The 115,343-nt window shown below is 72.2% G+C and carries 97 protein-coding genes, 1 pseudogene and 1 riboswitch (1 of these 99 running past the window's edge); of the genes and pseudogenes, 70 read left to right on the top strand and 28 right to left on the bottom strand.

All coding sequences use genetic code 11. The features are described from left to right. The 10 genes from lepB (ACFVS9_RS23950) to ACFVS9_RS23905 form a co-directional block, all read left to right on the top strand. Positions 1-500: the final stretch of a signal peptidase I gene (lepB, locus tag ACFVS9_RS23950; RefSeq protein ID WP_389935246.1), read on the top strand. It extends 559 nt beyond the left edge of the window; the window shows 500 of its 1,059 coding nt (coding positions 560-1,059); its start codon lies beyond the left edge, outside the window; the stop codon is at positions 498-500. After that, positions 418-1,299, top strand: a complete 882-nt coding sequence (gene lepB, locus ACFVS9_RS23945; protein ID WP_383115278.1) for a signal peptidase I — start codon at positions 418-420, stop codon at positions 1,297-1,299. The genes lepB (ACFVS9_RS23950) and lepB (ACFVS9_RS23945) overlap by 83 nt, the downstream gene beginning before the upstream one ends. A gap of 50 nt (positions 1,300-1,349) precedes the next feature. After that, positions 1,350-2,120, top strand: a complete 771-nt coding sequence (gene lepB, locus ACFVS9_RS23940; protein ID WP_383115270.1) for a signal peptidase I — start codon at positions 1,350-1,352, stop codon at positions 2,118-2,120. After that, positions 2,110-2,598, top strand: a complete 489-nt coding sequence (locus tag ACFVS9_RS23935) for an NUDIX hydrolase (RefSeq protein ID WP_389935243.1) — start codon at positions 2,110-2,112, stop codon at positions 2,596-2,598. Before lepB (ACFVS9_RS23940) ends, ACFVS9_RS23935 begins: the two co-directional genes overlap by 11 nt. Before the next feature lie 63 nt (positions 2,599-2,661). Then, positions 2,662-2,970, top strand: coding sequence for a DUF2469 domain-containing protein (locus ACFVS9_RS23930; protein WP_003965949.1), 309 nt, complete (start codon positions 2,662-2,664; stop codon positions 2,968-2,970). Between the two features lie 132 nt (positions 2,971-3,102). Next, positions 3,103-3,462: a YraN family protein gene (locus tag ACFVS9_RS23925; RefSeq protein ID WP_383115268.1), complete on the top strand. Its 360-nt coding sequence runs from the start codon at positions 3,103-3,105 to the stop codon at positions 3,460-3,462. Next, positions 3,462-5,081: a YifB family Mg chelatase-like AAA ATPase gene (locus ACFVS9_RS23920; protein ID WP_389935240.1), complete on the top strand. Its 1,620-nt coding sequence runs from the start codon at positions 3,462-3,464 to the stop codon at positions 5,079-5,081. Before ACFVS9_RS23925 ends, ACFVS9_RS23920 begins: the two co-directional genes overlap by 1 nt. Continuing rightward, entirely contained in the window at positions 4,964-6,250 is a 1,287-nt protein-coding gene (gene dprA, locus ACFVS9_RS23915; RefSeq protein WP_389935237.1) for a DNA-processing protein DprA, read from the top strand. The genes ACFVS9_RS23920 and dprA overlap by 118 nt, the downstream gene beginning before the upstream one ends. Positions 6,251-6,511: 261 nt before the next feature. After that, positions 6,512-7,348 carry an RNA polymerase sigma factor WhiG gene (whiG, locus tag ACFVS9_RS23910; RefSeq protein WP_383115265.1) on the top strand — a complete coding sequence of 279 codons (837 nt, stop codon included), beginning with the start codon at positions 6,512-6,514 and terminating at the stop codon, positions 7,346-7,348. A gap of 97 nt (positions 7,349-7,445) precedes the next feature. Next, positions 7,446-8,003, top strand: coding sequence for a TetR/AcrR family transcriptional regulator (locus ACFVS9_RS23905; RefSeq protein ID WP_383115277.1), 558 nt, complete (start codon positions 7,446-7,448; stop codon positions 8,001-8,003). Between the two features lie 155 nt (positions 8,004-8,158). Here the strand turns inward: ACFVS9_RS23905 and ACFVS9_RS23900 are convergent. Continuing rightward, positions 8,159-8,689, bottom strand: a pseudogene (locus tag ACFVS9_RS23900) (murein hydrolase activator EnvC family protein); the annotation flags it as partial. A 279-nt stretch (positions 8,690-8,968) separates the two neighbouring features. On the opposite strand from ACFVS9_RS23900, the gene rpsB reads away from it, so the two are divergent. From rpsB to ACFVS9_RS23845, 11 genes are all read left to right on the top strand, one after another. Further along, entirely contained in the window at positions 8,969-9,910 is a 942-nt protein-coding gene (gene rpsB, locus ACFVS9_RS23895) for a 30S ribosomal protein S2 (protein WP_383115264.1), read from the top strand. 101 nt (positions 9,911-10,011) lie between these two features. Further along, on the top strand, positions 10,012-10,848 hold the full coding sequence (gene tsf, locus ACFVS9_RS23890) for a translation elongation factor Ts (protein WP_383115263.1): 837 nt from the start codon (positions 10,012-10,014) through the stop codon (positions 10,846-10,848). A 157-nt stretch (positions 10,849-11,005) separates the two neighbouring features. Beyond that, positions 11,006-11,782 (top strand): UMP kinase, encoded by a 777-nt coding sequence (gene pyrH, locus ACFVS9_RS23885; protein WP_383115262.1) that lies wholly within the window; start codon positions 11,006-11,008, stop codon positions 11,780-11,782. Between the two features lie 116 nt (positions 11,783-11,898). Beyond that, on the top strand, positions 11,899-12,456 hold the full coding sequence (frr, locus tag ACFVS9_RS23880; RefSeq protein WP_031100531.1) for a ribosome recycling factor: 558 nt from the start codon (positions 11,899-11,901) through the stop codon (positions 12,454-12,456). Beyond that, on the top strand, positions 12,456-13,541 hold the full coding sequence (locus ACFVS9_RS23875) for a phosphatidate cytidylyltransferase (protein WP_389935232.1): 1,086 nt from the start codon (positions 12,456-12,458) through the stop codon (positions 13,539-13,541). Before frr ends, ACFVS9_RS23875 begins: the two co-directional genes overlap by 1 nt. 97 nt (positions 13,542-13,638) lie before the next feature. Then, positions 13,639-13,965, top strand: a complete 327-nt coding sequence (locus ACFVS9_RS23870; protein ID WP_389935229.1) for a DUF6191 domain-containing protein — start codon at positions 13,639-13,641, stop codon at positions 13,963-13,965. 162 nt (positions 13,966-14,127) lie between these two features. Further along, complete coding sequence (gene rlmN / locus ACFVS9_RS23865; protein WP_033304082.1) at positions 14,128-15,234, top strand: 23S rRNA (adenine(2503)-C(2))-methyltransferase RlmN; 1,107 nt, start codon at positions 14,128-14,130, stop codon at positions 15,232-15,234. Between the two features lie 88 nt (positions 15,235-15,322). Continuing rightward, a riboswitch (TPP riboswitch) is annotated at positions 15,323-15,439 on the top strand. Between the two features lie 72 nt (positions 15,440-15,511). Next, complete coding sequence (locus tag ACFVS9_RS23860; protein WP_389935226.1) at positions 15,512-16,606, top strand: thiamine ABC transporter substrate binding subunit; 1,095 nt, start codon at positions 15,512-15,514, stop codon at positions 16,604-16,606. A 44-nt stretch (positions 16,607-16,650) separates the two neighbouring features. Beyond that, the gene (locus ACFVS9_RS23855) at positions 16,651-18,264 is read left to right on the top strand and encodes an ABC transporter permease (RefSeq protein WP_389935223.1); all 1,614 of its coding nucleotides are present in this window, start codon (positions 16,651-16,653) and stop codon (positions 18,262-18,264) included. A gap of 2 nt (positions 18,265-18,266) precedes the next feature. Continuing rightward, a complete protein-coding gene (locus ACFVS9_RS23850) occupies positions 18,267-19,307 on the top strand; it encodes an ABC transporter ATP-binding protein (protein WP_383115257.1) in 1,041 nt (346 codons plus the stop codon). Between the two features lie 119 nt (positions 19,308-19,426). Next, positions 19,427-19,879, top strand: a complete 453-nt coding sequence (locus tag ACFVS9_RS23845) for an SRPBCC domain-containing protein (RefSeq protein WP_389935220.1) — start codon at positions 19,427-19,429, stop codon at positions 19,877-19,879. 300 nt (positions 19,880-20,179) lie between these two features. On the opposite strand, the gene ACFVS9_RS23840 is transcribed toward ACFVS9_RS23845, so the two are convergent. The 4 genes from ACFVS9_RS23840 to ACFVS9_RS23825 all read right to left on the bottom strand — a co-directional run bounded on the left by ACFVS9_RS23840 (position 20,180) and on the right by ACFVS9_RS23825 (position 24,136). After that, a complete protein-coding gene (locus tag ACFVS9_RS23840) occupies positions 20,180-21,343 on the bottom strand; it encodes a hypothetical protein (protein ID WP_389935218.1) in 1,164 nt (387 codons plus the stop codon). After that, the gene (locus tag ACFVS9_RS23835; RefSeq protein ID WP_383115254.1) at positions 21,325-22,062 is read right to left on the bottom strand and encodes an ABC transporter ATP-binding protein; all 738 of its coding nucleotides are present in this window, start codon (positions 22,060-22,062) and stop codon (positions 21,325-21,327) included. Before ACFVS9_RS23835 ends, ACFVS9_RS23840 begins: the two co-directional genes overlap by 19 nt. 218 nt (positions 22,063-22,280) lie before the next feature. Next, on the bottom strand, positions 22,281-23,660 hold the full coding sequence (locus ACFVS9_RS23830) for an aspartate aminotransferase family protein (RefSeq protein ID WP_389935215.1): 1,380 nt from the start codon (positions 23,658-23,660) through the stop codon (positions 22,281-22,283). After that, on the bottom strand, positions 23,645-24,136 hold the full coding sequence (locus tag ACFVS9_RS23825) for an Lrp/AsnC family transcriptional regulator (protein ID WP_383115252.1): 492 nt from the start codon (positions 24,134-24,136) through the stop codon (positions 23,645-23,647). Before ACFVS9_RS23825 ends, ACFVS9_RS23830 begins: the two co-directional genes overlap by 16 nt. Positions 24,137-24,314: 178 nt before the next feature. Here ACFVS9_RS23825 and ACFVS9_RS23820 point away from each other — a divergent pair, with 178 nt between their 5' ends. Next, positions 24,315-25,754 carry a gamma-aminobutyraldehyde dehydrogenase gene (locus ACFVS9_RS23820; protein WP_383115251.1) on the top strand — a complete coding sequence of 480 codons (1,440 nt, stop codon included), beginning with the start codon at positions 24,315-24,317 and terminating at the stop codon, positions 25,752-25,754. A 197-nt stretch (positions 25,755-25,951) separates the two neighbouring features. Here the strand turns inward: ACFVS9_RS23820 and ACFVS9_RS23815 are convergent, their stop codons facing one another. Then, positions 25,952-27,958 carry a BTAD domain-containing putative transcriptional regulator gene (locus tag ACFVS9_RS23815; RefSeq protein WP_389935261.1) on the bottom strand — a complete coding sequence of 669 codons (2,007 nt, stop codon included), beginning with the start codon at positions 27,956-27,958 and terminating at the stop codon, positions 25,952-25,954. A gap of 230 nt (positions 27,959-28,188) precedes the next feature. On the opposite strand from ACFVS9_RS23815, the gene ACFVS9_RS23810 reads away from it, so the two are divergent. Further along, positions 28,189-29,070: an alpha/beta hydrolase gene (locus ACFVS9_RS23810; RefSeq protein WP_383115250.1), complete on the top strand. Its 882-nt coding sequence runs from the start codon at positions 28,189-28,191 to the stop codon at positions 29,068-29,070. Between the two features lie 329 nt (positions 29,071-29,399). Here ACFVS9_RS23810 and ACFVS9_RS23805 read toward each other — a convergent pair whose 3' ends face one another. From ACFVS9_RS23805 to ACFVS9_RS23795, 3 genes are read right to left on the bottom strand one after another with little or no spacing between them, the layout of a single operon-like run. Further along, entirely contained in the window at positions 29,400-30,206 is an 807-nt protein-coding gene (locus tag ACFVS9_RS23805) for an SAM-dependent methyltransferase (protein ID WP_383115249.1), read from the bottom strand. 51 nt (positions 30,207-30,257) lie between these two features. Further along, positions 30,258-30,962 (bottom strand): glycerophosphodiester phosphodiesterase, encoded by a 705-nt coding sequence (locus ACFVS9_RS23800; RefSeq protein WP_389935210.1) that lies wholly within the window; start codon positions 30,960-30,962, stop codon positions 30,258-30,260. Between the two features lie 22 nt (positions 30,963-30,984). Next, on the bottom strand, positions 30,985-32,019 hold the full coding sequence (locus ACFVS9_RS23795) for an adenosine deaminase (protein ID WP_383115247.1): 1,035 nt from the start codon (positions 32,017-32,019) through the stop codon (positions 30,985-30,987). Between the two features lie 118 nt (positions 32,020-32,137). Here ACFVS9_RS23795 and ACFVS9_RS23790 point away from each other — a divergent pair, with 118 nt between their 5' ends. Beyond that, positions 32,138-32,848, top strand: a complete 711-nt coding sequence (locus ACFVS9_RS23790; protein WP_389935207.1) for a DUF4190 domain-containing protein — start codon at positions 32,138-32,140, stop codon at positions 32,846-32,848. 49 nt (positions 32,849-32,897) lie between these two features. Here the strand turns inward: ACFVS9_RS23790 and ACFVS9_RS23785 are convergent, their stop codons facing one another. Next, positions 32,898-33,437 (bottom strand): NADAR family protein, encoded by a 540-nt coding sequence (locus ACFVS9_RS23785; RefSeq protein WP_389935258.1) that lies wholly within the window; start codon positions 33,435-33,437, stop codon positions 32,898-32,900. Between the two features lie 217 nt (positions 33,438-33,654). Here ACFVS9_RS23785 and ACFVS9_RS23780 point away from each other — a divergent pair, with 217 nt between their 5' ends. The 8 genes from ACFVS9_RS23780 to ACFVS9_RS23745 all read left to right on the top strand — a co-directional run bounded on the left by ACFVS9_RS23780 (position 33,655) and on the right by ACFVS9_RS23745 (position 43,361). After that, positions 33,655-35,169, top strand: a complete 1,515-nt coding sequence (locus ACFVS9_RS23780) for a gamma-aminobutyraldehyde dehydrogenase (RefSeq protein ID WP_389935204.1) — start codon at positions 33,655-33,657, stop codon at positions 35,167-35,169. 48 nt (positions 35,170-35,217) lie between these two features. After that, positions 35,218-36,465 carry a spermidine/putrescine ABC transporter substrate-binding protein gene (locus tag ACFVS9_RS23775; RefSeq protein ID WP_383115244.1) on the top strand — a complete coding sequence of 416 codons (1,248 nt, stop codon included), beginning with the start codon at positions 35,218-35,220 and terminating at the stop codon, positions 36,463-36,465. Positions 36,466-36,513: 48 nt separating this feature from the next. Beyond that, complete coding sequence (locus ACFVS9_RS23770) at positions 36,514-37,674, top strand: ABC transporter ATP-binding protein (RefSeq protein WP_389935201.1); 1,161 nt, start codon at positions 36,514-36,516, stop codon at positions 37,672-37,674. Next, positions 37,671-38,594, top strand: a complete 924-nt coding sequence (locus ACFVS9_RS23765; RefSeq protein ID WP_389935198.1) for an ABC transporter permease — start codon at positions 37,671-37,673, stop codon at positions 38,592-38,594. Before ACFVS9_RS23770 ends, ACFVS9_RS23765 begins: the two co-directional genes overlap by 4 nt. Further along, positions 38,594-39,397 (top strand): ABC transporter permease, encoded by an 804-nt coding sequence (locus ACFVS9_RS23760; RefSeq protein WP_389935195.1) that lies wholly within the window; start codon positions 38,594-38,596, stop codon positions 39,395-39,397. Before ACFVS9_RS23765 ends, ACFVS9_RS23760 begins: the two co-directional genes overlap by 1 nt. Before the next feature lie 21 nt (positions 39,398-39,418). After that, complete coding sequence (locus ACFVS9_RS23755) at positions 39,419-40,834, top strand: NAD(P)/FAD-dependent oxidoreductase (protein ID WP_383115240.1); 1,416 nt, start codon at positions 39,419-39,421, stop codon at positions 40,832-40,834. Between the two features lie 149 nt (positions 40,835-40,983). Beyond that, complete coding sequence (locus ACFVS9_RS23750; RefSeq protein WP_383115239.1) at positions 40,984-41,445, top strand: hypothetical protein; 462 nt, start codon at positions 40,984-40,986, stop codon at positions 41,443-41,445. Positions 41,446-41,528: 83 nt separating this feature from the next. Continuing rightward, a complete protein-coding gene (locus ACFVS9_RS23745) occupies positions 41,529-43,361 on the top strand; it encodes a chitinase (RefSeq protein ID WP_383115238.1) in 1,833 nt (610 codons plus the stop codon). On the opposite strand, the gene ACFVS9_RS23740 is transcribed toward ACFVS9_RS23745, so the two are convergent. Then, positions 43,346-43,918, bottom strand: coding sequence for a phosphatase PAP2 family protein (locus ACFVS9_RS23740; protein ID WP_383115237.1), 573 nt, complete (start codon positions 43,916-43,918; stop codon positions 43,346-43,348). The genes ACFVS9_RS23745 and ACFVS9_RS23740 overlap by 16 nt on opposite strands. Positions 43,919-44,292: 374 nt before the next feature. Then, positions 44,293-45,633 carry a 4-aminobutyrate--2-oxoglutarate transaminase gene (gene gabT, locus ACFVS9_RS23735; protein WP_383115236.1) on the bottom strand — a complete coding sequence of 447 codons (1,341 nt, stop codon included), beginning with the start codon at positions 45,631-45,633 and terminating at the stop codon, positions 44,293-44,295. Positions 45,634-45,876: 243 nt separating this feature from the next. On the opposite strand from gabT, the gene ACFVS9_RS23730 reads away from it, so the two are divergent. The 12 genes from ACFVS9_RS23730 to ACFVS9_RS23675 all read left to right on the top strand — a co-directional run bounded on the left by ACFVS9_RS23730 (position 45,877) and on the right by ACFVS9_RS23675 (position 62,980). Further along, on the top strand, positions 45,877-48,246 hold the full coding sequence (locus ACFVS9_RS23730; RefSeq protein WP_389935189.1) for an ATP/GTP-binding protein: 2,370 nt from the start codon (positions 45,877-45,879) through the stop codon (positions 48,244-48,246). A 145-nt stretch (positions 48,247-48,391) separates the two neighbouring features. Beyond that, on the top strand, positions 48,392-49,969 hold the full coding sequence (locus tag ACFVS9_RS23725; protein WP_383115234.1) for a PucR family transcriptional regulator: 1,578 nt from the start codon (positions 48,392-48,394) through the stop codon (positions 49,967-49,969). Between the two features lie 156 nt (positions 49,970-50,125). Continuing rightward, positions 50,126-51,571, top strand: a complete 1,446-nt coding sequence (locus ACFVS9_RS23720) for an aldehyde dehydrogenase family protein (RefSeq protein ID WP_389935186.1) — start codon at positions 50,126-50,128, stop codon at positions 51,569-51,571. A gap of 186 nt (positions 51,572-51,757) precedes the next feature. Continuing rightward, positions 51,758-53,704 (top strand): acyl-CoA dehydrogenase family protein, encoded by a 1,947-nt coding sequence (locus ACFVS9_RS23715; protein WP_383115232.1) that lies wholly within the window; start codon positions 51,758-51,760, stop codon positions 53,702-53,704. A 77-nt stretch (positions 53,705-53,781) separates the two neighbouring features. After that, positions 53,782-55,056, top strand: a complete 1,275-nt coding sequence (gene aroA, locus ACFVS9_RS23710; RefSeq protein ID WP_389935183.1) for a 3-phosphoshikimate 1-carboxyvinyltransferase — start codon at positions 53,782-53,784, stop codon at positions 55,054-55,056. Positions 55,057-55,097: 41 nt separating this feature from the next. Then, positions 55,098-55,592 (top strand): nucleotidyltransferase domain-containing protein, encoded by a 495-nt coding sequence (locus ACFVS9_RS23705; RefSeq protein ID WP_389935180.1) that lies wholly within the window; start codon positions 55,098-55,100, stop codon positions 55,590-55,592. Between the two features lie 81 nt (positions 55,593-55,673). Then, the gene (gene dxr, locus ACFVS9_RS23700; RefSeq protein ID WP_389935177.1) at positions 55,674-56,936 is read left to right on the top strand and encodes a 1-deoxy-D-xylulose-5-phosphate reductoisomerase; all 1,263 of its coding nucleotides are present in this window, start codon (positions 55,674-55,676) and stop codon (positions 56,934-56,936) included. Further along, on the top strand, positions 56,933-58,243 hold the full coding sequence (locus tag ACFVS9_RS23695; RefSeq protein WP_383115228.1) for a M50 family metallopeptidase: 1,311 nt from the start codon (positions 56,933-56,935) through the stop codon (positions 58,241-58,243). Before dxr ends, ACFVS9_RS23695 begins: the two co-directional genes overlap by 4 nt. Positions 58,244-58,416: 173 nt before the next feature. After that, positions 58,417-59,574, top strand: coding sequence for a flavodoxin-dependent (E)-4-hydroxy-3-methylbut-2-enyl-diphosphate synthase (gene ispG, locus ACFVS9_RS23690; RefSeq protein ID WP_383116906.1), 1,158 nt, complete (start codon positions 58,417-58,419; stop codon positions 59,572-59,574). Positions 59,575-59,731: 157 nt separating this feature from the next. Next, entirely contained in the window at positions 59,732-60,577 is an 846-nt protein-coding gene (locus ACFVS9_RS23685) for a GNAT family N-acetyltransferase (RefSeq protein ID WP_383116905.1), read from the top strand. Positions 60,578-60,607: 30 nt separating this feature from the next. Continuing rightward, a complete protein-coding gene (locus ACFVS9_RS23680) occupies positions 60,608-61,183 on the top strand; it encodes a GNAT family N-acetyltransferase (RefSeq protein WP_389935173.1) in 576 nt (191 codons plus the stop codon). 96 nt (positions 61,184-61,279) lie between these two features. Then, positions 61,280-62,980, top strand: coding sequence for a proline--tRNA ligase (locus ACFVS9_RS23675; protein ID WP_389935170.1), 1,701 nt, complete (start codon positions 61,280-61,282; stop codon positions 62,978-62,980). A 54-nt stretch (positions 62,981-63,034) separates the two neighbouring features. Here ACFVS9_RS23675 and ACFVS9_RS23670 read toward each other — a convergent pair whose 3' ends face one another. From ACFVS9_RS23670 to ACFVS9_RS23660, 3 genes are read right to left on the bottom strand one after another with little or no spacing between them, the layout of a single operon-like run. After that, positions 63,035-63,949 (bottom strand): aminoglycoside phosphotransferase family protein, encoded by a 915-nt coding sequence (locus ACFVS9_RS23670; RefSeq protein ID WP_383116902.1) that lies wholly within the window; start codon positions 63,947-63,949, stop codon positions 63,035-63,037. A 35-nt stretch (positions 63,950-63,984) separates the two neighbouring features. After that, positions 63,985-64,482, bottom strand: a complete 498-nt coding sequence (locus tag ACFVS9_RS23665) for a ferritin-like domain-containing protein (protein WP_389935167.1) — start codon at positions 64,480-64,482, stop codon at positions 63,985-63,987. Beyond that, positions 64,479-65,003 carry a hypothetical protein gene (locus ACFVS9_RS23660; RefSeq protein ID WP_383116900.1) on the bottom strand — a complete coding sequence of 175 codons (525 nt, stop codon included), beginning with the start codon at positions 65,001-65,003 and terminating at the stop codon, positions 64,479-64,481. The genes ACFVS9_RS23665 and ACFVS9_RS23660 overlap by 4 nt, the downstream gene beginning before the upstream one ends. A gap of 171 nt (positions 65,004-65,174) precedes the next feature. Here ACFVS9_RS23660 and rimP point away from each other — a divergent pair, with 171 nt between their 5' ends. From rimP to ACFVS9_RS23610, 10 genes are all read left to right on the top strand, one after another. Next, a complete protein-coding gene (gene rimP, locus ACFVS9_RS23655; RefSeq protein WP_383116899.1) occupies positions 65,175-65,672 on the top strand; it encodes a ribosome maturation factor RimP in 498 nt (165 codons plus the stop codon). Between the two features lie 2 nt (positions 65,673-65,674). Beyond that, entirely contained in the window at positions 65,675-66,715 is a 1,041-nt protein-coding gene (nusA, locus tag ACFVS9_RS23650) for a transcription termination factor NusA (RefSeq protein ID WP_389935162.1), read from the top strand. 148 nt (positions 66,716-66,863) lie between these two features. Further along, entirely contained in the window at positions 66,864-67,142 is a 279-nt protein-coding gene (locus ACFVS9_RS23645; protein ID WP_383116897.1) for a YlxR family protein, read from the top strand. A 148-nt stretch (positions 67,143-67,290) separates the two neighbouring features. Then, the gene (gene infB, locus ACFVS9_RS23640) at positions 67,291-70,389 is read left to right on the top strand and encodes a translation initiation factor IF-2 (protein ID WP_383116896.1); all 3,099 of its coding nucleotides are present in this window, start codon (positions 67,291-67,293) and stop codon (positions 70,387-70,389) included. Positions 70,390-70,556: 167 nt separating this feature from the next. Continuing rightward, on the top strand, positions 70,557-70,853 hold the full coding sequence (locus tag ACFVS9_RS23635) for a DUF503 domain-containing protein (RefSeq protein WP_383116895.1): 297 nt from the start codon (positions 70,557-70,559) through the stop codon (positions 70,851-70,853). 28 nt (positions 70,854-70,881) lie between these two features. Next, positions 70,882-71,343 (top strand): 30S ribosome-binding factor RbfA, encoded by a 462-nt coding sequence (gene rbfA, locus ACFVS9_RS23630; RefSeq protein ID WP_014153744.1) that lies wholly within the window; start codon positions 70,882-70,884, stop codon positions 71,341-71,343. Beyond that, positions 71,340-72,245 (top strand): tRNA pseudouridine(55) synthase TruB, encoded by a 906-nt coding sequence (gene truB / locus ACFVS9_RS23625; RefSeq protein WP_383116894.1) that lies wholly within the window; start codon positions 71,340-71,342, stop codon positions 72,243-72,245. The genes rbfA and truB overlap by 4 nt, the downstream gene beginning before the upstream one ends. 207 nt (positions 72,246-72,452) lie before the next feature. Further along, positions 72,453-76,004 (top strand): serine protease, encoded by a 3,552-nt coding sequence (locus tag ACFVS9_RS23620; protein WP_389935156.1) that lies wholly within the window; start codon positions 72,453-72,455, stop codon positions 76,002-76,004. 43 nt (positions 76,005-76,047) lie between these two features. After that, a complete protein-coding gene (locus ACFVS9_RS23615) occupies positions 76,048-77,001 on the top strand; it encodes a bifunctional riboflavin kinase/FAD synthetase (RefSeq protein ID WP_389935153.1) in 954 nt (317 codons plus the stop codon). A gap of 77 nt (positions 77,002-77,078) precedes the next feature. After that, positions 77,079-78,197 carry an XdhC family protein gene (locus tag ACFVS9_RS23610; protein ID WP_389935150.1) on the top strand — a complete coding sequence of 373 codons (1,119 nt, stop codon included), beginning with the start codon at positions 77,079-77,081 and terminating at the stop codon, positions 78,195-78,197. Between the two features lie 63 nt (positions 78,198-78,260). Here the strand turns inward: ACFVS9_RS23610 and ACFVS9_RS23605 are convergent, their stop codons facing one another. The 9 genes from ACFVS9_RS23605 to eccE all read right to left on the bottom strand — a co-directional run bounded on the left by ACFVS9_RS23605 (position 78,261) and on the right by eccE (position 89,928). Next, positions 78,261-79,268 carry an oligopeptide/dipeptide ABC transporter ATP-binding protein gene (locus tag ACFVS9_RS23605; RefSeq protein WP_383116890.1) on the bottom strand — a complete coding sequence of 336 codons (1,008 nt, stop codon included), beginning with the start codon at positions 79,266-79,268 and terminating at the stop codon, positions 78,261-78,263. After that, complete coding sequence (locus ACFVS9_RS23600; protein ID WP_389935147.1) at positions 79,265-80,326, bottom strand: ABC transporter ATP-binding protein; 1,062 nt, start codon at positions 80,324-80,326, stop codon at positions 79,265-79,267. The genes ACFVS9_RS23605 and ACFVS9_RS23600 overlap by 4 nt, the downstream gene beginning before the upstream one ends. Further along, positions 80,323-81,243, bottom strand: a complete 921-nt coding sequence (locus ACFVS9_RS23595; RefSeq protein WP_383116888.1) for an ABC transporter permease — start codon at positions 81,241-81,243, stop codon at positions 80,323-80,325. Before ACFVS9_RS23595 ends, ACFVS9_RS23600 begins: the two co-directional genes overlap by 4 nt. Beyond that, positions 81,240-82,331, bottom strand: coding sequence for an ABC transporter permease (locus tag ACFVS9_RS23590; protein ID WP_383116887.1), 1,092 nt, complete (start codon positions 82,329-82,331; stop codon positions 81,240-81,242). The genes ACFVS9_RS23595 and ACFVS9_RS23590 overlap by 4 nt, the downstream gene beginning before the upstream one ends. Before the next feature lie 3 nt (positions 82,332-82,334). After that, positions 82,335-84,209 (bottom strand): ABC transporter substrate-binding protein, encoded by a 1,875-nt coding sequence (locus ACFVS9_RS23585; RefSeq protein WP_389935143.1) that lies wholly within the window; start codon positions 84,207-84,209, stop codon positions 82,335-82,337. A 196-nt stretch (positions 84,210-84,405) separates the two neighbouring features. Next, positions 84,406-87,228 carry an SCO5717 family growth-regulating ATPase gene (locus ACFVS9_RS23580; RefSeq protein ID WP_389935140.1) on the bottom strand — a complete coding sequence of 941 codons (2,823 nt, stop codon included), beginning with the start codon at positions 87,226-87,228 and terminating at the stop codon, positions 84,406-84,408. A 347-nt stretch (positions 87,229-87,575) separates the two neighbouring features. Next, entirely contained in the window at positions 87,576-87,809 is a 234-nt protein-coding gene (locus ACFVS9_RS23575) for a DUF397 domain-containing protein (protein ID WP_351276327.1), read from the bottom strand. 80 nt (positions 87,810-87,889) lie between these two features. Next, complete coding sequence (locus tag ACFVS9_RS23570) at positions 87,890-88,600, bottom strand: hypothetical protein (protein ID WP_389935137.1); 711 nt, start codon at positions 88,598-88,600, stop codon at positions 87,890-87,892. Beyond that, positions 88,597-89,928 carry a type VII secretion protein EccE gene (gene eccE / locus ACFVS9_RS23565; RefSeq protein ID WP_389935134.1) on the bottom strand — a complete coding sequence of 444 codons (1,332 nt, stop codon included), beginning with the start codon at positions 89,926-89,928 and terminating at the stop codon, positions 88,597-88,599. Before eccE ends, ACFVS9_RS23570 begins: the two co-directional genes overlap by 4 nt. Positions 89,929-90,110: 182 nt before the next feature. Here eccE and eccB point away from each other — a divergent pair, with 182 nt between their 5' ends. The 7 genes from eccB (at position 90,111) to ACFVS9_RS23530 (ending at position 97,288) form a co-directional block, all read left to right on the top strand. Further along, a complete protein-coding gene (gene eccB / locus ACFVS9_RS23560; protein WP_383116882.1) occupies positions 90,111-91,637 on the top strand; it encodes a type VII secretion protein EccB in 1,527 nt (508 codons plus the stop codon). A gap of 11 nt (positions 91,638-91,648) precedes the next feature. Further along, positions 91,649-92,905 carry a type VII secretion-associated serine protease mycosin gene (mycP, locus tag ACFVS9_RS23555; protein ID WP_389935131.1) on the top strand — a complete coding sequence of 419 codons (1,257 nt, stop codon included), beginning with the start codon at positions 91,649-91,651 and terminating at the stop codon, positions 92,903-92,905. Positions 92,906-93,044: 139 nt separating this feature from the next. Next, positions 93,045-93,554: a hypothetical protein gene (locus ACFVS9_RS23550; protein WP_389935128.1), complete on the top strand. Its 510-nt coding sequence runs from the start codon at positions 93,045-93,047 to the stop codon at positions 93,552-93,554. Continuing rightward, on the top strand, positions 93,554-95,206 hold the full coding sequence (locus tag ACFVS9_RS23545) for a hypothetical protein (protein ID WP_389935125.1): 1,653 nt from the start codon (positions 93,554-93,556) through the stop codon (positions 95,204-95,206). Before ACFVS9_RS23550 ends, ACFVS9_RS23545 begins: the two co-directional genes overlap by 1 nt. A 25-nt stretch (positions 95,207-95,231) precedes the next feature. After that, a complete protein-coding gene (locus ACFVS9_RS23540) occupies positions 95,232-96,491 on the top strand; it encodes a S8 family serine peptidase (RefSeq protein WP_389935122.1) in 1,260 nt (419 codons plus the stop codon). A gap of 77 nt (positions 96,492-96,568) precedes the next feature. Further along, a complete protein-coding gene (locus ACFVS9_RS23535; protein WP_383116877.1) occupies positions 96,569-96,922 on the top strand; it encodes a WXG100 family type VII secretion target in 354 nt (117 codons plus the stop codon). A 66-nt stretch (positions 96,923-96,988) separates the two neighbouring features. Then, positions 96,989-97,288, top strand: coding sequence for a WXG100 family type VII secretion target (locus tag ACFVS9_RS23530; protein ID WP_383116876.1), 300 nt, complete (start codon positions 96,989-96,991; stop codon positions 97,286-97,288). A 243-nt stretch (positions 97,289-97,531) separates the two neighbouring features. On the opposite strand, the gene ACFVS9_RS23525 is transcribed toward ACFVS9_RS23530, so the two are convergent. Next, a complete protein-coding gene (locus tag ACFVS9_RS23525; RefSeq protein WP_383118777.1) occupies positions 97,532-98,602 on the bottom strand; it encodes a (+)-(1(10)E,4E,6S,7R)-germacradien-6-ol synthase in 1,071 nt (356 codons plus the stop codon). A 603-nt stretch (positions 98,603-99,205) separates the two neighbouring features. Beyond that, entirely contained in the window at positions 99,206-103,174 is a 3,969-nt protein-coding gene (gene eccCa / locus ACFVS9_RS23520; RefSeq protein WP_389935118.1) for a type VII secretion protein EccCa, read from the bottom strand. 244 nt (positions 103,175-103,418) lie between these two features. Here eccCa and eccD point away from each other — a divergent pair, with 244 nt between their 5' ends. The 6 genes from eccD (at position 103,419) to ACFVS9_RS23490 (ending at position 110,503) form a co-directional block, all read left to right on the top strand. Continuing rightward, positions 103,419-104,921, top strand: coding sequence for a type VII secretion integral membrane protein EccD (eccD, locus tag ACFVS9_RS23515; RefSeq protein ID WP_389935255.1), 1,503 nt, complete (start codon positions 103,419-103,421; stop codon positions 104,919-104,921). Positions 104,922-105,109: 188 nt separating this feature from the next. Then, positions 105,110-105,400: a 30S ribosomal protein S15 gene (gene rpsO, locus ACFVS9_RS23510; protein ID WP_003965855.1), complete on the top strand. Its 291-nt coding sequence runs from the start codon at positions 105,110-105,112 to the stop codon at positions 105,398-105,400. Between the two features lie 271 nt (positions 105,401-105,671). Continuing rightward, positions 105,672-107,885, top strand: a complete 2,214-nt coding sequence (locus ACFVS9_RS23505; RefSeq protein WP_383118780.1) for a polyribonucleotide nucleotidyltransferase — start codon at positions 105,672-105,674, stop codon at positions 107,883-107,885. Next, a complete protein-coding gene (locus tag ACFVS9_RS23500; protein ID WP_389935115.1) occupies positions 107,882-109,261 on the top strand; it encodes a M16 family metallopeptidase in 1,380 nt (459 codons plus the stop codon). Before ACFVS9_RS23505 ends, ACFVS9_RS23500 begins: the two co-directional genes overlap by 4 nt. A gap of 22 nt (positions 109,262-109,283) precedes the next feature. Continuing rightward, on the top strand, positions 109,284-110,036 hold the full coding sequence (dapB, locus tag ACFVS9_RS23495; RefSeq protein WP_383118889.1) for a 4-hydroxy-tetrahydrodipicolinate reductase: 753 nt from the start codon (positions 109,284-109,286) through the stop codon (positions 110,034-110,036). A 14-nt stretch (positions 110,037-110,050) separates the two neighbouring features. Next, the gene (locus tag ACFVS9_RS23490; protein WP_383118890.1) at positions 110,051-110,503 is read left to right on the top strand and encodes a hypothetical protein; all 453 of its coding nucleotides are present in this window, start codon (positions 110,051-110,053) and stop codon (positions 110,501-110,503) included. A gap of 56 nt (positions 110,504-110,559) precedes the next feature. Here ACFVS9_RS23490 and ACFVS9_RS23485 read toward each other — a convergent pair whose 3' ends face one another. After that, entirely contained in the window at positions 110,560-111,111 is a 552-nt protein-coding gene (locus ACFVS9_RS23485) for a hypothetical protein (protein ID WP_389935111.1), read from the bottom strand. A gap of 93 nt (positions 111,112-111,204) precedes the next feature. Continuing rightward, positions 111,205-111,444 carry a hypothetical protein gene (locus ACFVS9_RS23480; RefSeq protein ID WP_383118892.1) on the bottom strand — a complete coding sequence of 80 codons (240 nt, stop codon included), beginning with the start codon at positions 111,442-111,444 and terminating at the stop codon, positions 111,205-111,207. A gap of 175 nt (positions 111,445-111,619) precedes the next feature. On the opposite strand from ACFVS9_RS23480, the gene thyX reads away from it, so the two are divergent. The 3 genes from thyX (at position 111,620) to ACFVS9_RS23465 (ending at position 115,227) form a co-directional block, all read left to right on the top strand. Next, on the top strand, positions 111,620-112,357 hold the full coding sequence (gene thyX / locus ACFVS9_RS23475; protein ID WP_383118893.1) for an FAD-dependent thymidylate synthase: 738 nt from the start codon (positions 111,620-111,622) through the stop codon (positions 112,355-112,357). 152 nt (positions 112,358-112,509) lie between these two features. Then, positions 112,510-113,409 carry a 4-hydroxy-tetrahydrodipicolinate synthase gene (gene dapA / locus ACFVS9_RS23470; protein WP_383118894.1) on the top strand — a complete coding sequence of 300 codons (900 nt, stop codon included), beginning with the start codon at positions 112,510-112,512 and terminating at the stop codon, positions 113,407-113,409. Positions 113,410-113,541: 132 nt separating this feature from the next. After that, positions 113,542-115,227, top strand: a complete 1,686-nt coding sequence (locus ACFVS9_RS23465; RefSeq protein WP_109879661.1) for a ribonuclease J — start codon at positions 113,542-113,544, stop codon at positions 115,225-115,227. The last annotated feature ends 116 nt before the right edge of the window (positions 115,228-115,343 follow it).

Below are 115,343 nucleotides of genomic sequence, written 5' to 3'. Positions count from 1 at the left end.
CGTACCTGAATCCCGGCGATGTGCCATCCACTGTCCAATTCGAGGTAAAGGTTCCCCAGGGGCGCATCTTCGTGATGGGCGACCACCGGTCGAACTCCGCGGACTCGCGGTTCCACCTCGACAAGCCGGGAGAGGGCACGGTGTCCGAGGACGAGGTCGTCGGACGGGCCGTGGTGATCGCCTGGCCGTTCGGGCACTGGCGCCGGCTGGAGGAGCGCGGAACCTTCGACTCCGTGCCCGGCGGGAGCGCCGGGGCGACTGCCGCGGCGGCCCCGTCGAATAGTGTGTCCTCCCAGGATCGCAACGGAATGGTCCTGCTCCCGACCCCTGCGGAACTCCCGCTCGTTATGGGAGTGGTGGGCCTGCACCGAATCGGGCGCGGGCGGTGGCACGGAGTGAGGAGTGGATGTGGGGGATTTGGCGGTCGGCGCACGATCCGGACACGACGAACCCGAGGACCGGCCTTCGGGCAACGGGGCCCCGGCGGAGGCGGAGAGTGACGGCGGGTCCCCGGACGGTGGCAGTTCGGCGGTGAAGAAGCCACGTTCGTTCTGGAAGGAGCTGCCGCTCCTCATCGGCATCGCGCTCATCCTCGCGTTGCTGATCAAGACGTTCCTGGTGCAGGCGTTCTCGATTCCCTCGGACTCCATGCAGAACACGCTGCAGCGGGGCGACCGGGTGCTGGTGGACAAGCTGACACCGTGGTTCGGCTCGGAGCCCGAGCGTGGCGAGGTCGTGGTCTTCCACGACCCGGGCGGCTGGCTCGAGGGCGCGGCGACGCCCGAGCCCAACGTGGCGCAGAAGTTCCTGAGCTTCATCGGGCTGATGCCGTCCGCGGAGGAGAAGGACCTGATCAAGCGGGTCATCGCGGTCGGCGGCGACACCGTCGAGTGCAAGAAGAACGGACCGGTGACGGTCAACGGCAAGGCGCTGGACGACAAGTCGTTCATCTACCCGGGGAACAGTGCCTGTGACGACGAGCCGTTCGGGCCGATCCACGTGCCCGAGGGCCGGATCTGGGTGATGGGCGACCACCGGCAGAACTCGCTGGACTCCCGCTACCACCAGGAGCTTCCCGGTCACGGCACGGTGTCCACCGACGAGGTCGTCGGCCGCGCCGTGGTGGTGGCCTGGCCCGTCAACCGCTGGGCGACCCTTCCGGTGCCGAAGACGTTCGACCAGCCCGGTCTGAACGCGGCAGCCGCCGCCGCGGTGCCCGGAGCACTGGGCGTGGCCGGAGCGCTGCCCCTCGTGTTCTGGCGTCGCCGCAGGCTGACCCGCGGGCATACCGCCGGGTAGGGTGCCGACTCGGATCAGCGATTGTCGATCTCCGATGGGGGAGCGCTGGGATGAGTGGATCAGGACGTACGGACGGCCGCGGCCGGCTCGGCAACACGTTGTCGAACCTGGCCGTGGCCGTCGGCTGTGTGCTCTTCCTCGGCGGGTTCGCCTGGGCCGCCGTGGTGTACAAGCCGTACACCGTGCCGACCGCGTCGATGACACCGACGGTGAACGCCGGTGACCGGGTCCTCGCGGAGCGGGTGGACGGCGGTGACGTGCGCCGCGGTGACGTGGTGGTCTTCAGCGACCCTTCCTGGGGTGACGTGCCCATGGTGAAGCGGGTCGTCGGCGTGGGCGGTGACAAGGTGGCCTGCTGCGACGAGGGCGGTCGCCTCACGGTCAACGGCGAACCGGTCGAAGAACCGTATCTGCGGGCGGACGGCGCCTCGTCGTTCGCCTCGGCGGGCGGCGCCCCGGCTTCCCCCCGGAACTTCACGGCGGACGTCCCCGAGGGGCAGCTCTTCCTCCTCGGGGACGAGCGCAGCACCTCGATGGACTCCCGGGTCCACCTGGAGGACCCCGGGCAGGGCTCGGTACCGCGCGGGGCGGTGCAGGCGCGGGTGGACGCCGTGGCCTGGCCCCTGAAGGGCATGATCGGCAGGCCCGACGCCTTCGCGGCCCTGCCCGGCGGGGTGTCGTCCGAGGGGCCGCTGGCACTCCAGGCCGGCGCCGTCGTGGCGGGTGTGGTGCTCATCCTGGGCGGAGCGGCCTACGGCCCCCTCGCGGCGCGCTCCGCACGGCGGGCCGCACGGCCGAAGGCGTCCGCCGGTGCCCGCTGAGAGGCGCAGGGTCGCTCGCGTGGTGCTCCTGGACCCGGACGACCGGATTCTGCTGCTCCACGGCTTCGAGCCCGCGAACCCTGCCCTGAGCTGGTGGTTCACCCCGGGCGGAGGTCTGGAGGGCGACGAGAGCCGGGAGGAGGCGGCCCTGCGCGAACTGGCCGAGGAGACCGGGATCACCGGCGTCTCCCTGGGGCCGCTGCTGTGGACGAGGGTCTGCTCCTTCCCGTTCGACGGGCGGCGCTGGGACCAGGACGAGTGGTACTTCCTGGCCCGTACGAAGCAGACGGCGACGGACCAGAAGGGCCTCACCGAACTGGAGCTGCGCAGCGTCGCCGGTCTGAGGTGGTGGACTTCCGCCGAACTTCTGGCCACGCGTGAGACGGTGTACCCGACCAGGCTCGCCGGGCTGCTGCACACACTGCTCGACGAGGGTCCCCCGAGTGTTCCGCTGGTTCTCGCCCCCGAAATCGTCTAATCGGCCAGGGGTGCGCGGGGCTGACGCACAATAGGGGGACGCACGGCTGAAGGGGAACATGCCATGAGTGCCGAGGACCTCGAGAAGTACGAGACCGAGATGGAGCTGAAGCTCTACCGGGAGTACCGCGATGTCGTCGGTCTGTTCAAATATGTGATCGAGACCGAACGGCGCTTCTACCTCACCAATGACTACGAGATGCAGGTGCACTCGGTCCAGGGCGAGGTCTTTTTCGAGGTTTCCATGGCGGACGCGTGGGTCTGGGACATGTACAGGCCCGCTCGGTTCGTCAAGCAAGTCAGAGTGTTGACGTTCAAGGACGTGAACATCGAGGAGCTCAACAAGAGCGACCTGGAGCTCCCGGGGGGCTGATCCCGGCCCGCTCCCTCCGTGTCCCGGTTCACTCGTCCGAGTGGCCGGGATATTCACATCGGCCCGGTTGTCCACCAAGATCCAACAGGTCGGCCGGGACGCGCCACAGTCGGTGCCGGAGGTGGTGCCGACATGAACGCACGGGGGGCACTCGGGCGGTACGGCGAGGATCTGGCGGCGCGGCTGCTGGCCGACGCCGGTATGACCGTGCTGGAGCGCAACTGGCGCTGTCGCGCGGGGGAGATCGACATCGTCGCCAGGGACGGCGACGCGCTGGTCGTCTGTGAGGTGAAGGCCCGCAGGGCGGGCACCTTCGAGCATCCGATGCAGGCCGTCACACCGGCCAAGGCCGACCGGCTGCGCAGGCTGGCCGAGATCTGGCTCGACCGGCACGGCGGACCGCCGCCGGGCGGCGCCCGGATCGACCTGATCGGAGTGCTCGTGCCCCGGCGCGGCGCTCCGGTCGTCGAACACGTGCGGGGCGTGGCCTGATGGGGTTCGCGCGGGCGTGCTCGGTGGCCCTGGTGGGCGTCGAGGGTGTGGTGGTGGAGGTCCAGGCCGATCTGGAGCCGGGCGTGGCGGCGTTCACGCTCGTCGGCCTTCCGGACAAGAGCCTGGTGGAGAGCCGGGACCGGGTCAGGGCCGCAGTCGTCAACTCCGGGGCCGAGTGGCCGCAGAAGAAGCTCACGGTGGGGCTCTCACCCGCCTCCGTGCCGAAGAGCGGTTCGGGTTTCGACATCGCCGTGGCGTGCGCGGTGCTCGGCGCGGCGGAGCGGATCGACCCGGCGGCCATCGCCGACGTGGTGATGATCGGGGAGCTCGGCCTCGACGGCAGGGTCCGCCCGGTGCGCGGGGTGCTGCCCGCGGTGCTGGCGGCGGCGGAGGCGGGGTACCGGCAGGTGGTCGTCCCGGAGCAGACGGCGGGGGAGGCGGCCCTCGTCCCGGGCATCTCGGTCCTCGGCGTGCGCAGCCTGCGCCAGCTGATCGCCGTCCTCGGGGACGAACCCGTACCCGAGGAGCCGGCCGGCGGACCGGGCCGCCCCGACACGATGCTCGCCGGGCTGATGGTGCCCGGAGCCGGCCTCGGCACGGGGCTCGCCCCGCCGTCCGACGGCACAGGGCACCCGCCCGACCTCGCCGAGGTCGCGGGCCAGGGCCGGGCACGCAAGGCCATGGAGGTGGCGGCGGCCGGAGGCCACCATCTGCTGCTCACCGGGCCGCCCGGGGCGGGGAAGACCATGCTGGCCGAGCGGCTGACGGCGATCCTGCCGCCGCTCACCCGCCAGGAGTCCCTCGAGGTGACGGCGGTCCACTCGGTCGCGGGCATCCTGCCGCCGGGCGAACCCCTGATCAGCGGTGCGCCGTACTGCGCACCGCACCACTCGGCGACGATGCAGTCGCTCGTCGGCGGAGGCAACGGCCTGCCCAGGCCGGGCGCGGTGTCCCTGGCCCACCGGGGCGTCCTCTTCCTCGACGAGGCACCGGAGTTCTCCGTCCGGGCCCTGGACGCGCTGCGCCAGCCCCTGGAGTCCGGGCACGTGGTGGTCGCGCGGGCGGCCGGAGTCGTCCGGCTGCCCGCCCGCTTCCTGATGGTCCTCGCGGCCAACCCGTGTCCCTGCGGCAGGCACACGCTGGCCGGTGCGGGGTGCGAGTGTCCGCCCTCCGCGGTCCGCCGGTACCAGGCCCGGCTGTCGGGCCCCCTGCTCGACCGTGTGGACCTGCGGGTCGAGGTCGAGCCCGTCGGCAGGGCCGACCTGATGGGGAGCGGCGGCCGGGGGGAGTCCTCGGCGGAGGTGGCGGCCCGGGTGCGGGAGGCCAGGGAGCGTGCGGGGGAGCGGCTCGCGGGCACCCCCTGGACCACCAACAGCGAAGTGCCCGGACACGAGCTGCGGACCAGGCTGGTCGCGGCGCCCGGCGCGCTGATGGCGGCCGAGCGGGACCTGGAGCGGGGCCTGCTCACCGCGCGCGGCCTCGACCGGGTCCTGCGCGTGGCATGGACCGTGGCGGACCTGAGAGCCGCCGACCGCCCCGACGCCTCGGACATCGCGGTGGCGCTGGAACTGCGTACGGGCATCCAGCGCGGGGTCCCGATGGCGGCGGGTGCCCCGTGAACACGCCACCGGCCGGCGACGGGCGCGAGCGGCTGGCGCGGGCCGCCCTGACCCGCGTGTTCGAACCGGGCGACGAGCGCGGGGGCCGCTGGATCCGCGAGATCGGGCCCGTCGAGCTGATACGGCGCCTGGCGGGCCCGGACGGACCGGCCCGGGCGCTCCCGGGGATGACGGAGGCCAGGCTCGCCGGGTACCGGCTGCGGGCGTCCGGCGCCGACCCCGGGAGGGACCTGGCCGAGGTGGCCGCGATCGGCGGGCGGTTCGTGTGCCCCGGGGACCAGGAGTGGCCGAGCCAGCTCGACGACCTGGGCGACGCCCGGCCCATCGGCCTCTGGGCGCGCGGCCGGTCCGACCTGCGTCTGTGGGCGCTGCGCTCGGTCGCCCTGGTCGGCGCCCGGGCCTGTACGCCCTACGGGGCGCACATGGCGGCGACGCTCGCCGCGGGGCTGGCCGAGCGGGGCTGGGTCGTGGTCTCGGGCGCGGCGTTCGGCATCGACGGCGCCGCCCATCGCGGGGCGCTGGCCGCGGGCGGGGCGACCATGGCGGTGCTGGCCTGCGGGGTGGACGTGGCCTACCCCCGGGGTCACGCCGAGCTGATCGGGCGCATCGTGGAGCAGGGCGTGGTCATGGGCGAGCTGCCGCCCGCGGACCACCCGACGCGCAGCAGGTTCATCCTGCGGAACAGGGTGATCGCCGCTCTCACCCGGGGCACCGTCGTGGTGGAGGCCGAGTACCGCAGCGGTTCCCTGGTCACCGCGCGGAACGCCCAGCGGCTCGGCCGCTTCACGATGGGCGTGCCGGGCCCGGCCACCAGCGGGCTCTCGGCGGGGGTCCACGAACTCCTGCGCGGCGAGGGCGTCCTGGTCACCGATGCCGCGGAAATCGTCGAACTGGCCGGGGACATCGGTGAGCTCGCCCCGGTCCGGAACGGCCGCGTCCTGCCCAGGGACCTGCTCGAAGCCGGCTCCGCGCGGGTGCTGGACGCGCTGCCGTGGACGGGCGCCGCCGACGTCCGTGACGTGGCCCGGAGCGCCGGGGCGTCGACGGACGAAGCACTCGGACGGTTGTACGAACTGTCCTCACTGGGGTTCGTCGAACGCGAGGGCGACGGATGGAGGTTGACGCCTGGACGCAGATGCAATGGGGACGCGCGGCGAGGCGTTACTTGATCCGGAGCATTCGGGTGAAAAGGTGTTGCCGACGGCCCCGGCGGCGCCCGGTCGGGCCTCCGGGGGCGGCGCGAGGGGGGCCGGTCCTCGCCGTCGGCCCCGCGTGGAGGCGGGAGAACGACGGCGGTTCCGGCACGCGACCGCATCGCACAGTTCGCCCGTCCTGCGCGCACCGCAACACCTCAGTCACGCTACGCTCACAAGGAATCCGCCCCAGAGACACGTCCCAGCACTTCACATCAGAACGGCTCAAGGCACCACATGCCCCAGCACACCTCCGGGTCTGACCGCGCGGCAGTACCACCGGCTGCGCGTGGCACTGTGCGCCCTCCCGCCCCTTCCTCGCTCGACGAGTTGTGGCGTTCGTACAAGACCACCGGCGACGGGCGGCTGCGGGAGCAGCTGATCCTGCACTACTCGCCCCTGGTGAAGTACGTCGCCGGCCGGGTCAGCGTGGGGCTGCCGTCCAACGTGGAGCAGGCGGACTTCGTCTCGTCCGGCGTCTTCGGGCTGATCGACGCCATCGAGAAGTTCGACATCGAACGGGCCATCAAGTTCGAGACGTACGCGATCACCAGGATCCGCGGCGCGATGATCGACGAACTCCGGGCGCTGGACTGGATCCCCCGGTCCGTGCGGCAGAAGGCGCGCAACGTCGAGCGGGCCTACGCCACGCTCGAGGCGCAGCTGAGGCGTACGCCGTCGGAGGCCGAGGTCGCCGCCGAGATGGGCGTCGCGCTGGAGGAACTCCACGCTGTTTTCAGCCAGTTGTCGCTCGCCAACGTGGTGGCGCTGGAGGAGCTGCTGCACGTCGGCGGTGAGGGCGGCGACCGGCTGAGCCTGATGGACACCCTCGAGGACACCGCGGCCGACAACCCCGTCGAGGTGGCCGAGGACCGCGAGCTCAGACGGCTGCTCGCCCGTGCCATCAACACACTCCCCGAGCGGGAGAAGACCGTGGTCACGCTCTACTACTACGAGGGCCTCACCCTCGCCGAGATCGGCAACGTCCTCGGGGTGACCGAGAGCAGGGTCAGCCAGATCCACACCAAGTCGGTGCTGCAGCTCCGGGCGAAACTGGCCGACGCCGGACGCTGAGCCGGAGCGGCTTCGGCCACCCGGAAGGCGACGTACACCCCCCTTCGAACTGATGCCGCCGTAGAGTGGAGGCGTGCCCAGGATTCGAGCGGCCTCCGTGGCCGAGCACCGGACCATGCAGCGCGGCGCCCTCCTGGACGCCGCACGCTCCTTGCTGTCCGAGGGCGGTACGGAGGCGCTGACCTTCCCCGCCCTCGCCGAGCGCACCGGCCTCGCCAGGTCCTCCGTGTACGAGTACTTCCGCTCCCGGGCCGCCGTGGTCGAGGAGCTCTGCGCCGTCGACTTCCCCGTCTGGGCCGCCGAGGTCGAGAACGCGATGGACCGGGCCGGGACGCCCGAGGCGAAGATCGAGGCCTATGTCCGCCGCCAGCTCGACCTCGTGGGCGACCGGCGGCACCGCGCGGTCGTGGCCATCTCCGCGAGCGAGCTCGACGCGGGCGCACGCGAGAAGATCAGGGCCGCGCACGGCGGCCTGATCGCCATGATCGTCGAAGCCCTCGCCGACCTGGGCCACACCGAGCCGAGGCTCGCGGCGATGCTGCTGCAGGGCTCCGTGGACGCGGCGGTGCGCAGGATCGAGCTGGGCGCGGCGGAGGAGCCGGGCATCGTGGCGGACACGGCCGTGGCCATGGTCCTGCGCGGCGTACGGGGCTGAGCGGCCCCGCGGGCCGCCCCCGGCAGCGGTACACCGAGGACCGGCAGCAGCCGGGAGGGCCCCCGCCTCAGCAGTGACGGCGGAAGCAGCGACAGCGGATCCAGATAGACGTCCCCGCGCCGCAGGCCCCAGTGCAGGCAGCCGGCGGCGCAGTGCGAGGGCTCCGGCCCGGTCACGCCCACCACCTGCCCCGCTTCCACCTCGTCCCCCTCCACGACCCGCGCCCGGACCGGCTCGTAGGTGAAGCGCAGCGGCGGCCGCCCGCTGCCGGCCACGTCGACGGAGACCACCCCGCGCCCCGCCACCGGCCCCGCGAAGGCGACCCTGCCCGGAGCCGCCGCCAGCACCGGGGTACCGGGCGGGGCGGCGAGATCGACGCCGCGGTGGCCCGGCCCGTACGGACCGGCGGGCGGTTCCCAGCCCCGTACGACCAGGGGTCTGCCCTCCAGCGGCCAGGCGCGGCCGTCCCCGGCCGTCACCCCGGCGTGGGCAGCGGCGGTGACCGGGGCCGCGGCCGTGACCGGGGCAGCGGCGGTGACCGGGGCCGAGAGGACCGCGAGCAGTGCGGCCAGCAGCACGGCCGGCGTCAGGAGCGTCCGCCCGGGCGGCGGTGGTCCGGGCGCGGGATGCTGCGGGGCGAGGGTGTCGCGGGGCCGGCCCGCGGATGGTCCAGGTGAGCGGCGCATGAGCGGAACGATCTCCCAGGAGGCCGCCGCCGCGGGGATCACGGCCCGGATCTGTGGACGGCCGGGCGGTTGTGGACATCGCCGTCACCCGGCACCCGGCGGGTCCCGTACACTTCTTCTGGCGATCCGGGTCACCGGGTCGACTTCGCACGCCCCGCCACCTCCCTCTCTGCGGACGGTGGCCGCGCTCCTCGGTCCCTCGTGGCACGGCGCGTCGGGGCGTCAGGCGCGACAGCAATCCTGCGGTCGCGACAACCGAGTACCTCAAGGAGTACGGCCATGGCCGTCGTCACGATGCGGGAGCTGCTGGAGAGCGGCGTCCACTTCGGTCACCAGACCCGTCGCTGGAACCCGAAGATGAAGCGCTTCATCTTCACCGAGCGCAACGGCATCTACATCATCGACCTGCTCCAGTCGCTGTCGTACATCGACCGCGCCTACGAGTTCGTCAAGGAGACCGTCGCCCACGGCGGCTCCATCATGTTCGTGGGTACGAAGAAGCAGGCCCAGGAGGCCATCGCCGAGCAGGCGACGCGCGTCGGCATGCCGTACGTCAACCAGCGTTGGCTCGGCGGCATGCTCACCAACTTCTCCACCGTCTACAAGCGCCTTCAGCGTCTGAAGGAGCTCGAGCTCATCGACTTCGAGGACGTGGCCGCCTCCGGCCTCACCAAGAAGGAGCTCCTGGTCCTCTCCCGCGAGAAGGCCAAGCTGGAGAAGACCCTCGGTGGTATCCGCGAGATGCAGAAGGTGCCGAGCGCCGTCTGGATCGTCGACACCAAGAAGGAGCACATCGCCGTCGGTGAGGCGCGCAAGCTCCACATCCCGGTCGTCGCGATCCTCGACACCAACTGCGACCCCGACGAGGTCGACTACAAGATTCCGGGCAACGACGACGCGATCCGCTCCGTCACCCTGCTCACCCGCGTGATCGCCGACGCCGTCGCCGAGGGCCTCATCGCCCGTTCCGGTGCCGCCACCGGTGACTCGAAGCCGGGCGAGAAGGCCGCCGGCGAGCCCCTCGCCGAGTGGGAGCGCGACCTGCTCACGGGCGACAAGAAGGCCGACGCCGAGGTCCAGTCCTCCGCCGAGACCGAGAAGGCCGCCGACGCCGAGCCGGTCGCCGCCGCCGAGGAGCAGGCTGCCGAGCAGGCCGAGGCCCCCGCCGCCGAGGCTCCGGCCGCTGCCGAGGCTCCGGCCGCGGACGCCGAGCAGGCCTGACACCCGTCAGTCACGGCTGAATGACGGCGGGGGCCGGTGCACCGGCACCGCCCCCGCCGTCCACCCGTAGATCTTTCAGACTTCGAGAGAGAAACAGACTCATGGCGAACTACACCGCCGCTGACGTCAAGAAGCTCCGCGAGCTCACCGGCGCCGGCATGATGGACTGCAAGAAGGCGCTCGACGAGGCCGACGGCAACGTCGACGGCGCCGTCGAGGCGCTGCGCATCAAGGGCCAGAAGGGCGTCGCCAAGCGCGAGGGCCGTTCCGCCGAGAACGGCGCGGTCGTCTCCCTCATCTCCGAGGACAAGACGTCCGGCGTCCTGCTCGAGCTGAAGTGCGAGACGGACTTCGTCGCCAAGGGTGACAAGTTCCAGGCCGTCGCCAACGCGCTGGCCGCGCACGTCGCCGCGACCTCCCCGGCCGACATCGAGGCGCTCCTCGCCTCGGAGATCGAGCCCGGCAAGACCGTCCAGGCGTACGTGGACGAGGCCAACGCCAACCTCGGCGAGAAGATCGTCCTGGACCGCTTCGCGCAGTTCACCGGCGGTTACGTGGCCGCGTACATGCACCGCACGATGCCCGACCTCCCGCCGCAGGTCGGCGTCCTCGTCCAGCTGGACAAGGAGAACGCCGAGGTCGCCAAGGACGTCGCGCAGCACATCGCCGCCTTCGCCCCGAAGTACCTCAACCGCGACGAGGTCCCGGCCGAGACGGTCGAGAACGAGCGCCGCGTCGCCGAGGCCACCTCGCGTGAGGAGGGCAAGCCCGAGGCCGCCCTCCCGAAGATCGTCGAGGGTCGCGTGAACGGCTTCTTCAAGGACGTCGTCGTCCTCGAGCAGGCCTTCGCCAAGGACAACAAGAAGTCCGTCCAGAAGGTCCTGGACGAGGCCGGTGTCAGCCTGACGCGCTTCGCGCGCATCAAGGTCGGCATCTGAGTCCGTCCGCGAACAACGGTGGACCCGATAGGGTCTGGTGCAGTCGTCGGCCGCACTCAGCCGTACGACCGCAGATCTGACGAGGAGGCCATTGCCGCTGAGGGACAACAGACCCACCGGCAATGGCCTTCTTCGTATGTGCACGAGGAGAATCTCCATGAACAAGGGCGCGGACGCCACACAGGGTGACCACAAGCGCGACGACGGCACGATTTCCGGGCGCTTCATGCTGAAGCTCTCCGGCGAGGCCTTCGCCGGTGGCGGAGGCCTCGGCGTCGACCCCGACGTCGTGCACGCCATCGCCCGCGAGATCGCCGCGGTCGTACGCGACGGCGCGGAGATCGCGGTCGTCATCGGCGGCGGCAACTTCTTCCGTGGCGCCGAGCTCCAGCAGCGCGGCATGGACCGGGCGCGGTCCGACTACATGGGCATGCTCGGCACGGTCATGAACTGCCTGGCACTGCAGGACTTCCTGGAGAAGGAAGGCATCGACTCACGCGTCCAGACCGCCATCACCATGGGCCAGGTCGCGGAGCCGTACATCCCGCTCCGTGCCGTGCGGCACCTGGAGAAGGGACGCGTCGTGATCTTCGGTGCCGGCATGGGTATGCCGTACTTCTCCACCGACACGACCGCTGCCCAGCGCGCCCTGGAGATCGACGCCGAGGCGCTGCTGATGGGGAAGAACGGCGTGGACGGGGTCTACGACTCCGACCCGAAGGCCAACCCCGACGCGGTGAAGTTCGACGCCCTGGAGTACGGCGAGGTGATCGCCCGGGACCTCAAGGTCGCGGACGCCACCGCCATCACGCTCTGCCGTGACAACCAGCTCCCGATCCTCGTCTTCGAGCTGACCACCGAGGGCAATATCGCCCGCGCGGTCAAGGGTGAGAAGATCGGCACGCTGGTGAGCGACCGGAGCACCCGGGCCTGACGGCACGGGAAGACGCACAACGGCCTGCCGGTCGGACACCGCGCAGGCGAGGACGCGACGCAGGATCCGCAGGACCCGACGATGCCGGGTCCGCTCAAGACACGCAGGAGCACGTGGTGATCGAAGAAATCCTCCTCGAGGCCGAGGAGAAGATGGAGAAGGCCGTCGTGGTCGCGAAAGAGGACTTCGCCGCGATCCGCACCGGCCGTGCGCACCCGGCGATGTTCAACAAGATCGTCGCCGACTACTACGGCGCGCTGACCCCGATCAACCAGCTGGCCTCGTTCTCGGTCCCCGAGCCGCGGATGGCCGTGGTGACCCCGTTCGACAAGACCGCGCTGCGCAACATCGAGCAGGCGATCCGCGACTCCGACCTCGGCGTGAACCCGAGCAACGACGGCAACATCATCCGCGTGACGTTCCCCGAGCTCACGCAGGACCGCCGCAAGGAGTACATCAAGGTCGCCAAGACCAAGGCCGAGGACTCCAAGATCTCGATCCGCTCCATCCGCCGCAAGGCCAAGGAGTCGCTCGACAAGCTCGTCAAGGACAAGGAGTCCGGCGAGGACGAGGTCCGCCGTGCGGAGAAGGAGCTCGACGACACCACCGCGAAGTACGTCGCGCAGGTGGACGAGCTGCTCAAGCACAAGGAAGCCGAGCTGCTCGAAGTCTGATGAACGACTCTTCCTGGGGCGCCCCGCAGGGAGCCGGTCACTGGAGCGCGCCCGAGATGGGGGCCGCTCCGGCGGGTCCCGCCCACGATGTGCGCGGCGCCCAGCAGACTCGGCCCATGCCCATAGTGCCGGACGTTCCCGACGCAGGTAGAGACGCTGACGACCGCGACGACCGGAACGGGGACGCCGCGCGCGTCAGCGGCCCCCTGTTCCGTGACGAGAAGCCGCAGGAGCCCATGTCCACCCCGATGCCGCCCCCGCCGCCCAAGAAGCGGGCGGGGCGAGACCTCCGCGCCGCCATAGGGGTCGGTGTCGGTCTCGGTGCCCTCGTCGTCGGCTCCCTCTTCATCGTGAAGGCCGTCTTCGTCGGCGTGGTCGTGCTGGCGGTCGTGGTCGGTCTCTGGGAGCTGACCTCCCGCCTCAAGGAGCGCAAGGGCATCGACGCGCCCCTCGTGCCCCTCGCCGTCGGCGGCGCCGCGATGGTGGTCGCCGGCTATGCCCGGGGGGCGGAGGGCGCCTGGGTCGCCATGGCGCTCACCGCGCTCGCGGTGCTCGTGTGGCGGATGACCTCACCGCCCGAGGGCTACCTCAAGGACGTCACGGCGGGCGTCTTCGCCGTGTTCTACGTACCGTTCCTGGCCACGTTCGTCACGATGATGCTCACTGCGGACGACGGTGCGTGGCGGGTGCTGACCTTCCTGCTGCTGACCGTGGTCAGCGACACCGGGGCGTACGCCGTCGGCTGGCGCTTCGGTACGCACAAGCTGGCACCCCGGATCAGCCCGGGGAAGACCCGGGAGGGCCTGTTCGGCGCGGTCGGCTTCGCGACGGTGGCCGGCGCGCTGTGCATGGAGTTCCTGATCGACGACGGGGCCTGGTGGCAGGGCCTGCTCGTGGGCCTCGCCGTCGCCGCCAGCGCCACGCTCGGGGACCTGGGCGAGTCCATGATCAAGCGGGACCTCGGGATCAAGGACATGGGCACGCTGCTGCCCGGCCACGGCGGCATCATGGACCGGCTCGACTCGCTCCTGCCGAGCGCTCCGGTCGTCTGGCTGCTGCTCGTCCTGTTCGTCGGATCCGGCTGACCGGCCGGACCGCCGTGGACATGTGTGGGGGCCGTCGCCCGGAAGCGACGGCCCCCACCGCTGTACCCGCGCCCCACGGTCCGGGACACTCGCCGGTATGGGATTCGCCGTCTTCATGACCCTTCCGGGACTGGTCGTCGTACTCACCGTCCTCGCCTTCGCGGACCAGCTCCTGCTCCGGGCGGGCCGGGCGGGTGTCCTGCCCTGGCGCAACAGCGTGCGGCAGGGCCAGATCTCCTCCACGGGCTTCGAGCAGCTGCACGCGAGCTTCTCGCCGGGCAAGCAGAGCGAACTCAGGGAGCGGCGGTCGGCCTTGCTGGTGCGGGACGACGAGGAGGACGGCGCGCCTCCGCACCGCACGACGGTGGACCTGGCGGACGGGACCGCGGTCGTCCGCCTCCCGGCAGGACGCCCCACCGCCTGACGGAGAGGCCGGGGCCCGGGCCGCCCGGCGTGGAATCGGTCACGGCCGCCGGGCCGGCGGGGCCGTCCCCGGGCCGTCGTCCGCCGGTCGCGGGCCTCCCTGTCGCGCCCGCTCCGGCGGCGGCCCGGGGCACCTCGGCGTGTCTGCGACACTGGATGAACCATGCCTAAGCCCGGAGAACTCACTTTCGTCGCGCCCCGTGGAGCCAAGCGGCCGCCGCGGCACCTCGCCGACCTCACGCCCGACGAGCGCAAGGAAGCAGTCGCCGCGACCGGCGAGAAGCCCTTCCGCGCCAAGCAGCTGTCGCAGCACTACTTCACGCGGTACGCGCACGACCCGGCGGAGTGGACCAACATCCCGGCCGCCTCGCGCGACAAGCTCGCCGAGGCGATGTTCCCCGACCTGATGTCGGTCATGCGCCACATCAGCTGTGACGACGACACCACCCGCAAGACGCTCTGGAAGCTGCACGACGGCACCCTCGTGGAGTCGGTCCTCATGCGCTACCCGGACCGGGTCACCATGTGCATCTCGTCCCAGGCGGGCTGCGGGATGAACTGCCCGTTCTGCGCCACCGGCCAGGCGGGCCTCGACCGCAACCTGTCGACAGCCGAGATCGTGCACCAGATCGTGGACGGCATGCGGGCGCTGCGCGACGGCGAGGTCCCGGGCGGCCCCGCGCGGCTGTCCAACATCGTCTTCATGGGCATGGGCGAACCGCTGGCCAACTACAAGCGCGTGGTCGGGGCGATCCGCCGGCTGACGGACCCGGAGCCGGACGGCCTGGGGCTCTCGCAGCGCGGGATCACCGTGTCCACGGTGGGTCTGGTGCCCGCCATGCTGCGCTTCGCCGACGAGGGCTTCAAGTGCCGCCTCGCGGTCTCCCTGCACGCTCCGGACGACGAGCTGCGTGACACCCTCGTGCCGGTCAACACCCGCTGGAAGGTCCGTGAGGTCCTGGACGCCGCGTGGGAGTACGCGGAGAAGTCGGGTCGCCGGATCTCCATCGAGTACGCGCTGATCCGGGACATCAACGACCAGGCCTGGCGCGGCGACCGGCTGGGCCGGCTGCTCAAGGGCAAGCGGGTGCACGTCAACCTCATCCCGCTGAACCCCACCCCGGGCTCCAAGTGGACCGCGTCGCGGCCCGAGGACGAGAAGGCGTTCGTCGAGGCCATCGCGGCCCACGGCGTGCCGGTCACCGTCCGGGACACCCGGGGCCAGGAGATCGACGGCGCCTGCGGCCAGCTGGCGGCCTCCGAGCGCTGAGGCGCTTCCCGGTGGCGGGCGCCGCCCGGTGTGATCCGGCCGGTCCGGCGTGATCCGGCCGGTGTAGCCTGGCCCGGAAATCAACTTCATATTCCGACAGGGGAGCGCCACAGCGCTGAGAGTGCGGCACCGGGAACCGGTCGTCCGCAGACCCTCTGAACCTCGCCCGGGTCATTCCGGGTAGGAAGTTCGGGCCTTACTCAAGCTGTTGCGCCCTGCCCGCTCACCGAGCGGGCGGGGCCGCGTCTCTTCCTGGTCATCTCCAGGAGGAATCACCATGAAGACCACGACGAAGTACGCGGCGGGCGCGCTCGCCGCGACGCTCGGCGTCACCGTGCTCGCCGGCTGCGGCGGCTCCGACGACAAGGCGTCCGGGGGCACGGGCGGCGGCTCGAAGACCGTCACCCTGGTCAGCCACGACTCCTTCAACGCCTCGGACGCCGTCCTGAAGGCGTTCACGAAGGAGACCGGCTACCAGGTCAAGGTGCTCAAGAGCGGAGACGCCGGAGCGGCCCTCAACCAGGAGATCCTGACGAAGGGCTCCCCCCGCGGCGACGTGTTCTTCGGCGCCGACAACACACTGCTCTCCCGCGCCCTGGACAACGGTCTGTTCACGCCGTACGAGGCGAAGGGCCTGGACCGTGTCGACGCCGACGCCCAGCTCGACGCCGGCAAGCACCGGGTCACGCCCGTCGACACCGGCGACATCTGCGTCAACTACGACAAGAAGTACTTCGCCGACAGGAAGCTCGACCCGCCGAAGACCTTCGACGACCTGCTGAAGCCCGCCTACAGGAACCTCCTCGTCACCGAGAACGCCGCGACCTCCTCGCCCGGCCTCGGCTTCCTCCTCGGTACGGTCGCCACCCAGGGCGAGACCGGCTACCAGGACTACTGGAAGAAGCTGAAGGACAACGGCGTCAAGGTCGTCGACGGCTGGGAGCAGGCGTACAACGAGGAGTTCTCCGGCTCCGCGGGCGGCAGGAAGGCCGGCGCCGACCGTCCGCTCGTCGTCTCGTACGCCTCCAGCCCGCCCGTCGAGGTGCTCTACGCCGATCCGCAGCCCGCCGAGGCCCCGACCGGTGTCGCCACCGGCACCTGCTTCCGGCAGACCGAGTTCGCCGGGCTGCTGGACGGCGCGAAGAACGAGGCGGGCGGCAAGGCGCTGCTGGACTTCCTGATCAGCAAGCGTTTCCAGGAGGACATGCCGCTGAACATGTTCGTGAACCCGGTGGTCGAGGACGCGGAACTGCCGGAGCTGTTCACGAAGTTCGGTGCCACCGTCGGCACGCCGGCGACCGTGGCCCCGGAGAAGATCGCCGAGAACCGTGAGCAGTGGGTCCAGTCGTGGTCGTCGCTCGTCGTGAAGTAGCCGCGCGGCCCCCGCGCGGGGGGAACGCGGTGCGGCTCGGTCTCATGGCGGTGCCCGTCGCGTTCTTCGCGCTGTTCTTCGCCTACCCGGTCGTCGCGATCGTCGGCCGCGGGCTGAAGGCGGACGGCGTCTGGCAGTTCGGCCGGATCGGCACGGTGCTGAGCCGGCCGGACATCCTGGACGTCCTGCGGTTCACCACCTGGCGGGCCGTCGCCTCGACCGTGCTCACCCTGCTGATCGCGCTGCCCGGTGCCTACGTCTTCGCCCGCTTCGACTTCCCCGGCAAGCAGGTGCTGCGGGCCGTGGTGACCGTGCCGTTCGTCCTGCCGACCGTCGTGGTGGGCACCGCGTTCCTGGCGCTGCTGGGACGCGGCGGTCTCCTCGACAACCTCTGGGGCGTACGGCTCGACACCTCGGTGTGGGCGATCCTGATCGCCCACGTGTTCTTCAACTACGCCGTCGTCATCCGGACGGTCGGCGGGCTCTGGTCCCAGCTCGACCCCCGCCAGGAGGAGGCCGCCCGGGTGCTCGGCGCCGGCCGCCTCGCCGCCTGGCGGCGGGTCACGCTGCCCGCCCTGGCCCCCGCCGTCGCCGCGGCGGCGCTGATGGTCTTCCTGTTCACCTTCACCTCCTTCGGCGTCGTCCAGATCCTCGGCGGCCCGGCGTACTCCACGCTGGAGGTGGAGATCTACCGGCAGACCGCGCAGCTCCTCGACCTGCCGACGGCCGCCGTGCTGACCCTGGTCCAGTTCGCGGCGGTGGCCGGGATCCTCGCCGTGCACGCGTGGACCGTACGGCGCCGGGAGACGGCCCTGAAGCTCGTCGACCCGGCGCTGACCGCGCGGCCGCCCCGGGGGGCCGGGCAGTGGGCGCTGCTCGGCGGCGTGCTGCTGACCGTGCTGCTGCTCGTCCTGCTGCCGCTCGGCGTCCTGGTCGAACGCTCCCTGGACACCTCGGCGGGCTACGGCCTCGGCTTCTACCGTGCGCTGCGGTCCGTCGACGCCAACGGCTCCACCTTCCTGGTGCCACCGCTCGACGCCATCGGGAACTCCCTGCGCTACGCACTGGTCGCGACCCTCGTCGCCCTCCTGGTCGGGGGCCTCGCCGCCGCCGCGCTGACCCGGCGGGCCGGCCGGCTGGTGCGGGGCTTCGACGCCCTGCTGATGCTGCCGCTCGGCGTCTCGGCGGTCACCGTCGGCTTCGGCTTCCTCATCACGCTCGACAAGCCGCCGCTCGACCTGCGTACGTCCTGGATCCTCGTACCGCTGGCGCAGGCGCTGGTGGGTGTCCCCTTCGTCGTGCGGACCATGCTGCCCGTCCTGCGGGCGGTCGACGAACGGCTGCGGGAGGCGGCGGCCGTGCTCGGCGCCTCCCCGCTGCGGGCCTGGCGCGAGGTGGACCTCCCGCTGGTGCGGCGGGCGGTGCTGGTGGCCGCGGGGTTCGCCTTCGCCGTCTCGCTCGGTGAGTTCGGGGCGACCGTGTTCATCGCGCGCCCCGACAACCCCACCCTGCCGGTCGCCGTCGCCCGGCTCCTGGGGCGCTCCGGGGAGCTCAACTACGGCCAGGCGATGGCCCTCAGCACGATCCTGATGCTCGTCTGCGCGGTGTCGCTGCTGCTGCTCGAACGTATCCGCACCGACCGATCCGGGGAGTTCTAGAGATGCTGGCAGTGGAGTCGGCCACGGTCCGGTTCGGGAAACGGACCGCGCTGGACGCGGTGGACCTGGAGGTCGCCGACCACGAGACGGTCTGTGTGCTGGGCCCGAGCGGCAGCGGCAAGTCGACGCTGCTGCGCGCGGTCGCCGGGCTACAGCCTCTGGACGGCGGACGGGTGTTCCTCGACGGGGCCGACCAGGCGTCGCTGCCCGTGCACCGGCGCGGGCTCGGCCTGATGTTCCAGGACCACCAGCTGTTCCCGCACCGGGACGTCGGCGCCAACGTCGCCTTCGGGCTGCGGATGCACGGGGTCCCGCGCGCCGAGCGGGACCGCAGGACGGGCGAACTCCTCGACCTGGTCGGCCTGCCCGGGGCGGAGCGGCGGGCCGTCGCCGCCCTGTCCGGGGGCGAGCAGCAGCGGGTGGCACTCGCCCGGGCCCTGGCGCCCCGTCCGAAGCTGCTGATGCTGGACGAACCGCTGGGCCAGCTGGACCGCAGCCTGCGCGAACGGCTCGTCGTCGAGCTGCGTACGCTCTTCGGCCGCCTGGGCACCACGGTCCTCGCCGTCACCCACGACCAGGGCGAGGCCTTCGCGCTCGCCGACCGGGTGGTGGTCATGCGGGACGGGCGGATCGCCCAGGCAGGCACCCCGCTGGAGGTCTGGCAGCGGCCCGCGTCGGCCTTCGTCGCCCGCTTCCTCGGCTTCGACAACCTGGTGGACGCCACGGTCACCGGCACGGTCGCCGACACGGTCTGGGGAAAGGTGGCCGTGCCCGAGGGCTCGCCGCAGGGCGGGTGCGAGGTGCTCGTACGGCCGGGCGGAGTGCGGATCGGCGGCGCGAAGGACGGCCTGCGCTGCACGGTGGGCGCACGCACCTTCCGCGGCCACCACGTCACCGTCACGCTGCGACCCGAGGACGGGCCGCCGCTGGAGGCGGAGTGCGGTCTGCGGGACACGCCGGAGGAGGGAGCCGTGGTGGGCGTGGCGTTCGACCCGGCGGAGACGGTGGTGCTGCCCGCGCCCCGCGCGGGAGCCGCGTCCTGACCGCACCCCGGCACGGCGGGCCCGAGGGGGCGGGGAGGGGAACGTCCGTACGACCGGCTGGCGGCGCTCCCCGGGGCGTGCTCCCCTGGAACCCGGTACGTCCGGAAGGGGCAGGAACCATGACACGCTCTTCACGCGAGGGCATCGACATCACCCGTGTCGTCGAGGCGCCGCGGGAGCGGGTGTTCGAGGCCTGGACGGTCCCCGAGGACTTCGCCGCCTGGTACGGGGGAGATGCCGACGTACCGCTCGACCGGGTCTCGATGGACGTCGCCCCGGGCGGCGAGTGGAGCCTGGTCATCGTGGTGCCCGGCGCGGACATGCCCTTCCACGGCGTCTACCGGGAGGTGTCGGCCCCCGAACGGCTCGTCTTCACGCTGAAGGACGCGACCGCCCCCGAGGACACCGAGGGGGAGACCGTCTCCGTGACGCTGACCGAGATGAGCCGGAAGTCCACCGAGATGGTCTTCCAGCAGCGCGGCGGCAACCTGACGCCCGAGCAGTACGCCGCCGCCGAGGACGGCTGGGACGCGTTCTTCGACGCCCTCGACGCGCGGCTCGCCGCCCGCTGAGCCCACCCGCAGGAGTCGCCCGTCGGCCCGGCGGCCACCGTGTCCACGAACGCCACGCGGGCGAGCGCGGTCGGCCGCCTCTTCCGCGTCCCCGGCCCCCGAGAGGGCCGGCGTGCCGGACGGCGGTGCCCGGGCGGGGAGTCCGCGGGCCTTCGGCGGCATCGTGCCGGAGTGCGCGGTCGACGCGGGCCGAGGCCGTCGAGGGTTCCGGCCGGAAGCGGTGGGCGTCCGGATCCCGGTGCCGGGTGCGTACGCGCTCCCGGCCGGATCCTCCACGCGGCCGCCCCGCGCCGGAGGCTGTCACTCCGTCAGCGGCAGTGCCGCCAGCTCCGCGATCGCCCAGGTCAGCGGGGCGAAGACGGCCAGCAGCACCAGGGCCCGCAGGACGGCGGCGGTGCGGAGCGCGGAGGCCGGGGCACCCAGCCGCAGCAGGGTCCCGGCCGTGCGGGCGCGGGCCTGCTTGGCCTCCAGCGCGGTGGTCAGCAGGGTCGCCGTGGTGCAGCCGAGGACGAGTACGGCGCCGAGCGCGGTGAGCGGGCCGAAGGGGCGGGGCCCGTCGGTCCAGAGCGTGGAGGCCGCGATCACCCCGGACAGCACGGCGCACACGATGCCCAGCGGACGGCCGATCCGGGACGCCTCGTCCATGAGGACCCGGCCCGCGAGCAGCCGTACGGCCCCCGGGCGCACCGCCTGGAGCAGCCGGCCGCACAGGTGGGTGAGACCGGGGCCGGCCATGGCCAGCCCGACCGCGGTGAGGGTCCAGCCCGCGAGTACCGCGGCCGGGGTGGAGTCCAGCCGGCCGGGCAGCGGGAAGGGGCTGCCCGACGAGCCGCGGCTCGCGTACGCCTCGACCGCGAGTCCGGCCGCGGTCAGCGCGACCCCCCACGGCAGCCCCTTCGGCGTCGGGGCGGGCGCGAGGTCCTCCTCGGCCGCCTGGGCCTCGGACGGCGCCACCGGCCGGGAACGCAGCGCGAGCCCGCCGGCCACGGAGGCGGCCAGCGGCACCAGGGCCAGCAGCGTGAGGACGGCGGCGAGGGGCAGCGGGGTGCCCGCGCCCAGGAACTCGGCCGCACCGCCGTCGAAGGGCAGCCCGGTCAGATCGCCGCGCAGGTGGAGGAAGAAGAGCAGCGCCACCACCGACCCCAGGGTGGTGGACACCGCCGTCGAGATCGCCGCCAGCACGGCCAGCCGGGCCGGTCCGAGCCCCGAGGCGAAGAGGCCGGGCCGCGGGCGGGTGCTCGGGTCCGTGCGCGCCACCGCCACCGCGAACTGCACGGTCGCGGCGAGCGGCACGGCGCACCACAGGAGCCGCAGCACGGAGCTCGACGCGTGCGCCGGGTGCCCGGAGGCGTACCCCAGGGTGCACAGGAGGAGGAAGCCCACTCCGGCCGACGCGGTGGCGAGGAGCAGGCGCCGCATCAGGACCAGGGGGTGCGAGCCGCGGGTCAGACGGAGAGCGAGCACGCCGAGCGGCCTTCCGTATCGGACGCGGCGGGCAGGGAGACGGTGGTGACGCGGCGGCCGTCCAGCATGCCGACCACGCGGTCGGCGAGCGCCGCGACCTGTGCGTCGTGGGTGGCGAGGACGACGGTGATCCCGTGGGAGCGGGCCGCCGTGGTGAGGGTGCGGAGAAGCTGTGTGCGCTCGGCGTGGTGCAGCGTCGCGGTCGGCTCGTCCGCGAAGATCACGGAGGGGGAACCGGCCAGCGCGCGGGCGACGGAGATCCGCTGGCGCTGCGACTGGACCAGCGTGTGCGGGCGCCGCCTGGCGAGCGGGCCGATGTCCAGGCGTTCCAGCCACTCGATGGCGGCCTTCTTCGCCGCGCGGTGCGGGACGCCCCGCAGCAGGAGCGGCAGAGCGGCGTTCTCCCAGGTGCTGAGCTCGGGTACGAGCTGCGGCTCGGCCGCGATCCAGCCGAATCTGTCCCGGCGCAGCTGCTCGCGCAGCCGGGGGCCCATGGTGTGCACGGGGACGCTGTTGAACCACACCTCACCCTGCTGGGGCACCAGCTGGCCGGAGAGGCAGTGCAGCAGCGTGGTCTTCCCGCACCCGCGCGGTCCGGTCACGGCGAGGACCTCACCGTCGCGGACGCCGAGGGAGACACCGCCGAGCCCCGGAGATCCGTTGTGGGAGTGATGCAGCGAACGTGCCCAGATCACTTCGTTGTCGGGCGGGGCCACCATGGCGTACACCTCGGTTCGGATCAGATTTCCCATTCCCCCGTACGGGGGAACGATGGCAAGGCCGATCGGTCACTCGGCACGCTAGGCAGCCGGACCGGGGTGTCGGGACAGCACACGGCCCGGATGCGCCCCTTCTCACTCGAACGGGTGCATCCGGGCCGCGTAGACCGTATGAAATGACTTCCGGACCGGTGTTCTCACCGGAGGCCGGGGGCCGGTCAGAGCTTCTTCCACGCCTCCGTCAGGACGGTCCGCAGGATGCCCTCGATCTCGTCGAAGGTCGACTGGTCGGAGATCAGCGGCGGTGCCAGCTGGACGACCGGGTCGCCCCGGTCGTCCGCCCGGCAGTAGAGGCCGTTGTCGTACAGCGCCTTGGAGAGGAAGCCGTACAGGACGCGCTCGGTCTCCTCGTCGGTGAACGTCTCCTTGGTGGCCTTGTCCTTGACGAGTTCGATGCCGTAGAAGAAGCCGTTGCCCCGGACGTCGCCGACGATCGGCAGGTCGTGCAGCTTGCGCAGGGTCGTCAGGAACGCGTTCTCGTTGTCCAGGACGTGCTGGTTGAGGCCCTCGCGCTCGAAGATGTCGAGGTTGGCGAGACCGACCGCGGCGGAGACCGGGTGGCCGCCGAAGGTGTAGCCGTGCAGGAAGGTGTTGTCGCCCCGGTAGAACGGTTCGGCCAGGCGGTCGGAGACGATGCAGGCGCCGATGGGGGAGTAGCCCGAGGTCATGCCCTTGGCGCAGGTGATCATGTCCGGTACGTAGTCGAACTTGTCGCAGGCGAACATCGTGCCCAGGCGTCCGAAGGCGCAGATGACCTCGTCGGAGACGAGCAGCACGTCGTACCGGTCGCAGATCTCCCGCACCCGCTGGAAGTAGCCGGGCGGCGGCGGGAAGCAGCCGCCGGCGTTCTGCACGGGCTCCAGGAAGACCGCGGCGACGGTCTCGGGGCCCTCGAAGAGGATCTGCTGCTCGATCTGGTCCGCGGCCCACCGGCCGAAGGCCTCCGGGTCGTCGCCGAAGAGCGGGGCGCGGTAGATGTTGGTGTTGGGCACCTTGTGCGCACCGGGGACCAGCGGCTCGAAGGGCGCCTTGAGGGCGGGCAGACCGGTGATGGACAGGGCGCCCTGGGGGGTGCCGTGGTAGGCCACGGCGCGCGAGATGACCTTGTACTTCGTCGGCCTGCCGGTGAGCTTGAAGTACTGCTTGGCCAGCTTCCAGGCCGTCTCCACGGCCTCGCCGCCGCCCGTGGTGAAGAAGACCTTGTTGAGGTCGCCCGGGGCGTGGTGGGCGAGCCGCTCGGCCAGCTCGACGGCGTTGGGGTGGGCGTAGGACCACACCGGGAAGAAGGCCAGCTCCTGGGCCTGCTTGTACGCCGTCTCCGCCAGCTCCCGACGGCCGTGTCCCGCGTTGACCACGAACAGGCCGGAGAGGCCGTCGAGGTAGCGCTTGCCCTTGTCGTCGTAGATGTAGGTGCCCTCGCCGCGCACGATGGTCGGAACGGGCGCGTTCTCGTAGTCCGACATGCGGGTGAAGTGCATCCACAGGTGGTCGTACGCGGTGCGGCTGAGGTCCTTGCTCACGGCTATCGGGTTCCCCACATGTAGGTCTGCTTCTTGAGCTTGAGGTAGACGAAGCTCTCGGTGGAGCGCACTCCGGGGATGGACCGGATGCGTTTGTTGATCGTCTCCAGGAGGTGGTCGTCGTCCTCGCAGACGATCTCCACCATGAGGTCGAAGGAGCCCGCGGTCATCACCACGTACTCGCACTCGTCCATGGCCGACAGGGCCTCGGCCACGGGGTCGAGGTCGCCGTCGACGTTGATGCCGACCATCGCCTGGCGCCGCAGGCCCACGGTGAGCGGGTCCGTGACGGCGACGATCTGCATCACGCCCTGGTCGAGCAGCTTCTGCACGCGCTGGCGTACGGCGGCCTCGGAGAGGCCCACGGCCTTGCCGATCGCGGCGTACGGCCGGCGGCCGTCCTCCTGGAGCTGCTCGATGATCGCGAGGGAGACGGCGTCGACCGAGGGTGACGATCCGTTCCCGTTCCTGGAGTCTGCGTTCCGGCTGGCCACGTACCCACTCTGCACTGCTACTCGTCTGTCTGGCAAGCCCGAATCAATGAAATTCGTTGTCTGGGTGCGCCAATCACACTGAATCCGAAGTTCACGGCGGTTGGGTATGTCGAAAGCGTCACCGAACGGTTTAGGGTGGACGTCTCACCCATCGGACAGCCGAACAGGAGGGGTGGTTGTGACCACCGAGGTGCGCCGCCTGCGCAACTACATCGACGGAGAGTTCAGGGACGCCGCGGACGGGCGGACCATCGACGTGGTCAACCCGGTGACGGAAGAGGTCTACGCGACCTCCCCGCTCTCGGGACAGGCCGACGTCGATGCCGCCATGGCCGCCGCCGCGGCGGCGTTCCCCGCCTGGCGCGACGTCACGCCCGCCGAGCGCCAGAAGGCACTGCTGAAGATCGCGGACGCCTTCGAGGAGCGCGCGGAGGACCTCATCGCGGCCGAGTCGGAGAACACCGGCAAGCCGCTGGAGCTCACCCGTACCGAAGAGATCCCGCCGATGGTGGACCAGATCCGCTTCTTCGCGGGTGCCGCCCGGCTGCTCGAAGGCCGCTCGGCCGGCGAGTACATGGAGGGGCTCACGTCGATCGTGCGCCGCGAGCCCGTGGGCGTGTGCGCCCAGGTCGCGCCGTGGAACTACCCCATGATGATGGCCGTGTGGAAGTTCGCCCCGGCCCTCGCCGCGGGCAACACCGTCGTCATCAAGCCGTCCGACACCACCCCGGCGTCGACCGTGCTCATCGCCGGGATCATCGGGGAGATCCTGCCCGCCGGTGTCTTCAACGTCATCTGCGGCGACCGTGACACCGGCCGCGCGATGGTCGAGCACCCGACCCCGGCGATGGCCTCCATCACCGGTTCGGTCCGAGCCGGCACGCAGGTCGCCGCGTCCGCCGCGAAGGACGTCAAGCGGGTCCACCTGGAGCTCGGCGGCAAGGCCCCCGTCGTCGTGTTCGAGGACACCGACATCGCCAAGGCCGTCGAGGGCATCTCCGTCGCGGGGTACTTCAACGCCGGCCAGGACTGTACGGCCGCGACCCGCGTCCTGGTCCACGAGTCCATCCACGACGAGTTCGTCACCGCGCTCGCCAAGGCGGCGGCCGACACGAAGACCGGTCTGCCGGACGACGAGGACGTGCTGTACGGACCGCTCAACAACGCCGGCCAGCTGGCCCAGGTCAGCGGCTTCATCGAGCGCCTGCCCGCGCACGCCAGGATCGACGCGGGCGGCCACCGGGTCGGTGAGAAGGGCTACTTCTACGCCCCGACCGTCGTCTCCGGGCTCCGTCAGGACGACGAGATCGTCCAGCACGAGGTCTTCGGGCCCGTCATCACGGTCCAGTCCTTCACGGACGAGGCCCAGGCCGTGGAGTACGCCAACGGCGTCGAGTACGCCCTGGCCTCCTCGGTGTGGACCAAGGACCACTCCCGCGCGATGCGGATGTCCAAGAAGCTCGACTTCGGCTGTGTGTGGATCAACACCCACATCCCGCTCGTCGCCGAGATGCCGCACGGCGGGTTCAAGAAGTCCGGCTACGGCAAGGACCTCTCCGCGTACGGCTTCGAGGACTACACCCGGATCAAGCACGTCATGACGTCGCTCGAGGACTGACCCCGACGGCTGCACCGCGTCCGGCCCCGGGCCCTGCCCGGGGCCGTTCGCGCGTCCGGGGGCAGGCCCGTCCGGGTGCGGGCCTGTCCTGCCGGTGCCCACGCGGGAGTCCGGCCGGTCGCGGGCCCGTCCTCCGGCGTTCCGCGTGGCTTCCCGGGGCCTGACCGCCCCGCCGGAGCCCTTGTGCCGCGAACCGCCTACGGGCCGCCGAGCGCCCTCCCGGCGGCCCGTACGTGACGCGCGACCGGGCCGAAGGAGACGAGGCCGCCGCCCGCGCCCGCCGACTCGCCCACGGCGGCGGCGAGTTCGTCGCGGGCCCGGCGCAGGACCGGTTCGTGTCCCACCGCCGCCGCTGCCCGGGCGAGCACACACCACAGCGCCTCCTGGAGGAGGTCGTGCGGAGGGCGGGGAGCGGCCGCGAGCGCCTGCCGCGCCCCCTCCGCGTCGCCGGAAGCGGCCAGCAGCAAGGGATCGAGCCACGGCCGGTAGGGGCCGGCGTCGAGGCGGGCGAGGCCGGGGCCGGGCAGGCCGTCGCCCCGCATGACCGGGACCAGCGCGACGAGGGCGGCCGCTCCCCGGGAGAGGCCGGGCATGCCGGAGCCCGCGGCCGTCGCGAGGAGCGCGTCGTACCGGGGGCGGGCCGCCGCCCAGCCGTCGGTCTCGCAGGTGCGCAGGGCCCGGTACCAGGACGTGAACACCCCCGCGAGCGGACGTTCGTCGCGCGTCGCCAGCCGGTCGACCTCCTCGGCCTCGGCGTCGGCCGCCGCGAGGTCGCCGAGCCCGGCGCACGCCTGGAGGCGGATCAGACGCCCCAGGACCTCGTGACCGGGCAGCTGGTGGCCGACGGCCAGCCGGGTCAGTTCGGCGCCGAGCACCTCACGGCGGGCGGCCGATCCGCACGTGGCGAACGACTGCATGAAGGCGCCGTTGAGGGCGAACGCGAGCAGCGCCGGGTCCGCGAGGCGCCGGGCCAGGCGGACGGCCTCGTCGGCGGCACGTTCCGCGCGCAGCCGCCACGGTTCGGCGGCGGGGGAGTCCGCCGCCCGGGGGAGCGGCGCGTCGGCGGCGGCGTCGCCGCGCGACTCGACCGCGACGACCGACAGCAGCCGGGCCCGGAGCGCGGGCGGCCCGCCGGGGCCCAGCCGGGCGGCGGCACGGGCGGCGGCGCGGGACAGTTCACCGGCGCCCGCAGGATCGTCGGCGCGGGTCCACACCGCCGGCACGTCGTAGGAGCCGATGATCCTGGCCGCCAGCTCGGTGTCGCCCGTCGCCTCGGCGGCCGCGACCAGGTCCCGGCGGTGTTCGCGCGCCTCCCCGAGGCCCTCGGCGCCGGTCACCGCGAGATCCCGCAGCAGGCCCGCCGTGGCGTGCAGCCGGGCCCGGGACCGTGCGGGCACCGAGCGTTCCCACGCCGCCGCCGCCCGGTCCCAGACCCCGCCCGCCATTCCGCCGGGTTCGGCCGCCGAACCGCCGGTGCCGCTCAGGATGCGCGCCTCGACCCGGGCGAGTGCGGGCCCCGGGCCGTGGCCGCCCGGCCCCTCGGCGAGAGCGGCGCGCGCCCGGCGCAGGCTCTCCAGCGCCTCGCCGCGCCGGCCCGACCGGTCCAGCGCCGTCGCCAGCAGCACCCAGCCGTCCTCCCGCCCCGGGTGCGCGGAGACATGGGCCCGCAGGTCGGCGACGGCGTCGCGGGAGGCGCCGGTCGCCAGCAGGGAGTCGGCCCGCCGCTCGACCGCGTCGAGGCGCAGGGCCTCCAGCCGTGCCTGTTCGGCACCGGCCCACGCGGCGGTGGGGAAGTCCGCCAGCACGGGCCCCCGCCACCGCGCGAGCGCCTCGTCCCACAGGGCGACGGCCGCGTGCGGTGACGCCCCGGCGGCCCGCGCCGCGATGTCCTCGAACCGCCAGGCGTCCACCGCCTCCCGTCCGGCGCGCAGGACGTAGCCGGGGCCGTCGGTGACCAGCAGACGGGACGGCTGCCTCGGCGGGCGCCCCGGTTCCAGGGCGCGGCGCAGCGCCGACACGAAGGTGCGCACCGCACCGACGGCGCCGGCCGGGGGCTCGTCGCCCCACAGATCCGCCACGAGCCGGCCTACCGGCACCACGCGGTTACGGGCGATCAGCAGACGGCCGAGCACCTCCCGGTGGCGGGGCGCGCCGAGGGGGAGCGGCGTGCCGTCGGGGTCCCAGGCGGCCACCGGCCCCAGCAGTCCGAACTCCACGCCGACGACACGGTCCGCCCGGCCCGAGGGGCTGCGCGCCCCCCACTCCCCGAACTCCACGCCCACGGCACGGTCCCTTCGCGGGCGGCGCCGTCCCCCGGGGTGCCGCGTGCTCACTCATCGATCGCTGATCCGGGGCCCCCAACCTGGGTGACGTCCCCGGACGACGGGCCGCCCGGCCCGGAACGCCCACTCTGCCACGTACCACAGGAGTCCCCGTGACACACCCGGCCATCCCCGGCTTCACCGAGCACCGCGTGCGCGTCGACGACGACGTGACGCTGAACGCCGCCGTCGGCGGCACCGGCAGCCCCGTCGTCCTGCTCCACGGTTTTCCCGAGACCCACCTGATGTGGCGGCACGTCGCCGCGGACCTCGCCGCCGACCACACCGTCATCTGCCCCGACCTGCGCGGCTACGGAGCCAGCGACAAGCCCGCCGCGACCGGACCCGACGTCTACTCCAAGCGGACCATGGCCCGTGACGTCGTCCGCCTCGCCGCCGGACTGGGGCACGACCGCTTCACCCTGGCCGGTCACGACCGGGGTGCCCTGGTCGCCTTCCGCGCCGCCATGGACCACCCCGACGCGGTGTCCCGGGCGCTCTTCCTCGACGTCCTGCCGACCCTCGACATGTGGGACGCGCTCAGCGGGGTCTCCGGCGCGGTCGGCTTCCACCTCTACCTGATGGCGCAGCCGCCCGGCCTGCCGGAGGAGATGATCCAGGCGTCCGCCGACACCTTCTTCGCCCACTTCCTCGACGCGTGGACGAACACCCCGGACGCGATCCCGCCGGACGTCCGCCGCCACTACCTCGACGCCTCGGCGGCTGCCGTGCCCTCCATCGTCGCCGACTACCGGGCCTCCGCCGGGGTGGACGTCGGCCACGACGCGGCCGACCGCGAGGCGGGCCGGCGTCTGGCCATGCCCGTCACCGTCCTCCAGCAGGACTGGGGCGCCGCGCTCGGCTACCACGCGCAGGGGCTGTGGAGCGCCTGGTCCGGGGACCTGCGCCACCGCACAGTCTCCTGCGGCCACTTCATGGCCGAGGAGGACCCGAAGCTGGTCACCGACGAGATCCGGGCCCTCGCCGGACGCTGACGGCCCCGCCGCTCCGTCCCGCCCCCGGACGGGAGGAGGCGCTCACGCCTCCGCGCCCGGTGCGGGCGCGTAACCGAACGGGGGGGGCGCCGGTTCCGCCCCGGCGGCAGCGGGACCGGGTGCTGACGCGTACGCCGCCGGGCGGTGCGCGTCGGGCCGAGCTTGCCGTGCCGTACACGCCGGGCCGTACCTACCGTCCCTCACGCGTCGGGACGCACGCGGAGGAGTGGCGGAGGGGCCGGTGGCCTTCCCGCCGGGATGTGGCGTGCGGCGGCGGGTGCCGAGGCCGGTGGACCGCGCCTCGCGCGGGAGTCACCGCCCCCGCCGCCTCAGCGCTTCCGGCCCACGGCGCCGAACTGGGCGACCTCGGGGGCCGCGCCGGACGCGTCCGCCCGCCAGCGGGAGCAGGAGACGATGCCCGGGTCCAGGATGTCCAGGCCGTCGAGGAACGAGGCGAACGCGAAGCGGTCGCGGGCGGTGATCGGCGGTGTGGCGTTCTCGTTCCAGAAGCGCATCGCGGCCTCGTTGCCCTCGCCGCCCAGCTCCGTCGTGGGGTGGGTGAGCACCAGATGGCTGCCGGAGGGCAGGGCGTCCATCAGCTCGGTCACGATGCCCCGCGCCTCGTCCGTGTCCAGGACGAAGTTGAGGATGCCCAGCATCATCACCGCGACCGGGCGCCGGAGGTCCAGGGTCCCCGAGGCCGCCCGGAGGATCCGCCGCGGATCCCGGGCGTCCGCCTCCACGTACTCGGTGGCGCCCTCCGGCGAGCTGGTGAGCAGGGAGCGCGCGTGGGCCAGGACGATCGGGTCGTTGTCGACGTAGACGACACGTGCGTCGGGCGCGGTGTGCTGGGCGACCTCGTGGGTGTTGTCCGCGGTCGGCAGGCCGGTGCCGATGTCCAGGAACTGCCCGATTCCCACGTCACCCGCCAGATGGCGCACCGCCCGGCCGAGGAACGCCCGGTCGGCGCGGGCCACTTCGCCGATGCTCGGGTACATCCCGGTGACCCGGTCGCCCACCGCCCGGTCGACCGGGTAGTGGTCACCGCCCCCCAGCCAGTAGTTCCACACCCGGGCGTTGTGGGCGATGTCGGCACGGACACGGGAGGGCGCGCTGCTGGGGCCGGGCTCGGTCACGTCTGCTCCAGGGGTCACGGACGGTACGGACCGCCCATGATGCCGGACCGATCAAGAAGCCCCGGACGGAGCGGAGTTGGCCAACTGGGTGCGCAGTGTGTCGATCCGGTTGGTGGTGATCGAGTCGACGCCGTACGCCAGCAGCCGTCGCATCGTGCGCCGGGTGTCCACCGTCCAGGCCGAGACGAGCAGCCCGTCGGCGTGGACGCGGGCGGCCAGTTCACGGCTCAGCAGCCCGAACCGGTAGTTCAGCCAGCGCGGGCGCACCGCGTCGAGCAGGACGGCGCGCGGAGGCGCGAGGGTCGTCCAGGTCAGCGCGATCTCGGCGGACGGATCGGCCGCGCGCACCTTGAGCATGGCGTGCGTGTCCGCGCAGTAGTACACCCGGTCCCGCGCCCCGCACTCCCGCACCACACCGACGATCTCCCGTACGGACGCGTCGGTCGCGCCGGGCAGGTCGACCATGATCCGCCGGTCACCCGCGGCGGCCAGCGCCTCCCGCAGGGTGGGCACCCCGCCCGCGGTCAGCTCCGTCAACTCGGCGTGGGCCACCCGGTCCAGACGGGTGTCGTGGCCCCACAGGCGCTCCAGCGTGGAGTCGTGGAGCAGCACGGGCACCCGGTCCCGGGTGACGCGGACATCGATCTCGACCGCGTCCGCCCCCCGGTCCACGGCGGACCGGACCGAGGGGAGCGTGTTCTCGCGGGCACGGTAGGGATCGCCGCGGTGGGCCACGGCGGTGACGGTGGTGGTCATGGGGCCATTGTGACCGCAGGGGTCACCGGCCGGGAGCCCCCAGCCAGTTCGTCGTGTACGTGTCGATCTCGGCGGCCAGCACCCGCTTGCCGGCCGGGTCCAGGAAGGAGGCCTCCACGGCGTTCTTCGCCAGAGCGGCCACCCCGCGCTCGTCCAGGCCGAGCAGCCGGGCCGCCACCGCGTACTCGGTGTTGAGGTCGGTGTTGAACATGGGCGGGTCGTCGCTGTTGACCGTGATGAGGACGCCCGCCTCGGCCATCTCCCTGATCGGGTGCCGGTCCAGGTCCGCGACCGCCCGGGTGGCGATGTTCGACGTCGGGCAGACCTCCAGCGGGATGCGGTGCTCGGCCAGGTGGGCCAGCAGCTTCGGATCCTGCGTGGAACTGGTGCCGTGGCCGATCCGCTCCGCGCGGAGCGCGGTGAGCGCGTCCCAGATGGTCCCCGGGCCGGTGGTCTCCCCGGCGTGCGGGACGGAGTGCAGGCCCTCGGCGATGGCGCGGTCGAAGTAGGGCTTGAACTGCGGCCGGTCCACGCCGATCTCGGGCCCGCCGAGACCGAAGGAGACCAGGCCCTCGGGCCGCAGGGCGACCGCGAGCCGTGTCGTCTCCTCCGCCGCCTCCAGGCCGGCCTCGCCCGGGATGTCGAAGCACCAGCGCAGCACGACGCCGAGTTCGGCCTCGGCGGCCTTGCGGGCGTCCTCGATGGCCTCCATGAAGCCCTGCTCCGGGATCCCCCGGCGGGTCGAGCTGAAGGGGGTGACGGTCAGCTCCGCGTACCGGATGTTCTGCCGCGCCATGTCCCGGGCGACCTCGAAGGTCAGCAGCCGGACGTCCTCGGGGGTGCGGATCAGGTCCACCACCGAGAGGTAGATGTCGATGAAGTGCCCGAAGTCGGTGAAGGTGAAGAAGTCCGACAGGGCTTCCGGGTCCGTGGGAACCTTGGAGTCGGGGTGGTGGGCCGCCAGTTCGGCCACGATGCGGGGCGAGGCCGACCCGACGTGGTGGACGTGGAGCTCAGCCTTGGGCAGCCCCGCGATGAAGGGGTGCAGATCGTTCATCGGATACTCCCGGATGTCTGTTCTGGGCCGGCCGTACCGGCCGCACCGGTCATCGTAGGCGGCGCCCTGCGGCCGGATGCCGGGCCGTAGCATGGCGGGACCACGATGGGGGAGGCCCATGTCAGACAACACACAGCAGCCCGGGGGCGAGGGAGCACCGCGCGATCCGTGGGCTCCGCCGGACAGCAGGGTCGAGCTGGGCAAGCAGCCCGCGGACGCCGGCCCGCCGGCGGTGCACAACCAGCCCACGGTGACGTCCATGCCGGGCGTCGAGCCCGGCTCCGGGCAGATACCCGGCCAGCCCGGAGCCTTCGGCCCGCAGCAGCCCCCGGTCCCCGAACCGCCGGTCGGGCCGAACGGTCCGGGCCCGCACGACCCGTACGGCTACCCGGCCGCTCCCTCCGCAGCGTCGGCGGCGTACGGATATCCCGCCGCCCCGTCCGCCCCGGCGGCGTACGGCTATCCGGGATACCCGGGCTACGGCGGGCAGCCCGCGTGGGGCCCGGCGCCCGCGAACGGGCTGGGGATCGCCTCGATGGTCCTCGGGATCATCGCGGTCGCCGGCTTCTGCATGTGGGGGATCGGCATCATCCTGGGCATCCTCGCCCTGGTCTTCGGGATCATCGGCCGGGGCCGCGCCAAGCGGGGTGAGGCGAACAACGGCGGCATGGCACTCGCCGGGATCATCCTCGGTTCGGTCTCGATCGTCGTCAGCGCCGTCTTCCTGGTGTTCCTGATCTGGGCCGTCGCCAACGACGAGTCCAGCAGCGAGTACTCCTACGACGACGACCCGTACTCCACGTCCCTGGTCGTCGGCTCCTCCCGCTGACCCGTGACCGGGCCGGCGGCACCCGCCTCCGGCCCGGCCACCCGCCGTGTCACTCCGCGCGCAGCAGCGCACGCGCCTCCATCAGCGCGAAGCCCAGCAGATTCAGCCCGCGCCAGGAGGCCGGGTCCGCGGTGCGCGGATCCTCCCTGGCGAGCCCGATGCCCCAGATCCGGTCCATCGGGCTGGCCTCGACGAGCACGCGCCGGCCGGTGCCCAGCAGATACGCCCGCAGCTCCGGGTCCTGGCCGAACTTGTGGACGCTGCCCGCGACGACCAGGGCGAACCGCTCCCGGGTCCACACCTCCTCGTCGAAGCCCCTGACCAGGCGGCCCACCGTCTTCGCCGCCGCGGGACTCCCCGCCGCCACGGCCCGGGACTCCGCCTCCGCGTCCCCGAAGAGCCGCGCCTTGCCGGCCATCATCCAGTGCTCGGCCGAGGCGTAGGTCACCGCGCCGACCGTGAACGGCGCGGGCCACCACTGGCTGAGGCAGCTCTCCCCGAGAGCCCCGTCCGCCCGGGGCCGGTGCCCCCAGAACGGCAGGTACTTCACGTTCTCCCCGCGTGCCGTGCGCGCCAGGAGGTCGTCCATGTGTGCCTGTCCCATGGCAGCCGAGTCTCGCACCCGCCACGGACAGCCCGTACAGGGATTTCCGTACGCACGAGACACATCGTCGACAGATTCCGTCGCGTAACCAAAAGGAAACAACGGAATCACTTGTTGGTAGAGGTGCGCTCTGTCAGGATCGGCACTCAATTCGAGAAGAAACTACGCCGCCCCTGGTCAGGGGGCAGCGGAGGAGAACGTCATGGGCAACGGTTTCCAGGTGCAGGACCGCTTCGCCGGGGGTGCGCAGTACATCGGGGGGAGGCTGCGCCCCGGTACGTCCGGACGCCGGCAGGACGTGGTCGACCCCGCCACCGGCAGAACGGTCCACCGCTACGAACTGGCGGGCACCGAGGACGTCGACGCCGCCGTGGCGGCCGCCCGCGACGCCTTCCCCGGCTGGTCGGGGCTCACCCCCGCCGAACGGTCCCAGGCGCTGTACCGCTTCGCCGCCGTACTCGACGACCGGGCCGGGGACCTCGCCCACGCCGAGTCCTTGCAGTGCGGCAAGCCCGTCAAGCTCACCCAGGGGTTCGACGTCCCCGGCACGGTCGACAACACCGCGTTCTTCGCCGGCGCGGCCCGCCACCTCGAAGGGAAGTCGGCCGCCGAGTACAGCGGGGACCACACCTCCTACGTACGCCGTGAGGCCCTCGGGGCCGTCGGGTCGATCGCGCCGTGGAACTACCCGCTCCAGATGGCCGCCTGGAAGATCCTCCCGGCCATCGCCGCGGGCAACACCGTCGTGCTGAAGCCCGCCGAGATCACCCCGCTGACGTCGCTGATGTTCGCCCAGGCGGCCACCGACGCCGGCATCCCCGACGGCGTCGTCAACATCGTCTCCGGTGCCGGGCAGGACGCGGGCGAGCACCTCGTGAGCCACCCCGGCATCGTGATGACCTCCTTCACCGGGTCCACCGCCGTCGGCAAGCGGGTCGCCGCGCTCGCCACCTCCACCGTCAAGCGCCTGCACCTGGAACTCGGCGGCAAGGCGCCCTTCCTCGTGTTCGACGACGCCGATCTGGACGCCGCGGTGCACGGGGCGGTCGCCGGGGCCCTCATCAACACCGGCCAGGACTGCACCGCCGCCACCCGCGCCTACGTCCAGCGCCCCCTGTACGACGCGTTCGTGAGCGGGGTCGCCGCCCTGATGGAGAGCGTGCGGCTCGGCGACCCCTTCGACCCGTCGACCGACCTGGGCCCGCTGATCAGCCACCGGCAGCGCGACCGCGTCGCCGGGTTCGTCGAGCGGGCCCGCGCCCACGCCACCGTCGTCACCGGCGGCGAGGCCCCCGGAGGCGACCTCGCCGACGGTGCCTACTACCGGCCGACCCTGATCACGGACGCCGCCCAGGACAGCGAGATCGTCACCTCGGAGATCTTCGGCCCCGTCCTGGTCGTGCTGCCCTTCGACACCGACGACGAGGGAATCCGCCTCGCCAACGACACCCCGTACGGACTCGCCGCCTCCGCCTGGAGCACCGGGCTGTACCGGGCCAACCGCGCCACCCGTGAGATCAGGGCGGGCTGCGTGTGGATCAACGACCACATCCCGATCATCAGCGAGATGCCGCACGGCGGATACCGCGCCAGCGGCTTCGGCAAGGACATGTCGTCGTACTCCTTCGAGGAGTACACGCAGGTCAAGCACGTCATGTACGACAACACCGCGGTGGCCAGGAAGGACTGGCACCGCACCGTCTTCGGGGACCGATAGCAGCGGCTGCCGCCCGGCGGCCCCACCCACCCGGAAGGGCACACGCGTATGGAGCAGTACGAGCCCGAACGCCTCTCCGCGCCCCAGCTGGCCGCCATGAGGCGCAGCCTCACGAACGGCAGGGGCGCCCTCACCCGCCGCTCCCTCCTCAGGGCGTCGGGCATGGGAGCCCTCACGCTCGGCGGCCTCGGGGCACTGAGCGCGTGCGGCATCCCGCCCGCCGGGCGGGAAGGGGGCGCCGCGGCGTCGGACGACCACTCGGCGGCGGAGAAGCAGATCAACTTCTCCAACTGGACCGAGTACATGGACGTCGGCGAGGACGGGAAGAGCCGGCCGACCCTGGAGGCGTTCACGAAGCGCACCGGGATCAAGGTCAGGTACACCGAGGACATCAACGACAACGTCGAGTTCTTCGGGAAGATCAAACCGCAGCTCGCCGCGGGCCAGGACACCGGACGCGACCTCATCATCGTCACGGACTGGCTCGCCGCCCGCGTCATCCGGCTCGGCTGGGCACAGAAGCTCGACCACGCGAACCTGCCGCACGCCTTCGCGAACCTCTCGGCGCAGTTCCGCACGCCCGACTGGGACCCCGGGCGCGCCTACTCCTATCCGTGGACCGGCATCCCCACCGTCATCGCCTACAACGAGAAGGCGACCGGCGGCCGGAAGGTCGACTCCGTCACCCAGCTGCTCGACGACCCCCGGCTCAAGGGCAAGGTCTCCTTCCTCTCCGAGATGCGCGACTCGGTCGGCCTGACGCTCCTGGACATGGGCAAGGACCCCGGGTCCTTCACCGACGCCGACTACGACGCCGCCGTCGGACGGCTCCAGAAGGGCGTCGACACCAAGCAGATACGCCGCTTCACCGGCAACGACTACACCGCGGACCTGAGCAAGGGGGACATCGCGGCCTGCGTGGCCTGGGCGGGCGACATCATCCAGCTCCAGGCCGACAACCCGGCGGTCAAGTTCTCGATCCCGTCCGCCGGCTACATCACGTCCAGCGACAACATGCTGGTCCCGTCCCAGGCACGGCACAAGACCAACGCCGAGAAGCTCATGGACTACTACTACGAGCTCCCCGTCGCGGCGCAGCTCGCCGCGTACATCAACTACGTCTGCCCCGTGGACGGGGTCGCCGGCGAACTCGCGAAGATCGACGCGTCGATGGCGTCCAACACGCTGATCCTCCCCGACCGGGCGATGGCCGCGAAGTCGCGGTCCTTCCGCTCCCTCAGCTCCGAGGAAGAGACGGCGTACGAGGAGAAGTTCGCCAAGCTCATCGGCGCCTGACCGCCCGCCCCCTCCCGATCTCCCCCGACACCACTGGGACCGCGACCCATGACACAGCAGCAGACAGAGGGCGGCGACGTCCGTCTCACCGGGATCAGCAAGACCTACGGCTCCTTCACCGCCGTCCACCCCCTCGACCTCACCGTCCCGCAGGGCTCCTTCTTCGCGCTGCTCGGCGCCTCCGGCTGCGGCAAGACCACCACCCTGCGCATGATCGCGGGCCTGGAGGACGCCACCACCGGCACCGTCTCCCTCGGCGGCCGTGACATCACGGGCCTGCCCCCGCACAAGCGGCCCGTGAACACCGTCTTCCAGAGCTACGCGCTCTTCCCGCACCTGGACGTCAGCGAGAACATCGCCTTCGGGCTGCGCCGCCGCGGGATCAGGTCCGTGCGGAAACCGGTCGGCGAGATGCTCGACCTCGTCCAGCTCGGTGACTTCGCCCGGCGCAAGCCGCACCAGCTCTCCGGCGGCCAGCAGCAGCGCGTCGCCGTGGCGCGCGCGCTCATCAACCACCCCCAGGTGCTCCTCCTCGACGAGCCGCTGGGCGCCCTCGACCTCAAACTGCGCCGCCGGATGCAGCTCGAACTCAAGCGGATCCAGACCGAGGTCGGCATCACCTTCGTCCACGTCACCCACGACCAGGAGGAGGCCATGACCATGGCCGACACCGTCGCGGTGATGAACGGCGGCCGGGTCGAGCAGCTCGGCGCCCCCGCCGACCTGTACGAGAACCCGCGGACCACCTTCGTGGCGAACTTCCTCGGCACCTCCAACCTCATCGAGGGGGAGATCGTGTCCGCCGGCGCCGACATCGTCGTCTCGGCCGGAGGCGGGAGGCTCACACTGCCCGGCGGGCGGTGTCCGGCCCCGGCGGCGAACGGGGGGAAGGTGCTCGTGGGCATCCGCCCCGAGAAGATCTCCCTGACCCACACCGACGACGCGGCGGCGATACCCGACGGCCGCAACCGGGTCACCGGCCGCATCACCGACTCCAGCTTCATCGGGGTCTCCACGCAGTACGCCGTCGAGAGCCCGGCCGGCACGGCGCTCCAGGTCTACGAGCAGAACGTCGAACGCGACGGCCGGCTCGTACCCGGAGCCGACGTGGTCCTGCACTGGAACCCCGAGCACACCTTCGGGCTCGACGCCGCCCAGTCCATCACCGCGGGCGCCGCCGGGGCGGACGTCCTGGAGGGCGCGGCGTGAGCGCCACGGAAGCGCCGCCGGCGCCCGCGGAGCCCGGGGCGGCCCGCAGGCCCTCCGCCCGCAGACGGCTCGTCCCCTACTGGCTGCTGCTCCCCGGCATCCTGTGGCTGCTCGTCTTCTTCGCGCTGCCGATGGTCTACCAGGCGTCGACGTCCGTGCAGACCGGGTCCCTGGAGAAGGGCTTCGAGGTCACCTGGCACTTCCGGACCTACTGGGACGCCTTCGCCGAGTACTACCCGCAGTTCATCAGGTCCCTCCTGTACGCGGGCACCGCCACCGTCCTGTGCCTGCTGCTGGGCTACCCGCTCGCGTATCTGATCGCGTTCAGGGCGGGCCGCTGGCGCAACCTGGTCCTGGTGCTGGTCATCGCCCCGTTCTTCACCAGCTTCCTGATCCGGACGCTGGCCTGGAAGACGATCCTCGCGGACGGCGGAGCGGTCGTCGACGCCCTCAACACCCTGCACGTCCTGGACGTCACCGCCTGGCTCGGCTGGACCGAGAACAACCGGGTCCTGGCCACCCCGATGGCCGTCGTCTGCGGTCTGACGTACAACTTCCTGCCGTTCATGATCCTGCCGCTCTACACCTCGCTGGACCGCATCGACGGCCGGCTGCACGAGGCGGCGGGCGATCTGTACGCCACCCCCGCCACCACCTTCCGCACGGTCACGCTGCCGCTGTCCATGCCGGGCGTCGTCTCCGGCACGCTGCTGACGTTCATCCCGGCGAGCGGCGACTACGTCAACGCGGAACTCCTCGGCTCCACCGACACCAAGATGGTCGGCAGCGTCATCCAGACCCAGTTCCTGAGGGTCCTGGACTATCCGACGGCGGCGGCGCTCTCGTTCATCCTCATGGCGGTCGTCCTGTTCGTGGTGACCGTCTACATCCGCCGCTCCGGGACGGAGGACCTGGTCTGATGCCCGTACTGAGATGGATCCGCCGGAACCTGGTCGTGATCGCGGGGCTGCTGACCCTCGCCTACATGATCCTGCCGAACGCCGTCGTGATGGTCTTCTCCTTCAACCGGCCCCGGGGGCGCTTCAACTACGCCTGGCAGGAGTTCTCCCTCGACGCCTGGAAGGACCCCTGCGGCGTCGCCGACCTCTGCGGCTCGCTCTCGCTCTCGCTGCGGATCGCCTTCTGGGCGACCGCCGGGGCGACCGTGCTCGGCACGATGATCGCCTTCGCGCTGGTGCGCTACCGCTTCCGGGCCCGGGGCGCGGTCAACTCGCTGATCTTCCTGCCGATGGCGATGCCCGAGGTCGTCATGGCGGCCTCGCTGCTCACGCTCTTCCTCAACATGGGCGCCGAACTCGGCTTCTGGACCGTGCTGATCGCGCACATCATGTTCTGCCTCAGCTTCGTGGTGACGGCCGTCAAGGCGCGCGTGATGTCGATGGACGCGAGGCTGGAGGAGGCCGCCCGCGACCTCTACGCCGGGCCCGTGCAGACCTTCGTCCGGGTGACGCTCCCGATCGCCGCCCCGGGGATCGCCGCGGGGGCGCTGCTGGCCTTCGCGCTCTCCTTCGACGACTTCATCATCACCAATTTCAACGCGGGCTCCACGGTGACCTTCCCCATGTTCGTCTGGGGATCGGCGCAGCGGGGAACACCCGTGCAGATCAACGTCATCGGTACGGCCATGTTCGTCATCGCCGTGGCGGTGGTTCTCGCCGGACAGCTCATCGCGAACCGGCGGAAGAGCGATGCGGGCGAGTAGAACCCGAAGGAGTTGGAAACCATGGCCCCGGATGCCATGCGTACGGCCGCACGTTCACTCTCGGACGCGCGTCCCCTGTCCTACTGGCTCGACGACCCCGGGAAGCCCGGGGCCCTTCCCGCGCTGACCGGCGACGAACGGTGCGACCTCCTGGTCGTCGGAGGCGGGTACAGCGGCCTGTGGACCGCGCTGATCGCCAAGGAGAGGGACCCCGGTCGTGATGTCGTCCTCATCGAGGGCGACGAGGTGGGCTGGGCCGCCTCGGGCCGCAACGGCGGGTTCTGCGCCGCCTCGCTGACCCACGGTCTGGCCAACGGGCTGGAGCGCTGGCCGGACGAGATCCGGAAGCTGGAGGAGCTGGGCGCGCGGAACCTCGACGCCATCGAGGAGGCCGTGGCCCGCTACTCCATCGGGTGCGACTTCGAACGCACCGGCGAGATCGACGTGGCGACACAGCCCCACCAGCTCGACGAGCTGCGGGAATGGCATCGCAGGACCCAGGAGCTCGGCCTCGGCGGGCTGGAACTCCTCGACCGGGACCAGGTGCGCGCCGAGGTCGACTCACCCACCTTCCTCGGTGGCCTGCTGGACCGGCGGGGCGTCGCCATGCTCCATCCGGCGAAGCTCGCCTGGGGTCTGAAGGAGGCCTGCCTCGGGGCCGGCGTACGGATCCACGAGCACACCCGCGGTCTCGAGCTCGCCCGCGCGGGCGCCGGGACGGCCGTGCGCACCCCGTACGGCAGGGTCTTCGCCCGTGACGTCGCCCTCGGTACGAACATCTTCCCCTCGCTGGTGCGGCGGGTGCGTCCGTACACGGTCCCGGTGTACGACTACGCGCTGATGACGGAGCCCCTCGACGCGGAGCAGCTCGCCTCGGTCGGCTGGCGCAACCGCCGGGGACTGGGGGACAGCGCCAACCAGTTCCACTACTTCCGGCTCTCCGCGGACAACCGGATCCTGTGGGGCGGGTACGACGCCGTCTATCCGTACGGCGGGCGGCTGGATCCCGGGCTGGACCAGCGGCCGGAGACCTTCCTGAAACTCGCCGGGCAGTTCTTCGAGTGCTTTCCCCAGCTTTCCGGCGTGCGGTTCAGTCACGCCTGGGGCGGTGCGATCGACACCTGCTCCCGTTTCTCCGCCTTCTTCGGGACGGCCCACCGCGGAAGGGTCGCCTACGCCGCCGGATACACCGGGCTGGGCGTCGGGGCCACCCGCTTCGGGGCCGAGGTCATGCTCGACCTGCTGTCGGGCCGGGAGACCGGGCGGACCGCGCTGCGGATGGTCCGCTCCAGGCCGGTGCCTTTCCCGCCCGAGCCGTTCGCCTGGACGGGGATCGCGCTCACCAAGAGGTCCCTCGCGCGGGCCGACCGGCGGGGCGGTCACCGCGATCTGTGGCTGCGGACCATGGACCGGCTGGGGCTCGGCTTCGACAGCTGAGGTCCCGGGCGCGCGGCCCACGAGCGGCGGCCCGGCCGGGTGATCCAGATCACCGTCGAACCCGCGTCATGATCCGGGCGCCGCTCCCTCTCTCCCGTGAACGCACCGGCAGGACCCTGCCGGTGCCCACGGGGAGAAGGAGGAAGTCCATGAGCGGCACGGGTGTGAAGGCCGCGGTCGCATGGCTCGCGTCGGTGGCACCGGATCCGCGCGCCTGCCGGAGGGAGTGGGAGCGCGATCCGCGGGGGATGGCGCTCCTGCCCGCCGGGAAGCGCTGGGACGTGCTGATCGTCCCGGGGGAGCTGGGCTATCCGGCACTCGACGTGCTCACCCGGCTCCTCGACAGGCCGGGCCCCGTCCTCGCGGACTTCGGTGAATCCCGGATGGGCTTCTTCGTGCCCCCGGGCACCGCGGCCCGCTGGATCGGCACGGGCATCCGGGGGGCCGGCGCGGGCACGTGGATCGTCGTCCCCCGGCCGGGGGCCACCGTGGGCGGGGTGCGGTGGCTGATCCCGCCGGACGGTTCCGGCACGCTGACCGACGCGAGCCTGCTGGAGCTCGCCCTGCACGAGGCCGCGGCCTCCCGTGGCACGCGCGGCGACGGGGGGTGAGGGACCGCCAGAGGTCTTGACAACCCGATTGGTCTGGACCATGTTGTGCGCACCACTCAATTCCCCCCTGCACGGAGGCTGTTGTGGAACGCACCGGACCACCTGTCCGATTCACCGGGCTCATGGCCGTCCTCTCGGCCGCCCTGCTCGCCGCCGGTGCCCTGGTCGCCACGGCGCCGGCCGCCGGGGCGGCCGACGCCGACCTGGCGCGCAACGGCGGCTTCGAGGCCGGACTGGACGGCTGGAGCTGTACCGGCGGCAGCGGAACAGCCGTCAGCACACCCGTGCACAGCGGCACCTCGGCCCTGAAGGCGACCCCGGCCGGCAGCGACAACGCCCGCTGCTCCCAGACCGTGGCCGTGAAGCCCGACTCCGCCTACACGCTCGGCGCGTGGGTGCAGGGCAGCTACGTCTACCTCGGGGCGTCCGGAACCGGCACCACCGACGTCTCCACCTGGACCGCGTCCGCCGGTGCGTACACGAAGCTCACCACCGCCTTCAGGACCGGCCCCGCGACCACGTCGGTGACGGTCTACACCCACGGCTGGTACGGCACTCCCGCCTACTACGCCGACGACGTCACCCTCACCGGCCCCGGCGGCGACCCCGTCGCCGTGCCCGCCGCCCCGACCGGGCTGCGGGCGGGCACGCCGACCGCCTCGGCCGTCCCGCTGTCCTGGACCGCGTCCGCCGGAGCCACCGGCTACCGCGTCTACCGCGGCGGTACGAAGGTCCTCGACACCACCGGCACCTCGGCGACCGTGACGGGGCTGGCCGCGTCGTCCGCGTACAGCTTCCAGGTCAGCGCGGTCAACGCGGCGGGCGAGTCCGCGAAGTCGGCGGCCGTGGGCGTCACCACCGCCACGGCCCCGGGCGGCGGCGGGGGGACCGGCGGCGGACTTCCCGCCCACGCCCTCGTCGGCTATCTGCACTCCAGCTTCGCCAACGGCTCCGGCTACACCCGGATGGCCGACGTGCCGGACTCGTGGGACGTCATCAACCTCGCCTTCGGCGAGCCGACGTCCGTCACCTCGGGCGACATCCGCTTCTCGCTCTGCCCGGTCGCCGAGTGCCCGAACGTGGAGAGCGAGGCCGAGTTCAAGGCCGCCGTCAAGGCCAAGCAGGCCGCCGGCAAGAAGGTGCTGATCTCGATCGGCGGCCAGAACGGCCAGGTGCAGCTCGCCACGACCGCGGCCCGCGACGCCTTCGTCACCTCCGTCGGCAAGATCATCGACACCTACGGCCTCGACGGCCTGGACATCGACTTCGAGGGGCACTCGCTCTCCCTCGCGACGGGTGACACCGACTTCCGCAGCCCGACGACCCCCGTCATCGTCAACCTGATCTCCGCGGTGAAGTCCCTCAAGGCCAAGTACGGCGACGGCTTCGTCCTCACCATGGCCCCCGAGACCTTCTTCGTGCAGCTCGGCTACCAGTACTACGGCTCAGGCCCCTGGGGAGGCCAGGACCCGCGTGCCGGCGCCTACCTCCCGGTGATCCACGCCCTGCGCGACGACCTCAGCCTGCTGCACGTCCAGGACTACAACTCCGGCTCGATCATGGGCCTGGACAACCAGTACCACTCCATGGGCGGCGCCGACTTCCACATCGCCATGACCGACATGCTGCTCACCGGCTTCCCCGTCGCGGGCGACCAGACCAAGGTCTTCCCCGCACTCCGTCCCGAGCAGGTCGCCATCGGCCTCCCGGCTTCCACCCAGGCGGGCAACGGCCACACCTCGCCCGCCGAGGTCACCAAGGCGCTCAACTGCCTGACGAAGAAGAGCGACTGCGGCTCGTACCAGACGCACGGCACCTGGCCGGGCCTGCGCGGGCTGATGACCTGGTCCATCAACTGGGACCGCTTCAACAACTGGGAGTTCTCGAAGAACTTCGACGCCTACTTCGGGAGCTGACCCCGCCGCGTGACCGCCCGCAGGGCGAGCAGCAGCACCCCGCCGAGGCACCAGCCGGCCACCACGTCCAGCGGCCAGTGGTAGCCGTGCAGCACCAGACCGACGCTCGTCGCCGCCGTCAGCAGGACGGCGGCGACGGGCGTCACCCATGACCGCCTCGTGTACGGGGCGAGCAGCAGGGCCGCCGCCCCGTACGCCACCAGGGCCGTGGTCGTGTGGCCCGACGGGTAGTAGCCGGTGGCCTCCGTCAGTGGCCCCTGCCGGTCCGTCCACAGCTTGAGCGGGACCACGAGCGCCGGGACGGCGGCCATGGCCAGGACGGCGTACAGGGCCGCACGCCGGGCGCGGCGGAACCAGGCGAACAGGGCCGCGCACGCCAGCACGGGGACGGCGACCTGCGGGTTGCCGAGATCGGCGAACAGGTCCGCGAGGGAGGCGGGGCCGCGCCCCGCCAGCTCCAGGCCGAGCCGCTCGTCGGGAACCAGCAGCGGGCCGTCGGCCAGCACCTGCCAGGTGATCACGAGGAAGAGCGCCGAGAGCGCCGCGGCCGTGGACACGAGAAGGACCGGCCACCGGGGAACAGGGGGGATTGTTCCGAGGTGGCCGGTCTGATCGGGTTGCCGCGCGCCCCGGGGGGTGTGGAGCGAGCGGCCATCCGATCGGTGAGGAGTCCCGGAGCCCGAGGCTCCGGTGGTGTGCGCGATGGCACGGCCGGAACGGAGCGGGGGGAGCCCCGGCCCGGCATCACCCGCAGTCCCCTGCGGGCGGGGTGTTTCTCTCATCTGGGAAGACCGTACGTCAGAGGGAGGAGGCACCGGAAGCCGCTACGGTATCCCGCCATGGCCCCCGCACACCTTCTTCACACGCCCTCACCCGGCCGCCCGTCGCCAACCCCGGGGACGGCGCCGGGCGGCCGGATGGTTCGAACGTGTCAGAGGCGCGCGAACGCCTGCTCGATGATGTCCAGGCCCTCGTTCAGCAGGTCCTCGCCGATGACGAGCGGCGGCAGGAAACGCAGGACGTTGCCGTAGGTGCCGCACGTCAGCACCAGCAGCCCCTCGGCGTGGCAGGCCTTGGCCAGTGCTCCCGCGGCGGCCGCGTCGGGCTCCTTCGAGCCCGACTTCACCAGCTCGATCGCGATCATGGCGCCGCGGCCGCGGATGTCCCCGATGATGTCGCCGTTGGGGAGCTTCGACCGCATCTCGGCGAGGCGCTCCTTCATGACCTCCTCGATGCGCCGGGCCTTCCCGTTCAGGTCCAGCGCGCGCATCGTCTCGATGGCGCCGAGCGCACCCGCGCAGGCCACCGGGTTGCCGCCGTACGTACCGCCCAGGCCGCCCGCGTGCGCGGCGTCCATGATCTCCGCGCGGCCGGTCACCGCGGAGAGCGGGAGGCCGCCCGCGATGCCCTTGGCCGTGGTGATCAGGTCGGGCACGATGCCCTCGTCCTCGCAGGCGAACCACTGGCCCGTGCGGCAGAAGCCGGACTGGATCTCGTCCGCGACGAAGACGATGCCGTTCTCCCGGGCGAACCGCGCGATGGCCGGGAGGAAGCCCTTCGCCGGCTCGATGAAGCCGCCCTCGCCGAGGACCGGCTCGATGATGATCGCGGCGACGTTGTCCGCGCCGATCTGCTTGGTGATCTCGTCGATGGCCTGCGCGGACGCCTCGGCGCCGGCGTTCTCGGGGCCGGTCGGCCAGCGGTAGCCGTACGCCACCGGCACCCGGTACACCTCGGGCGCGAACGGACCGAAGCCCTGCTTGTACGGCATGTTCTTCGCCGTCAGCGCCATCGTGAGGTTCGTCCGCCCGTGGTAGCCGTGGTCGAAGACGACGACGGCGGTGCGCTTGGTCCAGGCACGGGCGATCTTCACGGCGTTCTCGACCGCCTCGGCGCCCGAGTTGAACAGCGCCGACTTCTTGGCGTGGTCGCCCGGCGTCAGCTCGGCGAGCTGCTCGCAGACCTCGACGTACCCCTCGTACGGCGTGACCATGAAACAGGTGTGGGTGAAGTCCGCGAGCTGCGCCGAGGCACGGCGCACGACCGCCTCGGCGGAGGCGCCCACCGAGGTGACGGCGATACCGGAACCGAAGTCGATCAGCCGGTTGCCGTCCACGTCCTCGATGATGCCGCCGCCCGCCCGGGCGGTGAAGACCGGCAGCGTGGAGCCCACGCCCGCGGCGACCGCCGCGACACGGCGGGCCTGCAACCGTGCCGACTCCGGGCCGGGGATGGCGGTGACGAGGCGGCGCTCCTGCGGGATGTCGGACATGCGGGGCTCCTGGGGTTTTTCGGACGCTTCTGTTTCTGCAGGCTAGGGGCGGCCGCGGGCAGCGGTCATGCTCCGATCGGGAGTGGTGGGAGCGCGTCCTTGTCCGCGGAGGACAGATGCCCCCGACGGGCCCCCGGACGACGCACCGCCGGGGCATTCGCCCGCATGGCTGAACTCCCCGGGCCCGGGCACTAGATTGGCCGTGCACAAGGCGGGACCTGGCTGGTCAGGGGGCAGCGGTTCATGGACACCGAAGGCACGTACGACGCACGGGGCACGGGCGCGGACCGGGTGCCCCGCCCTGCCGGGCCACCGCACGGGGCGCCACCGCCTCCCGCGTACGCCCCGCGTCCCGGCCCCCCGACCCCGGGAGCCCCCGGGGTCGAGGAGTGGCTGCGCACCCCGCGCCCCGTGCGGGAACCGGGCGTCTGGCGCTACGGCCACGTCCCGCGCCCCCCGGAGAAGCCCGAAGGGGTGTCCGACCGCTCGCTGGTGGTCGGAGTGCTCATCTCCGTCCTCTGCGGACTGCTCCTGTGGTCCCTGTGGCGCAACGGCTACATCCCCTACCGGCTCGTCCCGCTGAAGCTCTTCACCCCCGGGGACTGGTGGTACGCCGGTACCTTCGGCGGGCCCAGGACCATCGAGGGCGCCGACGCCCTCACCGTCTACGAGGCCGTCCTCTTCGGCCTCCTGGTCTACGGCTGCGGGCGGCTGGGCAACTGGTCCGAGATCTTCCGCCGCCACGTCGCCGGCCGGGGGCAGCCCTTCCTCGCGCTGGCCACGGCCGCCGGAGGAGCCCTGGCCGAACTCCTCGTGTGGAAGGACGCCGTTCCGCTCGTGCGGCCGGTGCTGATCCTCGTCGCCTCGGTCGCGGGCGGCGAGATCTACCAGAGCCAGGCCGTCGTCAACGTGATCTACACCCTGATCGCCCTCGGGGTGCTCTGGCCCTTCGCCCGCCTCGGCCGCTGGGGCGCCCTGCTCGCCGCCCGGCGCGGTAAGGCCTCCGCCGCCGCGCCGGAGACGCCCGCCGGACCGCCGGACACCCCCACCCCCGACCGGTGGCCCGAACTCCGCGAGGCGGGACGGACGGACGCCGCCGAGGCCCTCACCGCCGCGGTGCGCGCCGGCCGGATGAACGACGTGGACGTCGCCCGGCTGCGCCACGCGTGGAGCGTCGGCCGGGGGAACCCGGAACGCCTGGCCGCGCTGGAGGAAGCGGTCCTGCGGGCCGGCGGCGCCGCCGCGCTCCACCCCTCGGGCGCCCGGGACCTGCCCCGCCGCACCGCCCCGCACGACCTGCTCACCGGCCAGGTCCGCATCGGCGGCTGTGCCGACGACCCGCACAACCCCTACGCCCGGCGCGGTTCGGGCGTCGCCCTGGAGCCCGCGCTGCTGGGCACCTCGCTGCTGGCCGTCGGCCCCCCGGGAGCGGGCAAGTCCGCCCGCCTGGTGCGGCCGGTCGTCGAGTCCCTCGCCCTCCAGGCACTCGCCGGACGGGCCGCGGTGCTCGCCGTCGGCGGCGCCGGGGGCGAGCTCGGTCCGGACGACGCGTTCGACGTCGTGGTGCGGATCGGCGACCCGTCCTCCGCGCACGACTTCGACCTCTACGGCGGTACGACCGACCCCGACGAGGCCGCCGGCGTGCTCGCGGAGGGCCTGGTCGGCGACGTGACCCATCTGGACAGCAGGCGCGCCGCCACCGTGCTCGCCCAGCTCCTCGGGCCCTACCGCGCCGTCCACGGGCACTTCCCCGGGGTGCCCGCGCTGCGCGAACTCCTGGACGGCGACCTCGGCGCGACCGACGCCCTGCGCGAGGCGCTCGCGGCGGGCGGACACCGGGCCATGCTGCGCGAGCTGGAGGCCCGCACCCGCCAGCGGGGCGGCACCGGGGACCCCGGGCCGACGCTCGCCGACCGGATCGCGCTGCTCGACCGCCCCGCCTTCGCACCGTTCTTCGCCACCGGCCCGGAGGCCCGGCCGTTCTCGCTGCGCTCCCTCGAACACCTGCCGCTCCGCGTCAGGATCGACCTCCCGGAGCGGGCCCACGCCGAGGCCTCGCGCCTGCTCACCCGGCTCGTCCTCGCCCAGTTCACCGCCGTCTCGGCCGCCCGCACCGACCGGTCGCTCTTCGCCTGCCTGGTCCTGGACGACGCCACGCACACCCTCACCGCCGAGACCGTCCGGGGCGTCCGGCGGCTGCGGTCGGTCAACGCGGGCGTGCTCCTGACCCTGCGGACCGTCGACGACGTCCCCGAGGGGCTGCACACCGCGCTGCTCGGCGCCGTCGGCTGCTGCATGGCCTTCAGCGGGGTCACCACCTGGGACGGGAAGCGCTTCGCCGAGGTGTGGGGCAAGGAGTGGGTGGAGACCCGCGAGGTCGCCCAGCACGCGGTCTTCGCCGACCAGCCGTTCACCCGCGCCCTGCACGGTCTGCGCAAGCTCGTCACCGGCAAGGCCGTCACCCGGGACGCCGTGACCGTGCGGCGCGTCGAGCGGGAACGCTGGTCCGCCTCGGAGCTGGCCTACCAGCTCCCCGCAGGTCACGCGGTCCTGTCCCTGACGACCGTGGACGGCGAACACGCACCGCCGCTCCTGGTCGAGCTGAACGGCTGAGCGCGAGGTTACGGAGACCCTGCCGCCCTGGCAGAATCGATGGCGCCGTCTGTACGGGGCGGCGCGATCGGGCCGCCCGTGCGGACGGCCCCATCGAGCCGTCCGCACGGGCGGCTCCATCGACTCCCAGAGGTCCGGCGGTCCCATGCCACCCACTCTCGCCTCGCTCGTCCAGCACTCGGCGCTCAAGCTCACCGTCCGGGCGGGGGCCGACCGGCTCGGCACGCCCGTGCGGTGGGCGCACGCCAGCGAGCTCGCCGACCCCGTCCCGTACATGGACGGCGGTGAACTGCTCCTGGTCACCGCGACCAACCTCGACGCCCGGGACCCCGGGACGATGCGCCGCTACGTCCAGCGGCTGGCCGGCGCCGGGGTCGCGGGCATCGGCTTCGGCGTGGGTGTCACCTACGAGGAGATCCCGCCGGCCCTCGTGGACGCCGCCGAGGAGGCCGGGCTGCCGCTCCTGGAGGTGCCCCGGCTCACGCCGTTCCTCGCCATCAGCAAGGCGGTGTCCGCCGCGATCGCCGCGGACCAGTACCGCTCCGTCACCGCCGGATTCGAGGCCCAGCGGGAGCTGACCCGGGCCGCCGTCGCCGGGGACGGACCCGCGGAGCTGCTCACCCGCCTCGCCGCGCACGTCGACGGATGGGCCGCGCTCTACGACTCCGCCGGGGCCGTCGTGGCCGCCGCGCCCGACTGGGCCGCCCGCCGCGCCGCACGCCTCACACCCGAGGTGGAGCGGCTGCGGGAGCGCCCCGCCCCGGCCAGCGCGGTCGTCGGCGGCAGCGAGGGCGACGACCGGGTCGAGCTCCAGTCCCTGGGCGCCGGACGCCGCAACCGCGGTGCGCTGGCCGTCGGCACCGGGGCGGCCCTCGGCACGGCCGAGCGCTACGCGGTGCACTCCGCCGTCGCCCTGCTGACCCTGACCACGGCCCGTTCCCGCGCGCTCCAGGGAGCGGAGCAGCGCCTGGGCGCCGCGGTCCTGCGGATGCTGCTGGCGGGCGAGTCCGACCACGCCCGCGCCGTCGCCGGGGACCTGTACGGCGGGCTGCTCGACGCGCCCTTCCGCCTCCTGATCGCCGAGGCACCGGTCCCGTCCGGGACCGAGCTGCTGGCGGAGGCGATGGAGGCCGCGGCGTCCCGGTCGGGCGAGGCCCTGCTGACGGTGCCCGAGGGCGAACGCCTCGTGGTGCTGGCCGCGGACGGCGGAGCCGCGGTCGCGGCCGGCGTGGCCCACGCCCGGGCGGCCGACGACCGGCCGGCGCGCGAGGCGGGCTCCGAGGACGCCGACGCCGTCGTCGGGATGTCCGCCCCCTGCGGCCCGATCGCCGTCTCCGCCGCGTACAAGCAGGCCGAACAGGCCCTCTCGGTCGCCCGCCGCCGGGGCAGGGCCATGGTCGAGCACGAGGAGCTCGCGGCCGGCTCCGTCCTGCCGCTGCTCGCCGACGACGCCGTACGGGCCTTCGCCGACGGGATGCTGCGGCCGCTGCGGGAGCACGACGCGAAGGGCCGCGGCGATCTGGTGGCCTCCCTGCGCGCCTGGCTCTCCCGGCACGGCCAGTGGGACGCCGCCGCCGCCGACCTGGGCGTCCACCGCCACACCCTGCGCTACCGGATGCGCCGGGTGGAGGAGATCCTGGGCCGGTCGCTGGACGACCCCGACGTCCGGATGGAGCTGTGGCTGGCCCTCAAGGCGACGGCCGCCTCCTCGGGGGCCGGGTGACCCGGTCCGGCTTCGACGAACCGGCGCACCCGTAGGCCGCTCCACTCCACCGCGGACAAGCCTCATCCGCGCCCGGCCGCCCTACGGTGGGGCCGAAGGGCGCCCTCGCGGCGCCCGGCGATCGTCGTTCACCACCCCCGAAGGGCCGGAACCGCCATGACTTCCACCCACGCCTTCTGGCTGGCCGGCCGCCAGGCCACCGGCGAGGACAGCTTCGACGTCACCAACTCCTGGGACGGACGTCTCGTCGGCACGGTCTCGGTGCCCACCGACGCCCAGGTCGAGGAGGCCGTCGCCGCCGCGTACGCCGTGCGCGAGGAGTTCGCCGCGACCCCGGCGCACGTACGGGCCGCCGCGCTCGACCACGTCGTACGCCGCCTCACCGAGCGCACCGAGGAGATCGCCCGGCTGATCTCCGCCGAGAACGGCAAGCCCCTCAAGTGGGCCCGCGGCGAGGTCGGCCGGGCCGTCTCCGTCTTCCGGTTCGCCGCCGAGGAGGCCCGCCGCTTCAACGGCGGCGACGCCCAGCGGCTGGACACGGACGCGGGCGGCACCGGCCGTCTCGGACTGACGCGCCGCTTCCCGCGCGGCCCCGTCCTCGGTATCGCGCCCTTCAACTTCCCGCTCAACCTGAGCGCCCACAAGGTCGCCCCGGCCATCGCCGTCGGCGCGCCCATCATCCTGAAGCCGGCCCCGGCCACCCCGCTGTCGGCCCTGGTGCTGGGCGAGCTGCTGGCCGAGACGGACCTGCCGGCCGGATCCTGGTCCGTGCTCACCGTGCCCAACGACCGGATGCCCGCCCTGGTCCAGGACGAGCGGCTGCCGGTGATCTCCTTCACCGGATCCGGTCCGGTCGGCTACTCGATCATGGAGTCGGTGCCGCGCAAGCACTGCACCCTGGAGCTGGGCGGCAACGGCGCCGCCGTCGTGCTCGCCGACTGGTCCTCCGACGAGGACCTGGACCGGGCCGCGAGCCGCATCGCGACCTTCTCGAACTACCAGGGCGGCCAGTCCTGCATCTCGGTGCAGCGCGTCATCGCCGACGACGCCGTCCACGACCGGCTCGTCCCCAGGATCGTGGCGGCCGTCGAGGCCCTGGCGACCGGCGACCCCTCCGACCCCGCCACCGACGTCGGCCCCCTCGTCAGCGAGGACGCCGCCCGCCGGGTCGGGGCCTGGGTCGACGAGGCCGTCGCGGCCGGCGCCACCCTGCTGACCGGCGGCACGCGCGAGGGCGCCACCTACGCCCCGACGGTCCTCACCGACGTCCCGGAGACCGCGACGATCGCGTGCGAGGAGGTCTTCGGCCCGGTCCTGTACATCCGCAGGACGCGGGGCGAGGCCGAGGCCTTCGCCGCCGTCAACGACTCCCGGTACGGGCTCCAGGCAGGCGTCTTCACCCACGACCTCCAGACCGCCTTCCGCGCCCACCGTGCCCTGGAGGTGGGCGGCGTGGTCATCGGCGACGTGCCCTCCTACCGTGCCGACCAGATGCCCTACGGCGGCGCCAAGGAGTCCGGAGTGGGCCGCGAGGGCGTGCGCTACGCCATGGACGACTACACCTACGAGCGGGTGCTGGTCCTCACCGGCCTGGCCCTGTAGGCACCCCGCCGCGGACGGACCGGCCTGAGCCCGCTGTGCGGGGGCTCAGGCCGCTTCCGTGCGCCGCCGGGGGGCCGCCGCAGGGGTGGTGCGGGTGACGCAGATCGGGTAGATACGGACGAGTGGTACCGATCGGCACGCGTACGGCCCGACCCCTACCCCGACTCGCGGCGAGGTGAGCTCCTCATGTCCGCCCCATCCGACATCCCCCAGGCCCCCAAAGTCACCGAGCGCGAAGCGCGGCAGGTCGCCGAGGCCGCCCGCGAGCAGGACTGGCGCAAGCCGAGTTTCGCCAAGGAGCTCTTCCTCGGACGCTTCCGGCTGGACCTGATCCACCCCCACCCCCTGCCGGCCCCGGACGACGTACGGCGCGGCGAGGCCTTCCTTGCCCGGCTGCGCGAGTTCTGCGAGACGCGGGTCGACGGTGCCCTGATCGAGCGCGAGGCCCGCATCCCGGACGAGGTCATCGACGGCCTCAAGGAACTCGGCGCCCTCGGGATGAAGATCGAGACGAAGTACGGCGGTCTCGGGCTGACCCAGGTCTACTACAACAAGGCGCTCGCGCTCGCCGGTTCGGCGAACCCCTCGATCGGCGCCCTGCTCTCCGCGCACCAGTCCATCGGCGTACCGCAGCCGCTCAAGATGTTCGGCACGCAGGAGCAGAAGGACGCCTTCCTGCCCCGTCTGGCCCGGACGGACATCTCCGCCTTCCTCCTCACCGAACCCGATGTCGGCTCCGACCCGGCACGGCTCGCCACCACGGCCGTGCCCGACGGGGACGACTACGTCCTGGACGGCGTGAAGCTCTGGACCACCAACGGGGTCGTCGCCGACCTGCTCGTCGTCATGGCCCGGGTCCCCGGGTCCGACGGCCACAAGGGCGGCATCACCGCCTTCGTCGTCGAGGCGGACTCCCCGGGCATCACCGTGGAGCACCGCAACGCCTTCATGGGACTGCGCGGCATCGAGAACGGCGTGACCCGCTTCCACCAGGTCCGCGTCCCCGCGGCGAACCGGATCGGCCCCGAGGGCGCCGGTCTCAAGATCGCCCTCACCACGCTCAACACCGGCCGCCTCTCGCTGCCCGCGATGTGCGTCGGCGTCGGGAAGTGGTCGCTGAAGATCGCCCGTGAGTGGGCCGCGGTCCGCGAGCAGTGGGGCAGGGCGGTCGCCCGGCACGAGGCGGTCGGCGCGAAGATCTCCTTCATCGCCGCCACCACCTTCGCCCTCGAAGCGGTCGTGGACCTCTCCTCGCAGATGGCCGACGAGAGCCGCAACGACATCCGCATCGAGGCGGCACTCGCCAAGCTGTACGGCTCCGAGATGGGCTGGCTGATCTCCGACGAACTCGTCCAGATCCGCGGCGGACGCGGCTTCGAGACCGCGGCCTCGCTCGCGGCCCGCGGCGAACGGGCCGTCCCCGCCGAGCAGATGCTCCGCGACATGCGGATCAACCGGATCTTCGAGGGCTCCACCGAGATCATGCACCTGCTGATCGCCCGCGAGGCCGTCGACGCCCACCTCAAGGTCGCCGGCGACATCATCGACCCCGACAAGCCGCTCTCCGACAAGGCGAAGGCGGGCGCCAACGCCGCCGGGTTCTACGCGCGCTGGCTCCCCAAGCTGGTCGGCGGGCCCGGTCAGCTGCCCGGCGCCTACCCGGAGTTCCGGGTTCCCGGGCACCCCGACCTCTCCGCGCACCTGCGGTACGTCGAGCGCTCGTCCCGCAAGCTGGCCCGCTCGACCTTCTACGCGATGTCGCGCTGGCAGGGCCGCATGGAGACCAAGCAGGGCTTCCTCGGCAGGATCGTCGACATCGGCGCCGAACTCTTCGCCATGAGCGCCGCCTGCGTCCGGGCGGAGCACCTGCGGGCCGACGACGACCACGGCCGCGAGGCGTACCAGCTCGCCGACGTGTTCTGCCGGCAGGCCCGCATCCGGGTGGAGGAGCTCTTCGGCCGGCTCTGGACCAACACCGACGACATCGACCGCCGCGTCGTCGACGGCGTCCTCTCCGGCACCTACACCTGGCTGGAGGAGGGGGTCATCGACCCCAGCGGTGACGGCCCCTGGATCGCCGACGCCACCCCGGGCCCGGCCACCGGCGACGACGTCCACCGCACCGTCCGCTGAACCCGGCACCCGCGGGGCGCGTCCACTGCCTGGACGCGCCCCGCGGACACGCCCGCCCCCGGGCAGGATGGACGCCCGTGACCGTCATCCACCTCCCCGGCTCCAAGTCCGTCACCGCCCGCGCCCTGTTCCTGGCCGCCGCGGCGGACGGCACCACCACCCTCCTGCGCCCCCTGTGCTCGGACGACACCGAGGGGTTCGCCGAGGGGCTGATCCGGCTGGGCTACGGAGTCCGCCGCGAGCCGGACCGGTGGTACGTCGAGGGCCGCCCCTCGGGGCCCGCCGCCGACGCCGAGGTGCACTGCCGCGACGGGGCCACCACCGCGCGCTTCCTGCCGGCGCTCGCCGCCGCCGCGGCCGGCGGCACGTACCGCTTCGACGCCTCCGAGCAGATGCGCCGCCGCCCCCTCGCCCCTCTCACCGAGGCCCTGCGCTCCCTCGGTGTGGACCTGCGGCACGAAGGCGCGCACGGCCACCACCCGCTCACCGTGCGGGCGTCGGGCGTCAGGGGAGGCGAACTCACCCTGGACGCGGGGGAGTCGTCCCAGTACCTCACCGCCCTGCTCATGCTCGGCCCGCTCACCGCCGAAGGCCTCCGGATCGAGGTCACCGACCTGGTCTCGGCGCCGTACGTCGGGATCACCCTCGCGATGATGCGCAGCTTCGGCGCGGAGGTCCACCGGGAGGGCGACACCTTCACCGTCCCCGCCCCGGGATCCCGGCCGGGTGGGGCCCGGGGAGGCTCCGGCGGCTACCGCGCCACCACCTACGCGATCGAGCCCGACGCCTCCACCGCGAGCTACTTCTTCGCCGCGGCGGCCCTCACCGGACGCGAGGTCACCGTCCCCGGTCTCGGCACCGGCGCGCTCCAGGGCGACCTGCGCTTCACCGAGGTGCTGCGGCGCATGGGCGCCGAGGTCACCATGACCGCGCAGTCCACGACCGTGCGGTCCCGCGGCCCGCTCTCCGGTCTGACGGTCACCATGCGCGACATCTCCGACACGATGCCGACCCTCGCGGCGATCGCCCCCTTCGCCACCTCGCCCGTACGGATCGAGGACGTCGCCAACACCCGGGTCAAGGAGTGCGACCGGCTGGAGGCCTGCGCGGAGAACCTGCGGAACATGGGCATCACCGTGCACACCGGACCCGACTGGATCGAGATCCACCCCGGCACCCCCCGCCCCACCGAGATCGTCACCCACGGCGACCACCGCATCGTGATGGCGTTCGCCGTCGCGGGCCTGCGTACACCGGGCATCAGCTACGACGACCCGGGCTGCGTGCGGAAGACGTTCCCCGGGTTCCACGAGGAGTTCGCGGCGTTCGCCGCGGGAGCCGCCGCGCGGTAAAGGCGGTGCGCTCCGGCCCGGGGAGGACTACGGTCGCCGGCATGATGTCCCGGAACGACGTGCTGTCCGTCCTGGCCCTGCTGCGCGAGGCGGGCACCGACGTGGTGCTCGCCGGAGGGTGGGGGGTGGACGCGCTGCTCGGTGAGGAGACCCGCGAGCACCGCGATCTCGACCTCCTGCACGTCCGGGAGCAGGAGCCGGCCGTCGTGGCCGCCCTGGAGTCCGCCGGGTACACCGAGACCCTGGACCTGCGCCCCGTCCGTTTCGTGTTCAGCCACCCCGCGGGACCCGAGATCGACCTGCACCCGCTCACGTTCGCCGCCGACGGGTCCGCGCTCCAGTCCTCACCCGACCCCGGCGCCCCCTTCCGCTACCCGGCCGCCTGCTTCGTCACCGGCACCGTCGGCACGGCCGCCGTGCGCTGCATCTCCGCGGAGCAGCAAACGCTCTTCCACCAGGGCTACGAACCCGCCGCGCACGACCTGGCGGACATGCGGCGGCTGAGGGAGAGGTTCGGCACCCCGACGCGTCCCTGACCCCTGGGCACCGCACCGCCGTGACCCTCGCCGGGTGCCGGCGGGGACGCACGGTCAACGCACACAGCGGGAGCGGCAACAATGGGGGCCATGAGCGACAGCCCCGCACCCCTCGCCGATCCGCACCTCGTCTTCGACGCGTCGGAAGGCCGCCGGGATCTGGTGATCCTCGGCTCCACCGGGTCCATCGGCACCCAGGCCATCGACCTGGTCCTGCGCAACCCCGGCCGTTTCCGTGTCACCGCGCTCTCCGCCGCGGGCGGCAGGGTCCGCCTCCTCGCCGAACAGGCCCGCCGGCTGCGCGTGAGCACCGTCGCGGTCGCCGACGCGGACAAGGTGCCGGCGCTCCGCGAGGCCCTGCGTGAGGTCTACGGCGCGGGGGAGGCGCTCCCGGAGGTCCTGGCCGGCCCCGACGCCGCCACGGAGCTCGCGGCGAGCGACTGCCACACCGTGCTGAACGGCATCACCGGCTCGATCGGCCTGGCCCCGACGCTCGCCGCGCTGAAGGCGGGCCGCACCCTGGCCCTGGCCAACAAGGAGTCGCTGATCGTCGGCGGCCCGCTGGTCAAGGCGCTGGCGGCACCCGGCCAGATCATCCCGGTCGACTCCGAGCACGCCGCGCTCTTCCAGGCCCTCGCCGCGGGCAAGCGCGCCGACGTCCGCAAGCTCGTGGTGACCGCGTCCGGCGGCCCCTTCCGCGGGCGTACGCGCGCCGAGCTGGCCGGCGTGACCAGGGAGCAGGCCCTGGCCCACCCGACCTGGGCCATGGGCCCGGTCATCACGGTCAACTCCGCGACCCTGGTCAACAAGGGCCTGGAGGTCATCGAGGCGCACCTGCTCTACGACATCCCGTTCGACCGGATCGACGTGGTCGTCCACCCCCAGTCGTTCGTTCACTCGATGGTGGAGTTCACCGACGGTTCCACCCTCGCCCAGGCGACCCCGCCCGACATGGGAGGCCCCATCGCCATCGGCCTCGGCTGGCCCGAGAGGGTCCCGGACGCTGCTCCCGCCTTCGACTGGACGAAGGCCTCCAGCTGGGAGTTCTTCCCCCTCGACACCGAGGCGTTCCCGTCCGTCGGGCTCGCGCGGCACGTGGGGACCCTGGGCGGCACGGCCCCCGCGGTCTTCAACGCGGCCAACGAGGAGTGCGTGGACGCGTTTCTGGCGGGACGGCTGCCGTTCAACGGCATCATGGATACGGTCACAGCGGTGGTGACCGAACACGGCACCCCCACCACGGGAACTTCACTGACGGTCGCGGACGTCCTCGAAGCGGAGAACTGGGCCCGGTCCAGGGCCCGCGAACTCTCGGCGGAAGCGACAGCGGAGGCGCACGCATGAGCATGACGACGATTGTGATGACGATCCTGGGGGTCGCCATCTTCGCCGTGGGTCTGCTGTTCTCGATCGCCTGGCACGAACTGGGCCACCTCTCGACGGCCAAGCTCTTCGGGATCAGGGTGCCGCAGTACATGGTCGGCTTCGGCCCGACGATCTGGTCGCGCACCAAGGGCGACACGGAGTACGGCATCAAGGCCATCCCCGCGGGCGGCTACATCCGCATGATCGGCATGTTCCCCCCGGGCCCGGACGGCCGGCTGGAGGCGCGCTCCACGTCCCCCTGGCGCGGGATGATCGAGGACGCCAGGTCCGCCGCCTTCGAGGAGCTCCAGCCGGGCGACCAGTCGCGCCTCTTCTACACGCGCAAGCCGTGGAAGCGCGTGATCGTGATGTTCGCCGGCCCCTTCATGAACCTGGTGCTGGCCGTCGCGATCTTCATGGGCGTCGCGATGACCTTCGGTTTCCAGACACAGACCACCGAGGTCGCGGGCGTCCAGCAGTGCGTGATCTCGCAGAGCGAGAACCGCGACACCTGCGAGTCCTCCGACCCGGTGTCCCCGGCCAAGGCCGCGGGCCTCAAGGAGGGCGACACCATCGTCGCCTTCGACGGGCGGAAGGTCGACGACTGGGCCACGCTCTCGGACCGGATCCGGCAGACCATCGGCCCCGCCACCATCACCGTGCGGCGGGACGGCCAGGAGCAGACCCTGAACGCCGTCCTGAAGAAGAACGCCGTGGCCAAGAAGGACGCCGACGGCGAGGTCGTCCCCGACCAGTACGTCAGCGCCGGTTACCTGGGCTTCGCCGCCAAGACCGAGATCCTGCCGCTCTCCTTCGGCGACTCGGTCGTCCGCATGGGCGACATGATCGAGAACGGCGTCGACTCGATCATCGCCCTGCCCTCCAAGATCCCCGACCTCTGGAACGCGGCGTTCAGCGACGGCAAGCGGGCCGACGACTCACCGGTCGGCGTGGTCGGCGCGGCCCGGATCGGCGGCGAGGTGATGAACCTCGACGTCCCGGCCCAGAACCAGATCGCGATGATGCTGTTCCTGCTGGCCGGGTTCAACCTCTCGCTCTTCCTGTTCAACATGCTGCCCCTGCTCCCGCTCGACGGCGGGCACATCGCGGGCGCGCTCTGGGAGGCCCTGCGGCGCAATCTCGCCAAGGTCTTCAAGCGGCCCGACCCCGGCCCGTTCGACGTGGCCAAGCTCATGCCCGTCGCCTACGTGGTGGCCGGAGTCTTCATCTGCTTCACGCTGCTGGTGCTCGTGGCCGACATCGTGAACCCTGTCAAGATCACCTGACGCCGCACGGGGCGCGGCCGGGCACCCGTACGGGTCCCCGGCCGCGCACCACGGGACCTGCCGGGCGACGGGGTGCACCCCGCCGCCCTCCGGTGCCGTAACCTCGAATCCTGTAGCCCGCCGTGCTCGGGACCTCGATCCACACTGATCCACACCTTGGGGATGCTCAGCGCATGACTGCGATTTCTCTCGGAATGCCGGACGTTCCGACCAAGCTCGCCGACCGACGGGTCAGCCGTCAGATCCAGGTCGGGTCGGTGGCGGTCGGCGGGGACGCACCGGTGTCGGTGCAGTCGATGACGACGACGCGTACGTCGGACATCGGCGCGACGCTCCAGCAGATCGCGGAGCTGACGGCGTCGGGCTGTCAGATCGTGCGGGTGGCGTGCCCGACGCAGGACGACGCGGACGCGCTGGCGACCATCGCGAAGAAGTCCCAGATCCCGGTGATCGCGGACATCCACTTCCAGCCGAAGTACGTGTTCGCGGCGATCGACGCCGGGTGCGCGGCGGTCCGCGTGAACCCGGGGAACATCAAGCAGTTCGACGACAAGGTCCGGGAGATCGCGAAGGCCGCCGGAGACGCGGGCACGCCCATCCGCATCGGGGTGAACGCGGGCTCGCTGGACGCGCGGCTGCTCAGGAAGTACGGGAAGGCGACCCCGGAGGCCCTGGTGGAGTCGGCGCTGTGGGAGGCGTCGCTGTTCGAGGAGCACGGGTTCCGGGACATCAAGATCTCGGTGAAGCACAACGACCCGGTCGTCATGGTCAACGCCTACCGCCTGCTGGCGGCGCGCAGCGACTACCCGCTGCACCTCGGCGTGACGGAGGCCGGACCGGCCTTCCAGGGCACGATCAAGTCCGCCGTGGCGTTCGGCGCGCTCCTCTCCGAGGGGATCGGCGACACCATCCGGGTCTCGCTGTCCGCCCCTCCGGCGGAGGAGGTCAAGGTCGGCCTGCAGATCCTGGAGGCGCTGAACCTGAAGCAGCGGCGCCTGGAGATCGTGTCGTGCCCGTCCTGCGGGCGCGCGCAGGTGGACGTGTACAAGCTCGCGGACCAGGTCAGCGCGGGTCTGGAGGGCATGGAGGTCCCGCTGCGCGTCGCGGTCATGGGCTGCGTCGTGAACGGCCCCGGCGAGGCCCGCGAGGCCGACCTCGGTGTGGCCTCCGGCAACGGCAAGGGCCAGATCTTCGTGAAGGGCGAGGTCATCAAGACCGTCCCCGAGTCGAAGATCGTCGAGACCCTCATCGAGGAGGCCATGAAGATCGCGGAGCAGATGGAGAAGGACGGCATCGCCTCCGGCGAGCCCCAGGTCTCCATCGCCGGCTGACCTCCCGCCCCTCCCGGCACCCCGTGCCCCGCAGGCCGCGCCTGCGGGGCACAGCCGTGTGAGACCCCCTCCCACCGGCCTTTCCCGGTGCGGGGCGGCAGCCCACAGGCTTGTTGGGTACAGTGCGGACATCAGCAGACCGTTCGGTGAGGCCCCAGTGTTGACGCAGACCACTACCCGGGTCCTCGACCCCGGCGAACTCCCCGCCGCGCTCGCCATCCTCGAGAGCGAACCCGTGGCCAACGCGTTCGTCACCTCCCGCGTCCAGATCGCCGGGCTCGATCCGTGGCGCCTCGGCGGCGAGATGTGGGGCTGGTACGCCGACGGCCGGCTCCGCTCCCTCTGCTACTCCGGGGCCAACCTCGTGCCCATCTGCGCCACCCCCGAGGCCGTCAGGGCCTTCGCCGACCGCGCCCGGCGGGCCGGGCGGCGCTGCTCCTCGATCGTCGGCCCCGCGGGCCCCACCGCCCAGCTGTGGCGCCTGCTCGAACCGAGCTGGGGACCCGCGCGCGAGGTCCGGCCCAACCAGCCGCTGATGGTGACCGAGCAGCCCTCGGCCGAGATCGCGGCCGACCCGCTCGTGCGCCGGGTCCGCAAGGAGGAGATGGACGTCCTCATGCCCGCCTGCGTCGCCATGTTCACCGAGGAGGTCGGCATCTCCCCGCTGGCCGGCGACGGCGGTCTCCTCTACCAGGCGCGCGTCGCCGAACTCATCGCCGCCGGACGCTCCTTCGCCCGCATCGAGGACGGCAGGGTCCTCTTCAAGGCGGAGATCGGCGCGGCCACGCCCGGGGCCTGCCAGGTCCAGGGCGTCTGGGTCGCCCCCGAGGCCCGGGGCCGCGGGCTCTCCGAGACGGGCATGGCGGCCGTCCTGCGCTACGCCCTCAGCGACGTGGCACCCGTCGTCAGCCTCTACGTGAACGACTACAACACCGCCGCGCGCCGCGCCTACAGCCGCGTCGGCTTCCGTGAGACGGGCGCGTTCATGAGCGTGCTGTTCTGACCGGACGGCAGGGCCAGTAGGGTTCCCCGCATGGCAGCAGCAACCCCCCTGTCCCCCTGGGGATCCGGGACCCCCGACATCGTGGTCGGACCGCTCGACCTCGCCGCCCGCGTCGACGAGGCGCTCGCCGTGCAGGCCCTCGCCTTCGGCCTCGGCCAGGACGAGATCGAGGTGCGGCGCCACATCGTGCTGCGCCACCTCGAACACCCGCAGGCCCGCTCCTTCGGAGCCGTCGCCGCCGGTGGACGGCTCGTCGGATTCGTCTACGGACTGCCGAACGACCGGACGCACTGGTGGTCCACCGTCGTCGAGCCGTACCTGCGCGCCACCGGCTCCGACGGCTGGCTCGACGACTCGTTCGTGATCACCGAACTCCACGTCCACCCGGACTTCCAGCAGCGCGGCATCGGCCGCAGCCTCATCACCACCATCACGGACGGCGTGGACCTGCCCCGCTCCATCCTCTCCGCGATCGACACCGACAGCCCCGCCCGCGGCCTCTACCGCGCGCTCGGCTACCAGGACCTGGCCCGGCAGGTGCTCTTCCCGAGCGCCCCCAAGCCGTACGCGGTGATGGGCGCGCCCCTCCCGCTGCGCCGCGGCTGAGGCCGGCCGTCCACGGGGGCGGGAGGAATGGATTTCCGCCCGCGCGGGCCCCCCGGCTAACCTCGGGCTCACCACCCTTCCGAGCAGGAGTTCATCATGGCCCAGGTCCAGCGCATGTCCCGATTGATGATCAAGACACTGCGCGACGACCCGGCGGACGCCGAGACGCTCAACCACAAGCTCCTGGTCCGCGCCGGTTACGTACGCCGCACCGCGGCCGGTATCTGGTCGTGGCTGCCGCTCGGCAAGAAGGTGCTGGAGAACGTCACCCGCGTCGTCCGCGAGGAGATGGACGCCATCGGCGGCCAGGAGGTGCTGCTCCCCGCGCTGCTGCCCAAGGAGGCGTACGAGGCGAGCGGCCGGTACGACGAGTACGGCGACCTGCTGTTCCGGCTCAAGGACCGCAAGGGCGCGGACTACCTCCTCGGCCCCACCCACGAGGAGGTCTTCACCCAGGTCGTCAAGGACATGTGCTCGTCCTACAAGGACCTGCCCGTGATCCTCTACCAGATCCAGACCAAGTACCGCGACGAGGCACGCCCCCGCGCCGGGGTGCTGCGCGGCCGTGAGTTCCAGATGAAGGACTCGTACTCCTTCGACACCACGGACGAGGGCCTGGTCGAGGCCTACCGGCTGCACCGCGCCGCGTACATCCGGATCTTCGAGCGCCTCGGCCTCGACCACCGGATCGTCTCCGCCGTCTCCGGGGCCATGGGCGGCTCCGCCTCCGAGGAGTTCCTCGCCCCCGCGCCCGCCGGCGAGGACACCTTCGTCGACTGCCCGAACTGCGACTACGCCGCCAACACCGAGGCCGTGGTCTTCAGGCCCACCGCGGTGGACGCGTCGGCGACCGGGGCGGTCGAGGAGCTGGACACCCCCGACACCCCGACCATCGAGTCCCTCGCCGCCCACCTCGGCGTCCCGGCCTCGGCCACCCTGAAGAACCTCCTGGTCAAGGTCGACGGCGAGATCGTGGCCGTGGGCGTGCCCGGTGACCGGGAGGTCGACCTCGGCAAGCTCGGCGAGCACCTCGCCCCCGCGGTCGTCGAGCTCGTCACCGCCGAGGACTTCGTGGGCCGCCCCGACCTGGTGCGCGGCTACGTCGGCCCGCAGGGCCTGGAGAAGGTCCGCTACATCGCCGACCCCCGCGTCTCCGCCGGCACCGCCTGGATCACGGGTGCCAACAAGGAGGGCACGCACGCGAGGAACGTCGTCGCGGGCCGCGACTTCGAGGTCGACGAACACCTCGACGTCGTCGTCGTCGAGGCGGGCGACCCCTGCCCCAACTGCGGTGCGGGCCTCCAGGTGGACCGCGCCATCGAGATCGGCCACATCTTCCAGCTCGGCCGCAAGTACGCCGACATCTTCTCCCTCGACGTCCTCGGCCAGCAGGGCAAGCCGGTCCGGGTGACCATGGGCTCGTACGGCATCGGCGTCTCCCGCGCGGTGGCGGCCCTCGCCGAGCAGACCGCCGACGACAAGGGGCTGTGCTGGCCCCGCGAGATCGCCCCGGCCGACGTGCACGTCGTCGCCGCGGGCAAGGCGCTCCAGACCGAGCTGGCCCTGGAGGTCTCCGACAAGCTCGCCGCGGCCGGCCTGCGCGTCCTGGTCGACGACCGCGCGGGCGTCTCGCCGGGCGTGAAGTTCACCGACTCCGAGCTCATCGGCGTCCCGAAGATCCTGGTCGCCGGCCGCCGCTCCGCCGAGGGCGTCCTGGAGCTGAAGGACCGCCGCACGGGCGAGCGCGAGGAGCTCACCGTCGACGAGGCCGTGGCCCGTCTGACCGAGCAGGGCTGACAGCCGGACAGCACGGAGGGCCCCGCGCGGTGCGCGGGGCCCTCCGTCGTACGCCTACAGCCAGCCGGCGAACTCCAGCGACAGCTCGCCGTCCTGGGTGCGCCCCGCCGTCAGGGCCCGCGTCCCGGACTCGACGGCCCGGAACAGCGTCCAGCCGCGCAGCCGCGCCTGGTCGACCTCCAGCGACTCGGCGAGCTTCCGCACCCTGCGGCGGGCCGTCGCGGCGCCGCCGGGCGAGGCGATGAGGTCCTCGACCCGGTCCCGCACCAGCCGCGCCAGGTCGTAGGCCCGCTCGCCGGTCAGCGGCTCCGGGCCGACGGCCAGCCACGGGGCGCGCTCACCCGACAGGACCTTGCTCTGCCGGAAGTTGCCGTGCAGCAGGAGGAGTTCGGGGGAGTCGCGGACCAGCTCCTCGCGGGCCTCCAGCGCCGAGGAGACCAGCGGTTCGAGTTCGGGGTCCCGCACGGCGGCGGCCCGCATGGGCCCCAGCTGCCGGGCGGTGCGCTCCGTGACGGTCTCGAAGGCGTGGCCGGGCGGCGGCTCGACCCACAGCCGCCGCACCGTACCGGCGGCCTCCAGCAGGGCCTTCGCCTCCGGGAGGGAACGCAGGGACACCTCGTGGTGCAGCCGCTCCAGCAGGAGGGCCTCATCCGGTGCCGTGGCGCTGTCGGAGACCGGCAGCCCGACGGCGCCCCAGCCGTTCCAGTGCGCCAGGGCCGCCCGTTCGAGCGCGGGAGCGGCCCCGGGAGGCGCGATCTTCAGCACGGCGGGCGTGCCGTCCGCCCGGCGCACCAGGAGGACGAGGCCCGTGCGCCCGCCGGGGGCGCAGACCCGTTCCAGGGAGACCGCGTACCCGGACAGCGCGTCGTCGGTGAGCGCGGGGAGCCGCCCGAGCCACTCGGCCGCGGCCGCGTCCCCGTACGTCTCGCCGAGCGCTCGCACCAGACGCTGCGGCGGTTCAGAACCCATACCTGCCTTGTTCCCTTTCGGAGCGTGCCAGTTGCTCAGTGCGGGGCACCCGTGGCGCCTGCCTCCGCCGTGTCGTCCGGCGGGGCGGCCTTCTCGGCGAGCCCAGGAAAGGCTACGCCGGTGCCGCGCCAGCGCACGGCACGCACCGCGGCCTCCCGCAGGGCTCCCGCGGCGTCCTGCCGCAGCGGCCCCTGGGCGGCCCGTACGAGGTCGGAGTACACACCGGCGACCCGGTCCTCCAGCACGGTGGCCAGCCGCATCGCGCTCGCCGGATCCCGCACCGCGAAGGGCAGAGCGTACGCCGCGAGGGCCGCCACCGGCGTACCGCCCAGGTCACGCACCGCCCGGGCGAGCGTGTCGCGCCGGGCCCGGTGGGCGTCGCTCGCGCTCCTCGCGTCGCTGCGGCGGCCGCCTTCCAGCCGGCCGCCGAGCACCCCGTAGCCGTACACCGCGGCGTGCTCGGCGGCGAGCGCCGCCTGCGCGGCCCGCAGCGCGCCGTCCGTTCCGTCCTCCTGTGCCGTGCGCGGTGTCATGCCGGGATCTCCTTGGCCAGTTCGGTCAGCAGATACGCGTGGGCCGCGCCGGCCGCGGCGACCGAGGCCAGCAGCCTGGCCAGTTCGGGCGCGGCGGACACCAGGGCCGCGGTGCGGGCGTCCGCCACCCGGCGCTCCTCGCCCGCCAGCTCCCTCAGGGCCGCCGCCGCGTCGGCGGGGGCCGCCGGCGGGGCGGGGGAGGGCGAGCCGCCCGGGGCCTTCGCCGGTCCGCCCAGAGCCGCCAGGTGCTCCCGGACCGCGGCGCCCATCGGCGCGAGCCCGGCCCGAGTCAACGGGTGGGCGGCCGCGACCTGTTCGTACCGGGAGAGCAGTGAGGCGCTGTCACGGGCGGCCGCCGCCCGCAGCGCCGTCGCGGCCCTGAGCGAGGCGGCCCGGGCGTCCGCGCTCCCGGGGGCCGTCCGGGAGTCCGGTCCGTCCCCGCAGCCCGTCAGTACCGCGCCCAGGACCATGGCTCCCGTGGCGGTGAGCGCACTCCTGCGCGTCGTCCCCGTGCGGCGCACTTGTCTCCTTCAGCCTGATATTTGACAGTTTCTGACCCGAAGTGATCACCGATGGTGAGCGTACCCGCGGGTGGGCGGGAGGCGGACGGCAACACCCCTGCGGACCGGATACCCTTTGACCTGACACGCGACGATCCCCACAACAGCACACGCGGCCGAGGAGTCACCCGGATGAGCACCACCCAGAGCGACAGGCTGCGCGAACTGCTGGAGCCGCTCGTCAGCGCCAAGGAGCTGGACCTCGAGGAGATCGAGGTCTCCCGGGCGGGCCGCCGGCGGGTGCTGAGGGTCATCGTGGACTCCGAGGACGGCGTGGAGCTGGACACCTGCGCGGAGCTCAGCCGCACCCTCTCGGAGACGCTGGACGAGACCGACGCCATGGGTGAGGGCGAGTACGTCCTCGAAGTGAGCTCTCCGGGCGCCGACCGCCCGTTGACCGAGCACCGCCACTACGTACGCGCCACCGGCCGGCTGGTCAGGATCACCCTGGGTGAGGGCGGCGAGCTGGTGGCCCGCGTCCTCGGGGTGGACGACGAGGGACTCGACCTGGAGGTGCCGGGCGTCAAGGGCCGCAAGCCCACGTCACGCCGGGTCGACTTCGGCGAGATCGCCAGGGCGCGCGTGGAGATCGAATTCAACCGCAAGGACAAGAAGGAAGAGGAGGCGTAGCCGTGGACATCGATGTGAAGCTTCTGAAGGGCTTGGCGCAGGACAAGGAGATCCCCTTCGACGTGCTCGTCGGGGCGATCGAGTCGGCCCTCCTCATCGCGTACCACCGCACCGACGGCAGCCACCGGCGCGCCCGCGTCGAGCTGGACGCGGCCGGCCACGTCACGGTGTGGGCCAAGGACGACCCGGCCGAGCTGGAGGAGGGCCAGGAGGCCGAGGAGTTCGACGACACGCCGTCCGGCTTCGGCCGTATCGCCGCGACCACCGCCAAGCAGGTCATCCTGCAGCGGCTGCGCGACGCGGAGGACGACCGGACGTTCGGCGAGTACGCGGGCCACGAGGGCGACGTCGTCACCGGCCTCGTCCAGCAGGGCAAGGACCCGAAGAACGTCCTGGTCGACATCGGCAAGCTGGAAGCCATCCTGCCCGTGCAGGAGCAGGTGCCCGGCGAGGAGTACACCCACGGCCTGCGCCTGCGCACCTACGTCGTGCGGGTGGCCAAGGGTGTGCGCGGTCCGTCCGTCACGCTCTCGCGCACCCACCCCAACCTCGTGAAGAAGCTCTTCGCGCTGGAGGTCCCGGAGATCGCGGACGGGTCGGTCGTCATCGAGGCCATCGCCCGTGAGGCGGGCCACCGCACCAAGATCGCGGTGCGCTCCACCCGGGCCGGTCTCAACCCGAAGGGCGCCTGCATCGGCCCGATGGGCAGCCGTGTGCGCAACGTCATGGCCGAGCTGCACGGTGAGAAGATCGACATCGTGGACTGGTCGGACGACCCCGCCGAGATGGTCGCCAACGCCCTGTCACCCGCGAGGGTGAGCAAGGTCGAGGTCGTGGACCTCGGCACGCGCTCCGCCCGGGTGACCGTGCCGGACTACCAGCTGTCGCTGGCGATCGGCAAGGAGGGCCAGAACGCCCGTCTGGCCGCCCGTCTCACCGGCTGGCGCATCGACATCCGCCCGGACACCGAGACGGACGCCGAGCGCGACGCCGCCGACCGTGAGCGCGCCGAGCGCGCCCGCGAGCGGTCGGAGCGCGGCTGACCCACGACCCGTGTCCGGGGCCGCCGACGGCTGCCCCGGAACGGTTCCGAAGGAATAGATCGAGGCGGCTTTCCGCTGAGATCACGACAACATCCGTTCGATTTTTGCCCCCAAGGGGTGAGGTCGGTACGGGGAGGTAGACTTAGCCGTGTCTGGCCGGACGCACGCCCGCGCTTGCCCCGAGCGAACCTGTGTGGGATGCCGGGAGCGAGCGGCCAAGAGCGAGCTGCTGCGCATCGTGGTGGACGAGGGAGAGGTTGTCCCTGATCCACGCGGTACGCTGCCCGGCCGGGGTGCGTACGTACACCCCGCCTCCGTCTGTCTCGGCCTGGCGGTCCGCCGCCGGGCTTTCCCCCGGGCCTTCAAGGCCAAGGGGCCGTTCGATTCCGCGGCACTGCAGCGGTTCGTCGAGCGGGTGACACCGTAAGAAAGTGAACGGCACGGGTCCCCGTGCGGTCAGGTACCTCGCGAGTTGGAAGTAGGTCGAGATTGCGATGAGCACTCGATGAGTACGCGATGAGTACGCCCATGAAGTAGCGACGGTCCGGCGGTAACCCGGACCTAAAAGGAGCGAAGTGGCTAAGGTCCGGGTATACGAGCTCGCCAAGGAGTTCGGCGTGGAGAGCAAGGTCGTCATGGCCAAGCTCCAAGAACTCGGTGAATTCGTCCGTTCGGCGTCCTCGACGATCGAGGCGCCGGTTGTACGCAAACTGACTGACGCACTGCAGGGTCCCGGCGGCAACGCCGGCAAGTCCGCTGCAAAGCCTGGCGCGCCCCGCAAGGCCGCCCCCGCAAAGCCCGCTGCGCCGTCCCCGGCCGCCGCGGCACGTCCCGCTGCCCCGAAGCCCGGCGCCCCGGCCCCCCGGCCGGCCGCCTCGGAGACCCCGGCGAGCAGCACCCCCTCCGCGCCGTCCGCGGGACCCCGTCCGGGTCCCCGGCCCGCGCCGAAGCCCGCCCCGGTCACCCCGGTGCCGGCCGCGGAGTTCTCGGCTCCGGCTCCGGCCCAGCAGCCGGCCGCGCCGCAGCAGGCCCCCCGTCCCACCGGTGCCACCCCCGGCCCCCGTCCCGCCCGTCCGGCCCCGGCCGGCGGTCAGCGCGACGGCGGCCAGCGTGAGGGCGGCCAGCGTGGCGGCGAGCGCGGCGGAGACCGTCCCGCACGTCCCGCGGGCCAGGGCGCACCGCGTCCCGGCGGCGCACGTCCGGCCGGTCCCCGTCCGGGCAACAACCCCTTCACCTCCGGCGGCTCCACCGGCATGGCGCGCCCGCAGGCGCCCCGTCCCGGCGGTGCCCCGCGCCCCGGCGGCGGTCAGGAGCGCCCCGGCGCCCCGCGCCCGCAGGGTGGTCCCGGTGGCGCCCCGCGCCCCCAGGGCCAGGGTGGCGCACGTCCGACCCCGGGCGGCATGCCCCGTCCGCAGGCTCCCCGTCCGGGCGGTGCCCCCTCGGGTAACCGTCCGAACCCGGGCATGATGCCGCAGCGTCCCGCCGCGGGCCCGCGTCCCGGCGGTGGCCCCGGTGGCGGCGGCCGTGGTCCCGGTGGCGGCGGCGGTCGTCCCGGTGGCGGCGGCGGTCGTCCCGGCGGCGGCTTCGCCGGCCGTCCGGCCGGTCCCGGTGGTGGCGGTGGCGGCTTCGCCGGCCGTCCCGGCGGTCCCGGTGGCGGTGGCGGCGCGGGCCGTCCCGGTGGCGGCGGCGGCTTCGGCGGCCGTCCCGGCTTCGGTGGCCGTCCCGGCGGCCCCGGTGCCCGTGGCGGCACACAGGGTGCGTTCGGCCGTCCCGGCGGTCCCGCGCGTCGTGGCCGCAAGTCGAAGCGGCAGAGGCGCCAGGAGTACGAGGCCATGCAGGCCCCGTCGGTGGGCGGCGTCATGCTGCCCCGCGGCAACGGGCAGGCCGTCCGGCTGTCGCGCGGTGCCTCCCTGACCGACTTCGCGGAGAAGATCAACGCCAACCCGGCGTCGCTCGTCGCCGTGATGATGAACCTCGGCGAGATGGTCACCGCCACGCAGTCCGTCTCCGACGAGACGCTGAGGCTCCTCGCGGACGAGATGAACTACGTCCTCGAGATCGTCAGCCCGGAGGAGGAGGACCGCGAGCTGCTCGAGTCCTTCGACATCGAGTTCGGTGAGGACGAGGGCGGCGAAGAGGCCCTGGTCTCCCGTCCGCCGGTCGTGACCGTCATGGGTCACGTCGACCACGGTAAGACCCGGCTGCTGGACGCGATCCGCAAGACGAACGTCGTCGCGGGCGAGGCCGGCGGTATCACGCAGCACATCGGTGCGTACCAGGTCTCCTCCGAGGTCAACGGCGAGGACCGCCGCATCACCTTCATCGACACCCCGGGTCACGAGGCGTTCACCGCCATGCGTGCGCGTGGTGCGAAGTCCACCGACATCGCGATCCTCGTGGTGGCGGCGAACGACGGTGTGATGCCCCAGACGATCGAGGCGCTGAACCACGCCAAGGCGGCCGAGGTGCCGATCGTGGTCGCGGTCAACAAGATCGACGTCGAGGGCGCCGACCCGACCAAGGTGCGCGGTCAGCTCACCGAGTTCGGTCTGGTGGCCGAGGAGTACGGCGGCGACACGATGTTCGTCGACATCTCCGCCAAGCAGGGCCTCAACATCGAGGCACTGCTGGAGGCCGTCGTCCTCACCGCCGACGCCTCGCTCGACCTGCGGGCCAACCCGGAGCAGGACGCGCAGGGCATCGCCATCGAGTCCCACCTCGACCGCGGCCGCGGTGCCGTCTCGACCGTCCTGGTCCAGCGAGGCACGCTGCGCATCGGTGACACCATGGTCGTCGGCGACGCGTACGGCCGTGTCCGGGCGATGCTCGACGACAACGGCAACAACGTCCAGGAAGCGGGTCCCTCGACCCCCGTCCTGGTGCTGGGTCTCACCAACGTCCCGGGTGCCGGCGACAACTTCCTGGTGGTCGACGAGGACCGTACGGCCCGTCAGATCGCCGAGAAGCGTGCCGCCCGCGAGCGCAACGCCAACTTCGCCCGCAAGGGTGTCCGGTTCTCCCTGGAGAACCTGGACGAGGCGCTCAAGGCCGGTCTGGTCCAGGAGCTCAACCTCATCATCAAGGGCGACGCGTCCGGTTCGGTGGAGGCCCTCGAGTCCTCGCTGCTCCAGCTCGACGTCGGTGAAGAGGTCGACATCCGGGTCCTGCACCGCGGTGTGGGTGCGGTCACCGAGTCGGACATCAACCTGGCGACCGGCTCCGACGCCATCGTGATCGGCTTCAACGTGCGCGCCGCGGGGCGTGCCGAGCAGATGGCCGAGCGCGAAGGCGTGGACGTCCGGTACTACTCGGTCATCTACCAGGCGATCGAGGAGATCGAGGCGGCCCTCAAGGGCATGCTCAAGCCGGAGTACGAAGAGGTCGAGCTCGGCACGGCGGAGATCCGCGAGATCTTCCGCTCGTCCAAGCTGGGCAACATCGCCGGTGTGCTGGTCCGCTCCGGCGAGGTCAAGCGCAACACCAAGGCGCGCCTGCTGCGCGATGGCAAGGTCATCGCGGAGAACCTCAACATCTCCGGTCTGCGCCGCTTCAAGGACGACGTCACCGAGATCCGCGAAGGCTACGAGGGCGGTATCAACCTCGGAAACTTCAACGACATCAAGATCGACGACGTCATCGCGACGTACGAGATGCGCGAGAAGCCGCGAGGCTGATCGACGGGGATTCCGGGGGGCGACCCCCGGGTTCTCCCCCAGGGTCGGGGCCGGTCGACGGGTCGTATTTCCGTCGATCGGCCCCGGCCGTTCCGTGTACGGTTCTGGTTGTCCCCGCCAAGTGATGGCGGGGCACGACCCCGAACCGGCGGGACATCCGGACACACATGTATGTGGGGACCCTGTCCTTCGATCTGCTCCTGGGCGACGTACGGTCGCTGAAGGAGAAACGCTCCGTCGTCCGCCCGATCGTCGCCGAGCTGCACCGCGCGTACGCGGTGAGCGTCGCGGAGACGGGCGGCCAGGACCTCTACCGCAGGGCCGAGATCGGCCTTGCCGCGGTCTCCGGGGACGCCGGGCACCTCACAGACGTACTCGACCGGTGCGAACGCATGATCGCGGGCCGGCCGGAGGTGGAGCTGCTGTCCGTACGGCGGCGGCTGCACAGCGACGAAGACGATTGAGCAAGGCGCTCGAGAAGGAGACGGACCAGTGGCCGACAACGCGCGGGCGAAGAAGCTGGCGGACCTCATCCAGGTGGTGGTCGCCGAGAAACTGCAGCGCGGTATCAAGGACCCGCGTCTGGGCACGCACGTGACCATCACGGACACCCGTGTCACCGGGGACCTGCGGGAGGCCACGGTCTTCTACACGGTCTACGGCGACGACGAGGAGCGGGCCAGCGCGGCCGCGGGGCTGGAGAGCGCCAAGGGCATCCTGCGCTCGGCGGTCGGTGCCGCGGCGGGGACGAAGTTCACCCCGACCCTGGCCTTCGTGGCCGACGCGCTGCCGGACAACGCCAAGGCGATCGAGGACCTCCTCGACCGGGCACGCGCCTCGGACGCCAAGGTCCGTGAGGCGTCCTCGGGCGCCACCTACGCGGGCGGTGCCGACCCCTACCGCAAGCCCGAGGACGAGTCCGACGAGAACGACGGGGACTCGCCTTCCGCATGACGCAGAACAAGCAGGACAGGACGCCGGACGGCCTTGTCATCGTCGACAAGCCGTCCGGCTTCACTTCGCACGACGTCGTGGCCAAGATGCGCGGCATCGCCCGTACCCGGCGGGTCGGCCACGCCGGCACGCTGGACCCCATGGCGACCGGTGTACTCGTGCTCGGGGTGGAGAGGGCGACCAAGCTGCTCGGCCACCTCGCGCTGACCGAGAAGGAGTACCTGGGGACGATCCGGCTCGGCCAGGACACGGTCACCGACGACGCCGAGGGCGAGATCACCTCGTCGGCCGACGCCTCCGGGGTGACCCGTGAGGGCATCGACGCCGGGGTCGCCGCGCTCACCGGCGCGATCATGCAGGTGCCGTCCAAGGTCAGCGCCATCAAGATCGACGGCAAGCGCTCCTACGCCCGGGTGCGCGGCGGCGAGGAGTTCGAGATCCCGGCCCGCCCGGTGACCGTCTCGTCCTTCCGCGTCTACGACGTCCGCGAGGCCGTCGCCGAGGACGGCACCCCGGTCGTCGACCTGGTCGTCTCCGTCGTGTGCTCCTCGGGTACGTACATCCGGGCCCTGGCCCGCGACCTCGGCGCCGGGCTCGGCGTCGGCGGGCACCTGACCGCGCTGCGGCGCACCCGGGTCGGCCCCTACGGTCTCGACGCGGCACGCACCCTGGACCAGCACCAGCAGGAACTGACCGTGATGCCGGTGGCCGAGGCCGCCGCCTCCGCCTTCCCCCGCTGGGACGTCGACGAGAAGCGCGCCAAGCTGCTCCTGAACGGCGTACGGCTGGACATGCCGTCCTATCCGCCGGGGCCGGTCGGGGTCTTCGGGCCCGACGGGGCGTTCCTGGTGCTCGTGGAGGAGCAGAAGGGCAAGGCCAGGAGCCTCGCCGTCTTCGCCTGACCGCGGCCGCCCGACCGTGGCGTCGTGGAGCGGGCAGCCCCCTGTGTGTGCCCGCTCCACGATCCCCGCCCCCCGGTCCATCCCTGTCCACGCGAACCCGCCACTTCACCCCGATGGGCGGGCGCTCGGAGTGACGGAGGGGTGCGAGGGGGGCGCTTTCGTCTCCCGCGTTTCCGGTGCCGCGCCCCCGGGACCTACCGTCGGACCATGGGCAGCGGGGACCGGTCGACACTTGTACGGATCTGCGACGAGGCCGGCCGGCCACGGGGGACCGGATTCGTCGCGGACGACCGGGGCACGGTCGTCACCAGTCATCAGGCCGTCGCACGGCCCGGGCCGCTCACGCTGCACACCTCCGACGGCCGCGACTGCCCCGTGGGCCCCGACGGCGTCACCGAGCTGCCCGCGCTGGGCCTCGCCCTGCTGCACACCGGCGGCCCCGGTGCCTTGGGGGTGGAACCGCTCCCCATCGCCGTACGCGAGCACATCGGTACGGGCACCTACGTACGGATCGCCGCCCACGGCTGGCGCGAGGCACGGGTGCTCGGGACGACTCCGGCGGTCTACTCCGAGGGCGGCCGCGAGCACACCGTGAACGGCGCGCTGGAGCTCGCCCTCGGCACGGACGGGCGCGACGCGCTGCGCTCCGGCGGGGCCGCCGTCGGCGGCCCCGTGACCGACCCGCGCACCGGGGCCGTCCTGGGTGTGCTCTCGACCGCGCTGAGCGCCGGACACGGGACCGCCGGCCTCGCGGTGCCGCTGGGCCTCCGGGACGCTCCGGAGCCGCTGGCCGAGGTGCTCGGGCGCAACGCGAGCGGTGTCCCGGGATACGGCCGTGACCTCAATCTGGCGGGCGCGCTCCAGCTGACCGCCACGTCCCTCGGGCAGGCCGACGGCCGGCCCGGTGGTGCGGAGCCCGTCGAACGCACCGACGTCAGCGCGGAGTTCACCGCCTTCGAGACCGGCACGGGCCCCGTCCTCGCTCTGGTGGGCGCCCCCGGCACCGGCCGTACCACGGCCCTCGCCGCCCTGGCCGCCCGCCGGGCCCGCGGGCACGCGCCCGCCCTCACCCTCTGGCTGCGCGGAGCCGACCTGCTGGCCGACGACACCTCGGTCGGCGACGCGATGACCCGGGCCCTGCGGCGCTCGGGAAGGATCCTCACCGCCGCCGGGGCACGCGGAGACATGGACGACGCCACGCCCGAGCGGGTGGCCCGGCTCGCCGCGGCGTCCGGGAAGGCGCTCCTCGTCGTCGTCGACGGCCCCGAGGAGATGCCGCCCCTGCTGGCCCACCGGCTCGCGGGGTGGACCGGGGCCAGCGCCGAGTGGCTCCTGGCCCACGAGGTGCGCATGGTCCTCGCCTGCCGCCCCGAGCACTGGGAGACCGCGGGAGCGCTCCACCCGCCGGGCGCCCTGCACCGCCCGCAGCGGCCCGCCCGGGGCCTGCCGCCCGCCGTCCGGCTCGGCGACCTCACGGCGGAGCAGGCCGAGCGGGCCAGGGAGCGCCACGGCATCCCCGCCGGTGCGATCGCCCCCGGCCACGACCGGCACCCCCTCACCCTGCGGCTGCTCGCCGAGGTACGGGCCGCGCTGCCCCCCGACGTACCGGGGAGGCCCGGCACGGAGGAGGTCTTCGCCGCCCATCTGGACCTCACCTGCGTCCGGATCGCGGTCCGCATCGGGGCCCAGGCCGAACCCGGGCCGCGTGGCACGGCCGTCCGCAGGCTGGCGGCGAAGGTGGCCGGGCAGGTCCACGAGGCGGCCCGACGGTGCCTCGGGCCGGGACAGGGCGAGCTGGACCGGGCGGCGTTCGAGGAGATCTTCCCCTGGCGCACGGGATGGGCCTCGGCGGTCCTGACGGAGGGGCTGCTGGTCCCGGCGGGCGCGGGCTACCGCTTCGCCGACGAGGAGCTGGGCGACTGGGTGCAGGGCGCGCACCTCGACCTGGACGCGGCCCTGCACTCGCTGGTCCACCGCTGGCACGCGGAAGGGGGGCCCGCGGTGCCCGAACCCGCCCCACGGGACCCGGAAGGACCCCGCAACCTCCCCGTGCCCCGCCACCGCGCCGGCCCCGTGCTCCAGGCCATGCTCCTGCTGGAGCGGCGCCAGGGGCACGCGGCGCTGGCCCACCGGATGGCGGACCTGATCGAGGCGATGGACCGCCTGGCGTCCGGCACGGGGAACCCTCCGGCCGACGCCGCCTGGTGGGCCGCCCATCTGCTCCGGGAGAGCCTGCTCAGGGTGCCGGACGCCCGGCCCTGCCTCGGCGTGCTGCGGGTCCTCGCCGGGCGGATCACCCGGCGTTCGCAGTCCGGGGGTCCAGCGGCACTCGGTCCCTACGCCGGGTTCGGGCCGTGGTTCTGGCGCCGGATCCGGCTTTCCGAGGACGACCGGATCGACCTGCTCCGCCGTCTCCTGCCCGCCGACTGCACCCCCCGCGCGGACGGCGGGGAGCGGTATCTGGACGCGGTCTCGCGACGGCTCGCCGCCGACCCCGGGACCGTCCAGCCGCTGCTGTGCCGCTGGTTCACGGACGAGAGCCCCCTGCCCGCGGAGCAGGGCGTGCCGATCAGGCTCACCGTGGCCGCCGCCGCGCAGGCACTCCTGTACGCCCGCCGTGACCTGGCCCCGGACGGCCTGACCGAGGCGCTCGTCGACACCGCCCACCCGCGGGCCGCCGAACTGCTCGCCACCCTCGCCGAGGACGAACCGGCCGCACTCTGCCGCGCCGTCGACCGGTGGGCACGCGACGAGGACCGGCCCGGGCGGCGCGCCGCCGCGGCCGTCCACCTCGCGTCCGCCGCCGCCCGCCCCCTCGCCGACTCCGACCGCGCCCTGCTGCGCGGCGCGGCGCTCACCCTGCTGGACCGGCCGGGCGACACCCCCCTGCACGCCCAGGCGCTCACCGTCCTCGTACGGGATCCGGCGACGGGCGGACGCCACCTTCCTCAGGCCCTGCGGGTCTTCGCCGCCGGGGACCCGCGGCTGCCGGTGGCCCTGCTCACGGAGGTCTTCACGGAGCACCCCGAGCCGGTGCTCGCCGCACTGCGGGCCCGTCTGTCGCTGCCCGGGGACGCGGCCGACGGCGTACTGCGGGAGCTGGCGTCCCTGGACAGCCCGGCCCTGGCACTGCACGCCCCCGGTCTCGTACGCCACTACATCGAGAGCCGCGGCCGCCCCGGTCAGGACGCCGGGGCGCAGGCCGCCGCGTACGTGGACCTGCGGCTGGAGCACAGCCCGGCCGCCCGGGCGCTGCTCCTGCCCCTGATGACCGGCCTGCTGCGGGACCACCCCGCCCCGCCGCCCGTGCGCGCCGCGCTGGCGCGGGTGCTCGCGGGGCCGGGGAGCGCCGTGTCGAGGCCGCTGAGGGCCGAGCTGCTGGAGGTCCTGCTGGAGTTCGAGCAGGGGACGGGCCGTGACCCGGAGGTCCTCGACGCGGTGCTGCGGGCCGCGGGGGAGGGGTCCCGGCGCCGCCCGGAGGCCCGCACCCGGGCGCTGGTGCACCGTACGGGGACGCTGCTCGTACGGACGGCCGAGGGCGCGGCCCGCTTCGACCGCGCGCTGACCGAACTCGCCCGGGACGTTCCCGGATTCGCAGCCCTGGTCAGCCGGTGGCTGGCGGACGCCCCGCAGGAGTGGGCCGCCCTCGTGGGCCCCGGCGCGCGGCGGGCGGTGGAGGCGGCGGACGTGCCGAGGCCCGGCATCCCGGTGCCGATGCAGGCCGCGGGACGTGAGCATGGCAGTCTTAGACCTGCGTAATGGACACACACACGTACACAGGTTCGGGCGAGGAGCGGTCAGAGTGCACTGCTGGCGTGGCTTGGAGGACATCCCTGAGGACTGGGGGCGCAGCGTCGTCACCATCGGGTCCTACGACGGGGTGCACCGCGGACACCAGCTGATCATCGGCCGTGCCGTGGAGCGGGCGCGCGAGCTCGGCGTGCCCTCCGTCGTCGTCACCTTCGACCCGCACCCCAGCGAGGTCGTCCGCCCCGGCACGCACCCCCCGCTGCTGGCGCCGCACCACCGGCGCGCCGACCTCATGGCGCGGCTGGGCGTGGACGCGGTGCTGATCCTGCCGTTCACCGCCGAGTTCTCGCAGCTCTCGCCCGCCGACTTCATCGCGAAGGTGCTCGTCGACAAGCTCCACGCGAAGCTGGTCATCGAGGGCCCCAACTTCCGCTTCGGGCACCGCGCGGCGGGCAACGTCACCCTCCTCGCCGAGCTCGGCGCGACGTACGACTACGCCACCGAGGTCATCGACCTCCACGTCAGCGGTGACGCGGGCGGCGGCGAGCCGTTCTCCTCGACGCTGACCCGCCGCCTGATCGCCGAGGGCGACGTCGAGGGGGCCGCGGAGATCCTCGGCCGACCGCACCGCGTCGAGGGCGTCGTCGTGCGCGGCGCGCAGCGAGGCCGCGAGCTGGGCTTCCCCACGGCGAACGTGGAGACCCTGCCGCACACCGCGATTCCCGCCGACGGCGTCTACGCCGGCTGGCTCACGGTGAACGGGGAGGCCATGCCCGCCGCGATCTCGGTGGGCACGAACCCGCAGTTCGACGGCACGGAGCGGACCGTCGAGGCGTACGCCATCGACCGGGTCGGCCTCGACCTGTACGGGCTGCACGTGGCGGTGGACTTCCTCGCCTACGTCCGCGGCATGCTGAAGTTCGAGTCGGTCGACGACCTGCTCGTGGCGATGGCCGCCGACGTGAAGCGGTCCAGCGAGCTGATCGCGGCGTACGGACGCGCCTGACGCCGTCCTGTGGTGGGCGCGCCCGCACCGGGGCATCCTCGGGGGCAGGAGCCCGTCCGCCCGGGAGGAGTCCGCACGTGCGTGAGCTGCTGTCCCAGCTGCGCGACTGGCACACGGCCGGTACGCCCTTCGCCCTGGCCACCGTGGTCGCGGTGCGCGGCAGCGCGCCGCGGGCCGCCGGCGCGGCGATGGCGGTGACCGCGACCGGCGTGGTGGCGGGCAGCGTCTCCGGAGGCTGCGTGGAGAGCGACGTGTACGAGGCCGCCACCGAGACGCTGACCACGGGCCGGCCGCTGCTGCGGACGTACGGCATCAGTGACGACGAGGCCTTCGGCACCGGTCTGACCTGCGGCGGCACGATCGACGTCCTGGTACAGCCCTACGTCGCGCCCGCCGACCGCGACGCGCTGCGGGAACTCCTGGACACCGTCGCCGCCGGGGAGCCCGTCGCACTCGCCACCGTGGTGTCTGGAGCCGCACGGCCCGGCGCCCGCCGGATGGTCCTGGCGGGCCGTGCCGGCGGTTCCCTCGGCGACGCGGGGCTCGACGCGGCCGTCACCGACGACGCGCGCGGGATGCTCGCGCAGGGAGCCACCGGCACCACCCGGTACGGAGCGCACGGCGAGCGACGGATGCAGGACGTCACCGTCTTCGTCCAGGCCTTCGCCCCCGCGCCCCGCATGCTCGTTTTCGGAGCCATCGACCACGCCGCGGCCACCGCGAGGATCGGGGCCTTCCTCGGCTACCGCGTGACGGTGTGCGACGCCCGCCCGGCCTTCGCCACCCGGGAGCGCTTCCCCACGGCCGACGAGGTCGTCCGCGCCTGGCCGCACACGTACCTGGAATCGACCCCCGTGGACGCGCGCACGGTCGTCTGCGTCCTGACCCACGACCCGAAGTTCGACGTCCCGTTGCTGGTGGCGGCGCTGCGCACCCCCGCCGGGTACATCGGTGTGATGGGCAGCCGGCGCACGCACACCGACCGCCTCGCCCGGCTGCGCGAGGCCGGGGTGGAGGAGGCGGAGCTGTCCCGCCTCGCCTCGCCCGTCGGCCTGGACCTCGGAGCCCGTACGCCGGAGGAGACGGCCGTGTCCATCGCCGCCGAGATCATCCAGCACCGCTGGGGCGGTACCGGACGTCCTCTGGGCGAGCTGACCGGCACGATCCACCACGCCCGGGCGCGGCGCCCGGGCTGAACCCCGGCCACCACGGTGGCCGGCGGGTCCAGGCCGGGCGTACCCGGCACGAGCGGGCAGGCCCTAGGTGACCTGGGGGACGCCCGTGCCCGCCCGCACCCAGTGACAGGCGACCTGGGTCCCGCCGCCGCCCTCCAGCACCGGCAGATCCACCGTGCGGCACGCGTCCGCGACGCCCGCGCGCTCCGCCTCGCCCGAGGCGAGGACCTGGCAGCGGGCGTGGAAGCGGCAGCCGGACGGAATCCTCGACGGGTCCGGCGGTTCACCCGTCAGGATCACCGGCTCGCCGTCCGCCTCCGGCAGCACGGACAGCAGCGCCCGGGTGTAGGGGTGCCGGGGGGCGGTGAGGATCTGCTCGACGTCACCCGTCTCCACGATCCGTCCGAGGTACATCACCGCCACCCGGTCCGCGATGTTCCACGCCAGCCCCAGGTCATGCGTCACCACCAGCGCCGACAGGCCCAGTTCGTCCCGCAGCCTCAGCAGCAGCGCCAGGATCTCGCCGCGCACCGACGCGTCCAGGGAGGCCACCGGCTCGTCCGCGACGATGAGCTCCGGTTCCAGGACCAGCGCGCCCGCGATCACGACGCGCTGGCGCTGGCCACCGGACAGTTCGTGCGGATAGCGCAGGAGGAAGCGCTCCGGAGGCCGCAGCCCCGCACGCGCCAGCGCACCGGACACCGCGGCCCGCTCGTCCCCCGCGTACCCGTGGATGCGCAGGCCCTCCGCCACCGCGTCGTACACCGTGTGGCGCGGGTTGAGGGAACCGCTGGGGTCCTGGAGCACCATCTGCACCCGCTTGCGGTACGCCTTGAGGGCCCGGCCCGCGTAGTCGAGCGGCTCGCCGCCGAAGGTCACCCGGCCGGCCGTGGGCGGGACGAGGCCCAGCAGGGACCGGGCCAGCGTCGTCTTGCCGCAGCCCGACTCGCCGACCAGGGCGACGATCTCACCGGGGCGGATGTCCAGGTCGACCCCGTCGACGGCCCGCGCGGTCGCCGCCCCGCGCCGGCCGGGGAACGCGACCTCCAGCGCCTGGGCGCTGAGCAGGGGGGCCGGGGGAGTGGTCGTCATGAGGTGCTCCTCGCTTCCTCGGTACCGGCGGGCGGGTCGGGCGTGACGGTGACTTCCGGTTCCACCAGCACACAGGCCGCCCTCCGGGAGGGACCGGCCGGCCTCAGCCACTGGTCCTCGGTGGCGCAGGAGTCCAGCGCCGCCGTGCAGCGCGGATGGAACGCGCAGCCCGGGGGCAGCGCCGACGGGTCGGGCGGGTCACCCGGCAAACCGCGCGGCGCGTGCCGCGAGGCCAGGTCGCCGATGCGCGGGAAGGCGGCCGACAGGGCGCTGCCGTAGGGGTGGCGCGCGCTCTCGTACACCTGTCTGGCGGGCCCCTCCTCGACGACCCGGCCCGCGTACATCACCGACAGCCGGTCGCAGGTGTCGGAGAGCACGGCCAGGTCGTGGCTGATCATGATCAGGCCCAGGTCCTGGTCGCTGACGAGCTGTTCGATCAGCCGCAGGATCTGCGCCTGGATCATCACGTCGAGGGCCGTGGTGGGTTCGTCGGCGATGATCAGCCGCGGGTCGCAGGCCAGCGCCATGGCGATCATCACGCGCTGGCGCTGTCCGCCGGACAGCTCGTGCGGATAGGCGGCCGCGCGCGCCGCCGGAAGCCCCACCTGCTCCAGCAGCTCCCCGGCGCGCCCGCGGGCGGCGGCCGGGGTCGCCCCGCTGTGCAGCAGGATCGGTTCCGCGATCTGGTCCCCGATGCGGTGGACGGCGTTCAGCGAGTGCATCGCGCCCTGGAAGACGATCGACGCCCCCGCCCAGCGCACGGCGCGCAGCCGGCCCCACTTCATGGTGAGGACGTCCTCGCCGTCCAGCAGGATCTCGCCGCTCAGGGTCGCGGACGCGGGCAGCAGCCGCAGGAGGGCCAGCGCCAGCGTCGACTTCCCGCAGCCCGACTCCCCGGCGATGCCGAGCTTCCGGCCCGCCTCGACCCGGAGGTCGACGCCCCGTACGGCGGGGACGGCCGACTCCCCGGCGCCGTAGGTGACGTGCAGGTCCCGGACGTCGAGCAGTGGCTGCCCGGTCTCCGGCCTCGGAACGCTCTCGGTCTTCACGGCGGTCAACGGGACACCCCCAGCTTGGGGTTGAGCACGGACTCGATGGTGCGGCCGCACAGCGTGAACGCGAGGGCGACGGCCGCGATGGCGAGTCCGGGCGGAGCGAGGTACCACCAGTTCCCGGAGCTGACCGCTCCGGCCTCACGGGCGTCCTGGAGCAGCCCGCCCCAGGAGACGATCGTGGGATCGCCCAGCCCGAGGAAGGCGAGGGTCGCCTCGGTGAGGATGGCGGTGGAGATGACCAGGGTGGTCTGCGCGAGTACCAGCGGCATCACGTTGGGCAGCACATGGCGGGACATGATGTGCGCGTGCCCGCCGCCGAGCGCCCGGGAGCGCTCGATGTACGGGCGCGACTCGACGGACAGCGTCTGCGCGCGCACCAGCCGCGCGGTCGTCGGCCAGGTCGTCACGCCGATGGCGAGGACCGTCGTCCAGAGCGACCGCGAGAGCACGGTGGCGAGCGCGATGGCGAGCACCAGCGTCGGCATCACCAGGAACCAGTCCGTGATGCGCATGACGACGCTGCCGTACCAGCCCTTGAAGTGGCCCGCCGTGATCCCCACCAGGGTCCCGATGGCCACCGAGAGGAACGCGGCGAGCAGGCCGACGGTCAGCGACACCCGCGTCCCCCAGACCAGCAGGGCGAGCAGGCTCCGGCCGAACTGGTCGGTGCCGAGGGGGAACCCGGCGCTCGGGGACTCCAGCGCGCCGCCCGGCGCGGCCGTGACGCTCTGCGAGTCCGCCCCGACGAGCAGCGGGGCGGCCAGCGCGGTCAGGGCGATCAGCGCGAGCACGGCGAGGCCGGCCAGCCCGGCCCGGTGGCCGCGGTACTGCCGCCAGAAGCGGGCCGCCGCCTGGCGACGGCGGGTCCAGGTCAGCGCACGCGGGCCGAGGGCCTGCGGGGCGTCGGTCGTGGTCGTCATCGGCCCACCCGGGGATCGAGGAGCGGATAGATCACATCGGCGAGCGTGTTCATCAGGATCACCGCGGAGGCGAAGACGAAGAACAGGGCCTGCACCAGCGGCAGGTCCGGCACGCTCAGGGCCTGGTAGAAGAGCCCGCCCAGGCCGGGCCAGGAGAACACCGTCTCCACCAGGATCGCTCCCGCCACCGTGTTGCCCAGGTTGACGAAGAGCAGGGTCACCGTCGGCAGCATCGCGTTCGGGACGGCGTGCCGGCGGCGTACGAGGTCGTCGCGCAGCCCCTTCGCCCGGGCCGTCGTCAGGTAGTCGCTGCCCATCTCGTCGAGCAGCGAGGACCGCATGACCAGCAGGGTGCGCGCGTACTCGACGGCGACGAGGGTGACGACCGGCAGCACGAGGTGATGGGCGACGTCCAGGGCGTGGTCGAGGCCGGTCCCGCTGCCGGACTCCATGCCCCCGGTCGGGAAGAGGCCGGGCACCGGACCGATGCCGACCGACAGCGTGATGATCAGGAGCAGGCCGAGCCAGAACGAGGGCACCGAGTACAGCGTCAGGGCGAAGGCCGTGTGGAAGCGGTCGCCTGCCGAACCGTTTCGCCACGCGGACCTGGCGCCCAGCCAGATGCCGATCGCGGTGTAGATCACGAACGCGGTGCCGGTGAGCAGCAGCGTCGCGGGCAGCGCCTCGCTGATCTTGTCCATGACAGGGGCGCGGAACTGGTACGACGTACCGAAGTCCCCGGTCAGGGCCTTGCCGCAGTACTCGGTGAACTGCTGCCACAACGGCAGGTCGAGGCCGAATTCCCGGCGCATCGCGGCGATCTGCTCGGTCGACACCTGACGGCCGCCGGTCATGTGCTTGACCGGGTCGCCGGGGATCAGGCGGAACAGGAAGAAGCTGGTGACGAGCACGGCGAACAGCGAGACGGCCGCACCGGCCAGCTTGCCCGCCGCGTAGCGGAGGTACGCGGTCATGCCGCGGGCGCGTGGAGCGCGGGCCGACGGCCCGGCCTGAGCCGGACCGCCGGTCCCCACGGCGTCCACGCCCGACGCGCCCTTCAGGAGCGCGGGAGTGCTTTCTGTGCTCATGGACTATTCACGGTCTTCCGCGGTGGAACGACGACGCATGGCGAACAGCAGTCCGCCACCGGCGAGGACGACTACGGCGGCACCGACACCGATGAGGACCCCGGTGGAGCTGCCGCTGCCACCGGACGAACCGCCCGACGCACCGGCGGCCGGGACGGCCGACCACCAGCTCCAGTAACCGTCCTGACCGAAGATGTTGCCCGCGTCCGAGGGCATGGTCGTGATCGACTCGATCTGGTCGGTCCGGTAGGCCTCGACGGCATTCGGGTACGCCATGACGTTCATGTATCCCGTGTCGTACAGCCGTGACTCCATCTGCTTGACCAGGTCGGCCCGTTTGGCGGGGTCGTATTCGGCCAGCTGCTTCGCGTAGAGCTCGTCGTACCGCTTGTCGCAGATGAAGTTGTCGGTCGCGGCGGACTCCTTCGGCTCGGCGGGGAGCGCGGCGCAGGTGTGGATCGACATGACGAAGTCGGGGTCCGGGTTGACGGACCAGCCGTCGAAGGCGAGGTCGTACTCACCGGAGTACCAGGGGTCGGAGACGTTGTCCCGGCAGTCGACCTCCAGACCGATGCCGAGGTCGCCCCACCACTCCTGGAGGTACTTGCCGATCGCCTTGTCGTTGGGGTCGGTGGCGTGGCACAGGATGCGGAGGTCGAGGGGCCTGCCGTCCTTGCCGGTGCGCTTGCCCGCGCCGTTCTTCCGGTAGCCCGCCTCGTCCAGCAGGGCGGCGGCCTTCGCCGGGTCGTGGGCGAGCTTCTGTCCGGCGGAGGGCTTCCAGAAGTACGAGTCGTAGCGCGGCGGGATGTAGCCCTCGCCCTCCACCGCGTAGCCCTGGAAGACCTTGTCGATGATGGCCGTGCGGTCCACCGCCATGAACAGCGCCCGGCGGACCTTCTGGTCCAGCAGCGCCGGGTGCCCGTCGCCGAACTTCTCGCCGTCCCTGGTCCGCGCGCCGGGGTTGGTGGCCAGCGCGTAGAAGCGCCGGCCGGGGGCGTCGTTCACCTTGATGTGGTCGGCGGTCTTCAGCGACGCGGCCTGAGCGGGCGTCAGCCCGGGGCTCCCGGCGACGAAGGAGACCTCACCCTTGCGGAGGGCGGCGACGGCCGCGTCCTGGTCCTTGTAGTACCGGAAGACGAGCTCGTCGAACTTGGGGGCGCCCCGCCAGAAGTCCTTGTTGGCCTTCAGCTTCACATAACTGTCGACCTTGTAGTCCGTCAGGATGAACGGCCCGTTGCCGACGATCGGGAACTTCGTGTCGTTGTTGAACTTCGAGAAGTCCCCGACCTTCTCCCAGACGTGCTTGGGCACGATGGGCACGTCCAGCGCCGTCATCGTCGCCTGGGGCTGCTTCAGTTTCACGACCAGCTTGTCCGGAGCGGGCGCGGTCACCTTCTCGAAGTTGCCGACGAAGCTGCCGTTCGAGGTGGCGGCCCCCTCGTCGGTCATCATCGTGTCGAGGGTCCACGCCGCGTCCTCGGCGGTGACCTTTCGGCCGTCCGACCACTTCGAGTCCGACCGGATGGTGTAAGTCCAGGTCAGCTTGTCCGGCGAGGACTCCCACGCGGTGGCGAGCCCGGGGACCGTGTGGCTGTCCTTGGCGTCGTAGTTGGTGAGGTAGTCGTACATCAGCCGGTGGATGCTCGTGGAGAGCAGCCGCTGCGCGAGGAACGGGCTCAGGGAGTCGACGCTCTGCGCGACCGCGACCGTCAGGGTCGTCTTCCCGCCGGCGGCCGCGGCCTCCTGCGGGGCCGGGCCGAACGGGTTCCCGGGGACGACCGAGCCGGCGGCCAGCGCCAGGGCGGCGGCTCCGGCGGCGAGGAGGGTGCGCGGACGGCCGCGGGGGCGGGAGGGGCGTGGAGGGAATCTTGTGACCATGGACGTGGACCTCGCGTCAGACTCGCACGGTGAAGGCGGGCAGATCTCTGGTTCGCCAGCTGGTGAAGCGAAGGTTTATCAGCGGCGGTCGAGCCGCGTCAACGGTCCGCCAAACCGCGTGTGGTCTGCGGGAATGCGACGAGGGCCCGCACCGTGGGGACGGTGCGGGCCCTCATTGGTTTAGACCTCTACGGCCTCACTGCTGAGGCGCCGGCGGCTGCTGCGGGGGCTGTTGCTGCCAGCCCGCGGGCGGAACGGGGCCTCGCAGTTCGGCCTGTCCCGGCTGATGTGCCTGGCCATCGTGGTGCGCGGGCGGCTGGGGCGGCGCGGCGGGACTCCCGCCGGGCTGCGCGGGGGAGGGCTGCTGCTGCCAGGCGTTGCCCGGTGCGCCGTGGCCGGGGTACGGCGGGTACGGCTGCGGTGCGGCGGCCTGCTGCTGTCCCCCGTACGGCTGCGGCCCGCCGTAGGGCGGCTGCCCCCCGTACGGCTGCTGGGGCGGGTAGGGCTGCTGCGGCTGTCCGGGGTACGGCTGGCCGGGCTGCGGCGGCCCGCCGTACGGCTGCTGCCCCGGCACCTGCTGACCGGGCGTCTGCTGACCCGGCATCGGCGGGGCGTACTGCGGCGGCGGGTTGCTGCCGTCCGCCGTCCACAGCCCCTGCTGCTGCTGGGCCCGCTGGAAGTCCTCGGCGACGAGCGCGGAGAGGTTGAAGTAGGCCTCGCGGGTCTTCGGGCGCATCATGTCGAGGTCGACCTCGGCGCCTGCGGCCAGGTGCTCGTCGAAGGGCACGACCACCACACCGCGGCAGCGGGTCTCGAAGTGCTGCACGATGTCGTCGACCTTGATCATCTTGCCGGTCTCGCGGACACCGGAGATGACGGTCAGCGAACGCCGCACCAGTTCGGCGTAGCCGTGCGCCGACAGCCAGTCCAGCGTCGTGGACGCGCTGGATGCACCGTCGACGGACGGCGTCGAGATGATGATGAGCTGGTCGGCGAGGTCCAGCACGCCACGCATCGCGCTGTAGAGCAGGCCGGTGCCCGAGTCGGTCAGGATGATCGGGTACTGCTTGCCCAGGACGTCGATCGCCCGGCGGTAGTCCTCGTCGTTGAAGGCCGTGGAGACGGCCGGGTCCACGTCGTTGGCGAGGATCTCCAGACCGGAGGGCGCCTGCGAGGTGAAACGGCGGATGTCCATGTACGAGTTGAGGTACGGGATCGCCTGGACCAGGTCGCGGATGGTCGCCCCGGTCTCGCGGCGCACCCGGCGGCCGAGCGTTCCGGCGTCCGGGTTGGCGTCGATGGCCAGGATCTTGTCCTGCCGCTCGGTGGCCAGGGTCGAACCGAGCGCGGTGGTGGTCGTCGTCTTGCCGACCCCGCCCTTGAGGCTGATGACCGCGATCCGGTAGCAGGACAGCACCGGCGTACGGATCAGCTCCAGCTTGCGCTGCCGCTCCAGCTCCTCCTTCTTCCCGCCCAGCTTGAAGCGCGAGGCGGACGACGGGGTGCGGCTGCTCTTGGCCTTCTGCTTGCCGCGGACCAGCCGGTCCGAGGACAGCTCCACGGCGGCCGTGTAACCGAGGGGCGCGCCCGGCACCGAGCGCTCGCGCTGATCATGGGTGACCGGCGTCGGCCACGCGGCCCCGGTGCGCGGGTCCACGGGCGGGGCCTGGGGCGCGGGAGGCTGCGGCCGGTAGGCGTCGGGCTGCTGCTGGACGGGCAGGTTCGGCGAGCCCGGGGCCGGCTGCTGCGGGGGGAGCGGGGCTCCCTGGGCGGGGAACTGCGGTGGCCCGCCCGCCTGTTGGGCCGGGAAGCCGGGCCCGCCCGGAGGCGGCACGGGCGGCTGGGGTGCGCCCTGGGCGGGAAGGTGCGGCTGCCCCTGAGGTGTCCGGGGGAAGCCGTAGCCCCCCTCCGGGGGTGTCTGCGGGAACCCGTGACCACCGTACGGAGCGGACGCGTGGGGCTGGACCGGGTGCTGGGGCGCGGGCTGCCCGGGCAGGGGCGGCGTCCGGTTCGGCGGGAATCCGTAGCCGCCGGGCCCCTCGGCGGCCGGGGCGGGCTGCTGCGCCGGCCACTGCGGGGCGGGCTGCGGTGCGCCCGGCTGCGGCGCGGCCGGCTGGAACGCGGGGGGCAGCGGCGGAAGGGCGCCCTGCGCGGGATTCGGCGACCACGGGGCCGGTGCGTCCTGAGCGGCGGCGTTCCCAGGCGTTCCGGCGGGGGGCGCGTCGGAGGGCGCCGCCGTCCCGTCGCGCGGCGCGTCGTCCGGCTCCGGTTCCCGGGATGCCGGGGCCGCCGCGGAGCCCACGGCTTCGCCGTCCGCCTCCGGCTCGTCGGCCGCTGCCCGCTCGGGCTCCGGCGCTGCGTCCGCCTCCGGTGCGGCGTCGCCGTCGTCCTCGGAGTCCTTCCCGCCCGCCGGAGCGGCCGGGACCTCGTGTCCGTCCGCGTCGTCCGCCTCCTCCGGTGCGCTCCCGGCCGCGCTCCCGGGCCGGGCGGAAGGAGGCGTGGGTCCTGCGGAGTCGTCGGAAGCGGACGAGGCCGCCTCGCGCTCGGCGATCTCCCGCTTCAGCGCGGCGGGGGAGAAGCGCATGGTCGCGCCGCTCTCCACGTCGCCGCCGTCGAACGGGCCGGACGTGCCGTGCGCGGCGTCCGGATCCCCGGGGCCCGGCGCGGACGAGGCCGGAGCCGGGGCGGCGGGAGCGGGTTCGGCGGCGGGGGAGGGCGGCTCGGCGGAGCCGGACCCCGCCGCTTCGGGCGCCGCGGCCGGAGCCGGACGCCAACCGGACTCGAACCCGCCGGGGACCGGTGGCCCCGGCACGGACAACGGAGCCCCCTGCGGCGGCGGAGGCGGTGCCAGGTGCGACCCGGCTCCTCCCGACGAGTCACCCGGCGCGTTCTGCGTGTACCAGGCGGGAGGGGTGTAGTCGATGGTGAACTCACCCGTCATCTCGGCGGGATCCGCGTCGGACGACTCGTCGACGGGCGTGTTCCATCCCCCGCTGATCTCGTCCCGATCGCCGTTCACTTTGCCTCCTGGTGTGGTCGAGCACCCTTGTGCCGTGGTGGGTGGGGGCGACCGTTCCCGTCGTCCGGTCCGCCCGGCTCTCCCCCTTGCGACGCGCAGTGCCTGCCCGCAGGTTCCTCTGCCGCGCCCCTACCCACCCTAATCGCCATGGGGCGCCCTACGGCAGGCCGTATCGCCCAACGGCGCCTGTCCCGTGGGTCACGTACGGCCCTGAGCGGAACCGGTGCGGCGCAAGACGGAGACGAATACGGCGGATGGAGGAGAAAGGGGTCATTCCCCGCGCACCGGGAGGAGGCCGCGGGCGCGGAGTGGGGGCGGCGGTCCCGGACGGCCGCCCCCACCCACGCTCAGGTGAGGTCGAACTCGCCGTCACGCGCGCCCAGTACGAACGCACGCCACTCGGCCTCCGTGTAGCGCAGCACGGTCTCCGGGTCCAGCGACGAACGCATGGCGACCGCACCCCCGGGGAGGTGGGCGATCTCGACGCGTTCCTCGACGTTCTCGGTACCGGGCGCGCTCAGCCACTCCACATCCGAGATGTCGAGAGCGTAGAGCTCGTCCTTTTCCTGCTGGGTGCCCATGCGCACGTCCCTTCGGTCGAACCTGTCCGTTCCCTGGCCATGATCCTGAAAAGCGGCGGGTCCGGGGGGCAAACGGGGATTCAGTCCATCCTGCGGGCGGTGCCCAGCAGTCCGGTCTCCACATCCGTCGCACCCGTCATCACCCAGTGGCGGTCCCGGCCCGCGACCCAGAGCGTGACACCGTCCGCGAGAGTGGGCAGGGCCTCGCTCTCCGCCTGCGAGAGCCCGAGGATCCGGCCGATCTGCTCCGCCTCGGCGGGCGACACCCGCTGGACACCCACCAGCGTCGCCGCCCGCATCAACCGGGGCGCCACCGGGCTCAGATAGGGCAGCAGCGTCAGCACCGACTGCCACGGCGAGGACACCACCCGGCCGCGGGGCGGACGCATACCGCAGTCACGCACCACCACGACCGGACTGCCCACGGTCGCTCCGGTCGGAGGGACCCGGCCCACGTCGTGGAGCGAGACGCACTCCAGACCGGCGCCCGCCGCCTGCGCCAGCGGGGTCCACGCCTGGGTGCGGCCCGTCTCGACCGCCACCCGCGCACCCGTGGCGGCCGCACGCAGCGCCAGCACCTGCGCGGTCCACAGGCCCCCGATCAGCAGGACGTCGTACGGCACGGGCCGGTGGAACCCGATCATCTGGGGGCGTCCCTCGGCGTCGTCGCCGATGATCACGCCGTCGTCCCCCACCGGCAGCGACAGCGCGCCCAGGTGGTCCGCCGCCAGGGTGTGGCCGGCGTGACGGGGACCCAGCAGGCCCCGCCTCGGAGCGATGTACCTCGTCACTGCGCGCCTCCCAGCGGGAGCGTGGCCAGGACACCCGGCAGCTGCTCACGGTCCAGACGAACGAGGCCGACCTCGGCATGCCGTGCGGCCTGCTCCAACGTCCTTCGTACGCCCACCAGTTCGGTGTCCGAACCGCCGGTGATCCGCACATGGCCGCGTACGGACACATGGCCCTGGTGCCCGCCGCGGCGCACCGTCAGGCTGAACGTCGTCGCGTACGCGGGGACCGAGGTCAGCAGCGACACGAGCCGGGGGAGCGGGGTCGCGCCCCGGCCCAGTTCGGGCCAGCGGTCCACCGCGTAGGTGGTGTGCCAGCGGTCGTCGCAGCGCCAGACCCGCGTGGTCTCCGTCGTGCGCCGCTGCGGCGCGGTGTCCGCGCGACCGGCGCGCGCCGACAGGATGGGACTGGCGCACGCGGACGTCGCCACCGCGGAGTTCAGCTCCTCCTGGTCCAGCACCACGGCGCGGAACCCCGCGCCGGTGATCCGGCTCGCCACGTGGTCCGCGACGCGCACCAGGCAGCGCTGCGCCCCTCCCATGCCGCCGCCGCGGGCCTCCACGGCCTCCCGGCACAGCTCCGGGTCCAGCTTGACGGCCACCCAGGTCATCCGCAGCGCGGGCGCCCCGGTCCGGTCCTGGAGGGGACCGTACGACAGCCGGGCCACCGACCGCTCCGGCAGATGCGGCGCCGGGGCGGGCCGTACCTGCTGCACGAGCTGCGCGGACTCCAGCACGATGTCGTCCACCGCGAGCGCGTCCCCCAGGAGGGACAGCGGAAGCGCCCGGGCCCCCTGCGCCCGGCGCAGCGACTCACCGCTCGCCTCGACCCGTACGACCGCGGTCAGGAACGTGCCGTCCCCGACCATGCCCACCGTGCGGCGGGCGCCGTCCACATAGATGTACGGAGCGAATCCCGGCACGTTCTCCGCCACCGGGGCCAGCTGCGGCTCGGTCTCGGCGGGGGGAGCCTCCGCGGTCCGCCTGCGACGGCGCAGGGACGACACGGTGGACAGCCAGTCCTGAACGGCCCGGCCCCGGCGGCGTACCACGGCCAGCAGGATCAGCAGACAGGCGATCACTCCGGCGGGGATCATCCACGCACCGCCGAGTGCCGCGCCCACCACGGCGACCGCCAGGGCCGCCTCGACGAGCACCATCTGCCGCAGCGCGGGGCCGACGCGGCCGGTCCGCGAGATCGAGTGGAGGGTGGTCGCGGCAGGGGCGTCCGCGGGCTGGGTTCCGTCCGGCCCGTTGCTGCGTTGCCGGCGGGAAGGGCCGGGCGTTCGGTGGGCGGACCGCCTTGCGCGCTCCCCCGTCGCTGCACCCATCGCCGCGTTGCCCCCTCGTGTCCGTAATCGCCATTTTTTGCACGGGCGTTGACCGGGCGATCACCCTACCTGAGGGGTGAGAGCCAAGTGCCAACAGGCATAGTAGGGCTCCCGGTCGGGGCACCGGCCCGCGGACGGTGTGGGAACCTGGTCGCCCACCGGGGAGAAGGGGCAGCGCGCACATGGCATCACGGCGGGACGAACTCAATGCCTACACCTTCGCGAAGCGGAGGTTGGTCGCACAGTTCCTGCAGCCCCACCCGTCGGGCTCGGAAGAGGGCGCGCCGCGTCCGCTTCGCGCGGTGGTCCCCGGAATGGTCGTCGGCGCGGTCGTCCTCGCGGTGTTCGGAGCCTGGGGGATGTTCAAGCCCGTGGCACCCCAGAAGTGGGACACCCCCTACGAGAACGTCATCATCGCCAGCAAGTCCACCACCCGCTACGTGGTGCTGAAGACCGACGGCAAGACACAGCTCCACCCGGTGCTGAACATGTCCAGCGCCAAACTCCTCCTCGCCCCCGACAAGGGCACCGTCATCAACGTCGACGAATCGGTCCTCGACAGCGGCAGGATCCCGCACGGGGCGACGCTCGGCATCCCGTACGCCCCGGACCGCCTCCCCGACCGGGCCGAGGCCGGCTCCGCCAAGCGCTGGGCCGTCTGCGAGAGGCCCGGAGAGGGCGGCAGGGCGATACAGAAGGCGGCCTTCCTCTTCGCCGAACGCGAGCAGGACAAGACGGAGGGCAGGAGCAAGCTGCGCGGCGGCGAGCTCATGTACGTCGAGGGACCGGACAGGACCCGTCACATCGTGGACGCCTCCGGCAAGGCGTACGCGGTGGAGAAGGACGAACTGCTGCTGCGCACCCTGGTCGACCAGGGCCGGGAGCCCCAGCGGGTCTCCGCCGACTGGCTGGCCACCCTGCACACCGGGGACCCGGTCACCTTCCCCACCGTCGAGGGAACGCCCGGTGCCGACGCGGCTGCGCCGGGGAAGCTCCAGCCCGAGGACAACAAGGTGGGCATGGTCCTCGCGGCCACCTCGGGCACGAGGACCCAGCAGTACGTCGTCCTGCCGGGCAGGGTCGCCCCGGTCTCCGACTTCGTCGCCAGACTCCTGCTGAGCAGCCGCGCCCTCGTCGGCCTCGGCCAGGACGGCAAGGCGAAGTCCGTCAGTGCGGGAGCGTTCGAGCCCGGCGCCGCCTTCGGCGAGGAGAGGGACTGGCCCACCAGCGGGCCGGATCCCGTCAACTCCGCCGACACGGCCGGCGGAAGCCGCAACACCGTGTGCAACGTCCTGCGCGGGGTCTCCGGGAAGGACGGCACCGCAACGCTCAGCACCTGGGCGGGCACGGGTTTCCCCGCCACGCTCCCCACCGGCTCCAGCAGCGCCTACGTCACCCCCGGATCCGGCCAGCTCTTCCGCCAGTTCAAGGGGGCGAGCCCCGACTCGGGCCCCCTCTTCCTGGTGACCGACACCGGCCTGCGCTACGCGATGCAGTCCAACGGCGACAGCGTGCAGGACGACGCCGGCATCGGTGAGTCCGGTACGAAGAAGGAACGGGAGCAGGCCCAGCAGGAGGCGCAGCAGGCGCAGAACCGGCTCGGGTACAAGGACGTCGACCCCGCACCCGTCCCCGCCGCCTGGTCCACCTTCCTGCCGACGGGACCGCGCCTGTCGACCGGCGCCGCCCGCCAGCCGCAGGGCTCGTGAGGAGCGACGACGTGACGACGTACCCCTCCCCCCGCCCCCTCGGCCGGCGGCTGCTGACGACCGCGGCCGCCACCGGCGTCGTCCTCGTCACCCTGCCGGTGCTCCCGGCGGCCGCGGACGACTCGACGCAGTGCACCTTCCCCTCGAAGCAGTACGCGGGCCGCCCCTGGGCCCTGCAACGCGTGCTGATGGACGAACTGTGGGAGCAGTCCACCGGCAAGGGGGTGCGCGTGGCGGTGATCGACACCGGTGTGGACGTCAGGAACCCGCAGCTGACGAAGGCCGTGGACGCGGGCAGCGGGCGCAACCTGATGGCCAAGAACCTCAAGGACGACAACGGCGGCAAGCTGGAGCGCGGCAAGGAGAACGGCACCACCGACCTGGTCGGCCACGGCACCAAGGTCGCCGGGATCATCGCCGCCCGCGCGGCGAAGGGCACGGGCTTCACCGGCCTGGCTCCCGACGCCACGATCATCCCGATCCAGCAGAACGACGCCGAGGGCCACGGCACCGCGGACACCCTGGCGGACGCCATCCGCTACGCCGCCGACCAGGCCGGCGCCGACGTCATCAACATCTCCCAGGACACGGCCGACGCGGTCAGGCCCACGGACCGGCTGGAGCAGGCCGTGAAGGCCGCCCTGGCCAAGGAGATCGTCATCGTCGCCTCCGCCGGCAACGACGGGCTGGGCGGAAACGTGAAGGAGACCTACCCCGCCTCCTACGACGGCGTCCTGGCCGTCGCCGCGTCGGACCGCAACAACGAACGGGCGGCCTTCTCGCAGTCCGGCGAGTTCGTGGGCGTGGCCGCCCCCGGCGTGGACATGATCTCCACGGTTCCCGGCGGGGGGCACTGCGCCGACAACGGCACCAGTTTCTCGGCGCCCTACGTCGCGGGGGTCGCGGCCCTCATCAAGGCCAAGCACAAGGACTGGACGCAGAAGCAGATCGTCGCCCAGATCGAGCAGACGGCCGAACGCTCCGTCGCGGGCCACGACCGCCTGGTCGGGTGGGGCGTCATCGACCCGGTGCGCGCCCTGACCGAGGACGACAAGCCCATCGAGACGCCGGTGGCGAACGAGGGTGTGAGCAGGGGCGAAGCCCCGGTGCCCGCCGCGCTCCACCTCGGCGAGACCGCTGACGAGCGCAACGCCCGGCTCGCGACCTACGTCGTGGTCGGAGGCGCAGTCCTGGTGGCGGCCATCGCCGGGGCGGCCGTGGCCGTACGCGACAGGCAGCGGCGCCGGGGCCGGCCGAGCGGCGCGTGAGGGGCCGGTGGCGCGTGGCGTCCGGTGGTGCGAGGGCCCGGTGGCGGGGGGCGTCCGGAAGTCACGTGATGGACAAGACGGTTGGTCATGTCAGTGCCATTGGCTACAGTGAAGTGATGGGCCAGACCTGTTCACGTGGATGCGAAAGCAACGTGAAACGGACTGTGCAAACGGGGAATCGGGGGAAGGCAGCGGCGTGGCCAAAGAAAAAGGGGATCTGCGTAAGGGTGTAGGAGCCCTGGAGAAGTTCCAGAAGAGCGTGAACGCGTTGCTGGCGGAACTCGAGAGTTCACCGGCCGGCAAGTCGAAGGTCGCGGCACAGGCGGTGTCGCGTTCCTCCTTGAGTGGCCAGAACACATGCTTCGCGGAAGCGGATGGGCTTTACACCCAGTACAACCGTGTACACGAGTCGCTCGTCACGCTCTCGAAGTCGCTGGGCGACCAGATCGAGTACCTGAGCCTCGGGGTGCACGCGGCGGCCGTCGGCTTCGACAACGTGGACGACGACACGCGGCGCCGGTTCTACGAGATCCAGGCGGACCTGGACGCGGAGCACGAGAAGGCGCGCGGCGAGAAGCCGACCCGTCCTGAGCAGCCGCGTTCCGACGGCAAGACCGGCTCTGCCTACGACGACTTGGGTGATAGCTGATGAGCGATGACAAGCAGCCGCAGCCGGAGCTGACTCCCGCGGAACAGCAGCAGCAGGACCAGCAGCGCGTACACGGGCAGTTGATCGTCACGGACGTCAACCGCCAGATCCGGAACGTGATGGAGGTGTTCGGCTTCGGGGGCGGTACCTCGGGGCGGACCTCCTTCGAGGACCACGAGCTCAACACCATGATCGACCTGATCCGGGACTCGAATCCGGAGCACCTCGAGGACGCGGGCCAGGCCCTCCTCAAGGCGAGGACCGCGATCACGAACGCCGCGGGGGAGCTGGGCGACTTCATCGAGGCCGTCGACTGGGAGGGCGAGTCAGGAGTCGCCTTCCGCGAGTGGGGCAAGGGCCTGGTCGCCCACGCCGAGAAGCTGGGCGAGTTCGCACAGGCGGCCGGCACCCAGATCACGGTCGCCGGCACGGGCCTCGCCTCGGTCCGCAACTCCCTTCCGCCGCGCGACACCCGGCTGGTCCGCAGGATTCCCGAGGAGATCGAAGCCCCGAAGCGGGTCGAGGGCAACCCGGAGTACGAGGCGGCGCTGAAGGTCGAGAAGCACCGTCAGGAGGCCATCAACCAGGCGAACCGACTGGCTTCGTACTACGCCGTCTCGGAGGAGACGCTGGCGGCTCAGGAACCGCCGCGGTTCGAGAAGAAGCTTGATGTCGCCATGCCCCGGCCGCAGGGTTACGGACGCGAGGGTGAGGAGTCGGGCTCCTCGCCTTACAGGAATTCGGGGTCGTCGGGCAGCGATGCCTCCGGAGGCGTGTCGAGGCACACGGTGTCCGGCAGCCGGAGCTCCGCAGGAGACGGCCAGGGCTACGAGGCGCCGGTTGCCGTGGCACAGGTGCCGGACAAGAGCGTGTCCACCGAGATCAACACCGTTGCCGCTCCGCCCGCCCCGGTGACCACCACAGGGGCCCCGCCGCAGCCGACCCCGAGCCCCGCGGTGTCGGGCGGAGTCCCGAATCCGCCTGTGCCGACCGGTCTCGTGAATCCGGTGAAGTCCAGCTCGAAGGGGGCTCAAGGGCCAGTGGGCGGGCCACGGCCGGTGGGCGGGAGCCGGGCGACCGGCCCTGCCGGGAGTGGTCCGGTTGCGAACGGTCGCTCCGGACCTCCGGTGGGTCGCCCGTCGCCCGTGAACGGTGGCACGGCCTCGGGGAACGCCGGACGAGCGGGAGCCGGAGCGCAGTCTCCCGCCGCCGGCCGGTCGGGCGTCACCGGTGGCAGACCCATGGCCGCGGGTCATGGCGGTGCGTCCGGAAGCACCGGTCCGCGGGCCGGCCGGGCCGGGATCGTGGGCGGGACTCCGCAGCGCGCCACGGGTACGCCGGGGCAGGCCCGGGGGGTCCCGCGAGGCACGGTCATCGGAGCCGGCGGAACGGCCGGTGCCGCCAAGCCTGGCGGCCGGGGCACTCCCAGTACCAGAGGCGTCGTCGGCACACCGCGCGGTGGTTCGGGTCCTGCTTCAGGCACCAAGGGCTTCACGGCGGGTGGCGCGGGTCTTGTGCGCGGCCCGGCCGGCCGCAAGGACTCCCGGGACGAGGAACAGGACGACGGCACGCCGCGTCCGGACTACCTCGTGGAAGACAGGGAGACGTGGGAGGCCGGCCGGCGTGGAACCGCACCACCGGTGATCGAGTAGGTACAGGGAAGGTTCGGAAGTCAGGATGACAGCAGGAATGAGCCAGACCCGAAAGCGCCGCACCCCTCTCGGAGCGAGAGGGCGCCTGCTCGGCACGATGGCTGTGGCTGCCGCCTGGAGTGTGGGATTCGTGGGGGCCGCTCCCCCCGCAGGTGCCGTGGATGCGCAATCCAAGCAGTGGTACCTCGAACCCATGCATGCCGAAGAGATGTGGAAGACGACCACGGGTGAAGGCGTCACGGTCGCTGTCATCGATACGGGCGTCAACCCCGACACCCCTTCGCTGAAGGGGCAGGTGGTGAAAGGGCTCGACGCCACGGGAGCTGAAGGCGAGGAGACCGACGACTACAGCGGCCATGGCACGACCATGGCCGAGCTGATTGCTGGTACCGGCCAGGGCGGAGGACTGAAAGGCCTGGCACCAGGGGCGAAGATCATGCCGATGCGTGTCGCCGACGCCGAGTGGCAGACCAAGGAATCCCTGAATTCCCTGGATACGACGGACGCCATCAGGGCGGCGGCTGACAGCGACGCGAAGATCATCAGTATGTCGTTCGGCAACGATTTCAAGCTGGACCAGGAAATCGAAGCGGTCAAGTACGCCCAGAGCAAGGGAAAGCTCTTCTTTGCCGCTGTCGGGAATGAAGCCAAGAAGGGAAACAAGCCGGTGTATCCGGCTGCCTACCCGGAAGTCGTCGGTGTTGGTGCCACGGACCGGAACGGCGAGGCATCCGACACTTCCCAGCACGGGGATTTCGTGGATATCGCAGGTCCGGGTGAGGACCTCCCGCGCTGGTGCGACGAGAACTTCGAACGTTACTGTCAGGGCAACGGCGGAACCAGCGCCGCCACGGCCATCACGTCAGCCGCCGCCGCCCTGATCTGGTCCGCTCACCCGGACTGGACCGCCAACCAGGTCCTGAACGTCCTCTTCGACACCGCCGGCCGGGGTGACTGGGAAAAGGGCACGCTCAGCAACTACCTCGGGCACGGCATCATCCGCCCCGCCGTCAACATCCTCAAGGGCACGGGTGATCCCGGCGCCCCGGACGTCAGTCCTCTCACCCAGGAGAAGACGGCCGGCTCCACCGCCTCGCCCGCCGCGTCCGCATCAGCTTCGTCACAGCCCGAGAAGAAGGACAAGGCCGAGGACGCAGCCATGGCAGGCTCCAGCACGGAGAAGAGCGACGGCAGCCAACTGGGCCTGATCCTCGGCGGGGTGGCAGTGGTGCTCGTACTCGGTGGTGGCGCTTTCGCTCTCGTCCGCAAGCGCCGCACCGCCTGACCGACCGCAGTTCCTCACACGCACCTCCCGGCGGGAACGCCGGACCGAACAAGAGCACCAGGAAGGAAGCCAGCACCATGGCAGATCAGAAGCTTTCAGATGAGATGCTCCTCAAGCTCGAGGGCGAACTCACCAAGCGATTCGACTCCGTGAGGGGGCAGCTGAAGACGCTGCAGGGGACGATCGACAGCCTGGAAGGCGCGTGGAAGGGTATCGGCGCCAGCGCCTTCAACACCAAGCAGGCCGACATCAACCTGAAGATGGGCAACATCGCCACGCGGTTGGCCAACTTCCAGGAAGCGATCAAGGCGGCCCGGACCATTTCGGGCAACACCGAGGACGAGATCCGGCAGGCCCTGCAGGGCGTCGACGTCGTTCCCGGTCACTCGGCCGGCGCGGAGGCCAAGACCTCCGCCATCAACGCCCTCTGAGACCGAGCCGCCACCCGTACCAGGTACGGGCTCATCACACCGAACCAGACTGAACTGGAGGACCGTATGCCGACCAACGACGGCACGATGGTTGTCACTTACTCGAGCCTGGAGCAGGCCGCCGGTGACATCGACCGGCAGAGCAGGCAGCTTCAGGAAGACCTCGCGGCCATCAAGCGGATGGTCGCCAGCGCGTCCGAGCTGTGGGTGGGCGAGGCCAAGTCGGCCTACGACGCCGCACAGGCCGGCTGGGACCGTGACGCCACGGGCATCCACACGGCCCTGTCCGAGATCTCCCGCAAGGTGCGCGACGCCGGTACGTCCTACCACGCCGGTGACAAGCGCGCACGGGCCAACTTCGAGTAGGCCTCGGCGGACGGCCGACAGGTCAGGGTGGACACGCACGGGAGGTGCCCACCCTGACCTCTGTCGTGGGGCGGTCCGGGACCGTCCCACGACACCTGGCGCCGGGTTCGGCCCGGACGCCGCAACCGTTGCGCGGAGCACGTGACATGAGCCGGCGGCCGCGCGGTCGCCCCGCCCCCGCTGCCACCCGCGCGTGGACGGGTCCCGGCCCGGGCGGAGGACGGCCGGGGCCGCCACCGCACGTCAGTCCTTCAGCAGGGTCCACCACCAGGCGATGCTGGCGATCGGCAGCGGCTCGTCCGCTTCCCGCTCCTGGAAGGGGGCGGCGGCGCTGCCGGCGGGGAGGTCGGCCGGATTGTCCGGGTTGACGTAGCGGTGAGTGGTGAGGGACCAGTCGTAGTCGGCGCGGATCCAGGTGTCGCCGTCCGCGATCCAGCGGCTCAGTTCGGGGCCGGCGTCGTGCAGGATCTGGTCGCGGAGGCGGAGATAGAGGGCCATGGCGCGGGTGTGCATCATGGCGGTCTCGTTCACGGCCTCTTCGAGTGAGCAGCCCCGCTCGTACGCGATCAGGTCGACGATGTTGCCGTACCCGTCCTGACTGCGCTGGCGCTCCTTGTGGTACGAGACCAGGTCGTTGGACCAGCCGATGATCGCCGCGAAGACCTCGACGAAGGCCCGGACGTCGTGCCGCTCGTAGTCGGCCGCGGGGAGGTCGTATCCATGGATGATCTCGCTGAGGGTCGAGAAGATCTTGACCCCGGAGGAGTCCAGCCGGATGGCCAGGTGGTCGGAGAGGCTGGGGATCCGGTCGTGCGCGCTGTTGGCCGCCATCCAGATCTGGCCCTGGAGGTAGGCGCGGAAGCTGGCGGCCCAGCGGGCGGTCTGCACCGGGGTCGTCAGGTCGTCGAGGCGCAGGCGTAACTCCCGCAGTGCGGCACTGTAGTTGTCGTCGGCGGGAGCGGCCCACGGGACTTCGACGATGCGCTGAAGTCTGGTGATGATGAGCAGGGTCGCGTCCGGAGAGGCGGCCGCCGGCCCCTCGTCGCAGAATTCGTCGTCGAACGCGAAGAGCCACATCAGGAAGTCCGAGGTCCACTGCAGGCCTGCCAGGCGACCGGAGGGGGCGCCGCGGCTGGTGATCTCACCCACGGAGATGTGCGTCAGACGTTCGCGTTGCGCGCGGTCGGTGTAGAGGCCGAACCGATCGAGCCAGGCGGCCGAGCGTTCGTCGACCTCGCGCCAACTCGGGTGGATCCCCGAGGGGAGCGGAACCCACAGCTGAGGGATCTTCGGCGCTGGAGCTGCGGAGGTCATGTACCACCCTTTCGCATGTACTTTTCAATCCCCTGAGTCCCGGAAGTTAGCAAGGTGTAGGGGGAACGGGTACAGCCGATTCAAGCCGCGTTGACCTACGTGCCGGTATCCGTTCCAGCGTTGGCACCGGGGGTCTCTCCACGTCTCCGGCGCCCGTGAGGGGCACGATAGTGGTTGATCACACCGTTTTTGCGGTTGATCGCCCTCGGGGCGTGGTTGGCCCGAAAGTGCCTCTTGTCAGTTCAGGATTCACCAATTTCGCGGTGGAGGGCCCGGGTTCCGCCGATGCTGACCCACGGAAGGGATCGGTCCGCCGTTCCCGGCGGGTTGACGCCGGCGCGGCCGTCCGCGCCCGGTCGGCGGCGCCGGACCGGAGGCCCGCTCCCTCACACAGTTCCGGCCATAGGCCCCCCGCACGCGACCAGGCGTACGACCGGCGCCCCGCACACGCTCCAGGGCGCACGACCGGCGTCCGCGCGCGACCAGGTGGTGCACGACCGGCGCCCCCGCCCTCGTGCACACCCGGCGCCCCCGCACGCGGAAGCGGGCGGGCGGCGGAGTCCTCCGCCGTCACCGCCCGCCCCAGGACCAACCCCGTGACTCCTACCGGTCGCCGTCCACGAGCCCCGTCTGCACCAGCGGGTTGCCGCGTCGCCGGGTGACGAAGACACCGCGCCCCGGCGGCATCGGGCGCGGACGCACGTTGCCGAGGATGTCCCCCTCGATGGGGTCGCCGGAGAGCATCACGCCCTGCGCGCCCAGCTCCAGGATGCGCTGCATGAAGGGCTCGTACAGTGCGCGGCCCGCTCCCGCCGTGCTGCGGGCGATGATGAACCGCACGCCCACGTCGCGGGAGAACGGCAGCATCTCGGTGAGCTTGGACAGCGGGTTGCCGCTGGACGTCGAGACCAGGTCGTAGTCGTCGACGACCACGAACACCGTCGGGCCGCTCCACCAGCTGCGCTCGCGCAGTTCCTGCGCCGTGACCTCGGGCGAGGGCGTACGGCGCTTCATCAGGTTGTACAGCGCGTCCGCGTGGTGCTCCATGTTGTTGGACATGGGCACGTACTCCGCCAGGTGCGACGCGGGCGTGACGTCCAGGAGCGCCCGCCGGTTGTCGATGACGAAGAACTTGGCCGCGTTCCCGTCGTACCGCTCGGTCACCTGCTTGATGAGCAGGCGCAGCAGGTTCGACTTGCCGGACTCGCTCTCGCCGAACACCAGGAAGAACGGGTCCCGCTCGAAGTCGAGGAAGACCGGCTCCAGGTTGTTCTCGTCGATGCCGAAGGCGACCCCCCGCTCGGGCCGCGCGTGGCCCGCGGGCAGGTCGTGGACCGGGAGTTCCCTGGGCAGCAGCCGGACCGCGGGGGCGGGAGCCGCGGTCCAGTGCCGGGTGGCCTCCTGGTTCATGGCTGCCGTGGCCTCCGACAGGTCGCTGTCGGAGTTGATGCCGTCGATCCGCGGGACCGCCGCCATGAAGTGCAGTTTCTCGGGTGTGAGACCCCGCCCGGGCACGCCGGCCGGCACGTTGACCGCCGCCTTGCGGTCGAGTTCGGAGTCCATGACGTCACCGAGCCGCAGTTCGAGCCGGTTCATCAGGTGGTCCTTCAGGTTCGCCCGGACCTCCATCGAGCGCGACGCCGTGACGATCAGGTGGATGCCGTAGCCGAGGCCGCGCTGCGCGATGTCCACGGCCGCCGCTTCCAGCGCCTCGTAGTCCGTGCGGAAGTTGCCCCAGCCGTCGATGACCAGGAAGACGTCCCCCCACGGCTGGTCGGTCGCCGAGATGTCGCCGCGCGCCCGGAGCCTGCGGAAGGTGGCGATGGAGTCGATGCCCGCACTGCGGAAGTACTCCTCACGGCGCGCCATGATCCCGTACACCTCGGCGACCGTGCGCCGTACCCGCTCGGGGTCGAGCCGGGAGGCGACGCCTCCGACATGGGGCAGACCGGAGACCGAGGCCATGCCGCCGCCGCCGAAGTCCAGTCCGTAGAACTGGACCTCCTGGGGCGTGTGGGTGAGGGCGAACCCCGCGATGAGCGTGCGCAGCAGCGTCGACTTGCCCGACTGCGGGCCGCCGGTGATCTGCATGTGGCCGGCCGCGCCGGAGAAGTCCCGGTAGAGGGTGTCGCGGCGCTGCTCGTACGGCTTGTCGACCACGCCCAGCGGTACGACCAGGCGCCCCGAGCCCTCGAAACCGGGCTGGGTCAGCCCGCGGCCCTCGACGGCCGAGAGCCCCGGCAGGAGCTCGTCCAGCGACGGCGGGTTGTCCAGCGGAGGCAGCCACACCTGGTGCGCGGAGGCCCCACGGCCCTCCAGCCGGCGCACGATCACGTCGAGCACCGTGTCGGCCAGGGCGTCGTCCTCGGCCTTGCGCGCCTCGGGCACGCCGGCCTGCGCCGTCGGCTGCACGTAGCGCACCGGCACCGGGGCCGCGGTGAACACCACGGGCCTGCGGTCCACGGGCAGCGGACCGGAGGACGCGGCGGGCTGCGAGCCCGTGCGGTACACCCCGGAGACGTACGCCGCCTTGAAGCGCACCATCTCGTCCGTGCCGTACTTCAGATAGCCCGAGCCGGGAACGTTGGGCAGGTGGTAGGCGTCGGGTACGCCCAGCGCGGCGCGGGACTCGCCCGCGGAGAAGGTGCGCAGACCGATCCGGTACGACAGATAGGTCTCCAGGCCGCGCAGGCGGCCCTCCTCCAGGCGCTGCGAGGCCAGCAGCAGGTGGACGCCCAGCGAACGGCCGATACGGCCGATCTGGACGAACATCTCGATGAAGTCGGGCTTGGCCGTGAGCAGTTCGCTGAACTCGTCGATGACCAGGACGAGGGAGGGGATGGGCTGCAACGCGGCGCCCGCCGCACGCGCCTTCTCGTAGTCGTGGATGTTGGCGTAGTTGCCCGCGTCGCGCAGCATCTCCTGGCGGCGGTTGAGCTCACCGCTGATGGAGTCGCCCATGCGGTCCACGAGGGTCAGGTCGTCGGCGAGGTTCGTGATCACCGCCGCGACGTGGGGCATCTGCGCCATACCGGCGAAGGTCGCACCGCCCTTGAAGTCCGCGAGGACGAAGTTCAGCGTCTCCGAGGTGTGGGTGACGGCGAGGCCCAGCACGAGCGTGCGGAGCAGCTCGGACTTGCCGGAACCGGTGGCGCCGACACAGAGGCCGTGCGGCCCCATGCCCTCCTGCGCCGCCTCCTTCAGGTCCAGCATCACGGGGCTGCCGTCCTCGCCCACACCGATGGGGACCCGGAGCCGCTCCGCCTGGGAGCGGGCCCGCCAGGTCCGGCTCACGTCGACCGACGCGGCGTCACCGAGGTTCAGCAGGTCGGTGAACTCCAGGTTGGCGAGCAGCGGTTCGTCGTCGTCCCCGCCCGAGGCCACGTGGAGCGGGGCCAGCTGCCGCGCCAGTGCCTCCGCGGCCTCGTGGCTCAGCAGGTCGGGTACACCGTCGTACACGAGGCCGTGCCCGGACTCCAGTTGCAGCGAGTGCGGGTCCACCACGATGGAGAGACCGCCGCGCGCTCCGTTGACCTGGCCCGTGACGATCTCGACGACGGTGACGCCCTGCAGGCCCTCGGCCGACGCGAGCGCCGACGTCGCCGGCACGGACTCGCCGTCGAGCACGACGACGACGTGCGGCTGGTCGAGGACCGGCTGTCCGCCCGGCTGGAAGCGGGGGCGGCCCTCGAGGCGGCCCGCGAGCATCTCCTCCAGCTCCGCGACCCCCGTGGTGATCAGACGCCGGCTGCCCGCGCCGTCGGTGGAACCGTGCACCTGGACGTGCGGGAGCCACTTCGTCCACTCCCAGCGCGGAGCGGCGTCCCGGCCGGCCGCGACGGCGATGACCAGGTCCTCGGGGGAGTGCAGCGAGGCGAGCGCCCCCACCATCGCGCGGGCCGTGGCCCGCGCGGACTCCGCCTCACCACTGATCGTCAGGTGGTAGAAGGCACGGAGCGAGACCGCCATCGGCAGCCCGTCCAGCGTGCTGTGGGTCGTCAGGAACTGCTGCATCGCCCCGGCGGTCAGCGGCTCCAGCTCGTCGACCGGTGCCGTGTCGGGCGCGACGAGCGGGGTGGCCAGCTCCTGGCTGCCCAGGCCGATGCGCACGTGCGCGAAGTCCGCGTCCCCGACACGGCGCTCCCACACCCGGCTGCCCTCGGCGACGAGCGCCCACAGCTGCTCCGGGGAGGGGTGGAGGTAGAACTGCGCGTCACGCTGCTGCCGTGCGGTCCTCAGCACGGCGCGCCTGGTCTGCGTCAGGTACTTCAGGTAGTCGCGCCGCATGTCCGCGAGCTGGCCCTGCGTGCCGCGCCGGAAGCGGATGATCATCGAGATGGCCATGGCGACCGTCGACGCGATCATGACCATGCCCATGATCCGCATGATGGGGTTCGGCGTCATGAAGAAGAAGACGACGGAGCCACCCATACCGAGCATCGGCAGCAGCTGCATCATCACCCCCTCCTGCTGTCCGCGAGGCAGCTCGGGCGGAGGTTGCAACTGCACCTGCTCGCCCGGAACTTCGGAGGGCAGGGCCCGCGGTGGGCGCTTGACGACGATCTGGCTCACAGCTCACCAATTCCCTTGCCGGACGGAACTGTTCCTATCGGCGCCCCCGTGGCGACGGGTTCCGTACGCGGGAGGATCCTACTGGCGTACCCGGTCACCCGAGGGCGGTAGGGTGTCGCGACGCGTGTACGCATCCGCTAACTACCGCAAAAAACGGGTCATTCAGGACGCTTGTGAAGCCCGTGGTCCAGGGGTGCGTTCCAGGAGGCGGAGGAGAACACATGAGGGGGAGCAGCACGTGAGTATGACGGCCCGCACCGCGGCCACCGGATCCGGCAGGCCGGGTCCCGGAGTACCGGCCGGCAACGGAACCGGCTTCTGCCGGGTCACGGTCGTCGCGCCCGACAGCCGCGTCGACGTGGCGCTGCCCGAGGACATCCCGGTCGCCGACCTCTACCCCGAGATCCTCCGGCTGTCGGGGCAGAGCCCCGCCCAGGACGCCCCGGTCGGCTACCACCTCGTACGCCGCGACGGCACCGTCCTGGACAGCGGCCGCACACTGGCCGGCCAGCGCATCCTCGACGGCGAACTGCTCTCCCTGCGCCCCTTCTCGGAATCGCTGCCCCCCGCGGTCTTCGACGACGTCTCCGACGCCGTCGCCACGGCCGTCGCCCGGGACCGCACCCTGTGGGGCGACGGCCTCATGCGCTCCGCCGGGCTCTTCGGCGGCTCCGTCCTCCTGGTCCTGCTCGGCTTCGTGCTCTGGACCTCCGACGTCCGGCACGACATGCACGGCCTGCCGGGCGTCCTGGCCGCCGTCAGCGCCGTACTCCTCCTCGCGCTGGCCTGCGTGCGCGCGCGCGTCTACGCGGACCGCGGCTCGTCCATCGCGCTCGGGATCGGCGTCCTCACCCACTCCGCCGTCGCCGGTGCCGGACTCCTGCCGCTCAGCCAGGGCCAGGGCATCGGCAGGCTCCAGTTCCTGCTCGCCTGCGCGGCCGTGCTGGTGGCGTCGGTGATCCTCATGATCGCCGCCCCCGAGGGCGACGGGACCTTCGTCGCGTTCGTCTTCGCCTCCGCCATCGGCGTGCTGGTGACCTTCGTCGCGATCCTGACCGGCATGGCACCGGCCGAGACCGCGGCCGTCTGCGCCCCCCTCTCCGTGGGGCTCCTCGCCTTCCTGCCCGGACTCTCCACCCGCTTCGCCCGCCTCCCCATCGGCTTCGACCCGCCCCGCACCACCGTCGGTGACTACGGAACGTCCGAGCCGGCCCCGCAGGGTCCCGTCGACGCCGACCGCATCACCGCCCAGGCGCGACGCGGGCACGAGCTGCTCCTCGGCCTCGTCGGAGGGTGCGCGCTGGTGGCCGTGGGAGCGGCCGCCGTGCTCGGCTTCTCCGACAGCGTCTGGGGCCAGCTCCTCGCACTCGCCACCGGCGTCGCGATGCTGATGCGCGCCCACCTGTTCCGCTACACCGCCCAGGTCGGCTGCGCCTTGGGCGCCGGCCTCGCCGCCCTCGTGCTCCTCGGCCTCGGGCTGTCCCTCAACCCGCCGGCCGATCTGATCCGCGAGGCGCTCAGGGGGGACAGCGGGGGACTGGACATCCGTACGATCTGGCTCACCGCCGCGGTCGCCGGCGTCGCCGCCCTGATCACCGCCATCGGACTGATCGTGCCGCGCAAGGGGGTCACCCCGTTCTGGGGGCGCTTCCTGGAGGTCGCCGAGGCCTTCGTGCTGCTGACGCTGCTGCCCCTGTGCCTGGCCGTCTTCGACGTCTACCACTCGATCCGGGCGCTCACCAGCTGACCCGGCCCCCACGGCGTACGGACGGGTCCGCGGCGACTGGTACGCTGTGTGACGGCCGTTTGTGTACGCGCTTCCGGGATCACCCTGGGAGCTGCGCTCATCGGACCTTCGCCTCCGAGTCACGGAAGCTCCCCTGAGATCAAGACCAGGGGCACTCGTGGGCGCATCGAACACCAAGAGGAGTACGCGTGCCGCTCGACGCCGCTACGAAGAAGCAGATCATGTCCGAGTTCGCCCAGAAGGAGGGTGACACCGGATCCCCCGAGGTCCAGGTCGCCATGCTCTCCCGCCGGATCTCGGACCTGACGGAGCACCTCAAGACGCACAAGCACGACCACCATTCCCGCCGGGGTCTGCTGATCCTCGTCGGCCAGCGTCGCCGTCTTCTGCAGTACCTGGCCAAGAAGGACATCCAGCGCTTCCGTGCCCTCGTCGACCGCCTCGGCATCCGCCGCGGTGCGGCCGGCGGCGCCAAGTAAGGACGCTGTGAGAGGGAGCGGTACCCCGGTTCCAGGGGGCCGCTCCCTTTGCTGTACGTGCGTGACCGGGGTCAGGCTCAGTAACCTGGACGTACGACAACAGAACGAGGAGAGGCGCGCCACGGCCGCCGCCGGTCCTCGGTAGTGGCCCCCGGGACAACGCCCGGGAGCTTCGATCGAAGACCGGCCCGCACACACGGCGCGCTTCTCCGCACCGTCCTGGGCCACACGGGCGCCAGGACGAAAGACGACGAGTATGGAGAAAACACTAGTGGAGAACGAGACCCACTACGCCGAAGCCGTGATCGACAACGGCACCTTCGGCACCCGCACCATCCGCTTCGAGACGGGCCGCCTGGCCAAGCAGGCCGCCGGCTCCGCCGTCGCGTACCTGGACGACGACACCATGGTGCTGTCGGCCACCACCGCTTCCAAGCGGCCCAAGGACCAGCTCGACTTCTTCCCCCTCACGGTGGACGTCGAGGAGCGGCAGTACGCGGCCGGCAAGATCCCCGGCTCCTTCTTCCGCCGTGAGGGCCGGCCCTCCGAGGACGCGATCCTCACCTGCCGCCTGATCGACCGCCCGCTGCGCCCCTCCTTCAAGAAGGGCCTGCGCAACGAGATCCAGATCGTCGAGACGATCATGGCGCTCAACCCCGACCACCTGTACGACGTGGTCGCCATCAACGCCGCCTCCGCCTCCACGATCCTGGCGGGCCTGCCCTTCTCCGGCCCGATCGGCGCCACCCGCGTCGCCCTGATCAAGGGCCAGTGGGTCGCCTTCCCGACGCACACCGAGCTCGAGGACGCCGTCTTCGACATGGTCGTCGCCGGGCGCGTCCTGGAGGACGGCGACGTCGCGATCATGATGGTCGAGGCCGAGGCCACCGAGAAGACCATCCAGCTCGTCAAGGACGGCGCCGAGGCCCCGACCGAAGAGGTCGTCGCCGCCGGTCTGGAAGCCGCGAAGCCCTTCATCAAGACGCTCTGCAAGGCCCAGTCGGACCTCGCCGCCAAGGCCGCCAAGCCCACCGGTGAGTTCCCGGTCTTCCTCGACTACCAGGACGACGTCCTGGAGGCGCTGACCAAGGCCGTCAGCACCGAGCTCGCCAAGGCGCTCACCATCGCCGGCAAGCAGGAGCGCGAGGCGGAGCTCGACCGCATCAAGGACATCGCGGGCGAGAAGCTCCTCCCGGCCTTCGAGGGCCGCGAGAAGGAGATCTCGGGTGCCTACCGCGCGCTGACCAAGAAGCTGGTCCGCGAGCGCGTCATCAAGGACAAGGTCCGCATCGACGGCCGCGGCGTCACGGACATCCGTACGCTCGCCGCCGAGGTCGAGGCCATCCCGCGCGTGCACGGCTCGGCGCTGTTCGAGCGTGGCGAGACGCAGATCCTGGGCGTCACCACCCTCAACATGCTCCGCATGGAGCAGCAGCTGGACACCCTCTCCCCGGTGACCCGCAAGCGCTACATGCACAACTACAACTTCCCGCCGTACTCGGTCGGCGAGACCGGCCGTGTGGGCTCGCCCAAGCGCCGCGAGATCGGCCACGGCGCGCTCGCCGAGCGCGCCATCGTGCCGGTGCTGCCCTCGCGCGAGGAGTTCCCCTACGCGATCCGCCAGGTCTCCGAGGCGCTGGGCTCCAACGGCTCGACGTCCATGGGCTCGGTCTGCGCCTCCACCATGTCGCTGCTGAACGCCGGTGTGCCCCTCAAGGCCGCCGTCGCCGGTATCGCCATGGGCCTGATCTCGCAGGAGATCGACGGCAAGACCCACTACGTCGCCCTCACCGACATCCTCGGTGCGGAGGACGCCTTCGGCGACATGGACTTCAAGGTCGCCGGCACGAAGCAGTTCGTGACCGCGCTCCAGCTCGACACCAAGCTCGACGGCATCCCCGCCTCGGTCCTGGCCGCCGCGCTGAAGCAGGCCCGTGACGCGCGTCTGCACATCCTGGACGTCATGAACGAGGCCATCGACGTCCCGGACGAGATGTCCCCGAACGCCCCGCGGATCATCACCGTCAAGATCCCGGTGGACAAGATCGGTGAGGTCATCGGCCCCAAGGGCAAGATGATCAACCAGATCCAGGAGGACACCGGCGCCGACATCACGATCGAGGACGACGGCACCATCTACATCGGTGCCCAGCAGGGCTCGCAGGCCGAGGCCGCCCGCGCCACGATCAACGCCATCGCCAACCCGACCATGCCGGAGGTCGGCGAGCGGTACCTGGGCACGGTCGTCAAGACCACCACCTTCGGTGCCTTCGTCTCCCTGATGCCCGGCAAGGACGGCCTGCTGCACATCTCGCAGATCCGCAAGCTCGCCGGTGGCAAGCGCGTGGAGAACGTCGAGGACGTGCTCGGCGTCGGCGCCAAGGTCCAGGTCGAGATCGCGGAGATCGACTCCCGCGGCAAGCTCTCCCTCATCCCCGTGATCGAGGGCGAAGAGGACGAGAAGAAGGACGACACCGACAAGTGACGTCCCGTAGTTCCGTGACGACGGCCCGCCCCTCCTCGGAGGGGCGGGCCGTCGCCCGTACCCAAACGCTTCTCAAGGGCACAGGCGGCATCGGCACCGTCCGCCGCACGGTCCTCCCCGGCGGCCTGCGGGTCGTCACCGAGACCCTGCCCTCCGTCCGCTCCGCCACCTTCGGGATCTGGGCCAACGTCGGATCACGCGACGAGACGCCCACCCTGAACGGCGCGACGCACTACCTCGAACACCTCCTCTTCAAGGGCACCGCCAAGCGCAGCGCCCTCGACATCTCGTCCGCGATCGACGCGGTCGGCGGCGAGATGAACGCCTTCACGGCGAAGGAGTACACCTGCTACTACGCGCGGGTCCTGGACACCGACCTGCCGCTGGCCATCGACGTCGTCTGCGACATGCTGACCGGCTCGCTGATCGCCCCCGAGGACGTCGACGCCGAGCGCGGCGTCATCCTCGAGGAGATCGCGATGACGGAGGACGACCCGGGCGACTGCGTGCACGACCTGTTCGCGCACACGATGCTCGGCGACACCCCGCTGGGCCGCCCGGTCCTCGGCACCGTCGACACGATCAACGCGCTGAACCGCGGCCAGATCGCCCGCTTCTACAAGAAGCACTACGACCCCACGCACCTGGTGGTGGCCGCGGCGGGCAACGTGGACCACGCCACCGTCGTGCGCCAGGTCCGCAGGGCCTTCGAGCGCGCCGGAGCCCTCACCCGCACCGACGCCGTCCCCACGGCGCCGCGCGAGGGGTCCCGCACCCTGCGCACCGCCGGCAAGGTCGAGCTCCTGAACCGCAGGACCGAGCAGGCGCACGTCGTCCTCGGCATGCCCGGCCTGGCCAGGACCGACGAACGCCGCTGGGCGCTCGGCGTCCTGAACACCGCGCTCGGCGGCGGCATGAGCTCCCGCCTCTTCCAGGAGGTGCGCGAGAAGCGCGGCCTGGCCTACAGCGTGTACTCGTACACCTCCGGCTTCGCCGACTGCGGGCTCTTCGGCGTGTACGCGGGCTGCCGGCCCAGCCAGGTGCACGACGTCCTCGCGATCTGCCGCGACGAACTCGACCGGGTGGCGACGGACGGCCTCGGTGACGAGGAGATCGGCCGCGCCGTCGGCCAGCTCGCCGGTTCCACCGTCCTCGGCCTGGAGGACACGGGCGCGCTCATGAACCGCATCGGCAAGAGCGAACTCTGCTGGGGCGAACAGATGTCCGTCGATGACATGCTGGCCAGGATCGCGGCGGTCACCCCCGACGAGGTCCGGGCCGTGGCGGCCGACGTCCTCGGACAGCGGCCCTCGCTCTCGGTCATCGGCCCGCTGAAGGACAAGCAGGCCGACCGCCTCCAGGAAGCGGTCTCCTAACCACCCGTAAGGAAAAGAGCACATGAGCAAGCTGCGCGTGGCCGTTCTCGGCGCCAAGGGCCGCATCGGATCCGAGGCCGTACGGGCCGTGGAGGCCGCCGACGACATGGAACTGGTCGCGGCGCTCGGCCGCGGCGACCGGCTGGAGACCCTTACGGAGACCGGCGCCCAGGCCGTCGTCGAGCTCACCACACCCGCGTCGGTGATGGAGAACCTCGACTTCTGCGTCCGGCACGGCATCCACGCGGTGGTCGGCACCACGGGCTGGACCGACGAACGGCTCGCGCAGCTGAACACCTGGCTCTCCGGCTCCCCGGAGACCGGTGTGCTCATCGCGCCGAACTTCTCCATCGGCGCCGTCCTCACCATGAAGTTCGCGGAGCGCGCCGCCCGCTACTTCGAGTCCGTCGAGGTCATCGAGCTCCACCACCCCCGCAAGGCGGACGCCCCCTCCGGCACCGCCACCCGCACCGCCCAGCTCATCGCAGCCGCCCGCGAGAAGGCCGGCGCGGCCCCGCAGCCGGACGCCACGGTCACGGCGCTGGACGGAGCGCGGGGCGCGGACGTCGACGGCGTCCCGGTCCACTCGGTCCGGCTCCGCGGCCTCCTCGCCCACCAGGAGGTCCTGCTGGGCGGCGAGGGCGAGACCCTCACCCTGCGGCACGACTCCCTCCACCACAGCAGCTTCATGCCGGGCATCCTGCTCGGCACCCGCCGCGTGGTGACCACTCCCGGCCTCACCTTCGGCCTGGAACACTTCCTCGACCTGAACTGACTGGGCCCAACCCCATGCGCGCAAAGCTCACCTACGTCGTCACGGCCGCCGTCCTGGTCTTCTACTTCGTCCTGGCCGGCAGCCGCGGCGTCCTGCTCATCCGGCACGGCACGCTGCTCACGGTGACCTTCGGCGTGGCGGTGCTGATCCTGCCGGTGATCGGTGTCTGGTTCCTCTGGAAGAACACCCAGTTCGTGCGCAGGGCCAACGCCCTGGCGGCCGAACTGGACGCGGAGGGAGGACTCCCCGTGGACGAGCTGACGCGTACCCCGTCGGGGCGCATCGACCGCGACTCCGCCGACGCCGTCTTCGCGCGGCGCCGGGAGGAGACCGAGGACAGCCCGGACGACTGGCGCTGCTGGTTCCGGCTGGCGGTCGCCTACCAGGACGCGAGGGACACCCCGCGCGCCCGCAAGGCGATGCAGCGCGCCATCGCCCTGCACGCACACAAGCCGGTACGCGCCTGAGCGGCGCCGTACCGGCTTGTGAGGTGTTCCCGCGGCCCCCTGGGGGACCCAGGCCTTCAGGAGGTGCGGTATTCGTCCCCCCAGGCCTCGATCGAGTCGGTGGCCCGCTCGAAGGCCTCGGCGCGGGCCAGGAAGTCCGCGTTGTGGTCGGTGAACAGCGGCGCCAGCGGCCCGCCGCTCCTGCGCACCACCACCAGGGCCTGGCCCTGGACGGTGCGCGGGAAACCGAGCCACTTCACCGGCTGCTGGACCGTACGGACCGCCGCGGTGTTCTGCCACCGCACCGTGGTCGTACGGAAGAAGCCCACCCGGCGCACGCCGTGCAGGCTCACCCAGGCACCGACCCGCAGGAGCCGCAGCGCGCAGGCGATCACCACGGCAGCGAGCACGAAACACGCGATGGCACCGGAGAAGGACCCGGCGAACGTGATGATCATCGCGGCGAGCAGTACGAAGGACGACAGCAGCAGCAGCGTGGCCGCCGCCGCGACCCGCCAGGGGCCGGGGCGGTAGGGCCGTCGCCAGCTGTCGTGGTCGTCGAACGGCAGCGCGATGTCCTCTGCGCCCGCGTCGAATGCGCGGTCGGCCGTCAGGAAGGGCAGGGGCACGACTGATCCTCACTCACAAGCACGCTCGATTGCTGTGCCCGGTGAGGCTACCGAGCAGCCCCCCGGCCGACCACCCCAGGGGGCCCGTACGGGTCAGCGCTGCTGGGAGGCCTCGGACGTCTGACTGTGGGACGGGGTCCGCTCGGTGTCGAGGGCGGGCAGACCGAAGAGCAGCGATCCGGCGAAGCCGGCGACCAGCGTCAGCCCTACGAGGGAACGGGCCGCCAGCTGGGAACGACTGGCGCGCTGGCGGGGAGGCGGAGTGACATTACTGCGGAACCGGTCGGCCTCGGCGACGAACGAGAACGGAACGGATTCACGCCGGCGGAACATGAGGAAACTCTCCTTGAACTCTGTGACGGGTGCTGCTAATGAGTCAGACGTACGAGAGGCCTGATCGGTGCCCCGAATCGCCGAACCCGTCGAAAATTTCCCGCTGACGGATGCCGCCCCCGGGGCCCGTAGAGTGGACGCCGCCCGAGCGACGCCATTGGAAGGACCCCCGCCGGTGACCGACACCCCCGAGCCCACGAAGGCCCACTTCCGCAGCGACGTCACCGTTGACCTGGTGAAATCCGCTGCCGGTGACTCCGACGTGCTGTTCGCAGCCCGCGTCTCCACGGCCGGCGAGCAGTCGCTGGAAGAGGTCACCAAGGACCCCGAGCGCTCGAAGGGGCTCATCAACTACCTGATGCGGGACCGGCACGGCAGCCCGTTCGAGCACAACTCGATGACCTTCTTCATCAGCGCCCCGATCTTCGTGTTCCGCGAGTTCATGCGGCACCGCGTGGGCTGGTCGTACAACGAGGAATCGGGCCGCTACAGGGAGCTCGAACCGGTCTTCTACGTTCCGGGGGAGTCCCGCAAGCTCATCCAGCAGGGCCGCCCCGGCAAGTACGAGTTCGTCGAGGGCACCCCGGAGCAGCACGAGCTCACGAGCCGCGCCATGGAGGAGTCCTACCGCCAGGCGTACGACGCCTACCAGGAGATGCTCGCCGCCGGTGTCGCCCGCGAGGTCGCCCGGGCCGTCCTCCCCGTCGGCCTCTTCTCCTCGATGTACGCCACCTGCAACGCGCGCTCGCTCATGCACTTCCTCGGCCTGCGCACCCAGCACGAACTGGCCAAGGTGCCGTCCTTCCCGCAGCGCGAGATCGAAATGGTCGGGGAACAGATGGAACAGCACTGGCGGAGCCTGATGCCGCTCACTCATGCCGCCTTCAACAAAAACGGACGGGTCGCCCCGTAAGCGGTGTCCGTATTGCGACGTTTCGTGAAGTTCATCTAGGCTGATCAAACGGACCCGGCACTGCTTGAACCCCCGAGCAGGCAGTGCCGGGCTCCTCTTCCCCGTCCCCCCGAGGGGGCGCGACGCTCCGAGCAACGAGTAGCGTGTTACCCATGGCTCCGATCTCCACTCCGCAGACCCCCTTCGGGCGGGTCCTCACCGCTATGGTCACGCCCTTCACGGCGGACGGCGCACTCGACCTCGACGGCGCCCAGCGGCTCGCCACCCATCTGGTGGACGCAGGCAACGACGGCCTGGTCATCAACGGCACCACGGGCGAGTCCCCGACCACCAGCGACGCGGAGAAAGACCAGCTCGTACGGGCTGTGCTGGAAGCCGTGGGAGACCGGGCCCACGTCATCGCGGGCGTCGGCACCAACGACACCCGGCACAGCATCGAGCTGGCCCGCACGGCCGAGCGCACCGGCGCCCACGGCCTCCTCGCGGTCACGCCGTACTACAACAAGCCGCCGCAGGAGGGCCTCCTCCGCCACTTCGGCGCCATCGCGGACTCCACGGGCCTGCCCGTGATGCTGTACGACATCCCCGGCCGCAGCGGTGTGCCGATCGACACGGAGACGCTCGTACGCCTCGCCGAGCACCCCCGGATCGTCGCCAACAAGGACGCCAAGGGAGACCTGGGCCGGTCCAGCTGGGCCATCGCCCAGTCCGGACTCGCCTGGTACTCCGGCGACGACATGCTCAACCTCCCGCTCCTCTCGGTCGGCGCGGTCGGCTTCGTCTCCGTCGTCGGCCATGTCGCCACCCCCGAGCTGCGCGCCCTCATCGAGGCGCACCTCGGCGGAGACGTGCAGAAGGCCACGGAGATCCACCAGAAGCTGCTCCCGGTGTTCACCGGGATGTTCCGCACCCAGGGCGTGATCACCACCAAGGCCGCGCTCACCCTCCAGGGCCTGCCCGCCGGCCCGCTGCGCCTCCCCCTGGTGGAACTGACCGCCCAGGAGACGGCCCAGCTCAAGATCGATCTGGCCGCCGGCGGGGTACAGCTCTGACCACGGACTTCACAACTGAATACGCGAGGACACTCGCGGCGGAAACACCACCCTGACAACAGCAAGTGCACGAAATGACACGCGCGCCACGTGCCCTCAGCGGTACGTGGCGCGCGTGGTAAGGAGAGTCTTTTGAGTCATCCGCATCCTGAACTCGGTACCCCGCCGAAGCTTCCCAAGGGCGGCCTGCGGGTCACCCCGCTGGGCGGCCTGGGCGAGATCGGCCGCAACATGACGGTCTTCGAGTACGGCGGCCGCCTGCTCATCGTCGACTGCGGTGTGCTCTTCCCCGAGGAGGAGCAGCCCGGCATCGACCTGATCCTGCCGGACTTCACCACTATCCGGGACCGCCTGGACGACATCGAGGGCATCGTCCTCACGCACGGCCACGAGGACCACATCGGCGGTGTCCCGTATCTGCTCCGCCTGAAGCCGGACATCCCGCTGATCGGCTCCAAGCTGACCCTCGCGCTCATCGAGGCCAAGCTGCAGGAGCACCGGATCCGTCCCTACACCCTCGAGGTGGCGGAGGGGCAGCGCGAGCGCATCGGCGTGTTCGACTGCGAGTTCATCGCGGTCAACCACTCCATCCCGGACGCCCTCGCGGTCGCCATCCGCACCCCCGCGGGCCTGGCCGTCGCGACCGGTGACTTCAAGATGGACCAGCTCCCGCTGGACGGCCGTCTCACCGACCTGCACGCCTTCGCCCGGCTGAGCGAGGAGGGCATCGACCTTCTCCTCTCCGACTCGACGAACGCCGAGGTCCCCGGATTCGTTCCGCCGGAGCGGGACATCTCCAACGTCCTGCGCACGGTCTTCGCGAACGCGCAGAAGCGCATCATCGTGGCCAGCTTCGCCAGCCACGTGCACCGCATCCAGCAGATCCTGGACGCCGCCCACGAGTACGGCCGCAGGGTCGCCTTCGTCGGGCGTTCCATGGTCCGCAACATGGGGATCGCCCGTGACCTGGGCTATCTGAAGGTGCCCGCCGGACTGGTCGTCGACGTCAAGACACTCGACGACCTGCCCGACGACGAGGTCGTGCTGGTCTGCACGGGCTCCCAGGGCGAGCCGATGGCCGCTCTCTCGCGCATGGCCAACCGGGACCACCAGATCCGGATCGTCCCGGGCGACACGGTGATCCTGGCGTCGTCCCTGATCCCCGGCAACGAGAACGCGGTCTACCGCGTGATCAACGGGCTGACCCGCTGGGGCGCGAACGTCGTCCACAAGGGCAACGCGAAGGTCCACGTCTCGGGCCACGCCTCGGCCGGCGAGCTGCTGTACTTCTACAACATCTGCAAGCCGAAGAACCTGATGCCGGTCCACGGCGAATGGCGCCACCTGCGGGCCAACGCCGAACTCGGTGCGCTCACCGGTGTGCCGAAGGACCACATCGTCATCGCCGAGGACGGCGTGGTCGTCGACCTCGTCGACGGCAAGGCGAAGATCGTCGGCAAGGTGCAGGCCGGCTACGTCTACGTCGACGGCCTCTCGGTCGGCGACGTCACGGAGACCTCCCTCAAGGACCGCCGCATCCTCGGTGACGAGGGGATCATCTCGGTCTTCATCGTGGTCGACAGCTCGTCCGGCAAGATCGTGGGCGGTCCGCACATCCAGGCGCGCGGTTCCGGCATCGACGACGGTGCGTTCACCGCGGTCGTGCCCAAGGTCGAGGACGCGCTCAACAAGTCCGCCCAGGACGGGGTGATGGAGCCGCACCAGCTCCAGCAGCTGGTCCGCCGCACGGTGGGCAAGTGGGTGTCGGACACCTACCGCCGTCGCCCGATGATCCTTCCGGTCGTCGTCGAGGTGTGACCTGACGGCCGTCCCAGGCCGCCAACCAGGAGCGGGGGGGGGGGGCGGGGCGCGGGGGGCGGCGCCGCCCCCCGGGGAGGACACCACCACAAAAGCCCCCGCCACCCCCCCCCCCC

The sequence above is a fragment of the Streptomyces sp. NPDC058008 genome (assembly GCF_042886395.1).
Lineage (GTDB): Bacteria > Actinomycetota > Actinomycetes > Streptomycetales > Streptomycetaceae > Streptomyces.
Note: the sequence above shows the minus strand (reverse complement) of the source record. Positions and strands in the feature narration are given on the sequence as shown.

What these genes read in the sequence shown, in the direction of transcription:
- ACFVS9_RS23875 (WP_389935232.1), top strand. Translation starts at nt 12,456, where the DNA reads ATGAACGACTCTTCCTGGGGCGCCCCGCAGGGAGCCGGTCACTGGAGC.
- ACFVS9_RS23930 (WP_003965949.1), top strand. Translation starts at nt 2,662, where the DNA reads ATGAGTGCCGAGGACCTCGAGAAGTACGAGACCGAGATGGAGCTGAAG.
- ACFVS9_RS23480 (WP_383118892.1), bottom strand. Translation starts at nt 111,444, where the DNA reads ATGTTCCGCCGGCGTGAATCCGTTCCGTTCTCGTTCGTCGCCGAGGCC.
- ACFVS9_RS23795 (WP_383115247.1), bottom strand. Translation starts at nt 32,019, where the DNA reads ATGAACGATCTGCACCCCTTCATCGCGGGGCTGCCCAAGGCTGAGCTC.
- ACFVS9_RS23870 (WP_389935229.1), top strand. Translation starts at nt 13,639, where the DNA reads ATGGGATTCGCCGTCTTCATGACCCTTCCGGGACTGGTCGTCGTACTC.
- ACFVS9_RS23620 (WP_389935156.1), top strand. Translation starts at nt 72,453, where the DNA reads ATGGGCAGCGGGGACCGGTCGACACTTGTACGGATCTGCGACGAGGCC.
- ACFVS9_RS23695 (WP_383115228.1), top strand. Translation starts at nt 56,933, where the DNA reads ATGAGCATGACGACGATTGTGATGACGATCCTGGGGGTCGCCATCTTC.
- ispG (WP_383116906.1), top strand. Translation starts at nt 58,417, where the DNA reads ATGACTGCGATTTCTCTCGGAATGCCGGACGTTCCGACCAAGCTCGCC.
- ACFVS9_RS23490 (WP_383118890.1), top strand. Translation starts at nt 110,051, where the DNA reads ATGCGCGCAAAGCTCACCTACGTCGTCACGGCCGCCGTCCTGGTCTTC.
- ACFVS9_RS23665 (WP_389935167.1), bottom strand. Translation starts at nt 64,482, where the DNA reads ATGACACCGCGCACGGCACAGGAGGACGGAACGGACGGCGCGCTGCGG.
- ACFVS9_RS23525 (WP_383118777.1), bottom strand. Translation starts at nt 98,602, where the DNA reads ATGACCTCCGCAGCTCCAGCGCCGAAGATCCCTCAGCTGTGGGTTCCG.
- whiG (WP_383115265.1), top strand. Translation starts at nt 6,512, where the DNA reads ATGCCCCAGCACACCTCCGGGTCTGACCGCGCGGCAGTACCACCGGCT.
- ACFVS9_RS23540 (WP_389935122.1), top strand. Translation starts at nt 95,232, where the DNA reads ATGACAGCAGGAATGAGCCAGACCCGAAAGCGCCGCACCCCTCTCGGA.
- dprA (WP_389935237.1), top strand. Translation starts at nt 4,964, where the DNA reads ATGGACCGTGGCGGACCTGAGAGCCGCCGACCGCCCCGACGCCTCGGA.
- tsf (WP_383115263.1), top strand. Translation starts at nt 10,012, where the DNA reads ATGGCGAACTACACCGCCGCTGACGTCAAGAAGCTCCGCGAGCTCACC.
- ACFVS9_RS23755 (WP_383115240.1), top strand. Translation starts at nt 39,419, where the DNA reads ATGGCCCCGGATGCCATGCGTACGGCCGCACGTTCACTCTCGGACGCG.
- ACFVS9_RS23705 (WP_389935180.1), top strand. Translation starts at nt 55,098, where the DNA reads ATGATGTCCCGGAACGACGTGCTGTCCGTCCTGGCCCTGCTGCGCGAG.
- dapB (WP_383118889.1), top strand. Translation starts at nt 109,284, where the DNA reads ATGAGCAAGCTGCGCGTGGCCGTTCTCGGCGCCAAGGGCCGCATCGGA.
- ACFVS9_RS23855 (WP_389935223.1), top strand. Translation starts at nt 16,651, where the DNA reads ATGGCGGTGCCCGTCGCGTTCTTCGCGCTGTTCTTCGCCTACCCGGTC.
- eccE (WP_389935134.1), bottom strand. Translation starts at nt 89,928, where the DNA reads ATGGGTGCAGCGACGGGGGAGCGCGCAAGGCGGTCCGCCCACCGAACG.
- ACFVS9_RS23780 (WP_389935204.1), top strand. Translation starts at nt 33,655, where the DNA reads ATGGGCAACGGTTTCCAGGTGCAGGACCGCTTCGCCGGGGGTGCGCAG.
- ACFVS9_RS23675 (WP_389935170.1), top strand. Translation starts at nt 61,280, where the DNA reads ATGGCCCAGGTCCAGCGCATGTCCCGATTGATGATCAAGACACTGCGC.
- ACFVS9_RS23920 (WP_389935240.1), top strand. Translation starts at nt 3,462, where the DNA reads ATGGGGTTCGCGCGGGCGTGCTCGGTGGCCCTGGTGGGCGTCGAGGGT.
- gabT (WP_383115236.1), bottom strand. Translation starts at nt 45,633, where the DNA reads ATGTCCGACATCCCGCAGGAGCGCCGCCTCGTCACCGCCATCCCCGGC.
- eccB (WP_383116882.1), top strand. Translation starts at nt 90,111, where the DNA reads ATGGCATCACGGCGGGACGAACTCAATGCCTACACCTTCGCGAAGCGG.
- pyrH (WP_383115262.1), top strand. Translation starts at nt 11,006, where the DNA reads ATGAACAAGGGCGCGGACGCCACACAGGGTGACCACAAGCGCGACGAC.
- rlmN (WP_033304082.1), top strand. Translation starts at nt 14,128, where the DNA reads ATGCCTAAGCCCGGAGAACTCACTTTCGTCGCGCCCCGTGGAGCCAAG.
- ACFVS9_RS23550 (WP_389935128.1), top strand. Translation starts at nt 93,045, where the DNA reads ATGCGAAAGCAACGTGAAACGGACTGTGCAAACGGGGAATCGGGGGAA.
- rpsB (WP_383115264.1), top strand. Translation starts at nt 8,969, where the DNA reads ATGGCCGTCGTCACGATGCGGGAGCTGCTGGAGAGCGGCGTCCACTTC.
- truB (WP_383116894.1), top strand. Translation starts at nt 71,340, where the DNA reads ATGACGCAGAACAAGCAGGACAGGACGCCGGACGGCCTTGTCATCGTC.
- ACFVS9_RS23575 (WP_351276327.1), bottom strand. Translation starts at nt 87,809, where the DNA reads ATGGGCACCCAGCAGGAAAAGGACGAGCTCTACGCTCTCGACATCTCG.
- ACFVS9_RS23750 (WP_383115239.1), top strand. Translation starts at nt 40,984, where the DNA reads ATGAGCGGCACGGGTGTGAAGGCCGCGGTCGCATGGCTCGCGTCGGTG.
- ACFVS9_RS23680 (WP_389935173.1), top strand. Translation starts at nt 60,608, where the DNA reads ATGGCAGCAGCAACCCCCCTGTCCCCCTGGGGATCCGGGACCCCCGAC.
- ACFVS9_RS23925 (WP_383115268.1), top strand. Translation starts at nt 3,103, where the DNA reads ATGAACGCACGGGGGGCACTCGGGCGGTACGGCGAGGATCTGGCGGCG.
- lepB (WP_383115270.1), top strand. Translation starts at nt 1,350, where the DNA reads ATGAGTGGATCAGGACGTACGGACGGCCGCGGCCGGCTCGGCAACACG.
- ACFVS9_RS23715 (WP_383115232.1), top strand. Translation starts at nt 51,758, where the DNA reads ATGTCCGCCCCATCCGACATCCCCCAGGCCCCCAAAGTCACCGAGCGC.
- ACFVS9_RS23785 (WP_389935258.1), bottom strand. Translation starts at nt 33,437, where the DNA reads ATGGACGACCTCCTGGCGCGCACGGCACGCGGGGAGAACGTGAAGTAC.
- dxr (WP_389935177.1), top strand. Translation starts at nt 55,674, where the DNA reads ATGGGGGCCATGAGCGACAGCCCCGCACCCCTCGCCGATCCGCACCTC.
- ACFVS9_RS23860 (WP_389935226.1), top strand. Translation starts at nt 15,512, where the DNA reads ATGAAGACCACGACGAAGTACGCGGCGGGCGCGCTCGCCGCGACGCTC.
- ACFVS9_RS23670 (WP_383116902.1), bottom strand. Translation starts at nt 63,949, where the DNA reads ATGGGTTCTGAACCGCCGCAGCGTCTGGTGCGAGCGCTCGGCGAGACG.
- dapA (WP_383118894.1), top strand. Translation starts at nt 112,510, where the DNA reads ATGGCTCCGATCTCCACTCCGCAGACCCCCTTCGGGCGGGTCCTCACC.
- ACFVS9_RS23850 (WP_383115257.1), top strand. Translation starts at nt 18,267, where the DNA reads ATGCTGGCAGTGGAGTCGGCCACGGTCCGGTTCGGGAAACGGACCGCG.
- ACFVS9_RS23835 (WP_383115254.1), bottom strand. Translation starts at nt 22,062, where the DNA reads ATGGTGGCCCCGCCCGACAACGAAGTGATCTGGGCACGTTCGCTGCAT.
- ACFVS9_RS23590 (WP_383116887.1), bottom strand. Translation starts at nt 82,331, where the DNA reads ATGAGCACAGAAAGCACTCCCGCGCTCCTGAAGGGCGCGTCGGGCGTG.
- ACFVS9_RS23770 (WP_389935201.1), top strand. Translation starts at nt 36,514, where the DNA reads ATGACACAGCAGCAGACAGAGGGCGGCGACGTCCGTCTCACCGGGATC.
- ACFVS9_RS23595 (WP_383116888.1), bottom strand. Translation starts at nt 81,243, where the DNA reads ATGACGACCACGACCGACGCCCCGCAGGCCCTCGGCCCGCGTGCGCTG.
- ACFVS9_RS23545 (WP_389935125.1), top strand. Translation starts at nt 93,554, where the DNA reads ATGAGCGATGACAAGCAGCCGCAGCCGGAGCTGACTCCCGCGGAACAG.
- ACFVS9_RS23845 (WP_389935220.1), top strand. Translation starts at nt 19,427, where the DNA reads ATGACACGCTCTTCACGCGAGGGCATCGACATCACCCGTGTCGTCGAG.
- ACFVS9_RS23775 (WP_383115244.1), top strand. Translation starts at nt 35,218, where the DNA reads ATGGAGCAGTACGAGCCCGAACGCCTCTCCGCGCCCCAGCTGGCCGCC.
- ACFVS9_RS23635 (WP_383116895.1), top strand. Translation starts at nt 70,557, where the DNA reads ATGTATGTGGGGACCCTGTCCTTCGATCTGCTCCTGGGCGACGTACGG.
- ACFVS9_RS23800 (WP_389935210.1), bottom strand. Translation starts at nt 30,962, where the DNA reads ATGACCACCACCGTCACCGCCGTGGCCCACCGCGGCGATCCCTACCGT.
- ACFVS9_RS23760 (WP_389935195.1), top strand. Translation starts at nt 38,594, where the DNA reads ATGCCCGTACTGAGATGGATCCGCCGGAACCTGGTCGTGATCGCGGGG.
- ACFVS9_RS23720 (WP_389935186.1), top strand. Translation starts at nt 50,126, where the DNA reads ATGACTTCCACCCACGCCTTCTGGCTGGCCGGCCGCCAGGCCACCGGC.
- ACFVS9_RS23530 (WP_383116876.1), top strand. Translation starts at nt 96,989, where the DNA reads ATGCCGACCAACGACGGCACGATGGTTGTCACTTACTCGAGCCTGGAG.
- ACFVS9_RS23730 (WP_389935189.1), top strand. Translation starts at nt 45,877, where the DNA reads ATGGACACCGAAGGCACGTACGACGCACGGGGCACGGGCGCGGACCGG.
- ACFVS9_RS23585 (WP_389935143.1), bottom strand. Translation starts at nt 84,209, where the DNA reads ATGGTCACAAGATTCCCTCCACGCCCCTCCCGCCCCCGCGGCCGTCCG.
- eccD (WP_389935255.1), top strand. Translation starts at nt 103,419, where the DNA reads ATGACGGCCCGCACCGCGGCCACCGGATCCGGCAGGCCGGGTCCCGGA.
- ACFVS9_RS23535 (WP_383116877.1), top strand. Translation starts at nt 96,569, where the DNA reads ATGGCAGATCAGAAGCTTTCAGATGAGATGCTCCTCAAGCTCGAGGGC.
- ACFVS9_RS23725 (WP_383115234.1), top strand. Translation starts at nt 48,392, where the DNA reads ATGCCACCCACTCTCGCCTCGCTCGTCCAGCACTCGGCGCTCAAGCTC.
- rimP (WP_383116899.1), top strand. Translation starts at nt 65,175, where the DNA reads ATGAGCACCACCCAGAGCGACAGGCTGCGCGAACTGCTGGAGCCGCTC.
- ACFVS9_RS23605 (WP_383116890.1), bottom strand. Translation starts at nt 79,268, where the DNA reads ATGACGACCACTCCCCCGGCCCCCCTGCTCAGCGCCCAGGCGCTGGAG.
- ACFVS9_RS23790 (WP_389935207.1), top strand. Translation starts at nt 32,138, where the DNA reads ATGTCAGACAACACACAGCAGCCCGGGGGCGAGGGAGCACCGCGCGAT.